Genomic DNA, 115,343 nt, shown 5'->3' on the forward strand with positions numbered 1-115,343 from the left:
CCGAAGCAGGAGGCGTATAATACGCTTCCGAGTTTTGATGTCAACGTTTATTTTAAATTACTTTTAAAAACATTTAAAACTTCAAGTTAACTTACGTTATTTCTCGCTAAAGCGAGTAGATAACGTATCAAAACAGTTCGTTGATGATTCATTTTGCGTGAACCCCTTGGAACTGGAGCGCATTGTAAAGAGTTCTTGAGGTAGCACAAGCACTAATTTCACTTATCGGTTCGTTTGCACAATAAAGCAGCAACTCTGTTATTATCCTCGCACATTATCGATGTGTCAGATTTCTTTACATAGTATTAACAAAGCATAAGCACATTTAATATCAACAAAAAAACCCTACAATACAACTAGATAGCAATAAAATCATATTTCATACATCCAAAAATCACTTGAATTATGGTTATATATAAGGATATCTAAACTATTTATGTAAATAAATTTTACAAAATTAACTTTTTTATTTGTAAAAACGTATCTATTACCCCACAAATATCGCCGCACAGCTTTAATGTTAACAATTTTGTAACAAAGGCATTATTATTGCTTGTAATAATGACTCGCTATTTTTCATTGACGCTTTATCAATGAAAATAAAGAAAGTGTAATAAATATACACAGCGACGGCATAATAATAAAACGGAGATAAACATGCATTTTAAGAAATCCTTAGTACGGAGCCTGATTACTTTAGCAATCACAGCTACTGCTAGCACGACTGTTCTTGCCAATGAAGTTTCAGGTGATATCAGTAAATTCAAATCTGTGGGAAATGAAGTTAATACCAAACAAAAAGCAACTGGCTATATTGTTCAACTTAAAGGCAAGACAGCAATTGCTCAAGCTCAAGAAATAGGCGAGCTTTTACCTACCAACCAATTAGTTGCTATTACCGGAAACCGTTATAACGCTCATACTCCTGCAATGGAAGCGTATACTAAAGCGCTTGAGAATAAGCAAAAGCAAGTTGCCAGCAGTATTGATTCAATTAATATTTTGCATTCTTTCAAGCATACTTATAATGGTTTCACTGCCAAGTTAAATGCAAAGCAAAAAGCGCAGTTAGAATCTCACCCTGATGTTATCGGTGTATATGAAGATAAATTAGAAACAGTTAACACTGCAAATACTCCTGAATTTCTTGGTTTAACTGGTGCTGGCGGTCAACACGCCATGAATATTAAAGGTGAAGGCGTCATTATCGGTGTTATCGATACAGGTGTTTGGCCTGAAAACCCTAGTTTTGCTGACGATGGTTCTTATTCAGACCCTGCAGACTTAGGTTGGTTGGGTTCATGTGATACAGGGACTGATGAAGAGTTTGCCTGTAATAACAAATTAATTGGCGCAAAATATTTTGATTCAAGCTTTAGTAGCCAATATGATATTCAATATGACCTAGGTGAATTTGATTCTCCTCGCGATGCTGATGGTCACGGTAGTCATACTGCAAGTACAGCAGGTGGTAATGAAAGTGTAGCTGCTATGCTTTCTGGTACACCGGTAGGTACAGTTTCAGGCATGGCGCCACGTGCACGAATTGCTGCTTATAAAGTTTGTTGGAACAGCGATTATAAAAACCCTGAAGGCGGTGATGAAGCGGGTTGTTTCGGTGGCGATACTATGGCGGCAATCGACGCTGCAGTTACTGATGGTGTTGATGTAATCAACTATTCTATTGGTGGTAGCAGAACAGATTTAACAGTACCTGCTACTGCAGCAATGTTAAATGCAACGGCTGCTGGTGTATTCGTTGCTGTTTCTGCTGGTAATGATGGTCCTGATAAAGAAACTGTCGGTACTCCAGCTCCTTGGGTGACAAGTGTAGCAGCATCTACTTATAATGGTACTTCAGCTATTGTTGGTAAAGCGCTTGATATTACTTCTGGCACTTTAGCTGGCTCTTCAATCTTATCAGTACCCTCTGGATTTTCTCCAGCAACTGTAGGCCTTTCAGGTGAACTTGCGTTAGCAGAACCAGTACAAGCATGTAATGATGCGCCATTGACTAACGGCGAAGATTTAGCCGGAAAAATTGCTCTTATTGCTCGTGGCTCTTGTGCTTTTACTGAGAAGTTTCTCAATGCACAAAATGCAGGTGCGGTAGGTGCTATTATTTATACTACAGAAGGTACATCTCCATTTTCTATGGGCGGAACTGATCCTGCAGTAATCATTACAGGTTCAATGATTTCTTTTGCTGATGGCCAATCGTTAACGGCAAGTATTGAAGATGGAAGTACATCGGTTGCATTTACTGATAATACAGCCGCGGGTGAAGCGGTAGAAGTTGGCAATACTATGGCTGATTTCTCTTCACGTGGTCCAAACTTAAATACTTACGATATTATCAAACCTGATATTACCGCTCCTGGTGTTAAAATATTGGCGGCAACAACTTCTGCACCAATGTTTGGTACTCAAGGTGAAACATTTAAGTATCTGCAAGGTACTTCAATGTCTAGCCCACATATTGCCGGTTTAGCTGCCCTGTTTAAAGAATCAAACAGTTCATGGTCTCCAGCGCAAATTAAATCAGCGATGATGACAACAGCTCGTCAAAACTTGACTAAAGAAGATGGTACTACCCAGGCAGACCCATATGATTTTGGTTCTGGTCATGTAGCTCCAGTTTCTGCTTTAGACCCAGGTTTATTGTTTGATACTAATCTTGCTGATTACTTAGCATTTCTTTGTGGTCAAGACAAAGAAGCTTTTGTTTCTGGTTACGACACAAGTTGTGCTGACTTAGCAACTGCAGGCTTTAGTACTGATGCTAGTCAATTAAACCTAGCTTCAATTGCTATTGCTGAGTTACTAGATCCTGAAACAATTTTCAGAACTGTATCTAATGCAACACCAATCGCTTCGTCTTACACTGCAACAGTTGAAGCCCCTGCTGGTTTTGATATTAGTGTTCAAACCTTTGATGCTAACGGCGATGAAACTGAAGCTTCAACATTAGATGTTGCTGCTGCAGGCGGGAAAGCTAGCTTTGCAATTACGGTTAGTCAAACTGAGGCTACTGAAATTGAAGCATGGAAGTTTGGTGCAATCACGTGGACAGACGGTGCTGGTCATTCAGTTCGTTTACCTCTAGCGATCAAAGCGATACCAAGCGTTCAAATTGAGGTACCTGAACTAATCGCAGGTGACCTTAACCGTGGACGTTTCCGCTTCCCTGTTAAAATGCTTTATTCTGGTAGAACAAGCATTAAACATGCTGGTTTAGTCGCTCCATTTGGAACAGCGGGTACTGTTGAAGCTGATCCTGCACAAGAATTTGAATTCTTAGGGGCTGGTACTAATTACCACTTGTTCCATATTCCAGAAGGAACACAAGTAGCACGCTTTAGCTTATCTGATGCTCTAGTCACAGAAGAAGGTAGCGATCTTGATTTATACGTTTACCGTTGTGATAAATGGAGTTGTGCACAGGTAGCTAACTCATTAAACGGTGGTTCAAACGAAGATGTTGTACTAACAAACCCTGAACCACGTGCAGATGTTGATGTTGGTGACGTTTATGTAACTATGATCCACGGTTACTCAACCGGTGATGCTACAGAGACTGATTATACTATGGTAGGTTGGATTGCAGATCAGGCTGAAAAGACTACTCGTGTAATTTCAAGCAGAAGAGCAATCAACGGTCGCTTTAACTACACCAGTATATTAACTCGTGGTTTGCCAACAGGTACTACCTATATGGGTGCTGTTACGTACTTCAATGCTGATGGTGAAGCTGAAGGTACAACTGTACTTGAATTAAAAAACTAGTTAGTCCTTTTATTAAAGAGTAAATTAACTCATTGATTGAGTAAGTTAGCTAAGTAATAGAAACAAAGCCCCCTTAAATATAATTTAAGGGGGCTTTTTATTATCCTCTCCAATCCTATGGTCATTGTCTTTTCACTCTATAAAGCTTATCTGCTCAACCCGATTGACACTCTCTTCTCACAATGCAGCAATGCAACGATCCCTATACAAACCTTTGTTAATAACTTCCCTTCTCTACTGGATAAGATTAGCTATAACATGACACAGCAGTACCCTATTCAGTTCATTCAATTACTAGTGAGACCTTCATTACTGCTACTGAGGCGTTAACGAGTATTTTAATACCTTAATTGATCGCTAAGTTACTTATTTCCACGTGCGGTCAATTGATGTTGAATTTAAGCTAAAAGAGAGCCTTTGTCAGACTTGTCAATATGGACCTGAAAAGTCAGATTAACTCGTAATACTTGGAATTGAGGTAGAAAAAAGCATTGTAGAAGGTTGAATGATTTATGGTTGACTGGTTCGCTGGTTCGCTGGTTCGGCAGAGTACTAAGGAAAGATTGAGTATTATTGAGATGGAAGAAACTAAGAAGTAGTTGATTGATAAATAGGTAACTAAGTTAATAGCGCTATCGAACTAAGCAAGTAAATAACCTTCATAAAAAAGGCCTTACCGAAGTAAAGCCTTTTTATCATTTTATACCTTATGCAATAAAGTTGCTTGGTATGAAAATAAGATTAAATGCAAATTAGCTATTTTTACGACGAGAAGCTAAACCAGCAACAGCTGTTAAGAAAAGCACTAGTGTTGCAGGAGCAGGAACAACAGATACATCACCAAAAGCTAGAGTACCAGCATCGTATAAAGCTTCATTAGCATTATTAAATAAAGAAAAGGTAATGCTATCCTCAGCAGGAGCGAAAGCATCAATAACACCAGCAAAGCTAAGATCTGCAAAGACAGTTACATCGAAGTATAAGTAATTCAAACCTGCAGTTAAATTATCCGCATCAACTACGGCTGTAAATGTATCCCATTCAGGGTTAAAAGCATCAACTTCATAACCAAAAAACGAAAATGATTGCCAAGTTCCTTCTACAGTTCCCCAGTCATCCATCGTATCTAAGTTAATAGTTATATTGCCAATAACTTCATATTCATCAACTTCATCAGAGATAGTATCAAAAAGAATATCTTGGCTGATTAATGTTGCATTAGCTGCACCAGCAAAACTTAACGCTAAAGAGATTGACAAAAAAGCGCGTAAAATTAATTTATTTAACATGTTACTTCCTATTTATAATATGGCTGTTTTATTTTTATTGTAATAATAGCGGCATCACTTAAAAAGTAATCAACGACTTTATAAGTCTTTGCCGACATTGCATTATACAAAGCAATAATCACGCCCAAATAAAATTAACACTAAAAAACAACAACCTAACACCAAATAAACAATAAAGTTACATTTATTTAACATAATAAAATGATAGTGTAAAAAAAGCTGACACTTTGATAAATAAGCCAGTGATATTAAGTATTTGTTATTATATTAATAATTTGCTAGCTTATGATCATAAAAATAGGGCTATACTTATTACAGCCAAATTTACAGCCAAATCGGCTCAGTATTTGAGCTAAGTATTCGTTTTACTATTACTTAGAAGTTATCATTAAGGTTTTTCTATGAAAATAAAAGCATTATCTTTCACTGCAGTATGCTTAGCTGGTGTACTACTTACCTCATCAGTTGTTAACTTTGTCAATGCAAAAGAAATAGCCATTTATCGCTGGGTTGATGAAAACAACATAGTGCACTTTAGCCAAAACCTCCCAAAAGGTGATGAATATAGAGAATTTAGTACTATTTCATCTTATAAGGCATTATCGAAAGCAGAAAGAAAATTAATTGCTGAAGAAGATTCAGCAGAACAGAAAGTTATGGATCAAGAACAAAAACAAGATGATGTTATAGCTCAAAATAAAGCTACGTATCAGAAAAACTGTAAAGCTGCTCGGCTTAATATCAAAATGTTGAATTCGTTGAATGAGATACATATTAATGAAGAGAAGAGTGATGGCACTATAGGTAGTCGTCCGTTAACCGCTCCCGAAAAATCAGAAAAGATGGCATTAAGTAAAAACCACGAAAATCTTTACTGTAATAAGTAGAAAAACTAAATTAACTTAGTCCTACTGACAACACAGTAGGACTAAGTAATAACGCTAAGTAATAGTTCTAATAATCTTGTTATTCAAGTTATCAATGAGGTGATTTAGCAGAAAAAGCTAATTGTCCTTCTACAACACTCACTTCAATAATACAGCCTTTAGTAAATTCATTACCGAGTATCTTTTGGGCTAATGGGTTTTCAACACCTTGCTGTATTGCTCGTTTCAGTGGTCTCGCACCGAATATTGGGTCGAATCCCGCCGCAGAAATGAGTGAAAGTGCTTCTTCATTTATAGTTAAATTTAGCTCTTGCTCGATTAATCGGTCTGCTAACGCTTCAATTTGTATTTTTGCAATTTTCTTGATTTGTTCAGCAACCAATGGATGGAATACTACTGACTCATCGACACGATTAATAAACTCAGGTTTAAAATGCTGACCTAATGTATTCATTACTTCTTCTTTCATCTGGTGATACTGACTTTCACCAGCTAACTCTTGAATAATGTCAGAGCCAATATTTGAGGTCATGATGATAACCGTGTTTTTAAAATCTACTGTTCTGCCTTGCCCATCAGTTAATCTGCCATCATCTAAGACTTGTAATAAAATATTAAAGACATCCGGGTGAGCTTTTTCTATCTCATCAAGTAAGATGACTGAGTAAGGTTTTCTGCGTACTGCTTCGGTTAGATAACCACCCTCTTCATAACCAACATAACCAGGAGGAGCTCCCACTAAACGTGCGACCGAGTGTTTTTCCATAAACTCTGACATATCAACACGAATTAAAGCATCTTGTGAGTCAAATAAAAACTCTGCAAGCGCTTTAGTTAACTCCGTTTTACCAACACCCGTTGGGCCTAAGAATAAAAATGAACCAATTGGCTGATTAGGATCGCTTAAACCAGCACGGGATCGTCTAATCGCATTAGACACTGAGGTTACTGCTTCATGTTGACCAATTACATTTTGGTGTAGGTTATCTTCCATATGTAATAATTTATCACGCTCTTGCTCCAACATTTTAGCAACAGGAATACCGGTTGCGCGACTAAGAACATCGGCGATTTCAACTTCAGTAACTTTATTGGCTAATAAAGTCATTTCTTGCATTTCAGCTTGGCTTGCTAAATCTAATTGCTTTTCTAGCTCTGGTAATTTTCCATACTGCAGCTCAGACATGCGATTTAAATCGCCAGTTCGTCTTGCCGCTTCAAGTTCTATTCGTGCTTGTTCAAGTTCTTCTTTTATCGTATGAGCGCCATAAAGCGCTGCTTTTTCAGTGGTCCAAACTTCATCTAACTCATCATACTTTTTCTGCTTTTCAGATATTTGTTGAGAAATGATTGCCAAACGCTTGATGGTAGCCTCATCTTCATCCTTTTCTAATGCTCTTTGCTCAAGCTTTAACTGTATTAACCGTCGTTCGAGTCTATCTAAATCTTCTGGTTTGGAGTCCATCTGTAAACGAATACTTGAGGCGGCCTCGTCAATAAGATCAATCGCTTTATCCGGTAATTGTCGATCACTAATATAGCGATGGGATAATGTTGCGGCAGCGACAATAGCTGGATCGGTAATATTTACCGAATGATGCAGTTCATAACGTTCTTTTAAACCACGTAAAATTGCAATGGTATCTTCCACACTTGGCTCTTCTACCAGTACTTTTTGAAAACGTCGTTCAAGTGCAGCATCTTTTTCAATATACTTTCGATATTCATCAAGCGTAGTGGCCCCCACACAATGTAAATCACCACGTGCTAATGCTGGTTTTAACATATTACCGGCATCCATAGCACCATCTGACTTTCCAGCACCGACCATAGTGTGCAATTCATCAATAAAGAGAATGACTTGCCCTTCTTCTTTTGACAATTCATTTAAAACAGCTTTTAAACGCTCTTCAAACTCACCTCGATATTTTGCTCCTGCAACAAGAGACCCCATATCTAGTGACAAAACTCGCTTATTTTTCAAGCCTTCAGGCACTTCATTATTCACAATGCGCTGAGCTAAACCTTCAACAATGGCAGTTTTACCAACACCGGGTTGCCCTATGAGTACTGGATTGTTTTTAGTACGTCGTTGTAATACTTGCAAAGTGCGGCGGATCTCATCATCTCGACCGATAACAGGATCAAGTTTTCCCTGCTCAGCAAGTTCTGTTAAATCAACCGTATATTTATTTAGGGCCTGGCGAACATCTTCTGCATTTTGATCGTCAACATTTTCACCACCTCGTACATGATCGATTGCCGACTTTATCCGTTGCTGGTTTGCGCCTAATTCGGCCAGGATTTGACCTAAAGGACCTTTATCATCGATAACCGCGAGTAAAAACATCTCTGAGGAAATGAATTTATCTGACATTTTTTGCGCATGCTTATCGCAAAGATTTAAAATTCGCCCTGAAGCTGCTGATAGTTGTACATCGCCAGCGCTGTCTTGCACTTGTGCTAATGAGCTTAAAGCTTCATCTAGTTTCTGACGTAAAGAGCGCACATCAATACCTGCACTCTTCAATAACGCAATGATAGAATTGCCGTTTTGATTCAATAACGCCATCATTAAATGAACGGGTTCAATGAACTGATGGTCTTTGCCAAGGGCAAGTGATTGCGCATCGGCAATGGATTCTTGAAATGATTGGGTAAAACGATCTAATCGCATGTTAACTCTCCTAACTTTCCCTATTACATAGTTAAGTTATAAGGCTAAAAGATTATTTTTCAATGAAATTTCAGATATATGATTGATATAAGTCAATAAGGTGTTCGTTATTACTTTAGTTCATGCACACAAGCATTAACGTCTACAAATAAGACTCGCCATACGACCCGTTATTTGCTTTCTTCTATATGAATAATATTTTTCTGTTTCTTGGTAGGTACACTCTGCAAGACTAGTAATTACAGTGACTCCTAAAGAGACCAACTGTAGTCGGGCAATTTGATGTAAATCGGCTAGGTATTTTCCATTGGCTTGCTTTACAAAAGCATTAGCAAAAGCAATGTCTAGTTGAGTAAATGCTAGTTTTACTTCGCTACCTACTTCAAAAGCATTCTGACCAATACATGGACCAAGCCAAGCAACAATATCAGAGGGCTGACTATTCATCTTTGCTATTGTTTTAGCAATAATATTTGCAACTAGCGGACGCCAACCGCCATGGATTGCGGCAACTTCACTGCCCGTTTTATGACTTAAAAGTATTGGTAAGCAGTCTGCTGTCATTATAGCCAAAACTATATTTTTTTGGCTAGTAATGCTGGCATCAGCAACCCTAGCTTGTTCATCTACGCTAGTGATTGTCACTACCTCATTACCATGAACTTGCTCTAGCCACTGAATTTTTACTTCATCAATTAGTTGTGTATTTGACTTTACCGTCTTATTGAAGAGCTGCTGGCTAATAAAACGGTTTAACACATTGCGATTGTAGGTAACTCGCTCTGCGTTATCACCAACATGCATACCTAAATTAAAGTCACCAAAAGCTGATGAAACTTGTTCGTTTAACGATGGGGTTAATGATGAATTTAGCGATAACTGAGGGGAAAGACGTGTTGTTTGTAACGCGAGGACTTTATCATCGAGAGAATATGATGAATTAAATGGCCATTTTACCAACTCAACAGTAGCGTTGGTAAAATGAGCCCGTTTACTATGACTAGTATTCGTCTTGAGCATTAAGCTTGTTATCTTCTTGAAGAAGCTCAATTAGCTCAACAAAGTCTTCAGGTAGTTCTGCATGCCAAGTCATTTCCTCTCCTGTTATAGGATGGAATAAAGATAACATAGCCGCGTGTAATGCTTGACGCTTGAAGCTACGTAACTTCATTAATAACGCTTCTGTTGAATTCTTTGGTGGACGAGGACGACCGCCATAAACAGGGTCACCGACTAACGGATGCGTAATATGAGACATATGAACACGAATTTGGTGTGTTCTACCTGTTTCTAAACGTAAACGTAAACGTGTATGTAAACGATATTTCTCCATAACTCGGTAATGTGTTACTGAAGGTCGGCCAATATAAGAGACTGCCATTTGGGTACGCTTAGTAGAATGGCGTCCAATAGGCTCATCAACTAAGCCGCCGGCTGTCATCACACCGTTTGCCACCGCTTCATATTCGCGCGTGATCTCACGTAATTGTAAGGCATCAACCAAGTTGGTTTGTGCTGCAATAGTCTTTGCTACAACCATTAAACCAGTAGTATCTTTATCAAGACGATGCACAATACCAGCTCTAGGAACTACATTAAGAGCCGGGTAATGATGCAACAAAGCATTAAGCAATGTGCCATCCGGATTACCTGCACCAGGGTGAACAACTAAACCTGCTGGTTTATTTATCACTAAAATATAGTCATCTTCATAAACAATATTTAGCGGGATATTTTGTGCTTCAAAACGTATCTCAGCTTCAACTTTTGCATTGATATCAATCTCTTCGCCGCCATACATTTTTTCACGAGGTATGAGGAGAACGTCTCCATTTACTTTCACTTGTCCGGCTAAAATCCAATCTTTTATCCGCGAACGTGAATAATCAGGAAACATTATCGCTAATGATTGGTCAAAGCGTTTACCTAAACACGATTCAGGTACGATATCTTGATGTTGGATGATTTCTGGCATTAAATTCTCTTTAAACTCGATTAAACCTAGCGTATTAATCAAATTACCATTTGCACTGTGCAAGGTAAGATTGCTAGGGTAGAATGCATATTCTTAAATATATAAGCATTTTACCCGTTTACGCGATGGTTTGATATTTATTTTAATTAAAACAAAGTAGCGATAATAAATTTCATGGATAAATTGACAGTAAAAATTATTTTGACCGTTCTAGCATTGGCCTTAACTGGTTGTTCCTCTTCTGAAAACGATATAGACAAGGTACCAGATAAATCTGCACAGTCTCTATTTGTTGATGCTCGGACAGCCCTAGATAATGGGTTATACCAAAAAGCTATTCAAATACTTGGCGCTATAGATTCTCGCTTTCCTTTTGGCCCTATTTCACATCAAGTACAACTTGATTTGATTTATGCTTATTATAAAAGCGGTGATGCTGCACAAGGCATTGCGTTAGCCGATAGGTTTTTACGTTTAAATCCCAATAACTCCAATATTGATTACGTTTATTACATGCGTGCACTTATCAATATATCTACTGAAGAGAACCTATTCCAAGATTTGGCGGGAATAGATCGTTCCGATCGTGATCCTGAGGCTTCACGCAGTGCTTTCAATGATTTTAAGAGCATAGTCACTGATTACCCAGACAGTAAGTATGCTGCAGATTCACGTAAACGCATGATTTCAATAAAATCTCGCCTTGCGCAATATGAAATTGCTGTTGCTAAATATTATGTGAAACGTGAAGCTTATGCTTCCGCTGCTAACCGTGCTCGTTACGTAGTTGAATACTTTTCGCCAAGCCCGGAAATAGAGCAAGCATTAGAGATTATGATTAATTGTTACGATAAGTTGGGTCTAGCAGATTTGAAGAAAAATGCGCTGCAAGTACTTGCCGCTAACTACCCAAATAACAAACTAATGAACTAGTTAGAGCAACCGAAACTAACTTTAGGTTAGTGTAAAATAAAAAGCTAAATTACTTAGGTAATTTAGCTTTTTTTATGGTCATAAAAAACTTTATGCTTCAGCACACTTAAAGCACCTGAGTATTATCGCTCAGTTGATATAATGGATAAACTGAATTGTTATTGTTTTACTTAGATACAGCTTTCACTGATAGGATGGGAGTATCTGTTTGGCGAGTAAAGTTGAGACAACAAAGAGATGTGCGACTATAACGATATTACAGTCGCAATACATAGTTAAGCTAAAATTAGATAGCTTCTCGGTTCTCTTCACCTGTTCTGATACGAATAACACGTTCAACATCAGTAATGAAAATTTTACCATCGCCAATTTTTCCAGTTTGAGCCGTTTCTAAAATAGCATTAACACAGCGCTCTACATCTTCTTTAGCAATGACGATTTCTAATTTTACTTTAGGTAAAAAATCGACCATATACTCAGCACCTCGATACAACTCAGTATGACCTTTTTGACGGCCAAAACCTTTAACCTCAGAAACAGTCATACCGGTAACACCAATTTCGCCAAGGGCTTCTCTTACATCATCCATCTTAAATGGCTTAATAATCGCTTCTATTTTTTTCATCTGCGTTGCTCGTCAGTTAAAGTTGTATTGATTAGAATAATAAAGTTATTACAGCGTGTTTATTGCAATTTAGCAATATCCAATTGGCTTTTAATTTTGTTAAACTAGTGAAATTAGATACTTTACCCTCAAGCCTTGCTAGGAAACTCTATGAATCAGCAAATTATCATTGCCGAAATGAAAGTTTTACCTGAAATTGATGTTCAATTTGAAATAAACCGCCGTGTTGCTTTTATCAAAAAGCAACTAGTGCAATCTGGACTAACTAATTTAGTGTTAGGAATTAGCGGTGGTGTTGACTCTTCAACCTGTGGTCGCTTAGCTCAACTTGCGGTTAATGAACTCAATGGACAACTAGATGAGGGTGAAGATAAAACACACTATCAATTTATTGCAGTACGTTTGCCTTACGGCATTCAAGCAGATGAAGATGATGCTCAACAAGCGGTAGACTTTATTCAACCGAGTCATTGTTTAACAACTAACGTACTTGCTGGTGCTGACGGTATTCACCATGAAGTATTACAAGCAATGAGCAAAGCGCAAATATTGACGTCCAGCGATGCCCAAATTGACTTTTCTAAAGGTAATGTGAAAGCTAGAGCACGTATGGTAAGTCAATATCATATTGCAGGTATCATTGGTGCTTTGGTTATAGGTACAGATCATAGCGCAGAAAATATCACGGGTTTTTTCACTAAATGGGGTGATGGCGCATGCGACTTAGCACCACTTTTTGGTTTATCAAAGAGACAAGTTAGAGCCATTGCTAAGGAACTTGGTGCGCCAAGTATCTTAGTAGACAAAGCCCCTACTGCTGATTTGGAAGAGCTCGAGCCAGGTAAAACAGATGAAGATGCCTTAGGCATTAGCTATGAGCAGTTAGATAACTTTTTAGAAGGTAAACAGGTCACTACTGCCGTTAGCGAACACATCATCAATATTTATAAAAAAACTCAACATAAAAGACAAGCGATACCAACAATTTACGGTTAAATGTAATTTGATAGGCTATCAATGCTTCGCATAATCCATTTTTATTATCTATAACTGAATGACACAGGGCAGTTAATAAAAATGGAATTTTTATGCTTTATACTCAATCTAATTGTGACAAAAACACACCGAAAAAAACTTCTAATACCTATCATCAATTAAAATTATCGTTGGGGATGACGTTAATTGAACTAATGGTAGGTATAGGAATTGCCTCCATACTTACCACAATCGCTTTACCTAGTTTCAATGATTTTATTGTACAACTGCGAGTCGATAATGAAATCTCACGTCTTAGCCGTTTATTACTCACGGCACGAAATCATGCAATAAATAGCGGAGATAACGTTATTCTCTGCCCCTTAGAAGACAACGGCACATGCTCAGTGAAATGGCATGAAGAGCTCAGTGTATTTATCGACACTAACAATAATCAGCAATTTGATATCGCCAACAATGAACTTTTAATTACCACAAAGAGCCCTATAACATCAGGTGACATATTGATATATGCGAAAAATAGAAACAGAATAACTTATCAGGCAACAGGGCATTTGTTTGGGTTAAGCAATGGTACGCTAAGGTATTGCCCGAAAGACTATGAGGAAAAATCAAGAGCTATAGTGGTAGCACGGTCAGGTCGACTTTACGCGACCACAGACAACAATAACGATGGTCAAGATAAAACGCGGAGCGATCAGAAAATCATCTGTGATTAATTCCATATCGTCATCAATGCTTTGCCTAAAATCGTCTCTAATTAAAGCTGAAACCTGCATCTACAAGTAACTGGGTATAGAGCTTAGTAAAAAAGTATAAATACAAGGTTTTACACATAAAAAAACCAGCGAAAAAGCTGGTTTTTGACTTTAAAAATAATCCTACTGGGCTATTTTCACTCGAATCTTATTCTTAGCAACTCTTGTTTCATGCAAACTAGATAATGCTACTTTTGCTTCAGCTTCATTAGGCATTTCTACAAAGGCAAAACCTTTCGATTTAGCTGTTGCTTGGTCTAACACTAAGCTACATTCTGCGACTGTGCCATGGGCGGAAAATAAAATACGAAGTTCTTGCTCGGTTGTTGAGCGAGAAAGGTTACGAACTAAAAGTTTCATAAAGAACCATTGGATTGTTATTGCGAACTAAATTGTCTCATATATTTGCAATAGACCAAGCTATATTATGCATTTAAAACAAAATAACTTATTGTAAGGGTTCTAACCAACAATAATTGCCCCACAACGAGGAATAGTAATGCCACACTTTATAATGGACTGTTCACAAAGCGTATTAGAGTCTCATAAAGAAGAATTTATCATCGAACAAGTTCACCTTATTGCCTACTCAACAGGGTTATTTGATGAGGGCGATATAAAAGTCAGAATAAATCCCTTTAAGAAATTTATTGTTGGTAATAAAACTGATGACTTTATTCACGTTTTTACTCATATAATGCAAGGCAGGACAACTGAGCAAAAAGCTGATTTATCAAAGCTGGTGGTAACTATGCTTACAACTATGTTTCCTGATATTACTAATATTGCGATGAACATTAGTGATTTTGAAAAAGCCACTTATTGCAATCGAACTATGTTGTAGTTGTTCCAATTGGAAAGAAAAACGCGATAGTGAAGTAAGTAGCACTAAGCTTAAAACTGATGCTACTTTTAACTGTATAGTCACTAAATTTAGGTATATTACTTCAATGATGTGTTGCCGTTAATTACGCACAGACTCTATTTCTTCCTTTATGTTTAGCTCTATAGAGCTGTTTGTCTGCTCGCTTATATAAATCTTCAATAGAAGTATTTTCTGTATTCAGTTCAGACACACCAATACTAATAGTTATATCTATCGAAGTCGTATTATAAATAAAGACTTTATTTTCTATCGTTAAACGCATTTTCTCAGCAATGACCTTTGCCCTCTCAAGTGAGGTATTATTGAGTAAAATTGTGAATTCTTCACCGCCGATACGAGCAAAAACATCACTTTTACGTATAACTTTTTCTAGCTCTTTTACTAAATCTATTAAAATATAATCTCCAGCTTGGTGCCCATAATTATCATTGACTCTTTTAAATAAATCGATATCAAGCATTATTAGTGAAACTGGTTTTTGTTCTCTGAATGCTGTAGCAATTAATTTCTTGGACATCTCAAAAAAATAACGTCGATTGTATATATTAGTTAAGTTATCCATTATCGATAATCGATGTAATTCATTGACACTTTTTTCAAGGCTGTCATTCGCTTCAATACTCGATAAACGGCTATTGTATATGGCTCTTGAAAGTAAAATAGTAGCGGGTATATAAATAAAAATTAAGACAACTAAACCAATATGCTGGTGTTCTCCAAAGGAAATCATAATAATAATTTGAGGAATTATCATTGAAAAGAAAAAGAGCAAATATGCCTTATACAGCGATGACATAGAGAGTGCGGCAGCCGTTATAATGCCGATGATCATAATCAAGCTAACCAACTCATAGGGTTGAGGTGCATATACAATGGATAGAACTGAAGATATTGTCCACATAGCTGCTTGAAACACATTAGAAAGCATGAAATATAGTTCATTTTTTTCTATTTTTTCATGAGTTTTCTGTGCTAAATATTTTTTAAACATTATTGCATTATAGAAACGATACATAGCCAAAAACATTTGAAAAACAAACCAGACAACTAAAATTTCAAATGGAATAAATTTAATGAATATCCAAAAGTAAGCAGAAGACACTATTAGCATAGCAATCATTGCTCTTGGTGTTTGTTCTACTAAACTTTCGATAAGTTTAGGATGCACAGCAGCCATGATATTTCCTAGTGTTTTATATTTATCACACTAATAAATAATTCATTAAACTATAGTCTAAAGTTATCCTTTATTTACTGATTTCAATCAACTAGTTCTTAAGTAAAAATATTATTTCCCCACAAACAGAAGGATTATTGAGCTGATATTTAGGTAGTCAACCTTCGATAAATTATGCAGATTTGTATTCTAATTGACTACCGTTAAATGATAACTCCCTTTACCACTATTTTTTACTTGGTATAGTGCTGCATCTGCATGTTTAATAATGTCTTCAGATGAGCATTCGCTAAATGATGATGTCGCAATACCAATGCTAATCCCTATCGTGAACTTGTTATTATCAATAACAAAAGGTTTAAGAAATTCAGCTAAGATATTATTTGCTAATACTATTAACGACTCGGTAGAATGAATATTCTCTAGTATTACAGAAAATTCATCACCACCAACCCTAGCAATGACATCACTTTCTCGAAAGTGATTCTTTAACTTGTTGGCTACTTCTATTAAGAGAGCATCTCCTACAGGGTGACCATAGTTATCATTAATCTGTTTAAACCCATCCAAATCTAACATCAAAAATGCCAAGGTAAAGTTTTCTCGATGCTGGCGTAACAGTGAGTGTTTTAAACTTTTCATTAACGAGTATCTATTATCTAACCCCGTTAAGCTATCGCTTAATGCCAGTTGTTCTAGTGATTCTTCAGCTTTTTTTCGCTCAGTAATATCAAGTATTGAACCTACGATGCCTTCGATACCTTCGGCGTGAAAATAAGCCTTGTGAAACATAACATCGTGAGTTGTACCATCAGCATACTCCACCTTAGCTTCATAAATTTGCGTACCTTTTCTCTCAAATAGCGCATTGTCTGCTTCAAAGTAAGTTCTAGCTAGCTCATCATCAAAGAGTTCTAAGACACTTTTACCGATTAATTGCTCACGGTTTAAACCTATATATTCTTCAAAGGCTTTATTGCATCCTAAATATCGACCTTGTGCATCTTTATAAAAAATAGGCGTTGGCGCCGCATTGATAACGGCTTGCATAAAATCTGTTTCATTATATTCAGGTAATATCATGAAAATATCTCATCCTTTTGAATTAAGCTCGTATTGAATTGAAAGATCTGCTTTAGAGAGAGCATCGATTATCCTTGAACAAAGAATCCTCCCCGCCCATTGACGATTCCCCCCCACTGGTAACCTTTAATTTCATGCCTAGGTCACCAGAATCTGAAGCCAATAACTGTAAAAAATCTTCTGCTGGTATAGGCCTTGAGAAATAATATCCTTGACCATAATCACAGCCAGCATCAATGAGTAACTCCATCTGTTCTTTTGTTTCGATACCTTCTGCTATAACTTTCAATCCTAACTTTTGAGCCATGGTGATAATAGCTTCAGACAAAATCATATCCTCAGAGCCTGGCGCTATATTTCTCGTAAACGATTGGTCAATCTTAAGATAATCAAGTGCAAACTTTTTCAAGTATGAGAGTGATGAATAACCTGTTCCAAAATCATCCATAGACAAGCCAATACCAGCAGACCTGAACTTAGAAAGTCGCTCCATTGTGCTTGTATTATTATTCATTAATAGACCTTCTGTTATTTCAATAACAATGTTTTCACCAGGTAATTGATTTTCAGCAAGGTAAGCTAGCCAATCTAATTGGTCTATCGATTCTCTAAATTGTACCGGTGATTTATTGACACTGATTTGTATATCTAAACCAAGCTGGTCTTTGCATGTATTAATATGTTGAACGGTTTGCTTGAATACCCAATCACCTATTTCAATGATTAATCCAGACTCTTCTGCCAGTGGAATAAATTCTGCAGGACTCACCATGCCTCGCACTGGATGTTTCCATCGCAACAGGGCTTCTGCTTTGCGAATAACACCTGTTTGTAGTTCAACAATGGGTTGATAAAAGACCTCAAGTTGATTCAAACTAATGGCTTTACGCAAGTCGTTAATTAATTCTAAGTGATCTAGTGCTTCCTCCTGCATTGAGGCGGTAAAATAGCAAAATCTATTTCGTCCAAGGTTCTTAGCAAGATACATTGCTTGATCAGCATTTTTTAATAGCTCCAAAGTGCTGCTTGCATCGTTTGGATAGATGGTGACCCCTAAACTAGCGGAGATATAGGTATACATTTTAGAAATAAAGAAAGGCTCACTTAAAGTCTGTAAGACTTTCTGACAAATTGATTCAACATTATGTATATCGGCTATGTCAGACAAAAGAATAGTAAACTCATCACCACCTAATCGCGCAACAGTGTCGACTTCTCGAATACAATGAGTAATGCGTTTTCCGGCCTCAATAAGTAGTGCATCACCATAGACATGACCCCGAGTGTCATTTATTTTTTTGAAGTTATCTAGATCAATAAAAATTAGAGCGAACTTTTGATTTTTACGATGAGATACCTTAATTTCTTGTTCCAACCTATCAATAAACATTATTCGATTGGGTAAGTTAGTCAAACTATCATACTTAGCTTGTCTTAATATCAATGCATCTTTCTTTTTCTTTTCTGTTATATCTGAAAATAATGCAATCCGTCTAAATACGTTGCCATAATCATCATAAATGGTGCTAATTGAAAGCCATTCAGGGTACTCCTTACCATTTTTCTTAGTATTCCAAATTTCACCTTGCCATGTACCGGTTAACTTTATTTCTTCCCACATTAATTGATAGAATTCTGGGTTTTGCTTTCCAGAACTAAATACATTAGGATTTTTTCCGATTAATTCGCTGGAGCTATAACCAGTAATCTCAGATAAAGCGGGATTAATCGCAATAATCTCATTCTTACTATCGGTGATCATCATCGCTTCAGAGCTATTTTGATAGACAATGTCTGCCAGTTTTAAATCTTCTTCCTGCTGACGTTTATTTGTTATATCTTTGCTGATACCAATTAAACCAACAACTTCACCTTGTGCATTTTTCAATTTCACTTTGGTAATTTCAAGAATGTATGGTTTGGCATTTGAACGGGGAATAGTTTCAAAAGAAACATGAGGAGAATCTTGTGCTAAAGCCGCTTTATCGGAATCTAAGCAATGATGTGCTATTTCATCGCCCAATAACTCAGCTAAATTAGATGAAGGAGTATTTAGCATATCTTCTTCTTTTATTCCGGCTAAGTTACAAAATGTCTTATTGACGAAATGATAACGACCATCTATTCCTGTAAACCAAATTCCTATTGGTGAATTATCAATAATAGCGCGTAGTCTTGAGCTTATTTCTTCTTTATCAATCATTAGATTTTGAAAGGATGTCGCCATTTCATTGAATCCAAGCGCTATATTATTGAGCTCATCATGAGTATCAAGCGTTACACGAGCATCAAGATCACCACCATAAAACTTACCGGTAACTTTAGTTAGAGAGTTAATACTTCTAATTGTTGATAAATGCAGCCCTATTATAAAGTACAGTACTATAAGAAATAGTGCTGACGAAAAGCCTATACTTACAATTAATTGAGTGTTTGCTTGTTTAACTCGACTGCGAAGTAAAGTGCTTAAGGTAAAAGAAAGGGAATTATCTAAAAACTGATAACCGACATCAATAACTGAAGTAGATTGATTATAAAGCTCAAGAGAACTCAAAGAAGTGGTATCAGCTAAAATCCCTTCTAAGGTAAATTTGATATGGCTCTCAATTGATTGAATTAGCTCCTGAGCGGAAAGACTTTCTCCATCCGAAATCAATTCTCTCTTAACTTTGTCCACATTCTCTTTAAAGACATCAAGAGGCACAATAGTCTTTGATAAGAGTGATAGCATTTCCCCTCTAAATTTTACTTCCTTATTACCCAGATATGAAACACCAACAGCACGTGCCTGGCCAAGTAATTCTAAAGTAATGGGTATGGTGAATAAAAAACTATTTGTTAAATAATAAGAATCAAGATCATCCATTACAAGTAAATAATAATAGTCAGCCACTTGCAGTTGTAGGGAGTTTACATTGTGAATTAATTCTGTATGTAAATTAAAACTTTCATTAAGTGCTAACGTCATTCCATTAGCATCTAAATATTGCCATTGCTCAACAATTGTAGACCATTTGGCTACTTGCTTTAACTCTGAAGGCAAGTTATTGCTAACTTTTAAGAAATTGTTAACAACTTGCTTATTCACTGACATCTGTTTTTCAGTACTGTCATTAACACCTGCAATAACAGCCGCAGACATTCCTCGGTGTTGTTGAAGTGATTGAATTAATCTTGATGTTTTTTGTGTCTGCTTTAAGCCGTCCAACTGCTGATTAGCGGTGCTAATTGACTCAGACAAATAGACTAATAAAGAAATTGAAACAATCAATAAGGAAAGAAGAGAAAGTCCACCAAGTACAATTAATTTACGAGGGTAACTCAGATTGTTCATTAAATTTATAGCGGGGTTGAATAACTGTTTCACAAATATACCTTACATAATTTATGAGTGTCAAAGCGACATGTTATACCTAATTACTTCCAAACAGGATGTTTTAGGTATTTGAAAAAAATCATTAATTATCCTGTCAACTGTATTAGTTGTACCAGGAAATATTGGGATTAAAAATAAAAGCTTTACCGTCGAAACCATTTCATCACAGCAAAAATGCTGACTATTTATAGTCTATTTATCCTGCACTTCCCATAGGCTATTTATCGACTTAAAATACAGAATAACGTATTGAATACAGATGTCTGAAACATCATTAATGGCTCAATCCATATTTTTCATATTGCTCATTTAGAGTTAAACGAGCAATGATTTGTATAATTATTGAGATCTAATTAAAGGAGCCCCCCTCTTACACAGCTTTATTATTACATATGTAAACCATGAGTAAGTTGCTTCAATCGAGTATTTCTTTTAAAAACCTTAGTAATTAAAAGGTCTAATTCAGATGTTTTCTCATTTTCATAAAATCTATTAAAATGGTTAGCGTCATCCCAAAGAAATCTTAGCAAAACATGACATAAAGAGAATGGCTATTGATGTATTTCACTGACAAAAACAATGAAATAACTATAATTTGATTAGCAATAAAGCAAATTACTAACACTAAAAAACAGTAAATAAAAGCAGTTCATATCCGATACTTTTCGCCAGCATGGCCATGGTAATTCAATTTAGTTTTAATCAATTAGCGAAATTTTATTAAGTTCGTGCTACGTTTATTACAATAAGTTAATAATTTCGTTTATGAGTTAGTTATTAACTTAAATTTTTCTATATACCAAATGGATGAGGAAATATATAGGTCCCTCAAAAATAAGGTATAAGCTTATATGCTAAAATTTAAAAAAATTAATCACAAGCTTGTTTTTACATTTCTATCTCTTTCTTTAACACCACTCATTATTTTTGCCTATATCAGTATCAATATGGCAAGCGACTCCATACAGGCACAAGCATTTAGCCAATTAGAATCTGTACGTTCGATTAAAAAAGCACAAATATCTAACTACCTCTCATCATTAAAAGCCAGTTTACAGGTATTAAATGATGATCCTTATGCATCCGAAGCGTTCAATGCCTTTGATCAAGCAATAACTTCTGCTGGTTTAGATAGTAATGCATGGCGAAAAGCAGAAAATAAATATGCTGATCGTTTTATAAAAATTAATAAAGTGAATGCTTGGTATGATCTCTTTTTTATCAATTTACAAGGTGACATTGTATTTACCGCCGCAAAAGAGTCTGATTTAGGTATTAATATTCCTCAATCTCACATTAACCAAACTAGTCTAGGCGATGTATTTCAAAAAACACAACAAAATGGCGTAACTGAAATATCAGTTACCGACTTCAAACCTTACCCACCATCCAACGATGAGCCCGCTGCGTTTATGATGACAAAGCTAATTAACTTAAGTGGAAAGCACATAGGTTATATTGCTCTACAATTCCCTTTAAATAAAGTTAATGAAATCATGCAGCAACGTGATGGCATGGGCGATACCGGAGAAACATACCTCGTAGGTGAAGACCAGAGAATGCGTTCAGACTCTTATTTAGATCCCAAAGGACATTCAGTTATTGCATCTTTTGCTGGTGATATTAGTAATAATGGAGTGAATACCGATGCGGTAAAATCGGCATTTAACGGTGAGACTGCAAGCCGTATTATTATTGATTACAACGGTAACAGCGTACTATCTTCGTTTACCACGGTAGATTTGGGAGACTTTAAATGGGCACTTATTGCAGAAATTGATGAAGCAGAAGCTTTTGAAACGTCCAATAATCTTATTAATATATCAACAGGCATTGTCGCCGCAGTATCGGTCGTTATTGGGTTTATAGCAATTTTAATTGCTAAAAACATCAGTGGCCCTATCGTGCAGGCGGTTGCTATAGCACAACGAGTCTCGTCAGGTGATTTGACGGCAAAGATAGTCGTTAATCAAAGTGATGAGTTAGGCTTATTGCAACAGGCGATGCACGACATGATAGCTAAGTTGAAGGATATGATTGAACATATTTCGAGTTCTGCCGATCAGCAAGCCACTGCTTCTCAAGAACTATCCAGCATTACCGAGTTAACCAATACAAATGTATCTCGACAACACCAAGCAACAGAGCAAGTTGCTACCGCAATAAATGAGATGAGTGTTTCAATTGACGAAGTAACACAAAATACTGCTGAAGCGTCAAATGCAGCAGATACTTCAACCAAACTAGTCAAGATTAGCTCTATTGCAGTCAATCAAACCATAGACCAAATCCTCCAATTATCAGATGACATCACTAAATCTAAAGTTTTAATTGATGACGTTCAAGCGGGAACCAAAGATATCGCGAATATTTTGGTCACCATTAAAGGCATTGCCGATCAAACAAATTTGCTCGCACTAAATGCAGCAATAGAAGCAGCGAGAGCAGGAGATCAAGGTCGGGGTTTTGCAGTAGTCGCTGATGAAGTGAGGAATTTAGCACAAAATACACAAAATTCGACGGTAGAAATCGAAAAAATGATTAAGTCATTAGAGTTAAATGTAAGTGCTGCAACAAACTCTATGGTTGCAGGTACAACACAAGCCCAGCTCATCGTTGATAAAACGAATGAAGTAACACAGTCATTAACCGAAGTTGAGTCATCTGTAGCAATGATCTCTGATATGAATATTCAAATATCTACTGCCACACAACAACAAAGCTCAGTTGCGCGAGATATAAACCAACAAGCAACAGAGATAAGCAACATTTCAATTGAAACGGGTGAAAGTACTAAAGAAATATCTTCTGCGAGTGACGAATTGGCGGCTTTAGCAGTAGAACTGACGAATCAAGTTCAAGCATTTAAAATATAATTTTTAACAACTGACTCTGATTAATTAATGATTATAAATTGATACTAATAAACATGCTGACAAAACATATTCATTAACAATGTTGAATGTAAAAAGCCCTAGCGACTCTCGTCTACTAAGGCTTTTTTTCATTTATCAGCTTGTTATTTGGTTGTTAGTTATTAATACACCAAGATAAGTTCACCTAAATAGAACATTGTCATTATCCTAGTTGCTCAGCCTTTTCAATTTCATTGGCAATAGCTTGCGGTGAGCCGGTATTACGACATAACCAATAATATGCACCCGGCACAATGAACAAGGTAAATATACTTGCTAATGATACGCCAGCAAAAATAACCACACCGATAACCATACGACTTTCAGCACCAGGCCCAACGGCTAACACTAAAGGTATTGCACTGGTTACTGTGGTAAAAGTAGTCATGACAATTGGACGCAGTCTTTGCTGCGCGGCACTGATTAACGCCTCTTCAAAAGCAATACCTCTATCACGTAACTGGTTAGCAAACTCAACAATTAAAATACCATTTTTTGCCGCTAAACCAATCAACATAACAATGCCAATTTGACTATAGATATTTAAGCTCATGCCCATAAGTTCTAACCCAGCAAGGGCTCCTACCAGCGCCAGTGGCACGGTAAGTAATATAACAAAAGGATGAATAAAACTTTCGAACTGCGCAGCTAACACCAAATAAGTAATTAATAGCGCAAGCAAGAAAACAAACAAGATAGAATTACCTGACTCTTTTAATAATAAAGACTCACCTTTATAATCAACTTGTACATGCTCTGGCAGTTTATTTTTAGTTACTTCAACTAGAAAATCTAATGCATCACCTAAGGCATAACCGTCGGCTAAGTTCGCAGTAACAGTGATACTACGTAAGCGATTATAACGGTTGAGCCTCGATGAAGTCGCATTCTCAGCAATAGTAAGTAAGTTAGCGAGTGGAATTAGTTTTTCCGTGGTTCGAGAACGTACATAAAGATTATCGATATCAGTCGGGCTTTGAAATTGTTTTTCATCCCCCTCAACAATTACATCATATTCTTCACCACGATCAACAAAGGAAGTAACGCGACGTTGACCTAACATAGTCTCTAACGTTTGTGCTATGTCTCCTACTGGCACACCTAAATCATAGGCACGTTCACGATCTATTTGTACTAATAACTGAGGATACGTTTCTTTATAATCACTATTAATATTCGACAAGTTAGGGTTCTTTTGCGCTTCCGTGATCAAAATATCACGCCACTGAGCCAGCTCTGCAAAGGTATTCCCTTGAAGAACAAAAGACACTGGCGCATTACTACCACCGCCGCCACCAATGCCACGGCGCATAATAGCAAAAGCACGTACATCCGTAACATTTTGCACATCACGATTTAGTTTGTTAATAAAACTAAAGGTATCAATACTTCGTTTATCCCACTCAGGTAGACCAACAATAGCAATACCACCACTGCCACCAAAACCAGGAACACGTACTAACACACGGTCTAATTCCCCCTCAGCTTGATAACCTAAAAGCTTCTCTTCAATCTTATGCATATTCTTTACGTTACTTTCATAACTAGCCCCTTCAGCGCCTTGCATAATTAAGAAGAAATTCCCCCTGTCTTCTTTAGGCGTATATTCAGAAGGTAATTTATTAAACAACAAAAATACTGCAGCTAATGATAAGCCCAGCACAAGTACAATTAATAATGGCTGATGAATACTACTGGCTAATGCACGGCCATAAGCGGCTTCAAAGCGAGCAAATGCGCGATCAAGCTTTTGTCCAAATGAAGAGCTTCGCTCTCTATGCTTTAACATTTTTGAGCACATCATGGGCGTAAGTGATAAAGCGGTAAGACTTGAAAAAACAACAGCTGCGGCGATAGCAATGGCAAATTCGGTAAACAAACGCCCCATATTGCCAGAGAGAAAGACCAGTGGGACAAATACAGCAACCAATACTAGCGTGGTAGCAATAACCGCAAAAGCGACTTCCCTCCCCCCTTCATACGCAGCCATTAATGGCGCTTGACCATTTTCAATGCGACGGTAAATATTTTCAAGTACGACAATGGCATCATCAACAACAAGACCAATAGCGAGCACTAAAGCCAATAATGTAAGTAAGTTAATGGAAAAACCAAACCAAGATAGCGCCATCATTGAACCAATTAAGGCAACAGGTACCGTAACCGCAGGAATTAACGTAGCGCGAACGTTACCTAAGAATAAAAAGATTACTAAGACCACCATAACCATGGCAATAATTAAGGTGTTATACACTTCATCGATAGAGCCTTGAATAAACACAGAGCTATCATAACTATTGGTGATGGTTGTTCCCACAGGAAGTGAATCACGAATAGCGATCATTTCTTTCCTAGCCGTTTTAACCACGTCCAAGGTATTGGCTTTAGACTGTTTTATTACCCCCAAGCCCACCATATTTTTACCATTGCCGCGGAACATATTTTCATCATCTTGTGCACCAATGAATACTTCAGCAACATCACCTAATCGCACAACTGACTTACTCTCAGAGTGATTAATCACCATATTGGCAAAGTCTTGCTCGGTTAAGTAGCTACGCTCAACGCGAATAGAGAAATCTCTGTCTATTGACTCTATACGCCCTGCGGGTAGCTCAACATTCTCGTCACGTAAGGTACTTTCAATATCTTGTACGGTAATATCACGCGCAGCCATAGAAGCACGATTCAAGCGAATCTTCATGGCATAGGTACGACCGCCGCCAACACGAACACGGGCAACGCCATCAACCACGGCAAAACGGTCAACGATGTAACGATTAGCGTAATCGGTAAGCGCTAAGGTGCTCATGGTTTCACTTTGTAAAACGAACCACACAATCACGCTTTCATCGTCATTGGCTTTTGATACTTCAGGAGGATCAGATTGCTCTGGTAGATTATTTAATGCACGAGAGATACGATCACGCACATCATTTGTCGCGGCATCAATATCGCGATCTAAATTAAACTCAATGGTAATACTTGAACGACCAACACGACTATTAGAGTTGATGGTTTTAACCCCCTCAATACCGCTAATTCTATCTTCAAGTAATTGAGTGATTTTGGTTTCAACAATGGCAGCAGAAGCCCCCGGGTATGTGGTACTAATATTAACAATAGGCGGATCAATATCCGGATATTCGCGTAACGGCAACATTAAAAAAGCAACAATGCCAAAAGTTATAATAAGTAAGTTTAATACCGTAGCAAAAACAGGTCTTTTAACCGATAAGTCAGAAAGGATCACTAGGTTTTGCTCCCGTTTTCAGCGGGAGTTTTGTTGGCCTTTTCCTTAGCTGACTTGGTTGGCTTATTTCCTGCCTCAGCCTCAGCCTCAACTTCAGCTACTTGACCAATGATATTGACAGCATAGCCATCTCGCAGTTTAAGTGCCCCTTCAACAACCACATGTTCGCCTTCAACCAAACCTGATAGAACTTCCACTACTCCAGGGTGACGTCGACCAATTTTGATTGCTTTTCGTATCGCTTTCCCTTCCTTTTCAACAAAGACATAATGGATATCTTCAATAGGAATGATACTGCTTTCAGGTAACTGTAATATATTCTCTACTTGTAATAACACACTAATATTGAGCAACATGCCAGGGTGAAGTTTTAATGCTTTATTACTGATAGTGGCGCGCACTTTAATACTTCGCGTACTTGAGTCAATTCGGCTATCAATGGCCGTTATTTTACCTATAAACTCTTTATCTTTATAAGCGCTGTTTACCGCACTCACTTGTTGTCCAACATGAATATGGGTTAGTAAACGCTCAGGTAAGTGAAAATCAACTTTGATAATACTCAAGTCATCTAAACTAGTAATGACATCACCGGCATCAATATAAGCACCTTTACTTGCCTCACGAAAACCCAATACGCCAGCAAATGGGGCACGAATAGTTAAGTCATTTAATTTAGCGCGTGCACTAACGAGTTGTGCTTCAATCGCCTTGGTTTTTGCTTCTTGTTGCTCGACTAAAGATTTTGAAGTAGCTCGACTGGCAAGTAACTCAGATAATCGCTTTAAATGCGCCTGTGATTCTGACAAATTAGCTTTTAATTCATTAACCTTTGCCAGCTCTTCTTGGTTATTCAATTTAACTAACTTAGCGCCTTTTTTAACTCGCTGACCATCATCAAAGTAAATCTCATCAACAAGGTCTGAATATTTACTGGTAATAACAACTTGCTCATTGGCTCTCGCTGTACCAACGGCTTCAACGCTTTCAATAAATTCGGCAAGTAATACCGGCACCATTTTTACCGCAACGACACGCTTGAATGTACTTTTTTCTTGCTTAGCTTCTGGCCATTGCAAATAAGTAATTAAGGCCACTAGGATGGCAACGATAATAAATAGGGGTAAACGGCTGATGAGAGTCGGAGTACTTGCAGGTGCTGTAGACACAGACTTATTTGGCATAAAATTCTCTAGTAGCATATTGATAGTGAAGTATAAAGCGTCTATACCCACACTACATGAAGATGCAGGTTTCAGCTGAAATTAGAAACACCTTTAGGCAAGGCATTGATTGAAAAGAATAGTTATTCTATTGTCGAAATCAATAACGTAGCATAAAGCGTTTCTAAATCAGCCCTGTGGGGACTCCTGAGCAAGTTATGCTCTTCGTTGCCTCGTTTTTTAAGGGAATAACCATTAATAAAAAGAGGCGCCTTGATCATAAGACGCTCAGGTACCCTGAAATACGCAGCTTCAAGTGGTTTGGGTATAGTTGTACACAAATACTATAACCTATAGCCTACTTAATAGCATTTACCTAGACGGTAACTTAGCTTAAAATATTAACCACTTAACGCAAATTAATGCAAATGAGATAACCCCTTGAACAAATTAGCCGTACTAGCCTTTGCCTTATTATTATTTTTTAGCACCATGTTATGGTATCTCGCCAATAGCTCTTTAAATGATTACCTCAAAAGCCAAGTGATATTGCAGAGTCACTACTATAGTTCTCAAGAAGCAAAACTACTCAGTGCTGATTACTCCGATAATACCGGCATCACTAACTTCACTGACTTTTCTCTGAGCAATATTGATGGCTTAATCCAGCCTTTACTTTTTAAAGCAGATACTATTAGTGCACAACTGGCAAAAGTACCCACCCGCCAGCTTGATTCGCCCAGCATACAGAAAAAAACAACCACTATTGTTCACATTGAAGAACTTCGCCTAGGCAGTTTACAGGCTTGGTCTGAGATTTCTAAAACAAGTGAAACAGGTAAAACTAATTTAGAAGTTTTGTTTGATCGCATTAATGCCCAGCTAGCCACTGATTACCCCGCTTTATATCCACAAATCAGTGCAGGACTTTATGCAAAAATGTACCCTGAACGAAGCGAAAAATTGGCCTTAGAGGAGTTAGACACCAAGCCACAAGTACAAACGGTTGAAACCAACCAAGCGATAATCGCCTCCAATGAAGCTAAGCAGAAAAAACGCCTATTAGGAAAAGCATTAACACGAGTAAAAATAAGTTCAGTGATTATTGATGACTTGACCCTAACCGTTATTAATGAAAATAAAACGCAAACTAAGCAGTTTAAAAATATACAGTTAGGCAGTTTTGGTAATGAAAATGGTCTAGAGAGTAATCAGTTGGGTGGAGAGCTACTTAAACAAATACTTTCTAAGTTAATCAAATTAGAAAACTCTAATGCCATGAAAAATTAGGCTAATTAATATAAGACCGCTTTACTAAATCATTGGTCTATACCCGTTACCATTCAAAGTGCAGGTTTTCAGTGGGAATTTAAGTGACTTTAGACAAGAAGAAGGATTTAAGCATAGTCACTCTATGCTTTGATTATTCGACGCAGTATAAAGTCATTTAAAACCCATCGAAGAAGCGCTTGAGCAACATCACTTCATCGTTGCTGTGATTTATAATGGCGCTACATGGATGGTGTTATTAGTGAATGCAGGAGCATATTCTCCTGAATAACCATTATTTCATCACAGCGCCTTGTATTGAAATTGCTCAAGCACTCTGAAACCTAAATCTTGATTGGTAGCGGGTATAACTTATATAGTTTACTAAAAATTTATTAAAGTTCATTCTCTGCTGCCGATATAGATCAAAACAATAACGTTTTATCACTGTTATTATTAACTTAACCACTTTAAGTTGTGCAATTTATGTCATCTACTATGAAACAATTAATTACCGTTACCGACTTGAAGGGTAATTATACCTATGTAAATCAAGCATACTGCCAAACAACTGGCTACCAAGAAAGTGAATTACTCAATACTGATACTCGTAGTTTAACTCATGAACAAATGCCTAAAGTTGTGCTTGATGAGCTATCAGCAACCTTAGCAAAAGGTTTTTCATGGCACGGTTTATTACAGCTAAAAAGCAAAACAGGTAATAAAATTTGGCTAGATGTTTTTATTACCCCGCAATACAGTCAAAATAAAATAACGGGTTTCCAATGTATTAGCTCCATCGCAGATACTTCCCTTGCGAGCAATGCAGAACAGATCTATCAAGCACTAAATAAAAATAACAACTGGATAACCTTTGAGTTTACTAAAAACCATAAGTTTGCTTTTCTAGTTTTACTGTCCATTATCGCGCAAGGCTTTATTTTTACTCAGCTAGGCTTGTTCGCCTCTATCGTCGCAGGACTTAGCGCCATTACCCCAGTTCTCGTTTTTTGGTCTGATATCATTCCGACCGCTATGCGTGCTCAGCGTATGCAAAGCGTATTTGACTCAGTATCTCGTAAGGTGTATTTCGGTAAAGGCACCGCCAGCGTTTTTGATTTTAATTTCTTACTGTTAAAAACCAAAATCAAAGCCATTATTGAGCGTACGCTTGACGCTGCTAAACCAATAAGAGCCGTTATGGCAAAGGTAAGTCAAGGTTTAACAGATACTAGAACAACATTAGCACAGCAGAAAAATGATTTAGAACAGCTCAGTACCGCGATGAATCAAATGCAAAATTCTACACAAGATATTGCACAAAACACGGTTAATGTTGCCAGCGAATTAGAAATCACTTTCGAACACTGTGAGCAATCTCAGCAAAGCATTTATGAAACTAGTGACAAAATAAGTCATTTAGCACAATCAGTAGAAAGTGCATCAAGCTCAGCTGATAGCTTAACGCAGTCGGCGAATAACGTCGGTGCCTTGATGGAAGAAATTCAATCAATTGCTGACCAAACAAATTTATTAGCATTAAATGCAGCTATTGAAGCTGCTCGTGCAGGTGAACACGGCCGAGGTTTTGCCGTCGTTGCCGATGAAGTACGAAATTTGTCATCACGCACTCAAGATTCAGCTGTAAAAATTCATCAACGCTTAACCATTATGCTTAATACTATAGAGGAATGGGTCGCCTTGATGAATAAAAATAAAGATGAAGCACAGTTCTGTGTTGATAGTGCCCAGGCATCTCATCAGCAAATTAATTCAGTAGTCGAAAAAATGCAAAATATTAACCAAGCGGCAACTCAAATAGCTACGGCAGCTGAAGAGCAGTCTTGCGTGTCTCACGAAATAAATAGCCACTTAACAGATATTGCACAAAATACCGAATCGACTTGGCAGCAAACTGATAATGTCGCCGAACAAATGGAACAATTGGCAAAAAGTGTTGATGATATTGCCGACCTGGCGAGCACCTTTGTCCCCAAAAAGTAGGTAAATAAGGAACTGTTCATGACTTGGAAAAACACTCAAAATCACTATGGTTCGCTTTCAATTAAAATGCACTGGTTAATGGTGGTGTTAATGATTTTTGTTTTTGCCAGTATTGAAGGCAGAGTGTTTTTTGAAAAAGGTACTGAACTGCGAGACCTCTTCAAGATGTGGCATTTCATGCTTGGTTTATCGGTATTTATTTTAGTCTGTGCGCGCCTCTATTTACGCAGTGTACAAGTTATTCCCCAAATAACCCCGCCACTTTCAGTTATTCAAGCTAGGGGCGCCCATATGGCGCACTTGGTGCTTTATGTTTTCATGATTGCCATGCCAATTTTTGGTTGGTTTGTGCTCAGTGCAAAAGGCAAAGTCATTCCCTTTTTCGGATTAGAGTTACCCGCTCTTATTCCCTATGACAAACCTTTTGGCAAAGTATTAGAAGGCTGGCACAAAGAAATTGGCTCATGGGGTTATTATCTGATTGCCTTTCATGCAGTAGCAGCGTTAGTGCATCATTACATTCAAAAAGATGACACGCTAACACGTATGTTACCGGTAAAGAAAAACCACTAAGGAAGCAGCTCTTCGCTAGTTTCTATGAAAACAGTTTTACTGCCATCACAATGCAAGTCTGCTATAAAATGTGGCGAGCCATCATCATGGATCTCTAAATAACCCAAGCCACTTTTAGCTTGCAGACGTTGGTGACCTAACTTCAATTTCTGCTCTTGCTCATCAACCATTAACTTACGTCCTTTAATACGCATAAAGCGACGTTTTGTAAATAAATTAAGGGGGGAATAAGGGCCATAAAACCAACGATTCATTCGGTCAAATAAACCAATGAGCGGTTGAGGGAATTGGTTCTTAATACCACTCGAAGTAATTTGCCAAATATGGGGTGAATGGTGACGAAAACGCAATTCAATATCGTAAACAAAAGAGTAATGCACATCGCCTGAAAGAATAATAAAGTGTTCTGGTGTTTTAGGGTGTTTGAAAATATTCAACAAGGTACTCGCGGCGCCTGGATGCGCCATCCAATTTTCAGCATCTACTGCTAAGGGGTGTCCTGCTAAAGTGGCAATGCGTTGAATAGTTTCAATAACCTTAACACCAAAAATAGGTGCTGGTGATACCAATAAGATAGCGTTATGGCCTATCAATTCTTGTTGTAATTCACATAAAGCTTCCCAATCCATTAATCCTGAAGGGTCATCCAACGCTTGTTCTGAGCGCCAGCGACGCGTTCGACTATCAAGCACGACTAACTTAGGCTGACTATCAAGGGTGTATTGCCAATGGGAGAACTTCAATAGATAGTCAATAAACCTATCTTGCGAGCATGAGGCTTGCGAACTTAATCCTTGTGAATCATCGTCTTGTTGCGCTGAATTTGGTTCTTTTTGATTAACATTTGCCACTTGGTACTCATTAGCAACTGCATAAAAATCCCCTTCAAATTGTTTAGGATCATTACCCCAACCTTGGCATAACCAATAAGCAAACAAACTATTGCCGATAATACGTTTTGCCAACGGGTCTTGATAAGCAGCCTGCTCCCATGCAGCCGTTAAATTCCAATCATCGGTAACATCATGATCATCAAAAATCATGTAGGTTGGTGTGTGCGCAAGTAAGCGCTGCACTTTATCTAAACCACTAATAAAACCTTTAATTGCGGCTAACTCTTGCTGATGAATCGCTTGGTATTTATCAGGGACAATAAAATCTTCCAATGTCACCTGCTGCCATAGGGTCGGTGACCACACTAAAAAGTACATTGCCATATTCTCAGCAAAGGTCATCACATGATTGTGAGCATAGGTGGAGGTAAAAATGGCTTGTTGGTTTCTTGATGTAAAAAAAGCGGCGGGTGAATTACTTTTAGGTAACAGTAACTCCCGTTGAAAGTATTGTTCACTAAACTGATAAAGCTCACTACCGCAAGTAATGCCTTGTTCAGCTAAATTGTCATCACTAAAACTTTCATCATTTAATCCTAATAAAGCGATCACTTGGTGAATTGCATGGAGTGTTACGCCGGCAACATGATCAGCATAAATTTGATCGCCAGACATCATCAACAACGCCGGCCTTTTTTCAACATCTGATAAGGTTTTTCCAACTAATTGATCGCCTGCTAATAAGCTATCAGGGCTCTCATGATGTGGATTACGACAAGAGCCATGAAGTAAATTATTTATATTCTCTTGGATAATAAAGGAGGGGCGACTTTTATTGCTATAGGCTAAATGCGGAATAATATCAGCTAGGCATTTACTACTCTCTTCAGCGCGAGTAGTAGCGCTAATATCGATACTGTCTTGAGCCTTATTGTCACTAAAACCAAAGCTATCACTTGAGTTTACAAGTCGTAAATCATATTCAATATAAGTCTCTGCCGGTAAGTTAATACTTACATCCAATAAATGAACAACAGCTTTTTCACCAACACGAAAAGTCGTTAAAGTACTTTCATCAAGTACTGCGGTAAAAATTAATTTGTCTGTATCTACAGTATTTTTATATGGGGTATGTGTATCTTGGGACTTGGTTAAGGCGTCATCATAGGTTGAATTATCGTTACTTAGGTTTTCATTACTTAAGCTATCCTTACCTAAGTAACAACAGAGCTCTCCACCACACTCAAACGGACTAAGCCACCACAACACTAATTGTTGTGATGTTAAACGTCGTAAAATTGGCCCCACTAAAATTTCTGCTAACACCTAAGTCTCTATTATCTAGTTAAATTAGTTATACATTAACATAATGTATAACTAAGTTTATCTCGTAAACTCGCCTTAATAGCAAGATGAAATTGTTACCTTATGTGATTCCCCTCCGAGCACTCTATATTGTCTATTGAGCAGCTTACCACTGTTACCTTGTCACAATGCTGTTACAAATCCTTCATTGTTCATTCATCTTTACTTTACCAAACTGTCATTTTTAATCACTAGGATACTGAGGAAGTTAATGCATGCGCATTAACTTCCTAACTTCTAACCTTAAATTAAAAACAAAGGAAGCACTATGAACTCAATGTGGGTTTCACTTTCAGCCTTGTCATCATTTTTACTCTCTAGCGTCGCCGTTGCTGGCGTTTTACCCGACGTACAAAAAAACAGTCAGTGGTTTGCAGATGGCGAACAATCTGTTATCGCTAAAACTAAACTAACGCCGCGTAATAAAGCAAAAAACGTCATTTTATTTGTCGGTGACGGCATGGGTTTATCTACCTTAACCGCGGCACGAATTTTAGCTGGACAAAATGAAGGTAAATCAGGAGAAGAAGGTTATTTAAGTTTTGAAACCTTTCCTTATTCAGCGCAAGTTAAAACCTACAACGTCGACGCTCAAACGCCAGATTCTGCTGGTACCATGACAGCCATGATGTCAGGCGTAAAAACAGATGTCGGCGTTATTGGTGTGGATGAAGATATTGCCCGAGGTGATTGCTCCACAGTTGCAGGTAATGAGTTAGTGACCTCACTTGAGGCTGCAGAAATTAAAGGTTTATCAACGGGCATTATTTCAACGGCGCGCATAACCCACGCAACGCCTGCTGCTACCTATGCAAAATCTGCCGATCGCAACTGGGAAGATATCTCTGACATGCCTGAGGCTGCAGTAACGGCTGGTTGTGTTGATATTGCAACACAACTTATTGATTTTGAGAAAAATTTAGAACAGCGTTTCCCTGGCATTGATGTTGATGGCATGGAAGTCGCTTTTGGTGGTGGTCGTCGCCATTTCCTTCCTAAAGATGAAAGCTTCAACAGCGCCGATGCCAGTAGTGCTATTGAAGGTGATCGAACTGATGGCATTGACCTAACAGCCAAGTGGCAAGAGCAGTATCAAAACGGTAAATATGTTATTGACCAAGCGGGTTTTGATGCTATTGATGCCACTAGCACTGAGCGCGTATTAGGACTTTTCAATGAATCTCATATGCAATATGAAGCAGACCGCAAAAATGATATTGCTGGTGAACCTTCATTAACTCAGCTAACTAGCAAAGCCATTGATATTTTAGATAACAATGACAAAGGTTTTTTTCTTGTGGTTGAATCTGGACGCATTGACCATGGCCATCATGCAGGCTCTGCCTACAATGCATTGACCGATACCATAGAGTTTTCAAATGCTGTACAAGCAGCTATCAACAATACTAACCCCGAAGAAACCTTAATATTAGTGACTGCGGATCATAGTCATGTATTTACCATTGCAGGTTACCCTAAACGTGGCAATCCGATATTAGGCAAGGTAGTTAATGTTGGTGATACTGAGCCGGCACTCGCTAACGACAATATGCCATACACCACCTTAGGTTATACCAACGGTAAAGGCTTTAGGAATTTAGTTAATGAAACCAATGCCGACCTTGCTTATAACGATGATGCCGTTGCTGGTCGTCAAGACTTAACCACTGTTGATACAAGTTCAACAGGTTTCCATCAAGAAGCAGCAATACCATTGGGTTCAGAAACCCATGCTGGTGAAGATATCAGCCTACATGCCTCAGGCCCTGGTGCTCATTTAGCACAAGGTGTTATCGAGCAAAGTGTTGTTTTTCACATCATCAATCAATCTCTTGGCTTAATTGCTCAGTAACTTGCTAATAGAAAGGAATTAACAATGAAAGCCTTAAATAAAAAATCAAATAAAACATTAAATTTAATCTCATTAGCCGTGTTAGCCGCATTAGCAGGTTGTGATGGCAGCGACGGAACAAGTGGTGATAACGGTACCCAAGGTACAAGCAGTTTAATCAGCCAAACCTTAGTTACTATTGGTCACGAACAATGTCTTAACGGTGGCGTACAAATTGATTCAGGCTTAGATAGCGATAGCTCAGGTATTTTAGACGCGGGTGAAATTACAACAACAGAATTTGTTTGTAAACCAACAGTGACTCAAATGCAGGGTTCATCACTGACCGCGACGACCAATAACCTTTGGTATGAACAAGGACAAAATATTTTAGGCCAAGCGCAGTTAAATGCTAAATCTTTGGTTAATGCTCGCGGTAAAGCAAAGAATGTCATTTTATTTGTCGGTGATGGCATGGGTTTATCAACCGTTACTGCCGCACGTATATTAGCAGGACAGCAATTAGGAAAATTAGGTGAAGAACACGAGTTAAGTTTTGATAAATTCCCTTACTCTGGTTTTGCAAAAACCTACAATGTTGATGCACAAACGCCTGATTCTGCTGGCACGATGACAGCGATGATGTCAGGTGTTAAAACCGATGCAGGCGTCATTGGTGTTGCCGAAGCCATTAAGCGTGGCGATTGTGCTACTGCATCAGGTAATGAACTGGTTACAGCATTAGAATTGGCTGAGATTGCAGGGAAATCAACGGGTATTATCTCTACGGCTCGTATTACTCATGCAACGCCCGCAGCAACCTATGCTAAATCTGCGGAGAGAAATTGGGAAGATATTTCAGACATGCCTGCCACAGCTATTGCCGCTGGTTGTGTTGACATAGCGTCGCAGCTTATCAGCTTTGAAAGTGATATTGAGAGCCGTTTCTCCGGTACTGATGTTGATGGTATCGACGTTGTCCTAGGTGGCGGAAGACGCCACTTCTTACCAAAGGACGCAGCATATAATACTGCTGATGCCACCAGTTCTATCGAAGGTGATAGAACCGATGGTCGAGACTTAACCGCTGAATGGCAAGCACAATATCCAACAGGCAGTTTCGTCATTGACCAAGCAGGTTTTGATGCCGTTGATGCCGATGCAACGCAACGTTTATTCGGACTATTTAATGAATCACATATGCAATACGAAGCCGACCGAAAAAATGATATTTCGGGTGAACCTTCTTTACGTGAAATGACCGACAAAGCTATTGATATACTGGATAATAATAAAGAAGGTTTTTTCTTAATGGTTGAAGCGGGTCGCATAGATCATGGCCATCATGCAGGGAGTGCGCACGGAGCATTAACCGATACCATCGCATTCGCTGATGCAGTACAAGCTGCTGTTGAAAACACTGACCCTGAAGAAACCTTGATTATTGTTACTGCCGATCATAGTCATGTATTTACCATGGCAGGTTATCCAAAACGTGGTAATCCAATTTTAGGTAAAGTCGTGAGTGTAGGAAAAACTGAACCAAGCTTAGCAAAGGATGGCATGCCTTACACCACATTAGGTTATACCAACGGTAAAGGTTTTAGAGATTTAGGCTCAGAAACTGATGCCGATGAAGGATATAACGGTGATGCGATAACAGGGCGTCAGGACCTCACTCTGGTTGATACAAATTCAGCAGGTTTCCACCAAGAATCTCTAGTACCAAGAGGCTCAGAGACACATGCAGGTGAAGATGTTGGTATTTATGCAATGGGGCCTGGCGCTCACTTAGTTACCGGTACAAATGAGCAAAGTGTTATTTTCCATGTAATGGATTATGCCGCTGACTTAGTCAAACAAGCTGAAAAGGCAATAAACTAAATAGCCTTTAAGCAGCCAGTTTAGTAGTAATAGGCTTAAAAGTAGTACCAAAGGAAGTTGTCGTATCCTATAAAAATAGGCAGCTTCCTTGTACTTCCCCTAACTCACTTTACTTTATATTTTTTAACCAACTCACCTATCTCTTATGAGAGCAATATTAGTATGAAAATTATCTCTGTATCACGATTAACCCTACTGCTATTCACAATATTAGCGGTAACCATGTCAGTCAGCAGTACTGCCAGCGAATGCAAAATATTACCTAAGGTGCTTAGTGCTTATTATGACTTTGACCAACAGAAAAGCAATAATAGTGAAGGAAACAAAATACAGACATTGGCAGCTAAACAAACACAATTATTTGAATTACACCGATACAATAATAGAGTCTTGCAGCGAGATATTAACCAAGGCGTTAATGATATTTGGTCGCACAAGGGCAATCGTTTATCGTTAAATAGAGCTTTTGAGCAATACCAACACACCATTGAGTATCAATCAAATGAATTAAGATATCAGCCGAAATGGCAAGATATTTTTCAATTAGTGGCGACACCTGATTTAGATAAAATGCAGCTTGTCGAGCAAAAAAATTCAGGTTGCCAATTAGAACAGCATTATTTTCATAAGACTAAAACATCAGAATATCAATTAGTTTGGTTACCTAACCTTCAGTTAGTCAAGTTCTTCGAGCTCAAGAGTCCAACTTTGACTCGCCAGTGGTCATTAACAAATTATCAAGGTAGCGTCGAACAAATCGCAGTACTCTTTGCTGAATATTCACGTTATCAAAGTACTGATTATGCTGATGTTGGCGATAACGAATCAACGCCATTTTTAGCAGCTATGATTAATCAAGGGTTTTCAGCCAGCCAGAATACACGGGCTCTACACACACATCATGAAGCACATTAAGTTCAGGGTTTTCCTATGACCAAGGAGTGATGTTGAAATAAGTCACGGAAATGACTTCTTTCAACTTACTTCTTAACCCTCTAGGGTATCACTTTTTAATAAACTTATTCGCTGGCCAAGCCATATAAAGTATTCATCACTATGTCCAATCCTTGGGTAACTTCTGCTTCATTCATTGCCGCAAAACCCAGCCGGATAAACCGATATTTTGTCCTAGGTAAGTCATCAGGCAACTCATTAAATCTACTAAATTCCACTTCGGTTTGTAAGTACACTTGCTGTGGAAGTAACTTCTCTTTTAGCCCAATAATCGACTTACCGGTATCAAGCCATATTGCCATACCGCCAGCAGGTACTTCGAAATGTATTGGTAAGCCTTTATCTTGAAAGGATCTTAGCTGTTGAACCATAAAATCACGACGCTTTTGATATAAACGTGTCATGCGTCGTAAATGTGCTTCAAAGCCACCTTGCTGCATCCACTTAGCCACCGCTTGTTGAACTAAAACATTACACTTATGGTTCATTACCATTTTATAAGCCGCCACTTGCTCAATTAGGGCATTATTTGCCACAACATAGCCAATACGTGCGCCACCAAACATCAGTTTTGAAAAGGTAGATATATAGATAACCAAACCTGCAGGATCATCAGCAGCCATAGGTGCAATCGGCTGGCTGTCATAATGAAATTCGTGATCATAATCATCTTCTACAATGGCGACACCGTATTGCACCGCTAATTGATAAATTTGCATACGCCTAGAGATATCTAAAGAGACAGTCGTTGGGTATTGATGTAATGGCGTAAGATAAAGCAACTTAACCTTACCTTTTGCAAATACTTGCACTAAATGTTCAGGACTTATGCCCCGTTCATCTTGTTTAACAGCAATTAATGTCGCACCTGTGCGCTCAAAGGCAGCCCAAGCTGGTGGATAACCTAACTGCTCAACCGCAACTTTATCACCGGGTTGTAGAAGTAACTGTGAAATCATATACAAGGCTTCTTGTGAGCCATTGCAAATCATCAACTCTTTATCAGTAATCGAGCGAACGCGTCGTAAATACGTGGCTATTTCCTCAATAAGCTCAGCTTCTCCGCGACTATCACCGTAACTTAAATCATCTATTTTAGGCCGCTGACACGTTTGTGAAAAATGACTTTTAAACTCATCAAAAGGAAATTTCCTGATATCAGGCTGGCCACCAGAGAAGTTATAAGGATATTCGCTCGCTTTAACTTTTGGCGTAACAGCAAAGGTTTGTTTGACTCGAAATTTCCAGTCAAAACTTTGCGGTGTTTTCGCCACTTTATTTATTGTACGACTGCCTTGAATTGGCAGGTTTTCTACTACTCGATAACCTGAACGCTCTCTTACTTCAACCCAGCCTTGCGCTACTAACTCAGCCAAGGCCGCCATAATAGTATGACGATTTACCGATAACTGCTGAGCAAGTTTTCGTGCAGAAGGTAATGCTTCTGTCGGCGCAATCTGTCTTTCTCTAATCGCCTTTCTCAAGGCATCAGCAATCGCCAAATACTTTGCTTGCTTCGATGACGATTTATTAGGATCCGAGTTTTCATAAAATACTTTCAACGTTAACGCTTTCAATCTGGTCTACCAAGTTATCAATATCTGGTTGTAGTAGTTATACCAAAACCAATCATAATAACAAGCATAATAACAACTATTACCTAACCTTTTATGGAGCAACTTATGTTACAACCAAGGCTAAAGCCAACCACGTTAGAAACCAGTTTACTAAAATTAGAACCAATGAACTTGCAGCACTTAACAGGTTTTTTATCGGCAGGAAATCACTCACAAGTATGGCAGCATATGCCAATAAATCGTTGTCAAAATCCAGAGACTGCAGCGGCGTGGATGAAAGAAGCAATTGATGAAATGACCCAAGGTTTACAGATCGCCTTTGTCACCATTGATAAGAGAACTAACAAAATAATTGGTTCAACACGTTTGTTTCGATGTAATGACAAAGATAAGAGCATTGAGATTGGTCATACGTTTATCACCCCTGAATTCCAGCGAAGTTACGTTAACTCTCATGCAAAATACTTAATGCTAAAACATGCCTTTGAACACTTGGGCATGGCGCGTGTTGAAATTTGTACTCATGAAGATAATCAACAATCTCGACAAGCGATTGCCCGTATTGGTGGTCACTTTGAAGGTGTTTTAAGAAAACATCGCCGAGCACCGAATGGTAACTATAGAAATACTGCATTATTTAGCATCATTGATGATGAATGGCCTCAAATAAAACGACACTTGTTAAGCACAGGAAAAAACCAAGAGGAATTCAGTTATGTACCCAGCTAAGCATTATCAAGCAAATGAAGAAAACATTACCCATTATCATGAGATTATTGAGAGTAACCCCTTAGCAACATTACTATTTAGTAATGAATCAGAGATTGACGTTAGTCATATTCCTTGTCACTTTTCTCTCAAGACTTCTAACACGAACACACAGCAACTAGAAAGAAGCACGCTTACGACTCATGTGAGTAATCATCACCCGTTAGCCAAAGTGCTACAGCGTTCATCAACAGTAGCCCTTCAATTAGTTTTTCATGGTGAAGATGCATACATATCACCACGGGATGTTTCTAAGCAACATAGCCATGCGCAAAGCGTACCCACTTGGAATTATGCCAAGGTACATGTATCTGGTATCGCCCATGAGGTAAAGGATAGTGATGATAAGTATCAATATATGGCAGCGAGTACCGCTTACTTCGAGCAACGTCGTTCGACAAACAACATCGATAAGCCATGGTCTATAGAAGAGGCTCCAGCAATTGCTATTAAAAAAATGCTTAATGCTATTACTATTTTTAGCATTAATATTACTCACCTTGAAGGCAGATTTAAGCTCAGTCAAAACAAATCGAAAGCAGTACAAAAAGAGATAGCAGAACAATTAACAACAAGGGGTGTTGAAGAGCTAGGACAACTTATGCTTGCACTTTAACAGAATGGAAAAGTGATTAGAAAATGAAAAGGGCTAATATTCAAGGAATTGAATATTAGCCCTTTAGTGGTAACTGAGAGTTAACTAAAGTTTCTAGTTAAAGTGAGACTTAAAAATAATAACCAAAATTAATATTAAATCTTGTTTGCCAGTCATCACTATCGCCTGCCATGGTGCCACCGACAAATGGCTGATTTTTTGCTCTAACCAAATCAACGTAGGTATAAAGTCCACCCGCTGAAATAGCGACGCCCAAGACGTTCATAATAGTGTCATTATTAAAGTCGCCCGACTTATCTGTCATCAAATTATAATTATTATAAAAATTTAATGAGGTAATAGGTCCAAATTCAACAGGTTGTAAGTAGGCAACATTAACAGTATAAAGCTTGGCTTCACTTGGAATGGAATCATAAAAACTGTAAGCTCCAACCGCAATGGAGGGCGAGTATTCATCAAAATCATACTCATAGTCGGTATATTGTAGCTTTACGTTCCAACGATCAAATTGTGCATCACTGTGTATCGCATAAGCAGTTCGTTCACCTATCGATGAGCTTGAGTCACGCAAATCACCGCTTAAGTAAGAGAAGCCCAGTTCAACATTCGATAACTGATAGGCATAACGTAAACTTATTGTATTATGCTCGGCAGCTGCATTGTCAGGTTCGTCATAAATACCTTCATCATTAGCACGAACACCAACAATATCGTAAGAGTATCGATCTGATCTATCATCTACGTAGCCATCGATGCCGCCCATTTCATCAGTAAAGAAAAAAGCGATCCTTAAATCATGTTCATCAGTTTTTCTAATAAACTTGATACCCGCATCATAATCATCTTCTAAACCAACATAATAATTACTACTAAAAAAGTAATTATGTGAGTTGTAGTTCAAGTTACCAAATGGCACACGTGTTATACCTATTTGACCTTGCCATTTTTCATCAAAATCATAACCGGCCCAAGCATGATGAATTACATTCATGTATTGAAACCAGCGATATTGAGCAGATAAAATTACCCCGCCAACTTCACCATTTAAATCAAGACGGAAAACATCAAAATCTAAATCGCCTCCTCGGCTAGTATTATCATCATTATAGTCTTCATAAGAATACTGAAAGCGGACTGCCCCACCTAACTTAATACCCGTATCTTCTTTTTTATCTACTGTTAACTCTACTTCACTATCAGCAGAGTTAACTGAATCTTTTAGCGCCTGTATTTCTTTTTCTAATTGATTAACTTTTTTTATTAGTGCTTCATCATCAGCTGAAAAAGATGATGATGAAAAACACATAAAAACTAAAGTAATGGCCAAGAATTTCATAATACCTACCTAGATATATTTCATTAAAATATTGCGAACTTTGCTAATTATTACATATATTTACACTTTATATGAATATAGTTACAGTTTTCCGCTAGATAGAAATATTCACTGTAAACTAAACAGTGAACATTGGTAGTCATGAAAATGTGTTTTCTCGGCCATTTTAATAAATAGAATTAAGCTGTGGGAAAATTTATTAAGACTTTGCCTTTATCTGATCCCACCTAAAAAAATACCTGAACCGATTTGAATATTCTGCGGGTTCTAGACCTTACAGCGGCTCCATAAGACAAAAGCTTATGCCCTTGTTAAAGCTTAATAGTTTTTCCTTATTTAAAGATCCAGCTCTAACGTATCTTGGGCAGCTCTAGAGACGCACAGACACATAAGCTTATTTACTTTGTCGGTGTTAGTTAGACATTCATCTTTGTGGATAACATTGCCGTTAACTACAGGAACAACACACGTTTTACATTCGCCCGTTTTACAACTGTAAGGCACATTAATACCTTGAGCTAATACTGCGTCTAAAATAGATTCTTGGGCCGACACCGTAAATTGTTTTGCAGAGCGCTTAAGTGTTACCGTAAAGGGCTTTGCCGCAGCATCTATCTTATGCTCAAAACGTTCAAAATGCAGACGTGCACTAGCTATTCCTTGCTGTTGAGCCAGTTCAAGCAACTGATCTATCATCTTTTGCGGGCCACAAAAGTAAAAATGGGCATTTATTGGAGAGCTAGTTAATAATTTTTCTAAATTTAGTTTATTACCTTCATCACTCGCGTATAGATGTAAATTATCGCCTAGTTGCCTAGTTAGTCGATCACTGAAGGCCATTTCATCGATTGAGCGACCGCAATAATGCAGTGAAAAATCCCGCTGCTGACTTGTTAGCGTTAAGGCCATTGCTTTAATGGGGGTAATACCAATACCACCAGCGATCAACACAACAGGATCTGTTGACTGTTCAAGGGGAAAGTAATTTTGCGGCTGTACACAGTTTAACCTGAGCCCAAGTGTGAAATATTGATGAATAACCGCAGAGCCACTTTCTTCAATATCGCTATTATCTACGTTATTGTCTTCTTTCAACTCATTATGATCATTTAGTACGGCAATTTCATAACAATCAGTTCTACTGGGATTTGAACAAAGTGAATAATGTCTGTGCGTAACTTTCCCATCATTTAATACTACAGGTATTGCCAAGTGTGCACCGGCCTCAAAAGCAGGTAATGCCTCACCCTTTACATGTCTGAGCTCAATAGCTCTAATACGAGGGGTCAATTGTCTAATACCACTAATAACTAACGGTAACTCTCCCTCTCCAGATATTTTCGGATAATCAGGTAAGCTTACTTTGGCTACTGCACTGTTTTTTGATAAACCTTCACCTGATAACGAGGCAAGCTGCTGCGTTTTCAACTGTGCTTTTAGGTCTGAAAGCTCATTCGTTAGCGGAATAATTAATGACTCAATTTCACTTTTACTATATCTAGGTGTTATATGCTGTGGGCAGTTCCAATCAAATGCTTCGACTTTAATAACAAAACCTCGCTCTACTTTAGCTCGATAATCATCATCTTCAAGACTGGCAAGTGTTTGCCAATCATCTTCAGCTACTTGACTGATTCGTCCCATCAATTTTAAGCGACGTTTATTTGGATAATCGACAAATATCAAAGCAACACGATCATTATTACGGAAATTTCCTGCACTTACATACTGGCGATTACCTTTATAATCAGCAAAACCTAATGTAGAAGCATCAAGCACCTTCAAAAAACCTTTAGGTCCGCCACGGTGTTGAACATAAGGCCAATCGGTTTCACTAACGCTGGCCATATATAAACTATCTCGTTGGGCAATAAACTCGGCTTCAACTGCGGATAAGAGAAAATTGTAATCCTCACCTTGGTCCATACTGGCATAACCTGCTCGGCTATTCTGCTCTTGCTGCATTGCTCTTACTGTCTCAGTAAAGGCTAATTGTGCGTATTTATGTGCCATGGTCGACTCCTACAGGATCATTAAACTGATTATCTAAGTAAATGGTTACACTATGTTGACAGCTGATAATTGTTGTTAGCTATAACGTTTTGATAACCACCTTTTACTGAATAAAACTTTCAAATTGAAATAATTCAAATGAACTCCCTGTTCATTTGAACTATTATTAAGATGCTTTTTGCAGGGAAATTTTAGGAAAATCAATCGCGACACGACTTGCTTTACCCAAAATATTTGTCATAATATTCATGCCCACATGAGTAATAATTTCAACAATCTCAGCATCTGAATAACCAGCATTACGTATTTCAAGTAACTCAGCAGTGGTCACTTCACCGTTGTGCTCAGCTAAAGAACGCGCAAACTTCACCGCGATAGCTGCTTGTGCATCTTGACTACCACCCGCTCTATTTTCAGCCATTTCATCTTCCGTTAAACCAACGCCTTTACCTATTGCAGTGTGCGCCGAAACACAATATTCACAGGCATTTTGTTCAGCTAAACCTAAGGCAATACGCTCTTTAGTTTTAGAGGTTAACTCTCCCTCGTTAGCTATAGAGTGTAAACCTAAAAATGCTTTTAAGGCTGCAGGTGAGTTTGCAAATACTTTTAAAAAATTTGGTACCATGCCGAGTTGGCTTGTTATCGCAGCATAAAGCTCTGCTTGTTCTGGATTTGCTTGCTCTGGGGTAACTAAATTAATACGACTCATTGTTCTTCCTTATTCTCATTAAAATATAAAATATGAACTGACATATAACGTTATGCTCATGTTCATGATGGTGTTACTAACTATCTTTCAACAACGCACTGTCGGTTATTACTCTTTACTACGTTGCAATATTACGCTTAGTTATTGTCATCTCATCTGATGATTTAATGCGGCTAACCAAGCGATGAAGCTATTGTGAAACAAAACGGTTTAATTAAGAATAATCATGATTTACAATTGATTATTTCAAATACTGAAATAATCAACGAAGAGACAGACAATGGATACATTCCACTTAATGAAGGTTTATATTGCCGTTGCTGAAGAGCAAGGCTTCTCAGTGGCGAGCAGACGCCTCAATATGTCTGCGCCCACAGTTACCAGAGCAGTCGCACACTTAGAAGAGACATTAAAAGTAAAGTTGCTCAATAGAACCACGCGTTATGTCAGAATGACTGAGGCTGGTGCTCGTTATTTGGAAGATGCAAAAAGAATTCTGCAAGATGTAAAGACTGCCAACGAAGCTGCGTTAGGTATCAACGCTACCCCACAAGGAAAAATTAGCGTTACCGCCCCAGTACTTTTTGGCCAGCAGTTCGTATTGCCAACGATCACCGACTATTTAGTGCGTTATCCACAGACACAAGTTAATGCTGTTTTCTTAGATAGAGTGGTTAATTTACTCGAAGAAGGTCATGACGTTGGCATTCGCATTGGTGAGCTACTTGATTCAAGTATGCGTGCAAAAAAGGTCGGTAACGTTAGGTTGATACTCGTTGCCTCTCCTGAGTATTTAGCGAAAAATGGTATTCCAAAAAACTGTCAGGAGTTGGCTCAGCACACACTTATTGCGGCTAATACCGGTAGCCTAAATCCGGATTGGCAGTTTCTGGTTAATAAAAAAAATCAAACGATAAAGATCAACCCTAGGTTGACCGTTACTACAAATCAGGCAGCAATTAATGCGGCAAAAAATGGTTTAGGAATAACCCGAATTATTTCATATCAAGTTGCTGAAGAGCTTAAAAATAATAAGCTTAAAATACTATTAGAAAATTTTGAGCATCCTGCCAAACCCATTAATATAGTACATAGAGAGGATAAATTTTCTTCCGCAAAAGTCAGAAGTTTTATCGACTTACTCGCTGAAAATCTGCAAACTAATTCCGCTTTAAACTAATATTTTTCTGAACAGTATTCTCTAATACCACTTTGCTGAAGTTAGTCTTTGAGAATCTATACCGAAAATATTTGTCTGTTTTATCTATAGCGGACATGGCATATCAAACACATTCCTCTGACATTTTCCCGATAGCGGAGGTTCCCCATAGATAAGAACATGAGTATTTTGATGAGAAACTATTGCCAATAACCGGTTAAACATGAATGTGAACTAAACCACCAATTTAAGACAGTCGAGGATGCAGTAATGTTAGTGGAATAAAGGGAAAACGCTAAGAAATTCAGACCAAACAGAACTATAGGTCAATAACGCAGAAGTTCACTTTGGAAAATAATTAGTTCGGATTTTGTTAACTTAAAAGTACCTAACTTTTACCAAAAAGGGGAGTATCACATACCAACATGTGTTTTCATTTTAAGAAAAATGACGTCTATTTTACCTATATTTTAATTGGCAGTGACTTTTGCCAATACATACAGACCGAGACTGGTTTTTATTTTTATCAAACTTTCAATGAGCGTTAAAACGAAAAATACAGCGCAATATGATTGTTTTCGTTTTAACTAATACCTATCCACTTTAATCATTCGAAATATCTAATTTACTATGCTGAACTCTCAATGGAGATGTTATTCCACTTTGTATGTACATGCTTTGTGCTTTCTTGATATCAGAAAGGTTTCCTGATGATATGCATTTCCACTCATCAATCATATGGCAGTATAGATACCAGACAGTTTTACTTTTCATATATGTTCCTTAGCGACAGTATTGCGATAACATATTTAAAGATTAATTCAAAAAGGTATATCTAGACAAACGAATTTTTTTAAGTAATGAGTGAAAAAATTTCACGTATATAAAGATCCTACTTCGATTAATGTAGAGTAGACAAACACTTGGATTATGAGCTTAGCTGCAGTCACATATTGTTCTCGTTCTGTAACTATACTTTGCTCTTTTGGGTATGGAATTCGTCTCAAAACGATTTTGGGAACGTCCGCTATACAAAACTTTTTAATTCCTCTGCCAACTTGCTTAGATCAACTAACTGATGTTCAGTTGAACTCGACAAACACTCAAAACGTCAAACTCTTATTTCTTCTCTGCGCGCTTAGGGAACATTAGCACTAATAAAGATTAGCACCAGACAAAAAGCAGCTGAGGGTGTAATCGTCACTTGTGCCACAGAGAGGTCATGAATATTGTAGATTAGTATCACTGTAAAATGTTTTTCTTCAAACTGCATATCGATAAATCGCCTTGTTGCAATGAAATTCAACAACTATAATTAGAACTGGCGCATTTTATTAAAAATGCAAACTAGGTACTTAACGTATTATTATATAGGTGAATTATTACCATGATTGAACTTACGTTACAAAAGGTTGGCACTGGCTTTGGCGTTGAATTACCTCAAGAAGTACTTGACCAACTACAAGCTAGCGGTGGGCAATGTATTTTCTTAGAAAACATGTTTGACGGCAGCTATCGATTGGCAAAGCATGATGAAAAATTCGTTGAAAATATGACGTTAATCGACGGCCAAATGCACGAGGAAGATGCATAAAAATGACCTGCATAATTTTTAGGTCGCCAGTTCTATATTTTCTACAATAAAATAGTCTAGCAGGATAATAATAATTGCTGAGGCTTAATCTAACATTCTTAAATAATAGCTTTGTCTAAAGCGAGCAATTAGGTAAGTCAAATTATGCCACAAACCTAACCTTCAATTGATATGAAAAAGCAGCCATGTAAAGACTGCTTTGTGCTCAAACAGCAGCCCTTAAAAAGATATCTACATGTCTAATCGAATCCACTTATTACAATCCTTGCCCGAACTCAAGCACCGTTTGAGATAGTATCTGTTTTGCCTTCTCTCGAGATAGACAGTTAGATAAAGGGTCATTATAAAATAATTCTTTGCTAATTTTTTTTTCAGGGGATACCCACATCATGTTGTCTAAAATAGCTTCAACTTTACAGCTAAAGCTCTCACCACTCATGATATAGAAAACTTTAAGACTATCAGTTCGATTAATTAGGTTCTTATAGGGATAATTTTCAGCCCTCTCTACAGTGAAATGTTCTGCGCTTGCTAAATCACAAAACAAAAAAACACTTGTTAAATACATGGTTTTAAATGCCTTTACTAATGAATCATTCATTTATTCTCTCGATTAATCTCTAAAGTGTAGATAACAGATTAAATATGATAAGGTTTAAAAACAAACGATATAAAATTAACTTCAATTAAGAAAACCTTAAGTATGAAATATTTACCACCATTGAAGTCCTTACAGTTTTTTCTGGCTGCGGGACAATCTAAAAACTTTAAACAAGCAGCCGAACAACTTAACGTAACGCAAGCAGCAGTCAGCCAACAAATTCGATCGTTAGAGGAAAACTTACAATCAAAACTATTTGAACGTACAAATAGACACACAATGCTTACCGAAAAAGGCCGAACACTACTACCTTTCATACAAAGAGCATTTGAAGAACTATCATCCGGTATACAAAGCATTACAGGTGATCAAAACCCACAAGTTTTACGTATTTCTACAGTACATTCATTTAGTTCTCTCTGGCTAATTCCTAGACTTCAAGAGTTCCAGAAATTACATCCTGAAATAATGGTGCAACTTGCTCCTTCCAGTGAACTTATTGATTTTAAACAATCACATATTGATTTAGCAATTCGTATGGGAAGAGGTGGTCACTCTGAGTTAGTACAAAAAAAAGTCTATGATGATAATCTGACATTTGTTGCAAGCCCAGAGTTACTAACTGGTATTAATAAAGACATCCCGGAGCAAGTATTTCGTTTGCCTTGGATAGAAGACACTAGTATTGGAATACAGGAAAGGTTTCAAGATTATTGTAAAAGCGTAAATATTAAATTTGAAACATTAGTACCCGTAATTAAAACGAATGATGCACTTCCTTTGATTGATAGTGCTGTTCAAGGCCGTGGTTTCTTATTAGTAAATACTAGCTTAGTCATCGAACATTTACGCACAGGTCGTTTGGTCAAACTACTCAACTACTCTTGCAAAAGTCCTTATTCACTTTATCTTGTTGCGCCGGAACAACAATTTTCATGGAATAAAGTTAAGCTATTTGAAGACTGGATAGTTCCTAAGTTACTAGAGTCATTCTCCAATCTAGAAGTACGCTAATCGCTCATGATAACGCTGAGTAAATAGTTATCAACAGCATAAATTTATGTCGGCTATATGATTGTATAATTGACTTTCATACTCTTAGGGATTTTCGTCTTCTCTACGCACCAAAGGAGCATTAGCGCTGATAAATATTAGTGCTAAAGATAAACCGATTGGGGATTTCATCCCCCCGATGCAATGCCTTGTTAGCGGTATTAGTAACCACCTTCAAGTTCTTTAGATACTATTTCAGAGGTTAATTCAGGTATGATTTGTTTTTGATTTCTTGCACAAATATATCTAGATCCATCACCTTTACGACAATTATAATAACTACCCCAAGATCGGTTATCAGCAACAGGAATTAGGTAAGCTATTTCTCCTTGCCCTATAGCATCATGACTTATTAAATCTCGTTCAGTTAAGCGCGCCTGCCGAATTGCCTGCATTAATTCAATTTTCGCTGTTGATTGTTCTGCCTTAGTAGCCGAGTGTTCAGCACTTTGAGCAAAGTATGCTGATAAAGCAGAAATTGCGGCAGGTATTATCGCTAGTATTACTGCTTGCTTAAATGTTAATTCCATCGCCATAAATACTCTCAGTGAAGTTTAGAAGTAGCTAACACCGACTTAAGCGGTAAATATAGTTGGCAAAAGAAGAACGAAGTGAAAGCCAACTGTATTTTTCCGTTTGAAGTTCTTGTTATGTTTATCAACTAATTTAAAATACGCTTTTCCATTGCTCAGTGTCTACGAACCACCGTTCCTCATAAATTTGATCACCTTCAAACTTGAACAAGACTGACAACTGAGAGGCTATCATCTTATCGGACTTCCACTCTACAATAGAGACAATTTCATTTTCTCCTTCGAGCTGACGAAGCCCCGTAATTTCGAAACCTGGAGGCAGGATTTCCCCAAGATTATCTAAAGCAGAACGGAATGCTTGTCGCCCCTTTAAAACATCAGCTTGTCCTGGCATGATGAATATCATTTGTTCTACATAGTCAGTTACTAGCGTATCAAAATCTCCAGCACCAAGAGCTTCCCAACCACGTTGTACTATATTGGCTAAATTCATTACTTTATTTCCTATAGGGTTTAAACAGTTTAACTATAGAAGTTATCCACTAATATTACTGAGATACTGAAACATATAGAAAACTATTCAAAGCAAACTGTCACTTTTACCACTAATATGGAGTTAGCATTTAAGAGCTTATACTGACAATTTTTTGTATATTTTGACCTACAGTGGACATGGCTGAACAACCACACTTATCAAATGGCCTGCTGATAATGGAGGTTATCATGAACTAAAATGTGACTTTTTATTATGACTTTTGTTAATGAATCGTTCGGCGGAATGTGAACTAAGCACTATTACGCTAACTCACTTAGTTGGACTTTGATAACTAGTCAGTAAGCATAAATAATGTCAGCTATGTATAAATATAACGATGGTTAGCTGACATATACGTCAATAGATTAGCTAATGTTTTGTTGACGAGTACAAGCTATTACTTGAACACTTTGACAACATTTTAAACTCTTTTTGTAGCGCTTTACCTTCTTCTGTTTTCTCCATTACATTCTCCCCTGCTGCCCAAGATTGCATGTTTGGATAGACATCAACAAACATAAACCCATTGTGATTTCCTACTCTAGGCTCCATATCATAGGAGTTAATCCCGCCTCCTTTAACATTAGCATTCATGAATTTTACCCATTTTTCATTCAATACTGCAGCATCTTTCATCGTTTTATTTTCTTTCAGCTTACATTGCCAAACATCTACAATATGTTTTTCAGCGTAACAATTTGCGCTAAATATAAGTATTAAGGGGATCGTAAACTTTATTAAATTATTCATTATGATTCCTTGATTAAATTGACCAAAGAAAACGTGGGAGGAACTATTACCCAAGACATCATTCTAAAATTACTTCAGCTCAATTATTGTTCACATATATTGTTAATGCAAATAACTGAAATTTTCAGACCAGCGAACTCAAGCAAAATGGACTATTGATTTAACATTTCTAAAGGTAATGAATGACTATGGAGTTGTCACAGGTGCCATCTATATATGAAATATCGACAACAGTAAAGAGTTTGAAGGGGGCGTATATTATCCCATTTTTATTAAGTGAAGTTACAGAATTCAGTGAGGGTAAATTTTCAATAATTAACTCTGCTTAATTATCTTAAGCAGAGTTAATTATTAAATTTTATATATATATATTGTGAATAAAATGGTTTCAGTTATAAATATTTTATTTCTAAATCAAAAGGAGATAAAGGCTTATCAAAATAAAAACCTTGGATTTTACCTATACCCAGTTTCACACATAAATTTAAGTCACTTTCTGTTTCAACGCCTTCAGCAACAATCTGTAAATCTAGCGACTTGATCATAAGAACTAAACCGCTTAATAGCTGCTTAACTTTTTCTGACGAAGAAGCATTCGGCATCAATGTTCTATCTATTTTAACAATATTAATTGGAAAGCTATGTAAGTGTGATAAAGATGAAAAGCCAGTGCCAAAGTCGTCAAGTGAGACTTTACAGCCTAAGTCACTTATTCCTTGAATAATTTTAACTGTCTTTTCTGGCTCAATAATTAAAGCTGTTTCAGTCAATTCCACTTCAATTAAATGAGCAGCAACATTATGCTGACTTAAACAGTCGCGAATAAAATCAAATAAATATTCATCCGCTAGCTGCACTGAAGAAAAATTAATTGCCATGGTTAGTGGCGAGCTTCGATTTTTGTTCCAAAGGCTAAGCTGTTTTATTGCTTGTTGTATTACCCATTTACCAATATCAATAATGAGTCGAGACTTTTCAGCAATCGGGATGAACTTGTCTGGGCTGATCATATCACCGTCGATATTCCATCGAATTAGTGCCTCCACCCCTGTTATTGTTTTACTTTTAGCATCTATGACTGGTTGATAGTGTAAATAAAAGTCGTCATTCATTATTGCTGATCTTAGTTGAGTTTCAATCTTAAATTGCTCTAGAAACTCATTTTGCATTTCTTCTTCAAAGAATGAAAATTGATTGCGGCCTTTATTCTTAGCTCGATACATTGCAATATCAGCGAATTTAAACAATTCCTTAGTATTTGAACTGTCCCACGGACATGTGGAAATGCCGATACTGGCACCCGATTGAATCCAATGATTATCGATTTGAAAAGGTTCACGTAACGCATTGATAATGCGCTGAGAAACAATACTAGCTCCATTAATGGATGGTAGACGCGTTAATGTAATGGCGAATTCATCTCCACCTAAACGCGCAAATAATTCATTACCACGTAAACAGTTACTTATGCGTTTAACCACCTCAATTAACAATTTATCACCAATATCATGACCAAAGTTATCATTTACATATTTAAAATTATCCAAGTCTATTAATAACAGTGCGAGGATTTTCTTTTCTCTTTGGTTACTCTTAATATCTTTTACTAAGGATTCATCAAAATAATAACGGTTGGCTAGGCCGGTTAAGCTATCATGCTCTGCAAGTTCTTTAGTACGCTGATAACTTTGATATAGTCTTTTTTCCAAGTCTGAGCGTGCTTGTGCATTGACTATCGCCCTTTGTAATCGAAAGACGTTTATCTCAGTTTTAACGAGAAAATCTTGGGCTCCTGCATTAATACAATTAAGTGCTAACTCATCTTCTTTTGATGTGCTCATCATTATTACAGCAGTATCATGCCTATTTGGATCGCCTTTTATTTCTAAAAGTAACTCAATCCCGTTTCGTTGCGGTAAGTTATAATCGAGCAATATCGCATCGAAAGAAGAGTCTTGTAGATTCTTCAGAGCATCATCCACGGATTCAACTTCAGTAATATTACAACTAATATCACTTCGTTTTAACGTTCTTTTTATGAGCTCTCTGTCAACGATATCATCATCAACAATTAATACTTTCATGTGTTGCAATGGCATTCCAAATAATAGTGATTAGGATTCAATATAGCTAATAAATATAGCTAAAGTACGCTACATTTTTATGCTTTTATTTTGGGAGTTGCACTACTTTCCAGTAGCTGTCTAACACGTTTACAATATCTAAAAATTTAGCTCCTGACTTCCCTTTTACAAAGTAACCTGCGATATGCTGGCGGTAGCTAGATAACATGTCTTCTTCAGATTTAGAGGTAGTGAGGACAAAAACGACTAACTCTGACAAGTTTTCGTCAGCACGTAACTCTTTTAAAAACTCGATGCCTCCCATACGTGGCATTTGCAAATCAAGCAAAATGATTAATGGACGAGAAACTTTATTACTTCGTAATAACTCTAACGCTTCAATACCATCATAAGCCCGAACGATGGGGTTCGCGATTCGTTGTTTTAGAAAACTTCTTTCAATTGTCATCGCATCAACGTCATCATCTTCTACTAATAATAACGTTACGTCGCTTGGATTTTCAACCATAATTCTCTCTCTTTATTTTTATGAATTACTGCTAATTAGGTCTTTATGATGTCGGCCAATGAATAATTACTTTTGTTCCACGTTGTCCATCAGAAACAATTGAAATGCTCCCCTGATAATGTTCGGTAACTCGTTTTATCATTGCCAATCCCATACCACTACCTTCGACTTTATCTCTAGATTTTAGTGTTTGAAACATCTCCATCGCTTTATCATGAAATTTTTCAGGAATGCCAGGACCATCATCCTCTACCGTTATTACGTGATAATCAGAACTGCTTTTGCATGAAATACGCACATAGCCACTTTTTTCATCGTGATGCTTTATTGAATTTGAAATTAAGTTTCTAAGGACTATCTCAAACGGAGCTCTGGGGATCATTATTTCAATATCTGGTGCGGAGATATTGAATCCAGGGGGCTTGTCTATCAAATGGAGAATATCGATGCTCATTTCATTTAAATTGACAAGTTCACTTTTAAATTCACTTCGATTAATACGTGAATAATCTAGCAAATCATTAAGTAGCTTCATCATTCGATCGCTTCGTTGAGCTAACAAGGCTAAATGCTTTTTTGATTCATCTGGAATAATGTCTTGGCAATCTTCGGCTATCCAACCAACCAATTGTTTAATCGCATTAAGAGGCGATTTAAGATCATGAGAAGCAACATAAGAGAATTGTTCTAAATCACTATTTGATTTTTCTAAATGAATTGTTTTTTCTTCCAGCGCATGGGTCATGTGATCAGCATAAGCTAAGGCCTGCCGATTAGCTCGCGATAAAAAGAGAAAAAGGCCAAGTAATAAGGCATCTATAACTAAACCTCCCATTAAAATAAATGACGATTGATTAGCTGCTGACTCATCTCTAAAATCTAGATTAGATTGAATAGTGAATGACCATGTACGACCATATAATGAAATGTCCTGTTCTTTGGTAAATAAAGGATTAGCGTCCGCGTCAAGTACACTTTCGTCGTCATGATCATCAAAGAGCAAATCGCCAGCATCACGTATTTGAATACTTACATGCCTATTTTTTTCAGCTAAAGTTCCCTGCATTAAGTTTTTCATTATAAAAGGCGCGTAAGTTACACCGTCAATAGCGTCTCTTCTCGCCTCAGTACTTTCAGGCTTAGTACCATTTTTATAAAAAGGGGTATAAAACAGAAAACCAGGCGTTTTTTTAGCATCTTGTACTAAGGTAATTGGTCCTGTTAATTGAGCGACTCCTGTATCTCGCGCTTTTTTAATTGATGAATATCTGTTGGTTTCAAAGGCCATATCAAGCCCTATAGCTTTCTTATTAGGGGCTGCTGGTTCAACATAAGTAATGGGCCAATACTCGGATTCATTATGGCTGGGGTGTATTGCATAGTTTGGCCTAAGCACCCGTTGTTTTTCTATATAATCATCAAGTTGATCCGCCTGAATATTATATATAATACCTATACCATTAATACCAGGGTACGTTAAATCTATTTTTAGACTCTTTGAATAAGCTAACCATTTGGTATGAGTGATATCAGTCTCATCAGCATCAATATATGCTACCGAACTCCACAGTGCATTTTCATAGAGTTGCATTCTCTCTTTTACTAAACTAACGACTTGTTCAGCATTACGTTGAAATTTATCTTCTAGTTTTTGATTAAATTGAGATTTTGAATAATACCAAGCACCAAACGTTAACACTACTGATAGCAACACAATTAGCCAATGAACAAGGTGCATTTGCCCAGCATAAATCAGTTTTTTTCTTTCTTCGCCATTATTTTTTGTATCAACCATTTTGTTCTCTGCAAAGAAATTATTGAGTTTCACTATAACTGATTTCTTAGATTAATCAGATATTTATTCTTATTGCTAGTTAAAAGTGATTTATTCTTCATTCAGAAGTTACGTGGGGGGAGTACAACTAACATTTACATTTTTTATCAACAGTAATTTGGCCGTAACTTACTAAGAACAAGCAGCTGAAAATAAGTGAATTTCGATCATTATGCGTAATTACACCAAAGTAAGTAAATTTGTTGTTATGAATTATTGGAATAAAGAAGGATAAATCACGCTAGTGAAAGCACTAGCGCGATAGGTTTGAAACACTAAAGATAAATTAATGTTTTTTCAGCTCATTAGCTTTTAATAACATCGATTTACTTTCTTCGAGAAAATCTCCGGCATAATCACCAAACCAACCCGAAACATTATTAAACATATCAACAAAGGCATCTTTATCATCAAGGCTGACATCTTCAAGTAGCTCTAAAAATCGGTAAGCAAAGCGTTTCATCATGCTGACATTATCTTTGTTAGCAAAAATAATATCCGCATAAAGGGTAGGATCTTGAGCAAATAATCGCCCTACCATAATCAACTCTAATCGATAGATAGGTGAACTCATCGCTACTAGGTTCTCAATATCAGCCCCTTCACTCATCAAGTGATAGCCGTAAGCGATAGTAGAGAAATGTCGCATAACTTGTACCATTGACATCGCTTGGTCATGTTCATGTGCTTGCACCGGATAAATTTTAGCGCCCCACACTTCAAACTGCTCAATGAGCCATTGATATTGTTCAGGGTTACGCCCTTCACAACTAATAATGGTTTGTTTAATTAAGCCTGTGACATCTGGACCAAACATAGGATGTAAGCCAACAACAGGACCAGCATGTACCTTTTTCATTTCAAACAAAGGCGACTCTTTAATACTGGTTAAATCGGCAAGAATACACTCTTTTGGTAAGTTATTAAGATGATTAATAACCATAGTCGTCAGGCGAATAGGCACAGCAACAATGACTAAGCTCGCATCAGCTAAAATAGCTTCACTGTTGGGCCAATCATTTTGCTCAATAATAGCAACTTGGTAATCAGAACGTTGAAAAAGGTCGACAAAAACAGAGCCTAATTGCCCTTTACCGCCCACTACCACAACCTTTTTACATTCTGGGTTAACGCAGCGATAACCACTAGCATCTTGACTGACATAAGAGTCACGCATTAAACGGCGTAAAACATCTTCAATTAAGTCAGGTGATAGACCAGCCTCACTTGCCTGCTGGCGACGTTTAGCAAATAAACTCGCCTCGCGTTTAGCATCATAAATGGGTCTGCCAACACCACTTTTTAGCTGACCAACTTTACTGGTAACAGCAAGGCGTCTTTGCAATAATTTGACTAAATCACTATCAATTTCATCAATTTCGTCACGTAAACTTGTTAACTTTTTATCAAAATCGGGATCTGAATTTTTCATTAATGTCTCTTATCTAAAACAGAGTATTTGAAGCATATTACATAATACCTTTAAAATAGAAAACGCGACATATACCCGCTCACTTTGATTGGTAGTGGGTATAAGTCACGTCTAATTAAAATATATTATGCCAATCGGACTAATTAATCCGTTTGGTATTACCTAACAATGTTAGGCAAATAACCTTTAGGCGGTACGTGCAGTTAAACAACCCGATAGGCGTGCATTAGCATCATCTAATAGTTGTTCGGTTTCAGCAAAATCAATACAAGCATCGGTAACAGATACACCGTAAGCTAAATCTTCTTTTGCTAAATCACTGCTTTGGTTACCCGCGTTAATATTACTCTCTAACATTATACCAATAATTGATTTATTACCCGCACAAATTTGTTCGACAACATCTTGTGTTACCAGTGGTTGTCGAGTGTAATCTTTACTTGAGTTACCGTGACTACAGTCAACAATAATACCTGGGGCAATACCTTGTTTAGCTAAGGCTTGCTCACACTCTGCAATACTTTTTGCATCGTAATTAGGCGTTGCACCACCTCGTAAAATAACATGGCCGTCAGGGTTACCGCTAGTTTGGATTAAAGCAACCTGCCCTTGACGGTTTATACCCATAAAGTGATGTGGCGAAGCTGCTGATTGTAATGCGTTTACTGCAACACTTAGGCTACCGTTAGTACCATTTTTAAAACCTATTGGCATGGATAAACCACTTGCCATTTCTCTGTGAGTTTGTGATTCAGTGGTACGTGCGCCAATAGCTGACCAGCTAAATGCTTCTGCAAGGTATTGCGGGCTAATCGGATCAAGCGCTTCCGTTGCCAAAGGCAAACCAAGTTCTGTTAAGTAAAGAATCAATTCACGTGCTTTTCTAAGGCCCGTTTCAACATCAAACGTACCATCCATATGAGGGTCGTTGATCAAACCTTTCCAACCCACTGTTGTTCTTGGCTTTTCAAAATAAACACGCATAACAATGAATAGTGAGCCTTGGTATTTATTGTGTAGCACCTTTAACTGACGAGCATAATCTTTAGCTGCTTCAACATCATGTACAGAGCACGGACCTGAAATAACGAGCAAACGAGGATCTCGCTTGTGGATGATGTCACTAATCGTTTTACGCGACTGCTGTACAAACTCACGACCTTCTTCTGAAAGTGGTAATTCAGCACGTAACGCTTCTGGGGTAATTAATACATGCTCAGCATTCACATGAATGTTATTTGAGCTGGTCGGCACGGCAGATAATTCGTTGGCTGTTGTCATGATTTTTCCTCAATGTAGTTCTTTTTCCACCAAGTGGATCTTTAAAGTGTGTTTACGCTAGCTAAATAAACAGATTAAACATGTGAAATTCAAGGTAGGAAAAAAGCGACTAAATAAGGGCTACAGCTCAACCAAAAACAAAAACAGGAAATCGTAAAGATTTAATTACGCGATTTGTATTGTTATTTTTACACTCTTTTTTACGTATGTATAGTGTTAATTCGAAATATTCAGAGAAAATGAAGTAAAAACTTTATCGATAAAGGAAAATAGTAGATAGCGATGGTTTTTTGGGCTCATTATGATGACTGTTATCTTCCCTTTAATGTAAGCGAAGGAAGTCAATGCTACTTTATATTGCTTTATTAAGACCTGTTACGCTGTTTCTATCGTGGCTCAGGCTATCGTGACTCAGACCAGAGTCGATGATTCACTAGGTTATGCCAATTAACTAAACAATCACTAAACAATTACTAAACAATTACTAAAAAAGAACTAAGTAATAATAAAGCCATAAAAAAAGCGCCTTTCGGCGCTTTTAATTAGTTTACGAGTGATAAGCCGTTAAGGTTTATGCACCGTGAATGATACGTTTATCAATCAGGTTTTCAACAACACTTGGATCTGCCAATGTTGAAGTATCTCCTAAACTATCTACATCATTCTCAGCAATCTTACGTAAAATACGACGCATGATTTTACCTGAACGTGTTTTCGGTAAGCCCGGTGACCATTGAATGTAATCAGGTTTTGCAAAGCGACCTAACTCTTTCGCCACAAATTCACGTAGCTCTACATTTAACTCGTCTGATTCAGTCGCGTTGCCCATTAAGGTCACGTAACAATAAACGCCTTGGCCTTTAATTTCATGTGGGTAACCAACAACAGCCGCTTCAGCAACAGCTGGATGAAGTACTAATGCACTTTCAATTTCAGCAGTACCTAATCTGTGTCCTGATACGTTAAGCACGTCATCAACACGACCTGTTATCCAGTAATAACCATCTTCATCACGTTTAGCGCCGTCACCAGTAAAGTAATTACCAGGGTATTGACCTAAATAAGTTTGATAGAAACGATTATGATCACCATAAACGGTACGTAATTGTCCTGGCCAACTTGCCGTCATTACTAACAGACCTGCATTTTCACCTTCTAAGGTATTGCCGTCTTTATCAAATAGTGCCGGTTGTACACCAAAGAATGGCTTACCCGCACAACCTGGTTTCATATCGACTGCACCAGGTAGTGAAGTAATTAAAATACCACCTGTTTCTGTCTGCCACCACGTATCAACAATTGGGCAATTACTCTTGCCAACAACTTCATAATACCAATGCCATGCTTCAGGGTTAATTGGCTCACCTACCGTACCTAACAAGCGTAAAGATGATAAATCAGCTTGATTAACTAAATCATCACCAATACTCATTAATGCACGAATGGCTGTAGGTGCTGTGTAGAATACGTTAACTTTATGTTTTTCACAGACTTGCCAAAAACGACCAGCATCTGGGTAAGTTGGTACACCCTCAAATACTAGAGTAGTTGCACCGTTTGCTAACGGGCCGTAGAAGATATAAGAGTGACCAGTAATCCAACCAGCATCGGCTGTACACCAGTAAACTTCGCCTTCTTTATAATCAAACACATACTTGTGTGTCATCGCAGCATAAAGAATGTAACCACCACAAGTGTGTACTACACCTTTGGGTGTGCCCGTTGAACCTGAAGTATAAAGAACAAATAAAGGATCTTCAGCATCCATTACTTCTGGTTCACAGACTGCTGATTGTTTCGCAACGGCTTCTTCGTAGTTGATATCTACTTTATCATTCCAAGCAACATCACCGCCCGTACGAGCAACAACAATTACTGAGTGAACGTTAGGACAATCAATAACCGCAGCATCAACATTTGATTTAAGTGGAATACGTTTACCACCACGTAATGATTGATCCGCAGTGATTACCACTTTACAGTCTGCATCAAGTACGCGCGCTTTAATTGATTCAGTAGAGAAACCACCAAATACAACAGAGTGAATGGCACCGATGCGTGCACAGGCTAACATCGCGTAACCTACTTCAGGGATCATTGGCATGTAGATACATACTCGGTCGCCCTTTTTAACGCCGCGTTCTTTTAATAAATTAGCAAAACGACAAACATGGTCGTGTAATTCTTGATACGTTACTTTTGAGTCATCATTTGGATCATCACCTTCAAAAATAATAGCTGTATCATTTGCTTTAGTCGCTAAGTGGCGATCAATACAGTTATAACTTACGTTAAGTTTACCGCCAGAGAACCAGTTAATTTCAGAGTTTTTAAGATCAACTTTACTTACGCTGTCCCAAGGTTTGTACCAGTCAATAAACTCTTTCGCTTGCTCGCCCCAAAATTCATCAGGTTGCTCAATTGATTTTTTGTACATAGCATCGTATGTAGCCGCATCAATGTGGGTATGCGCTTTAGCTTTCTCTGAAACTGGATAACAAGATTTTAATTCTTTCATTTTCTCTTCCTTCGGACTTAACTTGAGGTTATTAATACCATTGGGATTAATTAATTAACTTTACGTTGACCCATTAATTAACCCATTGGTATAACATGAAATATTTTTTATTTATATTGTTCATTCATCAACGTTAAATATCTTTTAATAATTTTTACATATTATTTGAACATAGTTTTAACGTATTGTTTTCTTTATTTCCAGCAATAAAACTACATAAGTTCTGCAGCTAACGACAATTGGATAACTAACATGCTAAAATTTTTAATCCGACTTTAATATACAACTTTAGTATTAATTTAAGTTTTTACTCTAAAAAATTGTAAGCAAAAATGGCTGGACAGTACCATACCATTGAAAATAAAACATGACAACGCTGTCATTTCTTACCTGAATGTTTACCATAAAAAAGCACCTGGCATGAGTTATTGGCTTTATGCTTATTTATTAATAGATAGCGCTACTTTGCCAAATTTAGTTACCTGTTAGATATTTCAGGTTTAAAACGTTACTTCCACACTGGCTATTACCGAACGGCCAAAGATAGCTCTCGCGTAAAAATTAGTACTATTACGGTGCGCTAATGCATTTCGAGGGTTACCTTCAGTTAATCCAACACTGTTGGTTATATTTTTACCGTGTAGCGCAAAGCTAAACTGCTTGGTAAGTTGGTAAGTAAAACCTAAATCGATAACAGAGTAAGCCGCTAACGAAAAATTATTAGCAATATCTGAATAGCGTTTCCCTATATAAGCGTAGGTTAAAAAAAACCTCGCCTTATCTATAGTGTAACTCGGGCTAATACGTAATTGGAATTCAGGCGTTCGAGTAATTTGATTACCATTATATGCACTTTCAATCGCATCACTGGGAATGCCACTAAGTACAGCTTTTTGCCAAACGCCTAGGCCTGCAACGGTTAGCTGCTTGGTTAAATTAACAGTAAAGTCAAATTCAATACCTCTAGTTTTAGTATCAATAAAAATACTTTGTTGGCGATCATAAATGCCACGAAATACGGTAAAGGGTAATGGATTAAAGCGAGTTTCAAATAATGCAGCCGTTATACGCCAATTATTGTCAGCTAAACGTACGCCACCTTCAGCAAAGGTTAATTCAACGGGGTCACCAAAACCAGCTTCTTCTGGGATAGTGTCTTGATAATCCCCCCAACCTATCTCATTGCCAAAATTAATTAGCTTCGGCATTTCAAAGCCACTCGATAAATGAAAAAATATTGCAGATAATGGTGATAACTGATAATTACCACCTAAATTCCATGCAAGCTTGTTAAAGTCATCATTTTTAGTAAAAGTGTAACCGCTCTTGTATACCGCATCAAAATTACTATCCGCTAATGCATAAACACTATCAGTACCCGCGGTTGATGTTAATGATAAGTGCTCCCAACGTAACCCAAAGTCTAAAAGTAATGGCGTTATAGGCTGCCATTCAAGGTAACCATAAATAGAATTAGATATAGCTTCCCCTTCTCCATCTAAATAACCCGGCCCCGCATACGAGGTGAAACCTTGTTCACTGAAACTAGCAACAACATTATCGCGATCATCAAGTGCGACAATATCTAAACGACGTGGCTGGTCTTTTACTTCGGTTAGGATTTCCCCTTGCCATTTATCGAGAGGTAAACTGCCAAAATCATTGTAGGCGAACATATGTCCTAAGCTGACTTGCACTTCATCTAAATCTACATTGACACTAAAATGATTTAGCCATTGTTTTTGCTGATAATGTGAATATAGAGGGTACGCGGTAGTGATTAATCCATTAGAGTTTAAGTCAGCAGGATTTGAAATTATTTGTTGACTGTGACTATAAACATAAGCAGGTTGGGTTGCCCCTTGTGATTGTTGTTGATTAATAAAATCAGTTATATCCTTTTGTTTAAGTCGCTCAGCTGCATCAAGTAAGGTGTCATTACCCAAATTAATTAAGGCATACATGGTGTTTTCCATATCAGCAACACTGAACTTATTTTTAAGTAAGATCTTTTCTGCTACATCCCAATCAATACTGGCATTAAAGCGGTGTAATTTACTTTGTTGACCATCTTCAATGTCACGTTGAAAAGAACCTTCGGGGCTTTTAAAGGTAAGGTTATTAAAGTCGGCACTGAGTAAAGTGCCATAGCTAGCATCTATGCCTGTAACACCTTGTGGGGAATTAGCATTGGTCATAGGTGTGGGTGAGAAAAAACTGGTTTTGTCATCCAAAAATCGATAGGAAAAATTCATTTCAGCAGCTTTAGTCTTTCGCGTAAGGTTAACCTTAAATTGACCGCCCTGATCTGCCGTATAACCGGGTTCACGTACACCGTCACTTTGCCGATAAAAGCCACCAAACGCATAAAACCATTGCTCATTAATGGCGCCACTTGTTAAGCCATCAAGCCGAGTAAAGTGATGATCAAGCCCCTGACTAAGCTTAAGTCGATTAACTTGTTTTTCAGACCCTTTAGCCGTAATAAAATTTACAATCGCAGCAGGTCCATTAAATGTAAAAATACCGCTACTTCCGCCACGTATTGTTTCTATTCCCTGAGTCATTAAATCTTGTCGCAGAAAAAAATCTGGCCAAACACCATCATAAACAATAGGGATGCCATCTTCCATCAGGCTGATAAATCGAAAGCCCTCACCTCCCCTTAACCCACGAGGTGCAACATTATTATTTGTTTCGCCGCCAGATCCTTCTACCCAAAATCCAGGTACATTTTGTAATAACTCTGCAGTATTTTCATTAGATAACTGCTGTAAGGTACCGCTACTTATATAGCTTACCGAAGTAGAAGAAGATAATAGGTTTCTATTTTCACTTCCATGCCCCGTCACCAAAATATGTTCCCATACACGATTAACCTCTAAAGCATCGCTATTTTCAGGGGCAACAACTGTCTTAGGAAGAATAAGGATGACGTGTGTATCCACTAAAATCTGATAATTAAATGGGCTATCTCTTAATACCTGAGAGAGTAAATCGTCCAAACTCGATTGCTGCTTTAGCGCTTTATAGCGTTTATTATCTTCTCCATACTCAACATTAGCGCGCATAACCAATTGCATATTGGCTTGCTTAGCAATACTCAGTAGCATGTTATTTAATGTGCCCGCAGTAAGTTCAAAGTCAAACTCTTGAGCAAAGGAAGTAGAGGATAAAAAGAAAGAAACGACTAAAACACTATTAAAAATAACGCTTTTAATAGTGTTTAAACCAATAAAAAAATTTGAGGTCGGTGTATAAATCATCCCGACTTATATAAGGGCGTTGTCATATATGCTCTCATTATTGCTATTATAATTTTAAAGCTATTCCTTACGTTTTACGATAACGACACTATTACCGTGACGTTGTACCTCAACAGGAAAAATATAAGGTAGGGCAATTAACCAGTCATCCACTTTATCGTATATCACGCTACCGGTATAGCCCATGTTAGCCACCTGTTTATTGGGTATATGAATAGATAAAGTAGAGTAGCGTTTCAAATCAAAAATCACGTTAGCTAAATCAGTATTAACATAATTTAATCGGCCATCTTGCCATGCCATACGCTCATTAACCTCAATCGCATAGGTTGTTGAAAATTGACCTAAGCTATCAAGTTCAAGTGCTTGCCCTGCCACAAGGGTAGCGACTTGATTTTTGTCACTACTGTTAGTTACTTTAGACTTAACCTCTGGCTCAACGTTCACCTCAACAATACCCTCTAATACTGAAACTTGCATCGCGCTTTTAGACTCTCTGACATTAAAAATAGTACCCAACGCTTGGACGCTACGGCCATGATTATGCACAATAAAAGGTCTTTCTTTATCTTTTTCAACAGTAAAAAGCGCCTCTCCATACAATAAATGAATATCTCGACGGTTAGCTGAGTAATCAATAAACACCTGTGACTTAGCCGCTAAAACAATAATAGATCCGTCTTGTGCGGTAATAGTTTTATGCTCGCCTAACTTTGTTTGATATTCGTTGGTACGCAAGGTACTTGAACTTGCTACTTGTAATGGTTTATCGGTCGTAACCATCTCGTGGTTATATTGTGTAAATGTAATAAAAGTCGCAAAAATGACACTGGCGAAACTGGCCGTATACATAGTTTTTCTCAAGGTGAAGAAGGAAATAAATTTCGCCAAAATACTTTCTTTTTTCAAAGTATATGGATTAACTCTGGAGGAAGTATTTACTGCAGAGCTCGGTGTCATTGATAACCCAAGTAAGTCTTCACTAAATAAATCGACGGGAAGCTCATCAGCTACTTCCCAAAGGGTTTGTAGTTGCTGATACACTTTTTTATGCTGGGCACTCAAAGATAACCAAGCGTTTAATGCCTGTTGATTGTTCTCAGAGTCATCTTCTTCAATAGTGAGCAACCATTGAGTTGCTTCATCACTTATTTGAACATGTGTTTTATCGCTTAATGGCTCATCTTGAGTTTTGCCAAACTGGGCGCTTTCAACCGGGTTCTTATTTTCTTTAATATCAATTGGTTTCATAGTTTGCTCTAGTCAAAGTGACTATCTATTTAATGCATTAAGTTACAAATCTGACTTGAGTTCATCAAAGCAGTGTCTGACTGCTCTTAGGACATATTTTCGTACCATACTCTCTGATACTTCCAAGGTGCTAGCAATATCCGCATAAGACATGCCTTTTATTTTATATAAAATAAAAGCTTGTCGACACTTAAGAGGTAGCGTTTTGATTGACTCTGACATTTTACGCAAAAGCTGTTGAGATTCATTCTTCCGCTCGGGCGAGGTACTTTCGTCACTATAATCTTCTTGTTCATGCATTGACTCCAACGGACTTCTTGCGTTAGACCTGAGCTTATCAATAGCCAGATTTAAGGCAATACGATAAAGGTAAGCTTGGATATAACTGCTTATTTCTTGGTTATCGAGTCCAAGTAATTTAACAAAAGCTTCTTGAACTACATCTTCGGCCTCACGTTTAGCTAAACCTTTTGCCATAACACGGTGAATCAAGCGTAGATGATGATCTTGATACAGCAATTTGACTTGGGCCACTCTCTTTTCATCAGAAGAAGCCTGTTCAATATTTTTTAAAAAATCAGTCATAACTAACCACAACATATCGAATTTCTACTAAATAAGAGGCCATTGCAACACGGTAAGATAACAGGATTAAATCCTTGTAGTGCCATGGGAGTGCCATCGTATTCCTTTAATAAAGATTGCTGGATACTTATAAAACGAATGAGGTGGCATTTTTGGGAATAAATAAATAATTTTATTTTTACTCCACCTAATTTACTTTTATCATACCTAAGGAAGTCACTATTACCATAATCTAAACGAAGTAGTCTAAACCTCTTCGTTAAATAACTTCCCTAGCGTTTTTTATATAAACTAATAGACTGCAATCTCATCGATATATAAAGGAAGTTTTGGTATTTGTGGATCAGTAGAGTTCTTAGCATTAATAGCAATAACACGAAGAAATTGCATTTTTACTTGCTCAAAGTCTAAGGTTAATAACGGCCCTTTAATTTGAGTTGGCGTTAAACGTAATAATGATTGCCAATTAATGCCGTCATTCGAAACTAACACTTCAACTGACACAGGCGGCTGCAACTGTCTGTGTTTACCGGTATCAATGCCCAGTTGCACTTGACTGAACTCAGTGGCCTGCTCAAAATCAATAATCGCATCTAGATCCTCATCGTAAAACACCGCAAAATCATCAACATTGTAATACTGCTGGTAAGCCATAATGCCATCTAATAAACGTTCTTCACCCGTTTTTGGAGGTGCAGCAAAACTGATTTTTTTACCTAAAGCTTTATGCGGCGCTAACGCCACATTCACTTCACTAAAAAGCGTTCTTCCCTGGGCTGATTCGACAGCCACCCGCATTAACACTGGCTGCGTTACTGTGATGGCATTCTTATATAAATAGGTTGCTTTACTGTAGGGGGCGGGTTCACTACCATCAATAGTATAGAATATATTCTTCCCCGCAATATCGGCTGTTAAGTTTACGGTTAATTCACCACTTTTTACAACGTCAATCTTAGTGCTTGCGGTAAAAGCACTGGTGCTTGGGTTAAGCCCCATTTTCTGATATCGCGTAATAATATGATCAACATTAGCACTATAACGAGACCAGTTTTTATTTGTCGGTTGTGTCCAAAATACTTCAGCTAAAGCACTTAACCGTGGTAATAACATGTACTCCGCATGGCGGGGACTCTCAATGTACTCTGTCCATAATGCCCCTTGTGCACCTAGAATATGTTGTTGATGCTGTGGTGATAAATCTGCCGGTACTGGGTCGTATCCATAAACCATTTTAAGGGGTAAGTAACCATGAATGGCTTTAGGTTCATCAACTGAACGCGATTGATAAGCATCTAAATAAGTATATTGGTAAGGGCTCATTATTACATCATGTCCAGCTTCACTTGAAGCAATACCTCCTTCAATACCGCGCCACGACATAATCACAGCGTCTTTGGCAATACCACCTTCAATGATTTCATCCCAGCCAATAAGGGTTTTATCTAAGCCGGTGATAATTTGACTAACACGTTTAATAAAGTAACTTTGTACCTCTTCTCCATTGGTTAAGCCCTGCTCTTTCATCAACTGTTGTACAAAGTCACTTTCAAGCCACTGTTTTTTAATCACCTCATCACCACCAATATGAATATATTTTGATGGGAACAGAGTCGCAACTTCTTGGTAAACTTTAGCAAGCATAGTAAAAGTATCCTCAGTAGGGCAAAGTACTTCTTCAAATATACCAAAGCGTTGCTCAACCTTAACCAGATTTTTATTGCAGGAAAATTCTGGGTAAGCCGCTAAAAATGCAGTGCTATGCCCCGGTACACCCACTTCTGGAATCACCTCAACATGAAGTTCTTTAGCATAAGCTAATACCTCTTTAATTTGTGCCTGAGTATAAAAACCACCATGGGATTTATTATCAAACACTGATTGATAATCGTAAGTGTGACCGACAACCGTTTGTGCGCGATGCCCGCCCACCGAAGTTAATTTAGGAAACTGCTTAATTTCAATACGCCAACCTTGATCATCGGTGAGGTGCCATTGAAAATAGTTAATTTTATGAAATGCTAGCCAGTCGATATAACGTTTTACAAAGGTAACATCAAAAAAATGACGGCTTACATCTAAGTGCATACCGCGATGTTTGAAACGTGGTGCATCAATAATATCAACACTAGGTAATAGCCATTGCGCTTTATTAATTGGCATACGGCTTTCTATATCACTTGAGAATAACTGCCTTAAGGTCTGCGCAGCGTAGAATAAACCAACTTCGCTACTGGCACTAGCCGTGACTTTGTTGGCATCAATGGTTAAATGATAACTACCTTCAACAGCTTCTTCACTTGATTTTTCCAGCAGTAAGAACGCTATTTGATTAGCCGAATTAGCCAATTTATACTGTAACCTAGCTTCTTCTGTAGTCAACAATGATGGCAAATATCCTGTGGCTGGTTGTATGAAGTCACTAAAATAATGAGCAACTTTTTTAGCGTCATTATTGGTATAAATTAATTGAGTTTCATTATTAAAGGTAAAGGTTTCTTTTCCCCAACTCACTTGTTGAGGATATGGGAATAGCGCGTTTTGCTGTGCACTTTTTTGTGCGCCAGAGGTAAAGGGTGACGCAGATAAAGTAAGCAATAATAAAAAAAGTGATATTTTCACAAATAATCCTCGGTATAAAAAACCCGATTTCATGCCATGTAAATGAAATCGGGGGCAAATAAATCAACGACGCTCAAGGGTAAAGCGTATTAATGCCATCAACGTGTGTTTGTTTTACGTATACTGATTTACGTGTATCTAGGGCTAGCCGTGGCGGTATAAATCATCACAGCTACCCCTCAATTTAACGCTTAAAAATCGTAGGTTAATGAAGCTGTGAACGTTCGACCTAAGATTGGACGAGCATAGTAATATTCAAAGCCAGCTTGTTGGTCATTAATTGCACGAGGATTACCTTCCGTCAAACCAATTTCATCTGATAGGTTAGTTGCTTTTAAGTGAATACTTAACCCTTGATTGAAGTGGTACATAACACCTGCATCTACGGTGGTATATGCAGGTAAAGCGAATTCATTTTGACCATCAGAGAAACGTTCCCCTAAATGATGAATTGTTAAGTACACATTACCTTCGTCGAAATGATAAGTCGGCGTTACGCGCATTTGTATCTTAGGCGTACGCTTAACTTGATTGCCTTCCCAATGACTGAAATCACCTTCAAAGCCTTCCATTTTAGGGTCTTGTACTACACCAGTCAGCTCTATTGAGATGCTCTCAACTGGCCGCCAAACGGCCTCGAATTCAATACCTGTAGTAATTGCATCAACCGTTTGGTTAGACACTTCACCGTTACTACCGGTAAAGTTACGCTCAGTTAAGTCTTGAAAATTAGTATTAAATAAGGTCACGGAAGTACCAATAGTATCTCCTGAATAACGAACACCTATTTCACCGAAAGTAAGGTTTACCGTTTCATTAAACTGTGCATCTTCGCCTGAGTGAATACCTTGACCATGGCTAAGTAAACGTGGCATTTCAAACGCATCAGCATAACGACCGAACATGGCAATATTTTCATTAAAGGTATAATTAAAACCTAATGTCCATGCCGTTTCAGTAACATCCATTTTTTTATTGAAGAAAACATTAGAAGGCATATCCGTATAGTTGTTTGCCATAATGTTATCAGTATCATTGCCATTAGCATCAAAAGCGCCATCAACTTCTTGTGCAAATGAAGTGCCTGAACCAGTACTATTTAAACTTAAACGCTCAACCCTAATACCACCATCGAGTCTTAAATCATCGGTAACTTGAAATTCTTCATTAACGAAAAGTGAGTGCGAGCTTGTGGTGCCATAAGCAGTTGCTTGACCCCAACCTGGCGCATATCCTGTAGAGCCTTTATCGGTAAGTTGACCAATAACACCACCTTGTGAGTCAAGCGCAACAATATCTAAACGACGTGCATTGTCTCTCACCTCGGTTAAAAATTGTGACTCCCACTTATCTACAGGCAAATCATCGGCATCAACACCAGCATATAACCAACCGAAGGTTAAACTGTGAGCATCATTTTCGTAAGTAAAACTTAGTTTAGTCACTAGTTGGTCAGCTTCATAACGCGAGTAAAGTGGGTAACTTGTTGTAACTAAGCCATTACCGTTAAGGCTACTGGCATCGTTAAATATTTCACCTGAGTTCACAAATTGATAAGCTGCACTTACTGCACCGTCATCAGCAAAATGAGTTAGCATATTTTGAACATCATCAGCTTGTAAGCGCGCATTGCCATCAACCAGAGTTGAGTTATCAAAGTTGAGTAAGATATACATATCATTTTCTAACTTAGAGTAACGAGCTTTTGCATTCATATACCAGTTATCAGATAGGTCATAATCAAACTCAAAACCTAAAGTAGTCACTTTAGTGTGCTGGCCATCTTCAAGATCTCGGTTTAAATAACTACCATCTTGTTTTAAATAACCAAGGTTTTGCTGATCTTTACCAATAAGCGTACCTGATTGAGGATCAACTCCTGGTATGCCTTGAGGGTCGGCTTGGTTTTGCAATGGAATAGGCACATAAAAAGTGGTGTGGTCATCAAGATGTTTTGCTGAAATAGTCAATTGACCATTATCAAACTCACGGACTAAATTGGCACGAATTTGACCACCTTGATCAGCAGTAAATTCCGTATCACGCACACCATCTGATTGGCGGTAAAAACCACCCACTGACATTTTCCAGTCTTCGCTGATTGGAGCCCCATAAAAACCTTCAAGACGAGTCATACCATAATCTGCATATGATAACTTAACTGTACCTTCAGCTTCATCGCTAGGTTTACGGGTAATAAAGTTAACTAATGCGGCGGGACCATTGGTGGTAAGTAATCCACTTGTTCCGCCACGTACTGCTTCCATTCGTTCAATGGTAATATCTTGACGCTGATAAAAATCAACCCATACGCCATCATATACAACCGGTAAGCCATCTTCTTCGACACCAATATAGCGAAACCCTTCACCACCACGTAAACCACGAGGTGCTACGTTATTATTCGTTTCGCCGCCTGAATCTTCTACCCAAAAACCAGGTACTGATTCTAATAAATCAGCAGTACCTAAAGGCATTTCTCTGGCAAGTTGCTCTGGACCTAAAGAAGTGACTGATATTGATGATTCTAGAATAGTTTGGCCACGGCCCGTATTACCCGTTACTACAATGCGTTCTAAATCTGCAACTGCTGGTTTGCCTGCTTCTTTTTTTACTTCTTCAGCCATTGCTGAAGAGCCTATTGCAAGTGCTGCCAATGTTGCACAATAAACCGCAGATTTTTTAAATGTAATGGTCATATTTTCCCTCAAGCTTTTCACTTTGTTTTAATTGAATTAGCGCTGTTTCGTTTTAGCTCTTTTTAATTTAATTAACGTTGTTTCGATTCAACGTCGCTTAGTTGTAAATTTTGTTGCTAAAGCGCAATAAAGTGATATGAAATAAGTCAGCTTTATTTTGCTTACATAGATAAATACGTAAACGAGGGGATATTTGGGAATAAATAATTAATTAAATTTAATAATTATTTTACTGAGGGCTTTAACTATCACGTTAATTATGGTGCTAATTGTTACTTTAATTGAAGTATTACAGGCATAAAAAAACCGAGCACATGGCTCGGTCATTTATTAACTTTAAACAGTAGCGATGTGCTAACTAGTCTTCAAAGTCACTTTCTTCTTCATCTCTTGGCGTAAAGGTTCTAATACCTTCTTTTGCTTCGATTTCAATGTAAAATGACGTTAAGCCTTCAACTTGGGTTTGATCAATACGTTTATTAATCTCTGACAATTGTACTGGCTCTGCTTCTTCTTTGGTGTTACCAAATTGGCAATCAAAATCCCAAAAGTCAGCACCTGCTGGTAATTTTTTGTTGCGCTCTCTTTTAAGATACTTTTTAACTTCATGCTTTACAGCATCAACGCGTCTTTCAAGTTTTACTTTCGGGTGGGTTAATTCAAACGTTTTTTTCATGGTGGGCCTTAAGTCAATGGCTACAATTACTCGTTTATAAGACGAGAAAAAGGTGTAAATAGTATAATGTCGGCTATTTTACGTTACTTTCACGCAAGTAGCGAGATAGGATAGCAACACAAGCATAAAAACCTGAGTGTGTTGCCGACAGACCTGTTTTATAGCCTTAACACTACAATGACAACATTGATTGAGTTGCCGCAATCAAGTGATGCTTAGTGTTTGGTTCAACAGAAGCATGACCTGATGCCTCACTAATAACAAGACGCGAATTAGGTAACTGTTGATGTAATAACCACGCATTATCAGCAGGACAAACAATATCATAACGACCATGAACGATAGTCGTTGGAATATCTTTTATTTTATCGCAGTTCGCTAAGATCTGATTGTCAGTTAAAAAACAATCATTCACCATAAAGTGTGCCTCATGGCGAGCTAATGTCCAAGCATGGTCGTCACCTGTAGCTGCATCAACAAAGGCTTGATCAGGTATTAAGGTACAGCAACGGATTTCCCAAATACTCCAAGCCGTTGCTATTTTTTGCGCTAGGGCTTTATCCTCACCAATCAACATTTCGTAAGCCGCTTTAGTTGTCGCTTGTTCTCTGCCTAGCGGAAGTACATCAATATAATCTTGCCAATAATCAGGGAAAATACGTGTTGCCCCGCCACCTGAAAATGTCCAATTAGTATCAACCTCACGTCCAAGGAAAATACCACGTAAGACTAAACTTTTAACACTGACCGGATGCGCCTCAGCATAGACTAAAGATAACGTAGAGCCCCACGAACCACCAAACACATGCCATTGTTCAATATTCAAGTGTTGGCGAATCTTTTCTATATCTGCAACTAAGAAATTGGTTTCGTTGTTATCTAGACAACCATGAGGTAATGAACGACCACAGCCACGTTGATCAAATAAAATGATATGGTATTGCTCAGGATCAAAAAAACGCCTGTCATTAGTTGAACAACCGCCTCCTGGACCACCATGAATGAAAAGCACGGGTTGCCCTTTAGGATTACCACACTGCTCTACATAAATTCGATGTTGGCCATCAACATCAAGTAGAAAGTCATTAAACGGGGATATTTCAGGGTAAAACTGATTCATCTTGTTCATTTTATAAATTCTCTTCAGGCATATCCTGATAATAAGCTAATACTTGAATTAATTTGATTACGTTAATTTAATTAACTGATTTTGATTAACTTAAATCTAATGCAAATTTTTTCAATATCTCAATAGGCACTATCTCTAAAGCTTTAATATGGGTCTTTCGTAAGTGAACTCTCGGTGCTCTATCGCCTTGATAAGCTTCTAACCATCGCTCTGCACATAAACACCAAGTATCTCCAGGTTTTATGCCTTCAAAGTTAAACTCAGGTCTTGGCGTTGATAAATCATTGCCTTTAAAACGAGAGAATTCTAAAAACTGCTCGCTTGCTTCAATGCAGATGGTATGTGAACCAACATCTTGCTCAGAGGTATTACATTTATTATCACGAAAAAATCCAGTTACCGGATCTCCACCACAGCCTATTAACTCTTCACCAAAAACGTTAATTGATTCATCCATTTCCATTTTTTTGTTCCCATTGCTACTACTAATTAGCTGACAGTATACCCATGTTAATTCAAAATGTAGAATTCAGTGGAATACCTGAAAAAAGAGTTCAGACTTACTGCCTAATACACCTTACATTCTCATCCTAGAAATAGTGAGACATAAAAGGATCACAAAAAATATGAGTAGTTTTTTTGCACGACTTTTAGACAGCACTCACAAGTAATCGTTAATATTACCGTGCTGATTAATGGTTCGTAGCACCTGTTGATTTTCCCCCATACCGCCAATCGTTATTAACTGATCATCTAAAAGTAATAAACCTCGGTGGTCCATTGTTGCGTTAGGTGTTGTTTTAACTTGCCAACCTTGGGTTTTAATATCATAAATCCATACGCCATTATCAGGAGTTGAGGCCTGTCCGTTATAACCTATACCATTGAAGTTATAAGGATTGTCACTACCGCCAATAAAAATAATTTTTTGATATTGATCGATTCCGACCGCTGCCATGCGGTATCTTGATTTTCCTGTCGGGTGAGGTAATAATTGCCATGCTATTTTACTTGGATCTTTTTGATCTATTTTTCCTACATAACAACTTGCTTCAGCCGCATAACTTCGACGTTTATTGATATGAACATCAACTCGTACGCCATCACAAATAACAAGCGTATTACCAACGATTCCGCCTGCTTGTCCAAATACCGGTTTCCCTGGAAATGGGCTTGCTTGCTGCCAAGTATCTGTTTTTATGTCGTATAGCTGAACCAAGTTAACATTTCCATCATTATGCCAACCGCTAACTAAATAGATATATCGGTTATCATAAGGCAGAGCAACGCTATCATCGACAGGCACAGGTATAGATGCCAGTTTTTTATAGCTCACATTAGTCACATCATAAGAATAAACATCAGGAACTGATACTTCACTATGATCTTTCGCAACAGTATAACCACCAAAGATATACGCTTTATTATTTATGCTCGTTGCAACACTAGCCAAGCGCCCTGTTAAACCATTAATCGGTTTTTCAATCGGCACAGGGGCAATAGACTGCCATTTTTTCAGATTAACATCATAGATAAATGCCTTATTATGAACATCTTGATAGGTCTTATTTTTACCTAAACCAGAAAAAGACAATAGATAGTCTTTATTCTCAATAGAAAGCTGAGTAACTGCGTTATTAGCGACAGGCTCGGGTAATAAAGCTAATTCAGTTTCGTGTAGTGAATTAGCTCGAACAGATAGGGTAAAACTAAACAGAACTGTTAAATAAAAGAACGCCGATATACTTTTAGTAAATAGATGAGCAGTGAAAAAAAATGATTTAGGCATAAATATAATCCGAATGTTTAACATGTTATATATACCCGCTCCACTTGATGATGCTCGTTTCAGGAAGTCTGATCGCTTCATAATCAAGGCTCATTTTTTTATTAATGGTCATTCCCTTAAAAAGAAATGTAACGAAGAGTATGATTTGCTCAGCCTTCCCCAAGAGGCTGGTTTAGAAACGCTTTATGCTGCGTTACTGATTTCGACAATAGAACAACTATTATCTTCAATCAATGCCTTGCCTAAAGGCGTTTCTAATTCCAGCTGAATCATGCATCTTCAAGTGGAACGGGTATAAGTAGTTAGTCAGAAGTGGCTATCAAGACAAAGTCTTTAGCAGCGAACTCTTTACCATTAAGTATGATTGATACTTGGTGTTTTCCTGGGTAAAACACTCGAGTGCTTATTGCTTTAAAACTCTGCTTTCGATCCACTTGATGTGACTCATTCGCCCCAAGGTTACGTTCACTGATCTTAAAAACCTTTTTCGATAACTGTCCGTTCTTTTTCATAAAATACAGCCCATATTCCAAGCGTATTTTTTTACTTCTTGTTGAGGTGTTTTTTACAGTAAAACTGAATTGAGCATACTCGCCAAAATTAACCTCATTAGTTAGTATCTCAAATTCAGTGAGTTCAATGCCTCTACTGTCATAACCAAAAAGTGCCAGGGTATCAGGGCAAGCCTGCTTTAATAACGTTCGACAAGCATGTTTAAGCGTTCGGTCGAACTGTTCACTTTTACCCAGGTATTGTTTGACAAAATCAATCACCACTTGCGGGTTATCTTTGGCAATATCATTTAAATTGTTGGCAACGCTACGACGAACAATTTCTGTCGGATCATCAATTAGGCGATGTAATATAGGTAAGAGTTCAACGGGATCTTTCTTATATTCTTGCAGCGCTATCGCCCAAGGTAAACGAGGTCTGCTACCTTCCGTCGCTAAACGCCTAACCAAGTAATGCTCATGTTGGCTCCATAAGATCATTTGCGCTAACATTTGATTGCCATATTTAATTAAGAAAGGTCGAACTGCAAATTCACCACTGGTAAATTGCGTTACTTGCTCCATAACCTCAACCGATTCTTGAAAGTGATTTATGCCATAGGTTTCTATATATTCTGGTAAGAACATATATTCAACACTGCCTTCAGTAATGCCAGCATCGGTTAAACTTGCAATTAACTTAACTAAAATGTCGGCAGCTTGAGGGAAATCAGTTGGCATAAACTGATGCATTACCGCTTTGGTATGACTCATGCGCTCTTTTAGCTCTAATACTTCAAAGTTATCGCATAACATAAGTGCCATGAACTCTTGCTCATCAAAGTCTGGCAAACAGGCTTTTAAATGTATCGATAAGGTTAAATAAAAGCGCTCGTTGTATAAATTTTTAAAAGGTTCCATAGTGATGATTTGAATCCAGAGTTTTTCAATAGCTAAGTTATTAAGGTATAACACTATACTGCACTAAAGCTGTATATACCCGCTCCACTTGAAGATGCTCGTTTCAGGAAGTCTGAGCGATTCATAATCAAGGCGCATTTTTTTATTAAGGGTCATTCCCTTAAAAAGAAAGGTAACGCAGAGTATGATTTGCTCAGCCTTCCCCAAGGCGCTGGTTTAGAAACGCTTTATGCTGCGTTATTGATTTCAACAATAGAATAACTATTCTCTTCAATCAATGCCTTGCCTAAAGGCGTTTCTAATTCCAGCTGAATCATGCATCTTCAAGTGGAACGGGTATATAAATACAGTCACGTTTCTTTAGTTATTTTTACTCAACAAACAGGGTAACCATATCACTGTTACCTTGCTGGTCTTGCACTATGATTTGCTGCTTACCTATGGTTGATAATAAATGCTCTTTGCCTTGGTTTGGCTTGATTTGATAACTGTGTTTGCCGTTGATATACCAATTGTGTGTACCTAAGCCGCCAATGCTTTTTAACCATACGCTCGGTATTTTGCCTTTATCCCCTGACTTTCGATAAATACTGCCCTCTTCAATACCGGTAATTTTTAAGGTCGCACTTGAGGCTATATCTGGGCTAGCACACTTAGGGTCAAGCATAGGTATCAAGGTAAATCGTCGTTGTTTTACCTTAATCCAAGGCTCTAATACCTTAGGCCAAACAGCAACATGGTTAACTTTTTTCGGCACTGTCGCGCAATCCATAGCAACTCTCAATTGGTTTGCTGGATTAGTCCAAAAGGTAAAAAGTCCACTTTGCCATGCATCTACATCGCTGGTATGCCAAGTAGGCGGCACAGTATCGTCAATAATCCACGCTTGGTGATCTTCCTGACAATCACTCGCTCGGGTGTCGCTTTTTCTGGTGCCTAAAGGCCAACATATTGTCTCTTTCGTTACCTTGTCAGGTTTTGTGATCTGTTGTGCACTCAAATTAAGACGGTCAGCAACATTAAATAATAACGGCCCAGCACTAATACTGCCATAGTGCCCTGGCATGGCGGTGCCATCGGGTCTACCTAGCCATACGCCTAAGGTATATTCTTTGGTTACTCCGATTGCCCAAGAATCACGAAAACCGTAACTTGTACCTGTTTTCCATGCCATCTTTCCTTGTTGTAAAGACGAGGCAAAAGTATCAATACTGCCAGGGCGTTCAATGCCAGCTAAGAGCTCTTGAACCACCCAAGCACTCTCTGAGGAAAGTAAATTACGTGTTTGCTTATCTTGTGTTAACTCTTTCTGTAAAAAGCGTAATTGACTTACTTTACCTTGGTTAGCAAAAGCCGAATAACTTTCAACGAGTTGTTCTAATGAGGTTCCTGCGCCACCTAAAATAATGGCTAAGTTGGGTTTTCCACCTGGGATTGATAGGGTTAAACCCGCATTTTCTAATTGCGCAACAAAACGATTAACGCCATAGCGCTCTAAAAGATCTACTGCTGGCATATTGAGAGAACGCTTCAAGGCTTCTGCCGCTGACACAGGTCCATTAAAGGCACCATTGAAATTACTGGGGCGATAATCCCCCCAACTGCGCGGAACATCAGCCAGTAAAGAATGTGAATGAATCAAGCCTTCATCTAATGCTAAGCCATAAATAAACGGTTTTAAGGTAGACCCCGGAGAACGGATGGCCTGCACCATATCGACATAACCATGTCGCTCTGCATTAGCAAAATCAGCGGTGCCAATATAGGCCTTCACTGCCGAGTTTTTATTGTCTACCACTAAAATAGCCGCTGAGCTTTGTTTAGGTAACCTTGTCATATAAGAGGTAAGTGAATCTTGTAACGCCAGCTGCAAGTCACTATCAATAGTGCTTTTTACCACCGATTGACCATTGGAATGATTCAATAATCGCCGAGCCAGTAATGGCGCTAATTGCTTAGGGCGAAAATTAAAGCTAAAAACTTGCTCTAACATTGCATCATCCACAATTTCTTGTGGCCATACATCAAAATCTGCAAGCCTTTGTAATACCTTATTTCTCGCTTTTTGAGCTGCTAAGGCATGTAAATCAGGACGATATCGAGTAGGTGCTTGTGGGAGAACCGCCAGTAAAGCAGCTTCCGCATGAGTAAGCTCTTTTGCCGATTTATTTAAGTAGGTAAAGCTTGCCGCCTGCACTCCTTCAATCGTTCCACCAAAAGGCGCAGTATTAAGATAAAGCTGTAGAATTTGCTTTTTATCTAACTGCCACTCTAGTTGTAATGTTCTTAATACTTGCTTGGTTTTTCCCCATAAACTTCGCTTGTGCGGATGTAAAATCCTCGCCACTTGCATTGAGAGTGTTGAGCCACCAGAAACAATTTTATTACTCGCGACATTTTGCATTGTCGCTCTGAGCAATGAAAACGGATTTATGCCCGGGTGATGCCAGAACCAGCGATCTTCATAATTAATTAATGCGTCGATATAGAGTGGGGAGACTTGATGCAATTTTATCGGGTAACGCCAAATACCATTTTTATCAGCAAAGCTTCGTAATGGTCGATCATTTTCATCCACCACAACACGGGCAAATAAGTTATTTTTCTCAGGTAAGTTTAATGGGTAAAGACTATCAAGCGTAAATAACACAGCGAGTGACATAAACAAGGCTAACGCCAAAAAGACCACTATTCGTTGATGTTTACACCAACGAATAGTGGTTGTTAACCCTTGTTTAATCATGACAGTACCAACACGTATTCCTTTTGGATTAATAGTTTTCAACCAATACTTATTGACTAATACTTATATCGCCAATAGTAGCACCAATGCCTCTAAGCTCTGGTCGATACATATCTTCAACTAAAGATGCTGGTACCTTGTAAACACCGGGAGTCACCGCGCGCACTAAGTAAAACAAATGCGCAGTGCGACGTTTGCTAATGTTAAGTGCTGCAACAAAACGATCATCGCGATATTCTTGATAAGTTATCGGCGTATTTTTTTGCCAATATTCAATCGTTTTCCCATCAACTTTAAGCTCATCTAGTTTTATCGAATTACCGAGATTTTGATTTTCCAATTCAAAACCCGCAGGTAACAAATCAACCACTAGGGCATCAGGTGTTCGCTGCTTAGCAGAGACTTGCAGGTGAACCAAGAATAGCTGACCGACTTTGACTTGATCAATACTGGTTTCTTTACCTTTTACGCTTAACCACTGTCTTTGAATCGACAAACCATTGGCACTTTCTTTCGGGGCTTTTTTACCGTAACCACTGACGCTAATATTTGCTAACAGCGGATGTTTATTGTCAGAAGTGATAGTTACTGCTTGTTGCAGTACCTCGCTCGACAAACCTTGCTGATAAACCGAGGTTTGGCTGAGTTTATTGTTAGCCGCGCCAAGAATAACGTTGGCAGACCAAGGTTTTCCTTGAAACGCCTGCAGTGATAAACCGGCTAAGAACAAGGCATTACGTTCTTGCGTACTCAAGTACTGACGTAAATTAACCTCTTCAGCCAAGGTAAAACTAAGGGCGATAGCTTCTTCTTTAGCTTTATCGTGTTTTAACATTAAATGGATCATTAGTGCTAAATCACGTATTTGGCTACCGTAATCAGCGAGATATTGTTGTCTCTTTTTCGGTAGATTATTTAACGCGACAGCCATTAATTGCTCACCACGTTTTTTATCACCCATGTTAAATAATGCCAATGCTAGATGTGTTTGCGACAACCCAGTTTTGGCGTTAGCACTATGGTTTTTAGCCAAGTTACGTAAGGTGCCAAGTGGCGCTTGATTCACCCGAGAGAGTACATAAGCGGCATAAGCTTTGTAAGCGAAGTAATAGTGTTTACCATCATCACTCCAACGTTCGTTATAAAACGGTCGGGTGCGCGCTAAGTAATTTTGCAAACGCGTTAAAGTTTTAGCTAACATTTCTTCAGGTACAGCTATGCCCATATCACGGGCATTTAATAAAAAGTCAGCAACATAAGCAGTTAACCAGTGCTCTTCTGCTGAGGTATTATTCCATAAACCATAACCACCATTACTCAGCTGTAACATCGCTAATCTTTCGATGCCTTTATTGATCATATCTAACCGTTTATCTTCACTAACCGCTTTAATCCCCATACTTTTCTGTTTGCCTGGCGTGGCAAAAAGCAATGGATAAGCACGGCTACTGGTTTGCTCTAAACAACCATAAGGATATTGTAATAAGTGAGTTAATTGCGCTTGAAGATCAATGTTTGCTTTAGGCGATATAGTTAAAGAGGCATGCACAGTCTCAGGAAATAACGCTTGAGCAATACTTGGGTCAAGACGCAGGCTATCACCTTGTTGAAGAATTTTCTGACTGCGAGTTAACGTTGCCGGATAAGCGGGCCGCAAACCTAGAGACCAATTTCGATTAACATCTTCAAGTAATTTTGTACCCGAGACATTGAGTGAAAATCTTGCTTTGCCTTCATGTGCTAAGGCCTTCACAGCATAGTTAAGAGTGGTTTTCTCGCCCTTTTTAAGGGTGATTTTTTTAGTATGTTCAAAGGCTGCAACGGGTCCTGAACTGCTTAGCTGTACAGTTAACTGCTGCTGTTCACCACTGAGGTTAGTTACATCTAAGGCCAGGGTAGTTTCATCTCCCATCGCTAAGAATCGCGGCATAGCCAGCTGGGTAACAACGGGGGCTGCTATAGTGACTTCTTTATCGTTATGACCAAATTTATCGGCAGAAAAAGATAAGGCCATTAAGCGAATCCGACCATTGAAATCAGGAATATCTAATGGAATGATGGCCTCGCCCTGTTCATCTAATGACACTAAACCACTAAATAAAGAAACAATTTGCACATCCGATTGTGGCTCCTTGCCGCCTCGCGTTAAATCACTATCGCCACCAAAACGTAAGCGGACATTTTCAGCCTGGTTAACTTCAATAACTTTACTATAAACATCCCGAGAATCGACTTCATATCGTCGCTGGCCAAAAAATGCCTCAAAGGGATCTGGCGTTTTAAACTCACTAATACTTAATACACCTACATCAACTGCAGCAAGTGTCACAAAAACTTTTTCAGCTATTGGCGCTGCTTCCGTGTTCTGACCGACTTGATGACCGACTTCATTTGTCACTTTTATTTTTACAGGTAATATTTTAATGGGAAGTGCTTTTTCAGCAACCTCAAACTCAATATTGAGTTGTTGTGATTCACGCTGAAGTGGTAGGTGAACCAAGCCAAAACTACGTTTAGGGGTTATGGTTTTGAGTTTATCGCCCGGCTGTAAGACCAGCGCACTGATATAAATATTATGCTGTTGCCAATCCGCCGATACAGGGATTTCAATAATGGCACCTTCAGCAGGAATAAACTGACGCGTTGACCATAGCGGGCTATTTCCTTCCACTAGAATGATGGCTTCACCGGCCTGGGGAGGAACAATATTCACTTTGACCAGATCTCCTGCGGCGTAACTTGCTTTATCCAGCGCCATGGTCACTTTGTCAGGTCTAGCAGCACCGCTGCCTGATTGACTTTTTTTCCAATCTGCATACCAATTGGTGCCGGCATAAAACTGCACACTTGATAATAAACCGCTGTTAACATCACGTACTTCGAGGCGATAACGGCCCCAAGTAACAGGAAAATCAACGCTTGCTGTTACACCGTCTTTTATCGTCAACGAGCTTGTTAGCTCAACAAACTCATTATCATTCCATTCATAATGCCAACCTCTATTTTGAGAATACACCCAAAAATAACGTCGGTCTTCACGTATCAATTTAATATCTAAAGCATTCGCGCTATGCTTAGTGCCATCAAGTGACGCTTTAACAATGTCAAAAATAACCGTTGAATTTGCGGCCGGATTATCTTCGCCAAAACTGCTTCTAATCCCTAACATTTTATCGCTGGGCCACACTAAAGCTGAATAGGCACGTGTTACCGGGCGACCACCCGATTCAAATAAACTACTGATAAAATTAACTTTTAATGGGCTATGCAAACCACTCCAATCACCTTGGTAGCTTATAATTGCTTGTCCTTTGGCATCTAATTCAATGTCTTTAAGTTCCGTACGATTATTGAAACGCGTTTGTCTAATATCGCCAAATTCAAATTTTGGTAAGGTCTCAACAGGGTTTCGCCACTGTGTAGTATTCACTTGGGTAGAAAGTCGATTACCTGACGCTGGCGCACCAAATAAATACTCGCCTAAAATCGGCAACTTAATGTGTTGTTTTTTAGTGGCTAGCAATCGTTCTTGTGGCGCTTTAGTATTGAAAGTGATTTTTAATCGTTCAGGTAAGAACTCTTCCACTTTAAAGTCATAAGTAAAACTTTCTCGATTAACATTCACTACTTCTAGTTGCCAATTACCTAATGCAGCGCTCTTGGGGATTTGCCACTGATAATGATAAAAACCTTGTTCATCTCCTTGCCACTTAAAGGTTTTTATTTTGCTGCCATCGGGGCTTTTTATCGCGGCAGATAAAATACTTTTTACGGTTAATTTGCCATCATCACTACGTAATAAAGCATTAAAATCGACAAACTCTGCTGGACGATATAAATTTCTCGGTGCATATATAAATAACTCTTGGGCTCTATAAGGGCGAAGACCAAGATCAAAGTCTGACAAATCTAGTGCCGGTTTATTAAGCTCAATAATGGAGAAGTGCTGTTCATTTTGCGCAATGATTAATGACGCTGAAGTTAAATCACTGGCAAATGAAGCTTCACCACTTGGCGAGGTAACACCTTGCTGTAAGATATTGCCCTTGTCATTCACTAAAGTCACAGCAACGTTTCCTATAGCTTTACCGGTTTTTAATGAAGAGGCGTAAACATCTAATTGTTTATTATATAAACGGGCATGAAGACCGATATCCGTCACAGAGAACCACATAACCTGATGATTATCATAGGCACCCGCTTGGGTCATCACAGCTAAGTAGATACCTGGCTCTGAGAGCTGTGCTATGCCTTCAATGTTAATACTGCGTTTAACGCGGGTATTTTTAGGTTGGTCGAGATCGTACCGACCACTATAAACAAGCTCGCTAAATTGAGTAATTCTCTTCATATCCCAGCGATAGTTTTTATAGGACATTTCTTGCAAAAAATGTTGACGATCTTTATCGTTTACTTGATAAAAATTAAGATCTACTGCATCAATGTTTACCGATACTACCGGTAAACCATTGCCTAAACCCTGAGTTAAAAAGGCTCCCGTAGTATCAAAGTTAATGCTCGCAGTGATGCTACTGGTTTTAACTTTTTTGTTTATCGTTTTACTTAAAACTTTGCCATTAGCAGCCACTAAACCTTGATAAATGGTGACATCAAAAGAAGTATCGGGGTCAACATACGGAAACCAAATAGTTTTGCCTGATTTTGAAATAACCCATGCACCGTCGATAGCGCCTTTATCTGCAGCACTGATATTAAAATATTGCTGGTGATTTTTAGAAGGGTCTAGGGGAACAGATAATGTAATGGCAACAGAATTTCTACCGTCTTTGCTACGTTCAGAAACGTCTAGTACGGTAAGAGGTGTTTCACCATAGTCTTTTTGTACTTGCTGTAAATTAAAACTGCTTTCATTAGGTTCACCGCTAGCGATTGTCTGTTTCGCACTGACTTCAGCATCAACTGACACCTTAACATCTGATCCCTCTTTCACTGGCTTGCTATTTTGCTCGCCACAGCCGAACAGCATCATATTGGCGAGTAATAGTAGTGTCCAAAGAAAGATTGGAGAGATAAAGTTAGTTTTCATTAAATACCCTTTAAAAGTTCACAGTTTCCATAAATAGGATTATATACCCGTTAAATAGTTCAAACTCAAAGTATTTGTATTAACAGGAATAAACTTCAAGAAATAGCGTTACTAACACTAGGGTCTGCTGATCTTTCGAGATTGTTTTTACAGCGTTTTTTTGGGTATTTATACAAGGCAGAGCCTTTGTCATGTGGTTGTTCCACATAAAAAGACGATAACGCCGTACAAATGACCAACAAACGCTGTCCGAAGGATTCGGCTAAAAGCGTCTTACTCATTGTTGAGTAGTATTTGCTTAGAGTGACTAGGCTACACACGACTCGCCGCGATTAAAACGCTTTTATCTCGAACAAAATTTAACCGCGAAAGTTCAACAGACCCTAATTAATTTGAATGAATGGCTAAAATTATAAAGATATAAATACTGAACTATCGGCAATAAAATGCCTACAACAAAAAAGCGCCCTTAGGCGCTTTTTTGTTGTCATTCGTTAACCGTCGTAAACTAATTAAGCATGGCTAACTGTACTTTATGATGTTGTTGTTCTCGCTCAACATACTTGCCCCATTGCAAAGCCGTTTTTTTAGTACTGGTAAATTGTGCCGCTTTGGCAAAGGACGTTAAAGATCGTTCAAATTTTTTCAGGTTGAAATTCGCCATGCCCAAAATTAAATGCATATTGGCAATATCATTTACTTGATTGCCTTTATTTTCCTTATGCTTAGCGTATCGAGCTAAGGCTAACGTTGAAGAGTTTATCGCCGCTTGCCATTGCTCAGTATTCAAATACGTTTGTGCTAACAAAGCATCGTGCTTTCCTGATTGGGCAATGTCGCTCACGCGAACCAATACTTTGGTCGCTTTATCATATTCTTTCGCGGTCAAATAGGCACGAGCCAACATGCTTAGGTTATCTTCATCGGCAAAAATACTGCCTTGAGCAATGGAGTCTTCCAAAACTGCAGCGCTTTTAAAGGGTGCACCATGAAACAAATAGAGTTGCGATAAGGTAAGGATATCGCTCGCTTTGGTGATATAGCCCGCTAGGTAAGCTGCTTCCATGACGGCCATTTGTTTATCTTCTTCACCAATTTCACCGTACATGCTTGACAGTTGTAACCAGTATTGTGGTTTATCATATAAGCGTATGAGCTTTTCCATTACTTTGGTTACTTGCTTAGGTTGCTTTAGCTCATAATAAGTAGCGCGTTGTAAAGTGAGCCAATTCTCTTTAGGGTGTTTGTTTTTCGCTTCAACTAAACTGATGGCCATTTCACTATGTTTTAAGCTATTAACAAAATCTTTGTCTTGGTAATAAACTTGTGCAAATAACATTTCTTGCGTGCCAGTTAGCTCTTTAGCGTTAATCTCGCGCCACTGGGTTAAGTAATCTAGTGCTTCTTTGTAGTGCTGTTGCTGCATGCTCAATTGCGCTAAAGAATACAGCGTAGAAATAATCAAACTATCAGGTATTGCGGTTTCAGCAATCACTTTATTAAAGCTATCAACTGCTAATGTTATATCTTCATTGGCATAATACATAAAACCGTAAAAATTGAATAACATGGCACGTTCATAACTATTTAAGCTATTAAGTCGATCTTCTACTTCGGCTAAGACTTCAAAGCCCTCTATTTTATCACCGTCATCAGCCAGCTGTTGGGCCCGTGATAATTGTGAATATACGCGGTTACGCATTGCCGGTACTTTTTTACTGACGCGATAGCTCTTTTTAGAGACGTTTTTTTTATCAGTGCTGTTTTCATCTGCTTTAACTGTTGCTGTTTCAGCAGCGAAAACGTTGCTGGTTGTTATCGTGACAAGTAAAGTAAATACGGTTGTCAGAAGTAAGGAATTTTTACTTTTCATAATTTGCTCCTTCATTAGCTATTAATTAACTATTAATTAGTAATAAGTGATTTGTAAGGTTATCCCAAAAGGGTTAACCATCAATTTCAAAACTAATTTTGTTCTGTACGCCAGCCACTTCCATGGCAACACCATCAACAACACGTGGTTTGTATTTGAACTTAGCAACCGCATCAAGGGCAGCTCTATCAAATATCCCTTCAGGTTTTGCTTGCACTACCTTGGCATGACTGACTGAGCCTGTTTTGGTCACAACAAACTCAACAATAACAAAGCCTTCAATACCACGAGATTGCGCACGTCGTGGATAAATAGCAGCCACCTTAACAATCGGCAAATAATCACCATCGCCACTGTCTAAGCTCAAACCACCCGATAAACCAATATCCCCTTGAATATCCGCTGCAAAACTACTTTTCGCCGCATTCGCATTAGGGTTGGACTGCTGCATTTGAGGTGCGTTCATTGGTGGTGGCGGCTCTTTTGGCTTAGCTGGTTTTTGCGGTTTACGCTCTTTTTTAACAATCGCTTCATCTTTTTTTAAGCGGATGAAATCAAGCACACTGCCTTTGGCAGGGTCTGTCATCACTTCATTGCCACCGGCAATTAACTTTTGCATTCCCCACAGTAAGAGAAAGGTCATACTTAATGCTAATGCGCCCGCAATAACGTATCGAGCGCCACTGCGTACTATGATTTGTTGTGACGTATCTGTTGACATATTTATTGGCATGTTTGTTGACATATTAGATCCTTAACCTATTCCTAGGCCTCTTGCGCGGCAATAGACACATCATAAACCCCGGCGGCACGGGCAGAATCCATCACCTTAATTAAGGTATCAGTGGTCGATTTTTTATCCGCTTGAATCACAACAGTACCTTGTGGGTTCTCTGCTTTTAAACGCTCAATATTCGCTTGTACACTGCGAATATCCACTTTGCGTTTATTGATCCAAATATCGCCCTTATCACTAATAGCAACTAAGATATTGGCACGCTCTTTCTTTACCGCTGTAGCGGCTTCAGGACGATTAACATCAATACCTGCTTCTTTAACAAATGAGGCAGTTACAATAAAAAATATGAGTAAAATAAACACCACATCAAGCATGGGTGTCATATCAATTTCTTCTTTTTCATCTTGATCTTGTAACATTTGATTTAAATGACGCATAACTAACTCCAACAATTTCTATTTTGAATAGCCATTTCACCTGAGGTTAAATAGCTACTCATTATTAACTTAATGTTTAATGACTAACCGTTAAACTATCGGCGAGCAATTCAGCTTCTTTTTTAGCGTTTCGGCGTAACCAAGTTGCAGTAAATACACCTGATAGTGAACCGACCATACCTGCCATAGTAGGGATAGTAGCTCGTGATACACCCGATGCCATCGACCTTGCATTACCGCTTCCTGATATTGCCATCACATCAAACACCTCAATCATGCCTGTTACCGTGCCCAGTAAACCTAACAGCGGACACAAGACAACCAGGGATTGAATAAGTGCTAAATTACGATTTAACTTAGTCGTACCACGAGAAATTAGCGCGTTGCGTATTTGTTCGCTGTACCAAGACGTTTGCTCTTTGCGACCTTGCCATACACTGACCATATGTTTCTTTACACTGCGATAGCTGTAAAAAACAAAAACAAAGCGTTCAAAAATCAACAACCACATAATGAAGATAACAGCGGCAATCACGATTAATACTTGACCACCGGTATCCATAAACTCATTAATGGCATCGTACATTTCCATTAAGGCAATCACTATTTATGCTCCTTGACCTGCAAGTGTTTGGCTTTGAGCTAGCTCTGCTGATTCAGCTCTTTCTGCAATGATGCCAGTACTTTCTTGTTGTAAAATATTAACAATGTTACGACTACGACCATTTAAGTAAGCAAAGATAAAGACCATTGGAATGGCAACCACTAAGCCTAAAACCGTAGTAACAAGCGCTTGAGAAATACCGCCAGCCATCAGTTTAGGGTCCCCGGTACCAAACAAGGTAATGGCTTGGAAGGTATTAATCATACCCGTTACCGTTCCGAGTAAGCCGATTAGCGGTGCAACCACTGAGATGATTTTAATCAACGTTAAGCGTTTAGATAACTTAGGGACTTCTCTTAAAATAGATTCAGATAATTTAAGTTCTAAGGTTTCAGTATCTAGGTTCGGATTGTTATCTTTAACTTGCATAACACGACCCAGAGGATTATCACTTGATGCAACTGCTGACTTAAGTTGTCGTTCAACTCTAGAGCCAATAAACACTAAACTAATAAGACGTTCTAGCGCGATAAGTAGTCCGACTAAACCAATCGCTAAGATGATGTAACCTACCGGGCCACCTTGGTCGACACGTTCTTTCAAATCAGGTGCTTGCACTAATAAGCTTAAAATTGAACCACCTGTTGGGTCTAAGGCAAAAGAGGTGGTGTTACCGCCACTGTTAACCAAGTCACTTGTTGATGCTAAATACCGATTAGAAGGCTGTCTAATTAGCTCAGCAACCGTACCTGTTTCATCAATATATTCTAAATATTTACCATTGGAGATTAAGTTAAAACCACCAACACGCGTCACTGCGGCATTGTTACGATCGCCATTCGCTAAGACAACTTCACGGTTGAAGGTGGTGACTTTGCCGCTTTGTGTCATTTCGCGTTGTAATTCAAACCATAAACGCTCAATTTCTGCAATGGATGCTAGCTTTGAGCTTGAGCCCATGCTTTGTGCAAATTCATCTAAAAACTGACCACGCCCTGGTATTTGCGCAGAAATAACTGACGTCTGAAATTTACTGCGGGTATCACCTGATACTTGCTGTAATACACCAAACAATTCTTTTAATTCACCTAAACGTTTATCTAACGCCTCAGCTTTGTTTGCCAGCTTAATTTCGTTATCCGCAAAGTTTTGTTCAAGCTGTACACTGAGTACTAACGCATTATCACGCTGATAACTCATATCATTCAGCATATCTTGCTGTTGATTTACTTTGGCTTTAAATTGACTTTCTCTTGCTTGGTTTTGCTTAGTTTGCGTTATTTGACCCTGCTCTAGTTGATTTAATAAATCATCAAGGGTGAGCGCATCTTGTGCATGACTAACAGCACTTAAACAACTTAATGAAGCAAATGTCATTGAAAGCACAGAAACAGTTAACGCTTTTTTACCTGCTTTATTTAGCTTAGATACCGAGTTTTTTAACGTTTTAGCTACTGTGTTTCGTATTTTATTAGGATAATTAGTCATCATTATTACTCTGCTTGTGTCGAGGTTTCATTAATAGACACCGGTACCATAATTAAATCTGGTGCTAACTGTTTACGGGCTATACGTAAGGCTTTATTAATACCTAAACGATAATCTTGTGAGAGTGCTTGCCATTGACCCTCTCCCCCTTTTGAAGATTGTTTCCATTCACCTAAACGGCTACCGTCACGCGTTTGATAAACCAAACTCACGCGCCCGATGCGTAAAAAATCAACATCCATTTTTTTACCATCAATAGGTAATATTCCGCTGTAAGCTTCAATGGTACGACCGTAATCAACTTCAATTTGGTACGCTTCTAATACCCGGCGAAACTTTTCAGAAACGGCAATATCAGCACGATTCATCATGGTTTTTAAATCTTCAACACGCTTGGTTCTTTCGCTTGGTAAAAAAGGAACATCAAGGGTAACAAAGGTATCTAAGGTGCTAATCATACGTGCCATTAATGGCGAGATTTGACGCTCAATAATACTAACTTCTTCCATCGACCTTGCTAACTGGGCTAGTTCGGTCATTTGGCTATCAAGTTGTGCTTGCATTTGTTGGTTATAAACACTGAGGCCATCAACTTCTTTTGTGACCACATGAAATTGCTGTAACTTAGTTTGTGCTTGGTTAGTTAAAGTGTTTACTTTTTGTTGTGATTTAGCGGCAGAATGATTGATTTGCTGACCAGCATTAACCACCTTATTTAACGAGGTACTGCTTGAAGGATCAGTAGCACTCGCTGCAGTAGCGAAGATTAAACTACTCGTGGTAAGGCTAATTAATAGGCTTGCTTTGGTGAGTTTAGACAACATCATCGGTTTACCCTTTCTCTTTTTAGCTCTTATTGATAAGAGCGTCATAAATTATAAATACCAACAGTAATCTGCATAGTTAGAACAGAGGTTAAATTATTGGTATTCAAGAATATGACAAAGTGTACCGAGGAAATATGACAGTTAAACTGAAAAATCATGACGCTTATGTTGCATTAAGGTTTCAGTTTAATGACAACCAAAAACAGCAGAAATAGTGAGTCGTTTGAATATTCAAATAAAGTAAGAGTCTCGCTCAATACTTTCTGGGCTGTAGCGGAATAGGATAAATTTAATGACTATTTTTCGTTAAAATCAGTAAGGAAATCACAACAAACATCACACATCGTAATAAAATAAAAAAAAGTCAACTAAATGATGCGCGAAGCGGAAGTTAATAACTCTTTAATACTAACGTCCGCTTCAAAGCTCTAAGCCGACATTCATTTTATATTTTACCGTTAATTACGATCCTTGAGCAGTTATTTGCTCTAATTCGTTTCTGTATATTTTCAACATGTGGTATTTTTGATAAGTTTTGGGAGGCAATCATCAAGAGAGAACTTTTGAAATTTTACCCCTAAGAAGCTCCCTAAATGCAATCACTGCGGGGCTGACCTGCTCTCTGTTTGGACAAATCAAATGCAGTTCAACAGAAGACGAATCATAACCCGATAAGAGCTGTACAAGCTGTCCGCTATTTAAATCTGAATAAACATCAATCAGGGAGCGGTAGACAATACCTTTACCACTAACAGCCCAACGTCTCACTATATCTGTGTCATTACTTATTCTATTGCTATTAACTTTGATTTTGTATGTACCTAAACTATCAGTGTACTCCCAATGATCAAATAAACGACCAGCTCTACGGTGTAATAAACAATTATGATTACGCAGATCTTCTGGGGTTTCTGGATTTCCATACTTCGATATATAAGCAGGAGATGCGCAAGTGATTCTACTCATAGTTGCAATCTGAAATGAAACCATGGATGAGTCCACTGGCTTCCCAAAACGAAGGGCCATGTCAACTTGATCTAAGTAAAAGTCTGAAACTGAATCACCTACAGTCAAGTCAATCGACAATAAAGGATGCTCTTCAAGCAACTCTTCTATCCAAGGTAAAAGGGTATTACGACCTAAGTCAGACGAAACGGATAACCTCAGCTTCCCACTCACCTTGCCTTGTGTCTGATGTGCCGATATACGCCCTTGCTCTAAACTAGCTAACGCATTGCGGCAATGAAACAGAAATTGCTCTCCTTGTGGCGTAATCCTCAATTGTCTTGTCGTTCTAATAAGTAACTGTACATCTAACTGTTTTTCTAATCTTTTGAGAGCTGAACTGACTGCCGCAGGCGTTAGATTAACTTGGTTTGCGGTTTCCGTTATGCTGCCTGTTTCGACAATTCGTATGAATAGATTTAGATCTGAAGTATTCATTATTAACTTATATTTAAAAGTGTTCGTACTATTAGTGTGTTTTAGTTTAGTAAAAGTTATGGATAATGTCACTATCATAAATAGTTCTTCACTTTATAGTTATTCGCACTTTGAGAGGTAAAAATGGCTCAACCATTACACAACGATGATTTACTTAATAGCCCATTGAAACTCCCATGTGGAGCAATCATAAAAAACCGTCTCATAAAGTCAGCAATGTCGGACTCACTTGCTGACGGGGAAGGCAACCCAACGGGAACTCAAATTCGACTTTACGAGCGATGGTCACAGGGTGGTATTGGATTATCAATAGTTGGCGAAGTGCAAGTGGACGCCAAATATCCTGAAAATCCTGGAAATCTAGTATTAGACAAGAATTCGAACAAAAAAGCTTTGCAGGCATTAACCTCTCGAGCCGCAATTAATGATGCTCATATATGGCCTCAATTAGGACATGCTGGAGCGCTTGCATACCAACCACTTAGCCAACTTAAAGGTCCATCACATCTTAAGATAGGTGAATTTGAATGTTCAGGTATGACAGAAAAAGAAATATCTCGTTTACCAGACATGTATGCCAAAGCTGCGATAATCGCACAAGATACCGGATTTACAGGTGTTCAAATTCATGCAGGTCATGGCTTTCTGCTCAGTCAGTTTCTTTCTCCCCTATTTAATCGTCGAAAAGATCGGTATGGAGGTTGTATAGAGGCTCGCAGCCAAATTATTGTAGAAATAATTGAAAAAATTCGATTAACGGTTGGACGTACTTTTCCTATTGGCATCAAGATGAACTCTTCTGATCAATTAGAAGGTGGTCTATCTCAGGAAGATGCTTTAGAGGTAGTGCGCATTCTTGATAAGACTTCAATCGACTTGATTGAGTTAAGTGGTGGCTCTTATTTTCCGGGAGCTAAATCAAGCTCTGATTCCGCTTCAGGTGGACCATACTTTGTTGATTTTGCGATAAAAGCTAGAAGTGTGACCAATATACCTTTGGTAGTTACAGGTGGCTTTAAAACACGCGAGCAGGCAACAAATGTTCTATCTTCAGATACCGTGGACTTTGTTGGCTTAGGACGTGCTTTGATACATAAACCTGATCTACCAAAAGAGTGGATAAGCGGTATAGGATTCATTCCTCATTTTCCAAAATTCGAGTCACCACCTCATGGAGGGATAACGGCATGGTACACAATGATTTTAACAGCGATAGGTAATGACACAGAAATAGACGTTAACTTGGCTCTATTACCAGCAATTAAGGCATATGAAAATCGCGATAAAGCTCGTATCACCAAATGGCTAGCTAAGTACCAGTAGAGTTAGCCGAGTAGCTATGCAATTATGATAAAATAGACACCAATAACCTATGCCGTGTTTGGTTTTTAAACGCATATTTAGCTGTGTTATCGCTTAATATGGCATTGAAACAATGATTGATTCGCCATTAAATTAGCGTATTCTAAATAGTTCTATATTTATTCATTTGGAAAGGTCATCTTGAAAAAAATTGCGCAAGGTTTTTTGTTGTTATACGTGCTTTTTAGCTTATCTGGTTGTATTGCCGCTACGGTTTTATCTGCCGCGGTAGATGTCACTACAACAGTTGTTGGTGGGACTATCGACGTTGTCGACACTGTGACTCCAGATATAATTGATGACGATGATGAACTAGCAGAAGACAATGATAACGACAACGGAAAAAATTAAACGGCTTGGTTTGATAAACAAATCAGTCGAATACGGTTAGCATTCCTTATCGCGTGACGCCTTTTTCATTATTTATCAAGATCCACAATCGCCTACAGCTAGCCATAGTAATTAGCTTTGATTTCTTACTGTTTAAATAAGCGTTTGCAGTGCTTGCTCTCTATTGGTGAATTGATATTTTTTATCTAATAAGGTTGCTAAAGATAACTTATCTAATGACTGATTAATTTTCTCATTACCCGTGATAACCAACACAGTTTTATCTTTTGATTTAGTCCGGTCGATAAGATCGGTGATCATAATTGCGGTGGTTGTTCCTATCAATTTGGCGTTCGATAAATCTATCACTAAAGTAGTGAACGCTAGGTTCTCAGTGAAGCGACGTGATAACTCCCTAGAAACAGCAAAACTAACTGGACCGTCTATTTCGAGTAAAAGCGTATTTGCTAGGGACTTACTCAGGTTGTTTTGAATATCATCCGTTAACGCACTATTCGTCTCGTTTGATGTCATTTCACTATTTACTTCAATCATTGTTTCACTGCTTATTTCACTAAGTAATTCATCCCCTCTTTTGAAGGTAATATTATCAAGTTGAATATGAGTTAAACGATCTAATGTCACTAAATTTGCGATGAACATACCGACTAATACGGCAGTGATTAAATCAACAAAAACGGTAAGCAGTAACACCAATAACATTAAAGCAGCCGAAAATAATCCAACTTTTTTTATCTGAAAAATGAAACGCCAATCAATAATATCAAGACCCACTTTAATCAGCATACCTGCCAAAACAGTATGGGGAATATACTGTGCGTAATCTCCTGCCCAAAGAATAACAATGAGTAAAGTGATAGAATGTATGATGCCCGACAGGGCTGTTTTACCTCCCGCACGAATATTAATGGCAGTGCGCATGGTCGCCCCTGCGCCCGGCAATGCACCAAAAAAACCAGCAATAGTATTAGCAATTCCTTGGCCGATCAGCTCTTTATCACTATCGTGGTGAGTTTCGGTCAGCGTATCAGCAACCATTGAAGTAAGTAATGAGTCGATAGCGCCTAATACCGCTAATAAAAAGGCAAAATAGCTAACCTGAGACAGTGACTCTAGCGATAGGCTAGGCATTGATAAACTCGGAAATCCTGTCGGAATTTCCCCGATAACAGAGATGCCTTGTTGGCTAAAAAAGGTCGCACTAATAACCGTTAAGGTGATTAAGGCAAACAATGGTGCAGGAATTATTTTGGTCCATTTTTCAGGCCAATAGATCATAAACAACAAGGTGATCACACCCAGTACCGTCGCTAAAGTATTTTGCTGACTGAGTGCGTTCGGAATATTCATTAAGGCTGCTAATGCATTACTGTCCCCTGCGCTACCTAACAGTGGCGATATTTGCAGCAGAATAATAATGATGCCAATGCCTGTCATAAAGCCAGAAATAACAGGATAGGGAACCATAACAAAATACTTACCTAGTTTGAGTAAACCAAATAATATTTGGAATAAGCCGGCTAAAATGACACAGGTAAAAGCGAGCACCAAGCCAGTGTCAGGATGACTGCCGATTAATTGAGTGAACACTAAAGCCATTACTACACTCATAGGTCCGGTTGGACCGGATATTTGTGTGGCAGTTCCACCAAATAGCGCCGCAAAAAAACCAACAAAAATCGCGCCGTAAACACCGGCTATAGCCCCTGCTCCTGATGATACGCCAAAGGCTAATGCTAAGGGTAATGCTATTACTGCAGCGGTTAAACCGCCGAAGATATCGCCTTTAAGATGCTGACTAGATATTTTGTTTAGTAAAATAATGACTATCTTTTGTGGATAAGAGAGGGCCCCAGTATACGCGCGACTCAAAAAAAACTGTTATTAGACCTTGGTAGGCAAACTAATATGAACCGTAACACCAGCTGGATTTTGATGATTATAAGCGCTGATATTTCCCTGATGGAACTGACAAATTAAGCGAGAAATATATAACCCTAAACCAAGGTGTGGCACAACTTGTTTATTTTGAATTTTTTGGTTTTTATCACGTAATGACACCATGGAATCAAATAAACTTTCGCTCAGTTGCTCTGGTAATAAAATGCCATTATTACTAATAAGCAGTTCAGCATTGTGCTTATTACTGCTCTTTTTCAACTCAATAGTGATGATATTATCTTGGCTAAATTCAACCCCATTACTGACTACTTTATCTAACAATTGCACTATATGTTCAGGAGAGCCATGCAAAATAAATGTACTTGCATTCGGAGCCTTAACGTCAATATTCAAGATGAACTGCATTGTTGGGTATATTTGCTGATAGCCAGAAATACAGCCTTTAACAACTTGCTGTAAATCAAAATCAATTTTTTCAGTGCTCGATAACATTTGTTCAAGGCGAGTTGCTTCACTCATATTGGTAAGAATTAAGTTCAACGTTTTGATGCCGGTTTGTGCTCTTTCGATATATGGATTATTGGTTTTACCTGTTTGAGCTTGCTGCGTTTCTAGTAAACTTAAATTGTCTAATGAGGTTTTAACCACGGCGATTGGCGTTCTTAATTCATGAGATAATCGAGAAGACATATTTTCTAAATAGTGGTTGTACTCACTTAAGCGGTTAACCGCTGTGGTAAAGCTGCGAGATAAATCACCTATTTCATCATTACTGTTAGATGCCTGCATTTGGCCAATAATTCGACCTTGTTTATCAATAGCTAGTTCGGCTTGACTAGATAACTGTCGTATTCGCGATGAAATACGTGAAGCAAATAAAATAAAGGTCAGCGCGCCTAAACTCATAATCGCTAAAATGACGGTAAATAGTTTTTCTAACGCGCGATTTCGTAAACTACGTATGCCGTTTGTTGTCTCTTCAACAATGACAGCACCTTTTACTTGGTTATTAATAAAAATAGGATACGCAGCAGAAAGCACTAGGGCTTTTTTATCGGTCGTTAAACGCCATTGAGAGGTTGCCTTACCACTTAACGCATTTACAATATGTGAACCTTGTAAGTGCTGTGCATCATAGAGTTGATCGATAAAGTCTGTCGACGGTTTAGTTAGAATTTTATAATACAGAGGCAATAAAAATTGTTGCTTAAACTGATACCAGAGACTATTTTTTTCACCTTCTTTGGGCTGCTTTTCTTGCGCATGCCAAACGCCACTGGCTGAATTTAGTGAGCCTGCGCTAGCGAGCACTCGGTGGTGTTGATCAACAACCCAAATGCTAGAATTGGTATAACGCATGCCTTTAACAATACGTTCAATCTCAGGCGAAGGGACAACAATAGTTCCCAAGCTTTCTTCTTTACTGGGATCTGCTGAACCAATGGCAGAGATGGCTTCACTATTGGTTTTATCTACGTCATAAAAAGCAAAAGCAATGTTATCGCCTAAGTTGTCTAAAGGTACTCTTAACTCGATATTATAACCTTGTGACGTTGGTAACCAGTGTCCTTGAATCTGTGGCGCCGGCGCAGGGATAGCAGTTTCATCATCAGTAAGTGCAAAGGCAGATATCCAACCTGCTTTTTTATTACTGATAATAAAGCGATTTAACTTATTGTTGGTATCACTAAAAGACAGGGCTAAATGATCGTTATTGGTGATACTTCGGGTATTTTCACCACGAAAGATCAAGCGGTTATCAACCACCTGAAAAAACAAATACAAGTAATTATTATACTTACCGACACTCGCTTTAAAATTTAGGCTTAATGGCTCGTTGGCAAATAACTGCTGTTGCTGGTTATAAAAATGAGTGCGTTGATTGAAGTCAGGCCAATCATTAGGTAAACCGTCTAAATTCACGGCTTCTGTTAATTTATAGCCATAAAGATCTTTACCTTGTTCAACATTAGGTAAAAAACTCGCTTGGTTATTAAATAGGTTTTCACGCTCATGCAAAGCAGTCGCTAACGCCCGCGCTGTGCCCACTAATGTTTGCTCTTGTCCAAAGCGCAAATATTTTTCCATTTCCCAGACATATTGATAACCAAACCAAGGAATGACAAACAGAAAACTTGAAAGCAATAACAGTTTTGATCTAAGTCCAAAGCGCAATTTCAAGCGTTTACCGTTAGCCATGTTAGCCTTCTTCATCAGCAATACTATTAGTACTTAACCAGCGATAACCCATGCCATAAACGGTTTCTATGCAGTCAAAATTGTTGTCGTGTAACATAAATTTTTTGCGAATTCGCTTGATATGAGAAGTGATGGTACTGTCATCCACATATATTTTTGAATCAGTCATCAACTGGGTACGGTTTTTAACATGACCAGGATTTTTGGCTAAGGCATGAACTAACCAAAATTCAGTAATAGTTAAATCAATAGAGCTATTTTGCCAAGTAATACTCATACGCTGGCTATCCACCGTAAGCGCCCCAGAACGAGTAATATGGTCATCGTTAATGGGTTTTTTTAGTGCTTCTTGGCGACGAAACAATGCTGATATTCGCGCCGTTAGGTGAGGTAAACTAATATCTTTGGTAAGGTAATCATCGGCACCGATTCGTAAACCAGATACCGTATCAAAATCATTATCACGTGCCGTTAAAAATATAATAGGTAAGGTAGCCGACTTAGCCCTAAGTTGCTGACACAAAACAAAACCACCATCATATTCATCATTCAGACCTATGTCTAAAATGACTAGGTTGGGTAAACGCAAATTAAAAGCTTGGGTAGCGCTAGATCTATCTGCATAGGTTTGCACTTGATAGCCTTGGCTACGTAATACATCAGCATAGTTTTCTCTAATAGCAGCTTCATCTTCTACAATGGCAATTCTTTTACTCATTTATGGTCACTTTTGATTGTTTAGATTAACTTGAAGCTAATAGCTGTTACCCGTTCATTTCTCGACTATATCTAACTTTACTCGTTAACGCGCTTAATTTTTGAAATTGCCATATTGTTGCCACAATTGCTCACTGCTTTGCCTTTATTCGGGCAGAGTAATGCCCATTTTTTGCGGTTTAATAACTCCTGTCAACAACACAGGCTTATCAACATAACTTAACAGCATAAATTAACAATACTGTTTAACAACACTGTTAACAAAAAATATGGCATAAAAGGATAACTCATGAAAAACACGATTAAATTACCACAAACTCAACTAAACAAAATTACTGGAAAAAAATTATTCATCACCACGGCACTTATTGCTGCTTTAGCAACGAGTTCAGTGAATGCGACAGAAAATACCTTACCGCCAGAAACAATTCATCAAGAAGCAACCAATGAAGAAAATATTGGTTTTGGTACCGGTGCTGTTATTGGTGCTATTGTGGCTGGTCCCTTAGGCGCTATCGTGGCAGGAATAGGTGGAGTATTTGTTGCTAAGTACATTAATGTTAATGATCAAAATGACGAATTAAGTACTGCGTTAGTCAATGAAAAACGCAAACAACGCTCTAATGAGCAAATACAAAGTCAATACCAAGCTAAGTTACAGCGTTTAGAAGCTTCGTATCAACAACAATTAGTCGCCTTAGAAACACAACAACATGATTCGGGTCAATTGCAAGCAGACAACCTGTTAATGAGCCTACAATTCTCTACTGGCTCAAGTGACATAGCGCCACACTATCAAGAGCAAGTCGCCGCTCTCGCACAAATATTAAATAGCTCACCCGAGATGAAAATTGACTTGTCTGGTTATACCGATTTAATCGGTGAACAATCACTTAATCAAACGTTATCACAAGCCAGAGTTGAATCAGTAAGAACCTTGTTGATGGCACAAGGCGTGGAAGAACAACAAATAGCGACCTTTGCTTTTGGTGAAGAGTCACCTGTGGTCGCCAATAATGAAAGTGAAGTTAGCTTTTATGACCGTCGTGTTGTGCTGAAATTACATACTCCACCATCAAAAGAAGAGTCTCAAACGATAAACAACCAAATGGCGAATAATCATTAATTCTCCGGTTCATTAACTCCCAGTCAGTCATTTTATTTGATAAAAAAAGGAGGTGTTTATGGCCATTTAATTAGTACAAGAAATCTATATCAGTAATAAAGTAATGAAAAAAGTCGCCCAGTAAGGCGACTTTTTTATTGATATCATGGACAAATTAAAACGCGATTGTTTTCGACCGAGCTATTTAACCTGAGCTCGGCTTAATAAATTATTCTCTAGCAACTACTTTTACTGACTTCTGCGTTAAATTCACTTGCAATAGACTCGCTATTGACGCGTCAATTTGCCTTGAAATAAGCAAAACTATCTAGCCAGAGATACATTGAAATATTTAATTTATATATTTCAGGTAGTTAAAAACTTATTAAACCGAGTTCAGGTTATTTAGTGAGAGTCAGCCGCCTGAAAATCTTCGGTTTCAAAATACAAAGGTTTTATCGTGCCACAGTTTATAAACTTATATTGAAGTTCAGTTTCTTTTGGTACTGCTGATGAGGTATTAAAACGGCTTAAACACCCTGCTTCTAAATCGACACCCAATATATGATCAAAGCTAGGTGCTTGCTGAATTCTGTGAATATAAAATTTATAATTTTTTCTTAATGAAACAATATCGTATTCTTGTTTTGTGCTTGAAGGTTTAATGTCGTCAAACGTACGAACATACAACTGCTTATCAAAAGACAATGAAATATTGTCATACACTAACATGCCATCACGCTCAAAATGCCCCGCATATAAGTCAGCCTCTATAACCATTTTCTCGCCACGCATTAAGCGTTGTAAATTAAACGGTTTGGGTTTAATAGTAATAAGTTGGCTATCTCTAACCGTTTGTAATACCGCCAAATCATTATTATCTAATTTATAGAGTAGTTGTACATCATGAGGCTTGTTATAAAGCGGCATATGAGACGCATAAATGCTAGAACCGTGAGTCACCAAAACCATACCGTGTACGCCCATATATCCTGGGTCTAATGGCGGTAACTTCTTGACCTCATCCTCAGCAAAACTCACTTGACTTAATAAAAACAAAAGACCAAATAACACTTTTTTCATAAATTAATTCTCACTACACATAGGTTGGCGCGATTTCTACAACCAAGATTTCAAATCCAATTGCACATTATAATTTGTTTTTAAAAGCAAAAGTATCCTATTGAGGCAAGATTTTACACTTAATGGTCTTTTATACCCCTTGGAGCTTACCTTTTTGAGTCATCAAGTACTTTTAGGCATCGCCAAAAAAAGCTAACGCTAACGTTATATTTCACTAGATCACGTTAAATTAATCACTGCGCTTATCAAAAGAGAATTGTGCCGCAAGCTCTGCTTTTCCTGAAAGGTTTCTAGGTGTGGTATAAAATTCAACATTAAGCGCATCGTCTTGGTTATTTAGCTCTATATGAGCAAAACCCCAAACAAAACTTTGCGACCAATGCAGCTTATATTGTGGATAACGTTTGGCTTGTTGCTCTGCAAATGGGCTATGTTTACCACGCATTTTTGCTGCGGCGCCACTGATAATGAGAGGTAATGGTGGGCGCGTATTATCTGCAATGTAATTAGAGCAATCATCGGTAATAAGCTCTAAATCATGCTCATGTCCGGCGATATATGCATCCGCATATTGGCACAAAGAAGGTAATAATAAATCCCTTAGTACATGGCCTTCGCTGTATTTACTACCACCAATTGACCACAAAATATGGTGCCCATAAACAACCTTCCATTTAGCGGTAGAGTTTTTTAATCCCTTTGCTAACCAGGCAAGTTGCTGTTCGTCTTCACCTTTTATCGGTAACTCATGCAGATCTGCTTGTTCTAATTCGGCGCTGCCATCCTTAAGTGCTTTCGTTAACTCCCCTTCACTGCCATCGCTATTAAGGGGTACTTCATGGAACGTTTGCCCCGAAAGTAACATATTGGTATCAAGGACAAAAAACTCAACATCATTGCCTTTACTCCCTAAGGTGTATTTATAATAACCTTGCTCATCTAAGGTGAAGTTTTTTTGTTCTGCCATCCATTGAGTTTGCAAAGCAACACCTTGGCGAGAACTTTTCCAGTCATGATTTCCTAACGCTGAATACACCATTAAATCAGGGTGTTCGGTGAATAAGGGCATTAACGGCGAAAGTATTAAATCATTCATGCGCTTTTGATCATCTTTGCCATCATCTGCACCAGCGCCATCAGGATAGATATTATCGCCTAATTGAATAGCAAACTGGCAAGGTTTATTAATACAGACCTCGGTCATTGCCAGTCCTACCGCTTCAGCCCCACCTTGCTCTGTGGCAGTATTGGTATTGGGATAAACATAAATGGGCGCATGATCAAATTCAGACTCAGGTCTATAATCGGCTACCCAGTCTTCTTTTTCATGAATGATAAAGTCTGCTTTGTTTCTGGGATTTTCTATATGCTTTTTCTTGGGGTAATCCACATGATAACCACCATCTCCGAAGGCAAGAAAATTGATGTTATCGGTAATATTCTTATCAACGCTATCAATTGATTGCGTATTACTGCAGCTAGCTATAATACCTAAACTCAGTAATGATAGAGATAACATCACTAGTGATAATTTCTTCGGCTTGATTGCTTTTAACAGCACGTCTTTTTGTTTAACTGTCGGGGTTACATCTTGGTTTTTCATAATAAACTCAATTATGGTGACAATTTATAGGTAATCAAAGTCAGCGTTTTTCAACTACTGACTTTGATTCATGCTAGGTGACTTAACAGGAGTGACAGTTAAAAAGATGTGATGGTAATGCCTAATTCATAGCTACGACCATACTCTTCAAACTGATAGTTATATTGCGTGTCACCGTGATAGAGGTAATACGGCTCATCATTAATATTTATTGCGTTAAAATAAATTTGCGTGGTGTTATTCAGATAATATTTCGCACTAAAATCAAGTTGCATATGTGCGTCTTGATAAACATCAGCATCATTATCGGTAAACTTGAAGTTCTCACTTTTATAGGTTGAGCTTAATCGTAAGCTGATATCATTATTTTCAAAGCCAAACATCAAATTACCCACGGTATCTGCTTGATTTGGCAATTTTTCATCCGCATCAACAAAGGTACCATTGGCACCTAACAATACCCCCGAGTCGAACGTTTTAGTCCACGCCAGTTCAAGACCTGTTAGTGCAGCATTACCACCATTTTTCGGCTGAATAACTTCTTCAAAACCATCCCACTGGCCATTATCCTGCACCTCTTCTTTAAGGATATAATTATCAATGTCTTTATAAAAAAGACCTGCTGATAAGACACCAATATGTCCAGGATAATACTCAAGACTTAAATCAAGGTTGTTAGCTTCATACGGTTCAAGATCAGGATTCCCCACAACAGCTTTTCGCTCGGTTATGATTTGACCATTATCTTCTGTCACTTCCGTTTCTATCAATTGGTTTGCCGCAGTATCACTGAAGGTTGGCCTGGCGATAGTTTGTGTATAAGCAAAACGACTGATTAACTTGTCGCTAATGTTATAACGCACATTAAGACTTGGGAAAAAATCATCATAGTCTTTAGCGCCCTGCCAAGGGCTGATATTGACGGTTTCACTGCCATCACTTTCATCAACAATTAAGTCGACTTTACTGCCTTTGGTACTAAAACTGGTATCTTCATAACGAACACCCGCAACAATGTACCAATCATTAATGTCAAAACTGACCATGGCATATAAGGCTAATACATCTTCATTACTGGTATAGGAGCTACCTTGACTTTCAATATCGGATTTAAGGCTGTTTAACTCAAAATCATCAATATTTGTTAAAACATAATTACTCAGCTGATGTTGAGAAAGACCAGGGCCAAAATCCCCTAAATTGTAATCAACAGGTCCTGTATTAAATGCTTGTGCGGTTGTATTCCCACCAGCAGCATCGGTAAAACCACCATCATAAATTGCTGCATCAACACGGTTAAACTTTTCACGGGTACGGTATTTTCCACCAAACTTAATTTGACCATTGTTGTTTTGCCAAACAAAGTCTTTGCTGAAATCTAATGCTAAGGTGACTTCTTCATCTTGTGTTAAGTTATTTTCATAAACCACTTCATCTAAGGCAAAGTTATTCAAATCTTGAGATGCAGCATCAAACGTTAGCTGTGGAATAGGACCAGAACTCAAATAGCCAAAAGTTAAATCTTTAGCCACAAAAGTACTATCGATACGATCCGGTTCAGCTTCACTGGCTTTAGAGTAACCCGCACTGTATTCAACAAGCCAATCGCCTATCTGGTTTTCCCCTCCAGTGATGATGGAGAATATTTTTTGTGCTTCATAACGATCCTTGGTATCACGCTCCATTTTGGCATCAGAAAACTGGGCACTATTCTGGGTGTTTGAGGTTAAATCAATTTGGCCTTTATCGTATTTAAATTGATTTCTTAAACGATATTCATCATCTGAAAACTTACTGTACAGGGTGCGTAAATAGTACTTATCTGTTGCTGAGGTATATAAGTCAAAATTTAAAGCCGCGCCCAAACGTTCACGTTCACGTTCAATACTATATGCACGTTGCTCTATTTCTTCTGCCCCAAACGCTTCAACATCTTCGCCTGTTGCAGCGTCTTCATAATCAAATACGCTCCAACCGCCATCTGTTTCGACATTATGAGAGCCAAACTCTCGCTTAAACCATGAAACAGCGCCGGCAACGCCAAGCTGACTTCCGCCCGCTAAGGTATAAATATCGGTATAACTTCCCGAAAGTTTAGGGCTAGTTTCTGAGACCAATTCATTATGTGATGCTTGTGCAGTAAAAGAGTAACTTCTGTCGTTACGATCAAAAGCTGATAAACTTTTTACTTCGATAGAACCGCCAATGGCACTGGCATCCATGTCTGGCGTAACTGTTTTACTCACTTCTAATGATGAAATAAGTTCACTCGGGATAACATCTAAAGCGACACTGCGAACGCCCGCCTCGGGTGAAGGAACATTTAGACCATTGATAGTGACATTATTCAGGTTTGGATCTATACCGCGAATACCAACAAAACGCCCCTCGCCTTGGTCACGTTCAATAAATATTCCCGGCATACGCTGTAAAGCCTCAGCAGCATTTTGGTCCGGCAATTGGCCTATACCATCACTACTGATAACTGACACTAATTTGTTAGCATTTTTTTGTCGGTTAATAGCACTCGCTTGTCCTGCTCTTTGCCCATAGACGATAATATTATCTAACTCTTTTTGGTCAGAGTTAGTCGCACCAATAACAAAGGTTTTCGATAAAACCTCACCATCAACAACCGAGATTTTTTGCTCTAAATCATCACTACCAATATATTTAATGATTAAGGTATATTCGCCTTCAGGTAATTTAGCAAAACGAAAGGATCCATCACGTTCACTAATTACCGTTAAATCCAACTCTTTTATCTGCACTTGGGCGCCTTGAAAGTAAACCTTGTTACTTGCGTCGGTTACTCTCCCTTCAATAACACTGTCTGCCCAACTTAAAGGTGCTGTTAATAACGCTAAACTACCCGCTAAGGCGATAGTTAGTTTATTAAGGCGAAAATTATTACCGTAAAAATCCGTTAAAGAAAGTTTCATGTGATTAAGTGCTCTCATATTGTTTTAATTTTATTGCCTCAACATAGCGAACTAGCAAGGCAAAGTACTCAGGTACAAATTGATATTGACGCTAAAGTAAGTAAAAAATATGACAACACGATGACAGTAAAACGGTGACTGAACCGTTGAGGTTAAAAATTGTTAATCTCCGCTTTATTTAGCGATAAAAAACAGGAAGACGAGCTAATTAGACCCCTTAATTTTATTAAAAACTAACGGTTCCCCTACCCGCCTATTAACCAATACGGTAAATAGCATACCTATCGATTGCTAATAAATGAGCAATCATCATGTTTAGGTAAAAAAACTGTCATCTGTGTGAGCTAATATCACTTTCATAAACACGCTTCACCTTAATAACAGGGCTGACCATGAACACCTCTTTTATAAAATATCATTCCCACCTTTTAACCATATTATTCTTTACCCTAGGTGCAGTTATAACCTGTACATTCAATTTGGGGGATTTAAAACCAAGCAGTGAATTTGACTACCTTGACGCCTTAGGTGAAGGTGGCATGACTTTAATGACCTTGGTATGGATAGGCTTTATTTTAATCAGTAGACCTGCGGGAAAAGTCACTAACTGGCTTTTTTCTGGATTGATACTGATGAACATCTCGATGTTATTAGACTTTATTGACGAGTTTGTTATTTATCCCCAAAACAGTGCTTGGTTGACTGCCATCGAATCATTACCTGCCCCAGTAGGCATGGTGATAATGAGCATAGCCTTGTATCACTGGTATCAAGAACAAATGACGATTAATGCACAATTAAGACGTACAGAACGTTTTTATCGGGACCACAGTCTTACTGACTTTATCACGGGTTTATACAGTGCTAAATATATGAAAAAGCAAATAAAACATCAGCTTCTTTATAGTAAAAAAACTAAACAACCTTTTACTATGATGATGATAGACATTCGCCAGTTCGACCAATTCAATCGACAGTATGGTCATCAACAAGGGGATATTTTATTACGAGAAATTGGGCAAGTGATCACCATGAATATTAGAGATCAAGATTTAGCCTGCAGATATGCCAGTGATCGTTTTGTTGTTTTATTGCCCAATACCACCACAACATTCGCGGAAACGTTTGCTTGGCATATTGAAAATAGTCTAGCCAACTTAGCGTTCAAAGTGGGGAGTGATCAACATGCAAATTACCAGAAAATCACGCTGTGCAGCAAAGAGTTTGATGGTAGTCAAAGTGATTACCAAGTGCTTGAGCTGATGAGTCAACAAATGGACAGCACCAAGAAACAAAACAACAAACATCATAATAAACAGGTTGCCTAATGAAAGGCTATGAACGCTACGACGAAGTACTCGATGCTCAGCAAGTTCTACTGAGCTTGATAGACTTAGCAACGCAAAGAGGCGCCCACCCTGATAAATTACTCAAAGGTACCAAGCTATTTCACAATGATTTAAGCAAAAAGAATTTAGCAAAAAATAGCTTAACCTGCTCGGCAAATACATTGCTAACAGTAATAGAAAACTGCTCAAAGTTAGTCCAGGGTAATGAAATTAGCTTTCTACTTGGCAGACGATATTTTCCCTCACATCTGGGGTTATTAGGCCAAGTACTAATGAACTGTCGGCACCTAGGCGATATGTTACGATTATGCCAATGTTTTCAGCTGGCTTGCTTTCCGTTAATGAACTTACAGCTAAAACACTTCAACAATAATAGTTACCTTATTTTTCAAAGTGCAGTTGGCAAATTATCAAAAAATCAACAGACCTTTATAACTGAGTTTATGTTGAGTGCTTTACTGGGTGCCATCAAATATCGCTGTGGAGAATTACCTAAGTTAGACATTCACCTTGATTATCCTGAGGTACAACATATCGAGCAATATCATGTACATCTCAACATGAAAGCAAATATAAACATACAGTTTGACCAGAAGATCTGCATGGTTACTATAGCGTCAAAACAACTGTATTTGCCCTTTAACGACAGCGCAAATAGCTTAAAAGCAGTAGCGCTACAGCAAATAAGTCAATTAAACCCAAAACCCTACCCCATTAGTTTTATACAGCAACTCAATAGCTACCTTAGTCAACGTTTATCAAATAAAGGTGACTTATCGCAAGAGTGCTGTGCACAACATTTTGGTTATAGCAGTGCTACGTTAAAACGTAAACTTGCGAATCATCAACTCAATTATCAAGGTCTCATTGATGCCATACGTAGCCAGCAGGCAATTTTTCAGTTGGTTATTTGTCAGCACAGTAATGAAAAGATTGCCGATGCCCTGTACTTCAATGACGTGAGTAACTTTCGTAAAGCCTTCAAACGCTGGACAGGAGTGACGCCAAACTCTATGCGCGAACAGTGTTGCTTTAACTAATTTAAAGAACTAATTTAGAGAACTAATTTTGATAGTTGAATCGATTAGCTTAAGCAATGTTTGTGATGTAATAGCATTGTTGAGGTTGGTACAGCAAAGAAAGGTTAGAAGTATGTACTGCCACAATAGATGCAGACTGTGTAAAGTTTAATAGATAAATAAAAAGCACCTAACTATAAGTTGGTGCTTTTTAAAGTGTGAATCCCTACACTCATTACCAATCAAGATGAAAACTTAAGAATGCACTTTGGATGATAACGGGTATAGATATAGTTACAATTAAAACTAATGTTAAACAGGTTTTTGCTTACGTCGTAAACCAAAGCCAACTAAACCTAAAGCAAATATAGCTAGAGTACCTGGTTCAGTTACTTGTGTTGAAACAGGAGAAGTTATCGATGAAGAGAAAGACGCCTTTGTTTCAGTACCGATTACTAAATGTTGAGTTGAAAAGAACCACTCAGTTTCAGTATCAGTATCAGCATAACCGACATGAGATACAGTACCAATAATAGCTAAACCCGTCGCTACACCCGAAGTATTATTATCGTGAACGCTAATCCCCGTGAAAGTAAAACCTGCAATTGTCCATAACTCAACACCGGTAATATTACTGATTATGAATGGATTTTGTACAGAAAAAATTGCATCTTTCACAGCGACTGTACGGTAATCCCCTGTGGCAGAACTTGCTTTTAAAGGAGTAGCCCAACTGTCAATTAAAGGATCGTTCAAAGAAAAATCAATTTGAGTAACTTCACCTGCATCATTCAAAGTAGTTAGACCGGTACCAGTAACATCAAAAGAGCCATGAATTAGATTAGCGTTAGCCGCTGTAGTAACAAGAAATAATAAAGCGGTAGTAAATAATTTTTTTAACATAACATTTCCATATGTAAGTAAGTTTAAATAAGTAAATCATATATTGAGCTTAAGTCATTGATTATACAAATATATATGATCTTTCAGCATGTACGCCCACGCAAAAGCAAGATATAGGCCAATACAATAAAGTCATTGTTTTTAAAGGGTTTAATTAATCAAGCATCTCTATACATGCGATAATGAAAATTTATTGTAAAGAAAATGGACGGTTAAATTCAGCATTAAGGCTCATACCAATCAGACTAACTAATTGATCTTTTTTGATATTATGAAGAAATAGATGGAGAAATAGATGGAGAATAAAATAGAGGGGCATAAAAAACGCAGTATAGAATCACCTATACTGCGTAAATAATGAATACAAAGAAAGTGCTAATTATTGCAGAACCTTCTTATTACTAGGCTTACTTAAAAGTCCCACTTCAAGGCAACTTCAAAGGCAACACCTTTGGTTTCACTGCGCATTAAGGTATCTTCAAACTCAATTTCTTTTTTCTGATTTAAGATGTTTTGCACCTTAAATTTCAATGTTGATGAGTAAGTAGGATAGTAGGTATAGACCATATCAAGTGAATGGAATGGTTGCTCATAAGCATCATCCTTACCGTCAATGCCCGGTATAATAATACGCTCGGCAAACACGTTATAAGCAAGGGTAGCACTGTGATTACCATTCGGCGCATCCCAACCTAAGTTCATATTTACTACCCAAGGTGAGTGACCTGTCATGGCACGTGTTGGATTAGTAATTGAGGTAGAAACGCCGGTTTGTTCAACCACGTTCTGGGTATCAATATTTATTTCTGACTCACTTACCGTAAAGTTACCCGATAAGAAGAAGTCTGTCCCGTTCATACCCGCAAAATCACCTAAGAAGCCAAAGTCTTTTAAAAACTCTACCTCAAGTCCGTACACATAACCGTCTTCTGCATTAGCAATTCTGATTAATGGTGGGCCATCTTGTGCAGGTGATTGTACCGCTTCTATTGGCTGATCCATATCCTTGTAGAATAAACCTACAGAAAGGTTATCTCCCGCAGGTAAGTACCACTCCCAACGTAAATCATAGTTATCAATAGCGGTACTGGTTACACTTGGCGTTCCACCAATAGGGAAACCAGTAAGGGGATCAATGTAGGTCGCCGGCGCGACTTCTCGGATATCTGGACGAATAGTCGTTTGTGCGTAAGAAGCACGAAACTGCATTTCATCGTCAAGCAAATAAGTGAATGCTAGTGCACCAAAAACATCATCATCTTTAAAGGCAAGTGCTGCTAAATCTTCATTCGTCGGCTTTGCAGGTAACTCAAACTTACCAGTTGTGGGATCTAACGGGGCAACGACTTGGCGAAAATCTTCATAACGCAATCCTAAGTTTACTCGCCACTTTTGCGCGATGAAAAAATCGGTATCAATAAAGTAAGCATCAACCAGTTGAGCAGAGTAGTAATCATCTCCGCTAGCGGTCGTATCACGAATAATTAATTCATTGCCCGATAATGGGTGATTTAGCATAACATCATCATTTAAAATGACGCCCATTTGATGGCCAGTTAGGTCTAGGTTATCAAAAGCAAGTGTGTTGACATCTATGCGTCTTGCCATAGCGTCACGTGTCTTTTCAATAAAGTTCCCGCCTGCTTTTATCTCTAGTTCTACATTGCTAAAGTTAACTGGCAATGAAAAACTAAAACCATAGTTTTCAACATTATCGTCTAAGTTTTGAAAGCTATAACGAGAAGAAGTGGTCGCTTTACGTAAAGAGCTCTCATTAATTGGATCAAAAATGCCATCTTCAGGTTGACCATTTGAACCATCGGCAATGATATAGCGTGTTGAGATATTGCCAGGAGCATAGCGATTGGAGCGCGCATCTGAGTAAAACCAATCAGCACCTAAGTTCCAAAGTCCTGAGAAGTTATGTGTACCTCTGATTTGATTCGCGATCATTTCTCGCTCTTCATAAATAACGTCGCTATCACGTACTCGCAAACCGTCACTAATAGTGACATTGTTGGTGTTGCCGAGTTTATCGCGTATTTCATCACGGGTATCGTGCAAAATTAACGAGCTGAAATCAATGCGGTGATCACGTTGAAATTCCAAGCCAACGTTGAACATGCCAGAAAAGCGTACCGTATGTTCAGTAGATTTAATATCATCGAAACCACGTACTAAAGCCCAACTGCTGTCTTCGCCATCAACACCTTCTTGATAGGTGAAATCCTGTCCTTCGTATTCTTCTGATACTTCCCATTTATTGTCATAGGAAACCGCGGTAAGGAAACCTAATCGAAAGTCATCAAAGTCGAATCGATTACCTAATGTGACATCAAAGCCAGTATTCGGGTTAATGCTAGTGGCTTTTGGATCATAATCGCGATTCATCTGCGCAGCAATCTCACGGTTATCTTGCTGTGATAAATCATTTATAGGGCTATGACTTTTCCACAATTTTTGCAATGACGCTGGTGCTGCACGAGTACCATCATCTTTACCATACCAATCGTCGTCTCCGCCATTATAGGATAAACCATCATCAAAGTTATTGGTGTTACCGCCAAGCTTACCTTGCATGGAAAAAACAAAGTCAGAAGGAATTGTTTTCAAACGCACATCGACATTACCGCCAGCAAAATGGGCGGGCATAGCAGCAGAATAGGATTTTTGTACCGACAATGATTCAATGATTGATGAAGGAAATAAATCGAGTGGAATAACCGTTCGCGTTGGATCTGGGCTAGGTACTGCCGCGCCATTTAGTTGCGTACTTGAAAAGCGCTCACCTAAACCACGCACATAAATGTATTTTCCATCCACCAAGGTGATACCGGTAACACGACGTAACGCCGCAGCCGCATCTGAATCACCCGTACGTGCTATTTGCTCAGCGCCGAGGATATCAGCAATAAAGGCCTGATTTTTACGCTCTTCCATGACCGCACTAGCAGTGCCTTTTAAGCGACTTGCTTTGACAATCACCTCTTCCATGGCTTGCCCATCAGCATTTTCTTCTAGTGCAGTTTCTGCATAGGCGGTTGATAAACCACAGCCTGTAGCAAGTGCTAGAGTTAAAATGGATAGTTTGAATTTTGTTTTCATTGGAAACCTCTTGAAACTTCTTTACTGGGAGAAGCAAAAAAACCGCTTCAAACTTGTCATTCCCGAGGTGTCTTAATCGGAAATCTAGTTTTTAATTACCCTTTATTACGGACTAATAAATAACCGGAATAAATGCTGTAGCGATTCTTTTCGCTACAGCATTGGGTATCAACGCTTATTAGTCGTCTAAGCCAACAGTCCAGTTAGCTGTCCAGTCATTATCCGCAGAGACCGCACCGATGTGCTTCGCATTTTCAAAAAATGCATTGCCGGTAAAGTCTTTTGCTTCAGTGGTATCAATCGTGAATATACCGTCAAGTACTGCCGACGTATCAAGTGCGGTCGTATTGTTCACATTCAACGTTGGGTTTTGATTAAGCACCCAGTCTTGTGTATCAAGCAATACTGTTTTGTCTTCCGCTTTGGCACTTTTGAAGTTTTCTTCACAAGCAAATACTGAGTTGGATATTACCGTTTCACCGGCAACTGCTTGGTCTACTGTCACTGAAGTTGTCGCGCCGCCTTCGATTTCAAAACACTCGCCCATGCCCGTAGGACCCGTTACCACAAAGTTATGTAATTGTGCTTTAGTGCCTTCTCGAAGGTAAACCCCTTCAGAGTCTTTACCTGGTGCTGTGAAAGCGTTACCTATGATAGTCATGTTGGCAATCGTTGGGTTTGATTGTGGCAGTTTGTTCGGGGTAGAGCCGTCGTTATCACCTTCAATACCACGGTTAGCTTCACCATTGTCGCTAGCGTGTTTAACCAATACATATTGTAAGTTGCCGCGATAACCGTTATCCCAATCAACGCTGTCATCTTTATTTGAGGTAAGCACTACATATTTAGCATTAACAGTTCCGCCAAAGAATTCAATACCATCATCAGCATTTTCATGTACTTGAATGTATTCTACTTTAGTACCTGAGCCTACTGCACCAAAGGTTATACCGTTAAGTTCGTTGTCTGGTTTAACTTCATAACCCGCATGTTTAACGACAACATAGCGTAAAGTACCTGAACTGTCGGTATCATCAGTGCCACCAAATACGGCACCTGTTTCAACACCTTCAACTTGTAAGGCACAATCACTACCATCTGTTGGACATTTATTTGATTGCGCATTACCTAACAGAACAATACCGCCCCATTGACCAGCACCTGTAACACCTGAGCTAATATCTTCACTAGATGTAAAGATGATAGGTGAACTAGCGCTGCCATTTGCTTCAATTTTTGAATCACGACTAACAACTAAGTAATCACCACCAGAGCGACCAAAAATAGTCGTTCCCGCTTCAATTGTTAAGGTTGCACTTTTAGCCGTTGTAGATTCTGTAGAAGTCGTTCTGTCTTGACCGACAAAAACAGGGCCACTTAAGGCATATAGGTTATTAGCCGTTAACGTTAAATCGCTGGTGATATCGCCACTTAGCTGACAGGTAGTTGTTACACCATCGGCAGGTGAAATCGCGCTAGTACCCGTTGGACAACCTTCAACTTCTGCTTGGGCAGTAACAACACCACCACCAAAGCCAAATGCCCAACCTTCTCGCCAATCATCTACATCCGCACCATCTAATGCACCGATGTAATCAACGCTATCAAACCAAGCATTCTGTGTAGTAGCAACATCTTGCCCTGCGTTTTCAGCAATTAGCGGTGAACCACTATCTGGTATGCCACTTGCGCCAATAAGCACAGAAGTACTTATGCTATTAGAATCCTCAGCTTCAAACCAAGTCGCTAAATCAAGTAATATTGATTTATCTTCAGCTTTTGCATCTTTAAAGTTTTCATCGTTATTACAAGCCATCACCACATTTTGCATAACAATTTTATCGCTATTGGCATTATCAACGGTTACCGATGAGGTTTTGCCACCTTCAAACTCTAAACATTCACCCATTTCACTTGGGCCAGTTATTACCGTGTTGAAAATTTTAGCGGCGGTGCCTTCACGTAAATAAATACCTTCAGAGTCTTTGTCACTGGTAGTAAAGTTATTACCAATAATCGTCATGTTAGCGATAGTAGGATTTGATTGCGGTTCTTTAGCCGGGCTTGAACCGTCGTTATCACCTTCTATACCACGATTTGCTTCGCCAGCATTTTTCGCATGTTCAATATAAACGTGCTGAAGCATTCCTTTAAAACCGTTATCCCAATCAACACTGTCATCTTTGTTAGCCGTTAAGACCAAATGTTTTGCATTAACTGCACCACCAAAGAACTCAACACCATCATCAGCATTGCTGTGTACCTGAATATAATCAACTGTGGTGCCTGATCCAACGCCACCAAAAGTAATACCATTTAATTCATTGTCCGGCTTAATTTCAAAACCAGCGTACTTAATGACAACATATTTTAAAATACCTGAGTTATCTTCCCAGTCTGTGCCGCCAAAAACAGCGCCTTCAGCAACACCTTCAACTTGTAAGGCACAATCACTGCCGTCAGTTGGACATTTATTTGAAGGAGCGTTACCTAAAATAACTAAACCACCCCACTGTCCTGCAGCTGTAGCCTCGCCTTTAACATCTTGCAGTGATGTCATGATAATTGGCTTAGCTTTACTGCCTTCTGCCATGATTTGTGCATCACGATGAACAACAATATAATCGTTACCTGATTGACCAAATAATACCGCGCCTGGTTCGATAGTAAGTACAACATCCGTATCAGGGTTGCGCATTTTAGCGCTTTGACCATTAGTGCTGCGTGATTGTGCCGCTGGTGCTACTGCGCCGCCTACCTCAAGTCCACCACTAATTGCATACATAACGGTTTTGCCATCAACACTCGCCACTAAGGTGGTACTTTCATTAATAATGCTGTCGAGCACTTGAACCTGTACGTCAAAACCAAGTGCTGCCGATACTTCAGTACTTAATGCTGTATTTGCTTTACCAGGTAATGATTTACCCGCATCAGGCGTTGGTGCTGGGTTTTCAATAATGGTATCGCCCACTGATTCATCAACACTAGAGTTTAAATTAATGTCACCACCACAAGCAGCTAAACCTAAGGTTAAAGCTGTTGCTATCATACTGTATTTAAATAGTTTTTTAGTTTGCATTTCATTTGCTCCGCAGCAATTAATGAAGAAAGATTACTTTACCTAGCAAATACACAGCTTTATCAAGTTGCACATTATCAGGTAACAATTTTTCACATAAAGTAAATTTGACTACATACTAAGGTTAATAAATGACAGAAATGTTTTAGAAGTGTGACTATTTGATGTCGTTAATATTTCAGAAAAATGACAGTGGCGTGAAACGACAGGCACAAAAAAAGCGCCGAAGCGCTTTTTTTAAGGAGTTTATGAATATGACCTACAAGTGGTAACCGACTTCTTCATGTTCAGCCTGATCTAAACCGTTAGACTCTTGCTCTTCACCAACACGTAAACCATCCGTCATCAAACCGACCAATTTAAGGATAATATAAGTAACGACTGCGGTATAAATCAGTGTAGAGAATATGCCGATAAGCTGAACACCAATTTGTTCCGCCATCGTAGCAATGCCTTCAGCAAAACCAAAACCACTAAATACACCAAGACTGGTCGCTGAGAAAACACCGACTAATAACGTACCTAAAATACCACCGACACCATGTACAGGAAATACATCTAACGAATCATCAATTTTTAATTTTTGTTTAATATA

At 38.3% G+C, this 115,343-nt stretch carries 80 protein-coding genes (1 of these 80 running past the window's edge); 24 read left to right on the forward strand and 56 right to left on the reverse strand.

The genetic code is table 11. The annotated features are described in order from the left end of the window. The first annotated feature begins 657 nt into the window (after positions 1 to 657). A complete protein-coding gene (locus CXF79_RS17445; RefSeq protein ID WP_101156835.1) occupies positions 658 to 3,786 on the forward strand; it encodes a S8 family serine peptidase in 3,129 nt (1,042 codons plus the stop codon). A 752-nt stretch (positions 3,787 to 4,538) separates the two neighbouring features. Here the strand turns inward: CXF79_RS17445 and CXF79_RS17450 are convergent. Continuing rightward, on the reverse strand, positions 4,539 to 5,075 hold the full coding sequence (locus tag CXF79_RS17450) for a PEP-CTERM sorting domain-containing protein (RefSeq protein WP_101156837.1): 537 nt from the start codon (positions 5,073 to 5,075) through the stop codon (positions 4,539 to 4,541). A gap of 401 nt (positions 5,076 to 5,476) precedes the next feature. Here CXF79_RS17450 and CXF79_RS17455 point away from each other — a divergent pair, with 401 nt between their 5' ends. Then, positions 5,477 to 5,962 (forward strand): DUF4124 domain-containing protein, encoded by a 486-nt coding sequence (locus CXF79_RS17455; protein WP_011044656.1) that lies wholly within the window; start codon positions 5,477 to 5,479, stop codon positions 5,960 to 5,962. A gap of 91 nt (positions 5,963 to 6,053) precedes the next feature. Here the strand turns inward: CXF79_RS17455 and clpB are convergent, their stop codons facing one another. The 3 genes from clpB to rluD form a co-directional block, all read right to left on the reverse strand. Then, positions 6,054 to 8,639, reverse strand: coding sequence for an ATP-dependent chaperone ClpB (gene clpB, locus CXF79_RS17460; protein ID WP_101156840.1), 2,586 nt, complete (start codon positions 8,637 to 8,639; stop codon positions 6,054 to 6,056). A 135-nt stretch (positions 8,640 to 8,774) separates the two neighbouring features. Continuing rightward, positions 8,775 to 9,659, reverse strand: coding sequence for a peptidoglycan editing factor PgeF (gene pgeF / locus CXF79_RS17465; RefSeq protein ID WP_101156842.1), 885 nt, complete (start codon positions 9,657 to 9,659; stop codon positions 8,775 to 8,777). Next, entirely contained in the window at positions 9,640 to 10,614 is a 975-nt protein-coding gene (rluD, locus tag CXF79_RS17470; RefSeq protein WP_011044659.1) for a 23S rRNA pseudouridine(1911/1915/1917) synthase RluD, read from the reverse strand. The genes pgeF and rluD overlap by 20 nt, the downstream gene beginning before the upstream one ends. A 174-nt stretch (positions 10,615 to 10,788) precedes the next feature. On the opposite strand from rluD, the gene CXF79_RS17475 reads away from it, so the two are divergent. After that, positions 10,789 to 11,547, forward strand: coding sequence for an outer membrane protein assembly factor BamD (locus CXF79_RS17475; RefSeq protein ID WP_011044660.1), 759 nt, complete (start codon positions 10,789 to 10,791; stop codon positions 11,545 to 11,547). Between the two features lie 286 nt (positions 11,548 to 11,833). On the opposite strand, the gene glnB is transcribed toward CXF79_RS17475, so the two are convergent. Then, positions 11,834 to 12,172, reverse strand: coding sequence for a nitrogen regulatory protein P-II (gene glnB / locus CXF79_RS17480; RefSeq protein ID WP_011044661.1), 339 nt, complete (start codon positions 12,170 to 12,172; stop codon positions 11,834 to 11,836). A gap of 150 nt (positions 12,173 to 12,322) precedes the next feature. On the opposite strand from glnB, the gene nadE reads away from it, so the two are divergent. Further along, on the forward strand, positions 12,323 to 13,168 hold the full coding sequence (gene nadE / locus CXF79_RS17485; protein WP_011044662.1) for an ammonia-dependent NAD(+) synthetase: 846 nt from the start codon (positions 12,323 to 12,325) through the stop codon (positions 13,166 to 13,168). Between the two features lie 92 nt (positions 13,169 to 13,260). Continuing rightward, the gene (locus CXF79_RS17490; RefSeq protein ID WP_101156844.1) at positions 13,261 to 13,887 is read left to right on the forward strand and encodes a GspH/FimT family pseudopilin; all 627 of its coding nucleotides are present in this window, start codon (positions 13,261 to 13,263) and stop codon (positions 13,885 to 13,887) included. Positions 13,888 to 14,049: 162 nt separating this feature from the next. On the opposite strand, the gene CXF79_RS17495 is transcribed toward CXF79_RS17490, so the two are convergent. After that, positions 14,050 to 14,286, reverse strand: coding sequence for an RNA recognition motif domain-containing protein (locus CXF79_RS17495; RefSeq protein WP_011044664.1), 237 nt, complete (start codon positions 14,284 to 14,286; stop codon positions 14,050 to 14,052). A 139-nt stretch (positions 14,287 to 14,425) separates the two neighbouring features. Between CXF79_RS17495 and CXF79_RS17500 the strand changes: the two genes are divergently transcribed. After that, the gene (locus CXF79_RS17500; protein WP_101156846.1) at positions 14,426 to 14,770 is read left to right on the forward strand and encodes a 5-carboxymethyl-2-hydroxymuconate Delta-isomerase; all 345 of its coding nucleotides are present in this window, start codon (positions 14,426 to 14,428) and stop codon (positions 14,768 to 14,770) included. Positions 14,771 to 14,894: 124 nt separating this feature from the next. Here CXF79_RS17500 and CXF79_RS17505 read toward each other — a convergent pair whose 3' ends face one another. The 3 genes from CXF79_RS17505 to CXF79_RS17515 all read right to left on the reverse strand — a co-directional run bounded on the left by CXF79_RS17505 (position 14,895) and on the right by CXF79_RS17515 (position 20,439). Further along, complete coding sequence (locus CXF79_RS17505) at positions 14,895 to 15,989, reverse strand: GGDEF domain-containing protein (protein WP_101156848.1); 1,095 nt, start codon at positions 15,987 to 15,989, stop codon at positions 14,895 to 14,897. 189 nt (positions 15,990 to 16,178) lie between these two features. Further along, entirely contained in the window at positions 16,179 to 17,072 is an 894-nt protein-coding gene (locus tag CXF79_RS23855) for a sensor domain-containing protein (RefSeq protein WP_101156850.1), read from the reverse strand. Between the two features lie 52 nt (positions 17,073 to 17,124). Beyond that, the gene (locus tag CXF79_RS17515; protein ID WP_101156853.1) at positions 17,125 to 20,439 is read right to left on the reverse strand and encodes an EAL domain-containing protein; all 3,315 of its coding nucleotides are present in this window, start codon (positions 20,437 to 20,439) and stop codon (positions 17,125 to 17,127) included. A gap of 860 nt (positions 20,440 to 21,299) precedes the next feature. Here CXF79_RS17515 and CXF79_RS17520 point away from each other — a divergent pair. Next, positions 21,300 to 23,324 carry a methyl-accepting chemotaxis protein gene (locus tag CXF79_RS17520; RefSeq protein WP_101156855.1) on the forward strand — a complete coding sequence of 675 codons (2,025 nt, stop codon included), beginning with the start codon at positions 21,300 to 21,302 and terminating at the stop codon, positions 23,322 to 23,324. A 202-nt stretch (positions 23,325 to 23,526) separates the two neighbouring features. Here CXF79_RS17520 and CXF79_RS17525 read toward each other — a convergent pair whose 3' ends face one another. Together CXF79_RS17525 and CXF79_RS17530 are read right to left on the reverse strand one after the other, a co-directional pair. Beyond that, positions 23,527 to 26,616, reverse strand: coding sequence for an efflux RND transporter permease subunit (locus CXF79_RS17525; RefSeq protein WP_101156857.1), 3,090 nt, complete (start codon positions 26,614 to 26,616; stop codon positions 23,527 to 23,529). Then, positions 26,616 to 27,800 carry an efflux RND transporter periplasmic adaptor subunit gene (locus CXF79_RS17530; protein ID WP_101156858.1) on the reverse strand — a complete coding sequence of 395 codons (1,185 nt, stop codon included), beginning with the start codon at positions 27,798 to 27,800 and terminating at the stop codon, positions 26,616 to 26,618. The genes CXF79_RS17525 and CXF79_RS17530 overlap by 1 nt, the downstream gene beginning before the upstream one ends. A 420-nt stretch (positions 27,801 to 28,220) precedes the next feature. On the opposite strand from CXF79_RS17530, the gene CXF79_RS17540 reads away from it, so the two are divergent. From CXF79_RS17540 to CXF79_RS17550, 3 genes are all read left to right on the forward strand, one after another. Next, positions 28,221 to 29,069, forward strand: a complete 849-nt coding sequence (locus CXF79_RS17540) for a hypothetical protein (protein ID WP_011044672.1) — start codon at positions 28,221 to 28,223, stop codon at positions 29,067 to 29,069. A gap of 465 nt (positions 29,070 to 29,534) precedes the next feature. Continuing rightward, a complete protein-coding gene (locus CXF79_RS17545; protein WP_101156862.1) occupies positions 29,535 to 31,052 on the forward strand; it encodes a methyl-accepting chemotaxis protein in 1,518 nt (505 codons plus the stop codon). An 18-nt stretch (positions 31,053 to 31,070) separates the two neighbouring features. Further along, positions 31,071 to 31,625 (forward strand): cytochrome b, encoded by a 555-nt coding sequence (locus CXF79_RS17550; protein WP_101156864.1) that lies wholly within the window; start codon positions 31,071 to 31,073, stop codon positions 31,623 to 31,625. Here the strand turns inward: CXF79_RS17550 and CXF79_RS17555 are convergent. Then, positions 31,622 to 33,784 (reverse strand): hypothetical protein, encoded by a 2,163-nt coding sequence (locus CXF79_RS17555; RefSeq protein ID WP_101156866.1) that lies wholly within the window; start codon positions 33,782 to 33,784, stop codon positions 31,622 to 31,624. The genes CXF79_RS17550 and CXF79_RS17555 overlap by 4 nt on opposite strands. Positions 33,785 to 34,091: 307 nt before the next feature. Here CXF79_RS17555 and CXF79_RS17560 point away from each other — a divergent pair, with 307 nt between their 5' ends. The 3 genes from CXF79_RS17560 (at position 34,092) to CXF79_RS17570 (ending at position 38,453) form a co-directional block, all read left to right on the forward strand. Continuing rightward, a complete protein-coding gene (locus CXF79_RS17560; protein ID WP_011044676.1) occupies positions 34,092 to 35,675 on the forward strand; it encodes an alkaline phosphatase in 1,584 nt (527 codons plus the stop codon). A 24-nt stretch (positions 35,676 to 35,699) separates the two neighbouring features. Further along, a complete protein-coding gene (locus CXF79_RS17565; RefSeq protein ID WP_101156868.1) occupies positions 35,700 to 37,538 on the forward strand; it encodes an alkaline phosphatase in 1,839 nt (612 codons plus the stop codon). A gap of 162 nt (positions 37,539 to 37,700) precedes the next feature. Continuing rightward, complete coding sequence (locus CXF79_RS17570) at positions 37,701 to 38,453, forward strand: hypothetical protein (RefSeq protein ID WP_101156870.1); 753 nt, start codon at positions 37,701 to 37,703, stop codon at positions 38,451 to 38,453. A 104-nt stretch (positions 38,454 to 38,557) separates the two neighbouring features. Here CXF79_RS17570 and pdxR read toward each other — a convergent pair whose 3' ends face one another. Further along, complete coding sequence (gene pdxR, locus CXF79_RS17575) at positions 38,558 to 40,054, reverse strand: MocR-like pyridoxine biosynthesis transcription factor PdxR (RefSeq protein WP_232769237.1); 1,497 nt, start codon at positions 40,052 to 40,054, stop codon at positions 38,558 to 38,560. A gap of 120 nt (positions 40,055 to 40,174) precedes the next feature. On the opposite strand from pdxR, the gene CXF79_RS17580 reads away from it, so the two are divergent. Beyond that, positions 40,175 to 40,798: a GNAT family N-acetyltransferase gene (locus tag CXF79_RS17580; RefSeq protein ID WP_101156873.1), complete on the forward strand. Its 624-nt coding sequence runs from the start codon at positions 40,175 to 40,177 to the stop codon at positions 40,796 to 40,798. After that, positions 40,785 to 41,453, forward strand: coding sequence for an FMN-binding negative transcriptional regulator (locus tag CXF79_RS17585; protein ID WP_101156875.1), 669 nt, complete (start codon positions 40,785 to 40,787; stop codon positions 41,451 to 41,453). The genes CXF79_RS17580 and CXF79_RS17585 overlap by 14 nt, the downstream gene beginning before the upstream one ends. A gap of 109 nt (positions 41,454 to 41,562) precedes the next feature. Here the strand turns inward: CXF79_RS17585 and CXF79_RS17590 are convergent, their stop codons facing one another. From CXF79_RS17590 to CXF79_RS17600, 3 genes are all read right to left on the reverse strand, one after another. Beyond that, positions 41,563 to 42,789: a porin gene (locus CXF79_RS17590; protein ID WP_041737118.1), complete on the reverse strand. Its 1,227-nt coding sequence runs from the start codon at positions 42,787 to 42,789 to the stop codon at positions 41,563 to 41,565. Between the two features lie 336 nt (positions 42,790 to 43,125). Further along, on the reverse strand, positions 43,126 to 44,802 hold the full coding sequence (locus tag CXF79_RS17595; protein WP_101156877.1) for a 2Fe-2S iron-sulfur cluster-binding protein: 1,677 nt from the start codon (positions 44,800 to 44,802) through the stop codon (positions 43,126 to 43,128). Between the two features lie 166 nt (positions 44,803 to 44,968). Next, positions 44,969 to 45,514, reverse strand: coding sequence for a carboxymuconolactone decarboxylase family protein (locus tag CXF79_RS17600; RefSeq protein WP_011044684.1), 546 nt, complete (start codon positions 45,512 to 45,514; stop codon positions 44,969 to 44,971). A gap of 280 nt (positions 45,515 to 45,794) precedes the next feature. Between CXF79_RS17600 and CXF79_RS17605 the strand changes: the two genes are divergently transcribed. Both CXF79_RS17605 and CXF79_RS17610 read left to right on the forward strand, forming a co-directional pair. After that, complete coding sequence (locus CXF79_RS17605; RefSeq protein ID WP_198560095.1) at positions 45,795 to 46,694, forward strand: LysR family transcriptional regulator; 900 nt, start codon at positions 45,795 to 45,797, stop codon at positions 46,692 to 46,694. A 1,366-nt stretch (positions 46,695 to 48,060) separates the two neighbouring features. Next, positions 48,061 to 48,267 carry a hypothetical protein gene (locus CXF79_RS17610; protein ID WP_011044687.1) on the forward strand — a complete coding sequence of 69 codons (207 nt, stop codon included), beginning with the start codon at positions 48,061 to 48,063 and terminating at the stop codon, positions 48,265 to 48,267. 256 nt (positions 48,268 to 48,523) lie between these two features. Here the strand turns inward: CXF79_RS17610 and CXF79_RS17615 are convergent, their stop codons facing one another. Continuing rightward, positions 48,524 to 48,868 carry a hypothetical protein gene (locus CXF79_RS17615; RefSeq protein ID WP_101156879.1) on the reverse strand — a complete coding sequence of 115 codons (345 nt, stop codon included), beginning with the start codon at positions 48,866 to 48,868 and terminating at the stop codon, positions 48,524 to 48,526. 102 nt (positions 48,869 to 48,970) lie between these two features. Between CXF79_RS17615 and CXF79_RS17620 the strand changes: the two genes are divergently transcribed. Beyond that, positions 48,971 to 49,882, forward strand: a complete 912-nt coding sequence (locus CXF79_RS17620) for a LysR substrate-binding domain-containing protein (RefSeq protein WP_101156881.1) — start codon at positions 48,971 to 48,973, stop codon at positions 49,880 to 49,882. A 200-nt stretch (positions 49,883 to 50,082) separates the two neighbouring features. On the opposite strand, the gene CXF79_RS17625 is transcribed toward CXF79_RS17620, so the two are convergent. The 18 genes from CXF79_RS17625 to CXF79_RS17710 all read right to left on the reverse strand — a co-directional run bounded on the left by CXF79_RS17625 (position 50,083) and on the right by CXF79_RS17710 (position 75,413). After that, positions 50,083 to 50,457 (reverse strand): hypothetical protein, encoded by a 375-nt coding sequence (locus tag CXF79_RS17625; RefSeq protein WP_011044690.1) that lies wholly within the window; start codon positions 50,455 to 50,457, stop codon positions 50,083 to 50,085. 130 nt (positions 50,458 to 50,587) lie between these two features. Then, the gene (locus CXF79_RS17630) at positions 50,588 to 50,947 is read right to left on the reverse strand and encodes a nuclear transport factor 2 family protein (protein ID WP_101156883.1); all 360 of its coding nucleotides are present in this window, start codon (positions 50,945 to 50,947) and stop codon (positions 50,588 to 50,590) included. Positions 50,948 to 51,358: 411 nt separating this feature from the next. Further along, positions 51,359 to 51,739 carry a hypothetical protein gene (locus tag CXF79_RS17635; protein ID WP_041737119.1) on the reverse strand — a complete coding sequence of 127 codons (381 nt, stop codon included), beginning with the start codon at positions 51,737 to 51,739 and terminating at the stop codon, positions 51,359 to 51,361. 392 nt (positions 51,740 to 52,131) lie between these two features. Next, positions 52,132 to 53,823 carry a two-component system response regulator gene (locus CXF79_RS17640; RefSeq protein WP_101156885.1) on the reverse strand — a complete coding sequence of 564 codons (1,692 nt, stop codon included), beginning with the start codon at positions 53,821 to 53,823 and terminating at the stop codon, positions 52,132 to 52,134. Between the two features lie 85 nt (positions 53,824 to 53,908). After that, the gene (locus CXF79_RS17645) at positions 53,909 to 54,331 is read right to left on the reverse strand and encodes a response regulator (protein ID WP_011044695.1); all 423 of its coding nucleotides are present in this window, start codon (positions 54,329 to 54,331) and stop codon (positions 53,909 to 53,911) included. Positions 54,332 to 54,374: 43 nt separating this feature from the next. Next, the gene (locus CXF79_RS17650) at positions 54,375 to 56,126 is read right to left on the reverse strand and encodes a CHASE domain-containing protein (protein WP_232769238.1); all 1,752 of its coding nucleotides are present in this window, start codon (positions 56,124 to 56,126) and stop codon (positions 54,375 to 54,377) included. A gap of 325 nt (positions 56,127 to 56,451) precedes the next feature. Then, a complete protein-coding gene (gene tyrA / locus CXF79_RS17655; RefSeq protein WP_011044697.1) occupies positions 56,452 to 57,597 on the reverse strand; it encodes a bifunctional chorismate mutase/prephenate dehydrogenase in 1,146 nt (381 codons plus the stop codon). A gap of 186 nt (positions 57,598 to 57,783) precedes the next feature. Then, on the reverse strand, positions 57,784 to 58,878 hold the full coding sequence (locus CXF79_RS17660; protein ID WP_049757921.1) for a 3-deoxy-7-phosphoheptulonate synthase: 1,095 nt from the start codon (positions 58,876 to 58,878) through the stop codon (positions 57,784 to 57,786). A gap of 571 nt (positions 58,879 to 59,449) precedes the next feature. Then, a complete protein-coding gene (acs, locus tag CXF79_RS17665) occupies positions 59,450 to 61,396 on the reverse strand; it encodes an acetate--CoA ligase (protein WP_101156889.1) in 1,947 nt (648 codons plus the stop codon). Between the two features lie 500 nt (positions 61,397 to 61,896). Then, positions 61,897 to 64,662 carry a TonB-dependent receptor domain-containing protein gene (locus CXF79_RS17670; protein WP_101156891.1) on the reverse strand — a complete coding sequence of 922 codons (2,766 nt, stop codon included), beginning with the start codon at positions 64,660 to 64,662 and terminating at the stop codon, positions 61,897 to 61,899. 60 nt (positions 64,663 to 64,722) lie between these two features. Further along, positions 64,723 to 65,913, reverse strand: coding sequence for a FecR family protein (locus tag CXF79_RS17675; RefSeq protein ID WP_101156893.1), 1,191 nt, complete (start codon positions 65,911 to 65,913; stop codon positions 64,723 to 64,725). Between the two features lie 42 nt (positions 65,914 to 65,955). Next, positions 65,956 to 66,513 (reverse strand): RNA polymerase sigma factor, encoded by a 558-nt coding sequence (locus tag CXF79_RS17680; RefSeq protein WP_011044703.1) that lies wholly within the window; start codon positions 66,511 to 66,513, stop codon positions 65,956 to 65,958. Between the two features lie 276 nt (positions 66,514 to 66,789). Then, a complete protein-coding gene (locus CXF79_RS17685; RefSeq protein ID WP_101156895.1) occupies positions 66,790 to 69,120 on the reverse strand; it encodes a beta-N-acetylhexosaminidase in 2,331 nt (776 codons plus the stop codon). A 191-nt stretch (positions 69,121 to 69,311) separates the two neighbouring features. Then, the gene (locus CXF79_RS17690; protein WP_011044705.1) at positions 69,312 to 71,819 is read right to left on the reverse strand and encodes a TonB-dependent siderophore receptor; all 2,508 of its coding nucleotides are present in this window, start codon (positions 71,817 to 71,819) and stop codon (positions 69,312 to 69,314) included. Between the two features lie 358 nt (positions 71,820 to 72,177). After that, entirely contained in the window at positions 72,178 to 72,495 is a 318-nt protein-coding gene (locus CXF79_RS17695) for a DUF6172 family protein (RefSeq protein WP_011044707.1), read from the reverse strand. A gap of 172 nt (positions 72,496 to 72,667) precedes the next feature. Further along, positions 72,668 to 73,624 (reverse strand): prolyl aminopeptidase, encoded by a 957-nt coding sequence (gene pip / locus CXF79_RS17700; protein ID WP_011044708.1) that lies wholly within the window; start codon positions 73,622 to 73,624, stop codon positions 72,668 to 72,670. An 85-nt stretch (positions 73,625 to 73,709) separates the two neighbouring features. Further along, positions 73,710 to 74,087, reverse strand: coding sequence for a DUF2237 family protein (locus CXF79_RS17705; protein ID WP_101156897.1), 378 nt, complete (start codon positions 74,085 to 74,087; stop codon positions 73,710 to 73,712). Positions 74,088 to 74,285: 198 nt separating this feature from the next. Continuing rightward, a complete protein-coding gene (locus CXF79_RS17710; RefSeq protein WP_232769239.1) occupies positions 74,286 to 75,413 on the reverse strand; it encodes a Kelch repeat-containing protein in 1,128 nt (375 codons plus the stop codon). Here CXF79_RS17710 and CXF79_RS17715 point away from each other — a divergent pair. Further along, the gene (locus CXF79_RS17715) at positions 75,391 to 75,681 is read left to right on the forward strand and encodes a hypothetical protein (RefSeq protein ID WP_232769240.1); all 291 of its coding nucleotides are present in this window, start codon (positions 75,391 to 75,393) and stop codon (positions 75,679 to 75,681) included. The genes CXF79_RS17710 and CXF79_RS17715 overlap by 23 nt on opposite strands. A gap of 34 nt (positions 75,682 to 75,715) precedes the next feature. Here the strand turns inward: CXF79_RS17715 and CXF79_RS17720 are convergent, their stop codons facing one another. From CXF79_RS17720 to CXF79_RS17775, 11 genes are all read right to left on the reverse strand, one after another. Beyond that, on the reverse strand, positions 75,716 to 76,825 hold the full coding sequence (locus CXF79_RS17720; RefSeq protein WP_101158215.1) for a DNA alkylation repair protein: 1,110 nt from the start codon (positions 76,823 to 76,825) through the stop codon (positions 75,716 to 75,718). A gap of 370 nt (positions 76,826 to 77,195) precedes the next feature. Beyond that, entirely contained in the window at positions 77,196 to 79,610 is a 2,415-nt protein-coding gene (pbpC, locus tag CXF79_RS17730; protein WP_198560097.1) for a penicillin-binding protein 1C, read from the reverse strand. Positions 79,611 to 79,617: 7 nt separating this feature from the next. Then, the gene (locus tag CXF79_RS17735) at positions 79,618 to 84,615 is read right to left on the reverse strand and encodes an alpha-2-macroglobulin family protein (RefSeq protein WP_101156903.1); all 4,998 of its coding nucleotides are present in this window, start codon (positions 84,613 to 84,615) and stop codon (positions 79,618 to 79,620) included. 95 nt (positions 84,616 to 84,710) lie between these two features. Beyond that, entirely contained in the window at positions 84,711 to 84,935 is a 225-nt protein-coding gene (locus tag CXF79_RS23750) for a hypothetical protein (protein WP_101156905.1), read from the reverse strand. Positions 84,936 to 85,123: 188 nt separating this feature from the next. Continuing rightward, positions 85,124 to 86,488, reverse strand: coding sequence for a tetratricopeptide repeat protein (locus CXF79_RS17745; protein ID WP_101156907.1), 1,365 nt, complete (start codon positions 86,486 to 86,488; stop codon positions 85,124 to 85,126). Between the two features lie 73 nt (positions 86,489 to 86,561). Further along, the gene (locus CXF79_RS17750; protein ID WP_101158220.1) at positions 86,562 to 87,209 is read right to left on the reverse strand and encodes an energy transducer TonB; all 648 of its coding nucleotides are present in this window, start codon (positions 87,207 to 87,209) and stop codon (positions 86,562 to 86,564) included. A 44-nt stretch (positions 87,210 to 87,253) separates the two neighbouring features. Next, a complete protein-coding gene (locus CXF79_RS17755) occupies positions 87,254 to 87,664 on the reverse strand; it encodes an ExbD/TolR family protein (RefSeq protein WP_011044717.1) in 411 nt (136 codons plus the stop codon). Between the two features lie 76 nt (positions 87,665 to 87,740). Continuing rightward, positions 87,741 to 88,268: a MotA/TolQ/ExbB proton channel family protein gene (locus CXF79_RS17760; protein WP_101156909.1), complete on the reverse strand. Its 528-nt coding sequence runs from the start codon at positions 88,266 to 88,268 to the stop codon at positions 87,741 to 87,743. Between the two features lie 3 nt (positions 88,269 to 88,271). Then, positions 88,272 to 89,645, reverse strand: a complete 1,374-nt coding sequence (locus tag CXF79_RS17765) for a MotA/TolQ/ExbB proton channel family protein (protein WP_101158222.1) — start codon at positions 89,643 to 89,645, stop codon at positions 88,272 to 88,274. A 116-nt stretch (positions 89,646 to 89,761) separates the two neighbouring features. Next, entirely contained in the window at positions 89,762 to 90,583 is an 822-nt protein-coding gene (locus CXF79_RS17770; RefSeq protein WP_011044720.1) for a DUF3450 domain-containing protein, read from the reverse strand. A gap of 549 nt (positions 90,584 to 91,132) precedes the next feature. Next, complete coding sequence (locus tag CXF79_RS17775) at positions 91,133 to 92,026, reverse strand: LysR family transcriptional regulator (protein WP_101156911.1); 894 nt, start codon at positions 92,024 to 92,026, stop codon at positions 91,133 to 91,135. Positions 92,027 to 92,149: 123 nt separating this feature from the next. On the opposite strand from CXF79_RS17775, the gene CXF79_RS17780 reads away from it, so the two are divergent. Both CXF79_RS17780 and CXF79_RS17785 read left to right on the forward strand, forming a co-directional pair. Beyond that, on the forward strand, positions 92,150 to 93,349 hold the full coding sequence (locus CXF79_RS17780; RefSeq protein WP_101156913.1) for an NADH:flavin oxidoreductase/NADH oxidase family protein: 1,200 nt from the start codon (positions 92,150 to 92,152) through the stop codon (positions 93,347 to 93,349). A gap of 180 nt (positions 93,350 to 93,529) precedes the next feature. Then, complete coding sequence (locus CXF79_RS17785; RefSeq protein WP_101156915.1) at positions 93,530 to 93,739, forward strand: NF038104 family lipoprotein; 210 nt, start codon at positions 93,530 to 93,532, stop codon at positions 93,737 to 93,739. A 132-nt stretch (positions 93,740 to 93,871) separates the two neighbouring features. Here CXF79_RS17785 and CXF79_RS17790 read toward each other — a convergent pair whose 3' ends face one another. Genes CXF79_RS17790 through pdsR form a run of 3 tightly spaced genes read right to left on the reverse strand, consistent with a single transcriptional unit; the run spans position 93,872 to position 98,558 of the window. Then, complete coding sequence (locus CXF79_RS17790; protein WP_101156917.1) at positions 93,872 to 95,611, reverse strand: SulP family inorganic anion transporter; 1,740 nt, start codon at positions 95,609 to 95,611, stop codon at positions 93,872 to 93,874. Positions 95,612 to 95,623: 12 nt separating this feature from the next. Next, positions 95,624 to 97,840 carry a proteobacterial dedicated sortase system histidine kinase gene (gene pdsS, locus CXF79_RS17795; protein WP_101156919.1) on the reverse strand — a complete coding sequence of 739 codons (2,217 nt, stop codon included), beginning with the start codon at positions 97,838 to 97,840 and terminating at the stop codon, positions 95,624 to 95,626. Between the two features lies 1 nt (position 97,841). Beyond that, the gene (gene pdsR / locus CXF79_RS17800; RefSeq protein ID WP_011044726.1) at positions 97,842 to 98,558 is read right to left on the reverse strand and encodes a proteobacterial dedicated sortase system response regulator; all 717 of its coding nucleotides are present in this window, start codon (positions 98,556 to 98,558) and stop codon (positions 97,842 to 97,844) included. 288 nt (positions 98,559 to 98,846) lie between these two features. Between pdsR and pdsO the strand changes: the two genes are divergently transcribed. Next, complete coding sequence (gene pdsO / locus CXF79_RS17805) at positions 98,847 to 99,683, forward strand: sortase-associated OmpA-like protein PdsO (RefSeq protein WP_101156921.1); 837 nt, start codon at positions 98,847 to 98,849, stop codon at positions 99,681 to 99,683. Positions 99,684 to 100,067: 384 nt separating this feature from the next. On the opposite strand, the gene CXF79_RS17810 is transcribed toward pdsO, so the two are convergent. From CXF79_RS17810 to CXF79_RS17820, 3 genes are all read right to left on the reverse strand, one after another. Beyond that, positions 100,068 to 100,745, reverse strand: a complete 678-nt coding sequence (locus CXF79_RS17810; RefSeq protein WP_101156923.1) for a hypothetical protein — start codon at positions 100,743 to 100,745, stop codon at positions 100,068 to 100,070. A gap of 229 nt (positions 100,746 to 100,974) precedes the next feature. Beyond that, positions 100,975 to 102,264, reverse strand: coding sequence for a metallophosphoesterase (locus CXF79_RS17815; protein WP_442871905.1), 1,290 nt, complete (start codon positions 102,262 to 102,264; stop codon positions 100,975 to 100,977). Between the two features lie 182 nt (positions 102,265 to 102,446). After that, positions 102,447 to 105,290, reverse strand: coding sequence for a TonB-dependent receptor (locus CXF79_RS17820; protein ID WP_101156925.1), 2,844 nt, complete (start codon positions 105,288 to 105,290; stop codon positions 102,447 to 102,449). 392 nt (positions 105,291 to 105,682) lie between these two features. Between CXF79_RS17820 and CXF79_RS17825 the strand changes: the two genes are divergently transcribed. Together CXF79_RS17825 and CXF79_RS17830 are read left to right on the forward strand one after the other, a co-directional pair. Continuing rightward, positions 105,683 to 106,618 (forward strand): GGDEF domain-containing protein, encoded by a 936-nt coding sequence (locus CXF79_RS17825; RefSeq protein ID WP_101156926.1) that lies wholly within the window; start codon positions 105,683 to 105,685, stop codon positions 106,616 to 106,618. Next, positions 106,618 to 107,679 carry an AraC family transcriptional regulator gene (locus tag CXF79_RS17830; protein WP_101156927.1) on the forward strand — a complete coding sequence of 354 codons (1,062 nt, stop codon included), beginning with the start codon at positions 106,618 to 106,620 and terminating at the stop codon, positions 107,677 to 107,679. Before CXF79_RS17825 ends, CXF79_RS17830 begins: the two co-directional genes overlap by 1 nt. A 291-nt stretch (positions 107,680 to 107,970) precedes the next feature. Here the strand turns inward: CXF79_RS17830 and CXF79_RS17835 are convergent, their stop codons facing one another. The 4 genes from CXF79_RS17835 to CXF79_RS17850 form a co-directional block, all read right to left on the reverse strand. Further along, positions 107,971 to 108,561: a PEP-CTERM sorting domain-containing protein gene (locus CXF79_RS17835; RefSeq protein WP_101156928.1), complete on the reverse strand. Its 591-nt coding sequence runs from the start codon at positions 108,559 to 108,561 to the stop codon at positions 107,971 to 107,973. 411 nt (positions 108,562 to 108,972) lie between these two features. Beyond that, on the reverse strand, positions 108,973 to 111,666 hold the full coding sequence (locus tag CXF79_RS17840; RefSeq protein ID WP_101156929.1) for a TonB-dependent receptor domain-containing protein: 2,694 nt from the start codon (positions 111,664 to 111,666) through the stop codon (positions 108,973 to 108,975). 178 nt (positions 111,667 to 111,844) lie between these two features. After that, complete coding sequence (locus CXF79_RS17845) at positions 111,845 to 114,748, reverse strand: hypothetical protein (RefSeq protein WP_101156930.1); 2,904 nt, start codon at positions 114,746 to 114,748, stop codon at positions 111,845 to 111,847. Between the two features lie 259 nt (positions 114,749 to 115,007). Then, on the reverse strand, positions 115,008 to 115,343 hold the 3' end of the coding sequence (locus tag CXF79_RS17850) for an ammonium transporter (RefSeq protein WP_232769242.1). It continues 966 nt past the right edge of the window; the window shows 336 of its 1,302 coding nt (coding positions 967-1,302); its start codon lies off the right edge, out of view — the gene reads right to left on this strand; it ends in the stop codon at positions 115,008 to 115,010.

It is taken from the genome of Colwellia sp. Bg11-28, assembly GCF_002836245.1.
Taxonomy (GTDB): Bacteria; Pseudomonadota; Gammaproteobacteria; order Enterobacterales; family Alteromonadaceae; genus Colwellia; species Colwellia psychrerythraea_A.

Coding starts and splice junctions, on each gene's coding strand:
- CXF79_RS17445 (WP_101156835.1), top strand. CDS start 658: ATGCATTTTAAGAAATCCTTAGTACGGAGCCTGATTACTTTAGCAATC.
- CXF79_RS17450 (WP_101156837.1), bottom strand. CDS start 5,075: ATGTTAAATAAATTAATTTTACGCGCTTTTTTGTCAATCTCTTTAGCG.
- CXF79_RS17455 (WP_011044656.1), top strand. CDS start 5,477: ATGAAAATAAAAGCATTATCTTTCACTGCAGTATGCTTAGCTGGTGTA.
- clpB (WP_101156840.1), bottom strand. CDS start 8,639: ATGCGATTAGATCGTTTTACCCAATCATTTCAAGAATCCATTGCCGAT.
- pgeF (WP_101156842.1), bottom strand. CDS start 9,659: ATGCTCAAGACGAATACTAGTCATAGTAAACGGGCTCATTTTACCAAC.
- rluD (WP_011044659.1), bottom strand. CDS start 10,614: ATGCCAGAAATCATCCAACATCAAGATATCGTACCTGAATCGTGTTTA.
- CXF79_RS17475 (WP_011044660.1), top strand. CDS start 10,789: ATGGATAAATTGACAGTAAAAATTATTTTGACCGTTCTAGCATTGGCC.
- glnB (WP_011044661.1), bottom strand. CDS start 12,172: ATGAAAAAAATAGAAGCGATTATTAAGCCATTTAAGATGGATGATGTA.
- nadE (WP_011044662.1), top strand. CDS start 12,323: ATGAATCAGCAAATTATCATTGCCGAAATGAAAGTTTTACCTGAAATT.
- CXF79_RS17490 (WP_101156844.1), top strand. CDS start 13,261: ATGCTTTATACTCAATCTAATTGTGACAAAAACACACCGAAAAAAACT.
- CXF79_RS17495 (WP_011044664.1), bottom strand. CDS start 14,286: ATGAAACTTTTAGTTCGTAACCTTTCTCGCTCAACAACCGAGCAAGAA.
- CXF79_RS17500 (WP_101156846.1), top strand. CDS start 14,426: ATGCCACACTTTATAATGGACTGTTCACAAAGCGTATTAGAGTCTCAT.
- CXF79_RS17505 (WP_101156848.1), bottom strand. CDS start 15,989: ATGGCTGCTGTGCATCCTAAACTTATCGAAAGTTTAGTAGAACAAACA.
- CXF79_RS23855 (WP_101156850.1), bottom strand. CDS start 17,072: ATGATATTACCTGAATATAATGAAACAGATTTTATGCAAGCCGTTATC.
- CXF79_RS17520 (WP_101156855.1), top strand. CDS start 21,300: ATGCTAAAATTTAAAAAAATTAATCACAAGCTTGTTTTTACATTTCTA.
- CXF79_RS17530 (WP_101156858.1), bottom strand. CDS start 27,800: ATGCCAAATAAGTCTGTGTCTACAGCACCTGCAAGTACTCCGACTCTC.
- CXF79_RS17545 (WP_101156862.1), top strand. CDS start 29,535: ATGTCATCTACTATGAAACAATTAATTACCGTTACCGACTTGAAGGGT.
- CXF79_RS17550 (WP_101156864.1), top strand. CDS start 31,071: ATGACTTGGAAAAACACTCAAAATCACTATGGTTCGCTTTCAATTAAA.
- CXF79_RS17560 (WP_011044676.1), top strand. CDS start 34,092: ATGAACTCAATGTGGGTTTCACTTTCAGCCTTGTCATCATTTTTACTC.
- CXF79_RS17565 (WP_101156868.1), top strand. CDS start 35,700: ATGAAAGCCTTAAATAAAAAATCAAATAAAACATTAAATTTAATCTCA.
- CXF79_RS17570 (WP_101156870.1), top strand. CDS start 37,701: ATGAAAATTATCTCTGTATCACGATTAACCCTACTGCTATTCACAATA.
- CXF79_RS17580 (WP_101156873.1), top strand. CDS start 40,175: ATGTTACAACCAAGGCTAAAGCCAACCACGTTAGAAACCAGTTTACTA.
- CXF79_RS17585 (WP_101156875.1), top strand. CDS start 40,785: ATGTACCCAGCTAAGCATTATCAAGCAAATGAAGAAAACATTACCCAT.
- CXF79_RS17590 (WP_041737118.1), bottom strand. CDS start 42,789: ATGAAATTCTTGGCCATTACTTTAGTTTTTATGTGTTTTTCATCATCA.
- CXF79_RS17595 (WP_101156877.1), bottom strand. CDS start 44,802: ATGGCACATAAATACGCACAATTAGCCTTTACTGAGACAGTAAGAGCA.
- CXF79_RS17600 (WP_011044684.1), bottom strand. CDS start 45,514: ATGAGTCGTATTAATTTAGTTACCCCAGAGCAAGCAAATCCAGAACAA.
- CXF79_RS17605 (WP_198560095.1), top strand. CDS start 45,795: ATGGATACATTCCACTTAATGAAGGTTTATATTGCCGTTGCTGAAGAG.
- CXF79_RS17610 (WP_011044687.1), top strand. CDS start 48,061: ATGATTGAACTTACGTTACAAAAGGTTGGCACTGGCTTTGGCGTTGAA.
- CXF79_RS17615 (WP_101156879.1), bottom strand. CDS start 48,868: ATGAATGATTCATTAGTAAAGGCATTTAAAACCATGTATTTAACAAGT.
- CXF79_RS17620 (WP_101156881.1), top strand. CDS start 48,971: ATGAAATATTTACCACCATTGAAGTCCTTACAGTTTTTTCTGGCTGCG.
- CXF79_RS17625 (WP_011044690.1), bottom strand. CDS start 50,457: ATGGCGATGGAATTAACATTTAAGCAAGCAGTAATACTAGCGATAATA.
- CXF79_RS17630 (WP_101156883.1), bottom strand. CDS start 50,947: ATGAATTTAGCCAATATAGTACAACGTGGTTGGGAAGCTCTTGGTGCT.
- CXF79_RS17635 (WP_041737119.1), bottom strand. CDS start 51,739: ATGAATAATTTAATAAAGTTTACGATCCCCTTAATACTTATATTTAGC.
- CXF79_RS17640 (WP_101156885.1), bottom strand. CDS start 53,823: ATGAAAGTATTAATTGTTGATGATGATATCGTTGACAGAGAGCTCATA.
- CXF79_RS17645 (WP_011044695.1), bottom strand. CDS start 54,331: ATGGTTGAAAATCCAAGCGACGTAACGTTATTATTAGTAGAAGATGAT.
- CXF79_RS17650 (WP_232769238.1), bottom strand. CDS start 56,126: ATGGTTGATACAAAAAATAATGGCGAAGAAAGAAAAAAACTGATTTAT.
- tyrA (WP_011044697.1), bottom strand. CDS start 57,597: ATGAAAAATTCAGATCCCGATTTTGATAAAAAGTTAACAAGTTTACGT.
- CXF79_RS17660 (WP_049757921.1), bottom strand. CDS start 58,878: ATGACAACAGCCAACGAATTATCTGCCGTGCCGACCAGCTCAAATAAC.
- acs (WP_101156889.1), bottom strand. CDS start 61,396: ATGAAAGAATTAAAATCTTGTTATCCAGTTTCAGAGAAAGCTAAAGCG.
- CXF79_RS17670 (WP_101156891.1), bottom strand. CDS start 64,662: ATGATTTATACACCGACCTCAAATTTTTTTATTGGTTTAAACACTATT.
- CXF79_RS17675 (WP_101156893.1), bottom strand. CDS start 65,913: ATGAAACCAATTGATATTAAAGAAAATAAGAACCCGGTTGAAAGCGCC.
- CXF79_RS17680 (WP_011044703.1), bottom strand. CDS start 66,513: ATGTTGTGGTTAGTTATGACTGATTTTTTAAAAAATATTGAACAGGCT.
- CXF79_RS17690 (WP_011044705.1), bottom strand. CDS start 71,819: ATGACCATTACATTTAAAAAATCTGCGGTTTATTGTGCAACATTGGCA.
- CXF79_RS17695 (WP_011044707.1), bottom strand. CDS start 72,495: ATGAAAAAAACGTTTGAATTAACCCACCCGAAAGTAAAACTTGAAAGA.
- pip (WP_011044708.1), bottom strand. CDS start 73,624: ATGAACAAGATGAATCAGTTTTACCCTGAAATATCCCCGTTTAATGAC.
- CXF79_RS17705 (WP_101156897.1), bottom strand. CDS start 74,087: ATGGAAATGGATGAATCAATTAACGTTTTTGGTGAAGAGTTAATAGGC.
- CXF79_RS17710 (WP_232769239.1), bottom strand. CDS start 75,413: ATGCCTAAATCATTTTTTTTCACTGCTCATCTATTTACTAAAAGTATA.
- CXF79_RS17720 (WP_101158215.1), bottom strand. CDS start 76,825: ATGGAACCTTTTAAAAATTTATACAACGAGCGCTTTTATTTAACCTTA.
- CXF79_RS17735 (WP_101156903.1), bottom strand. CDS start 84,615: ATGAAAACTAACTTTATCTCTCCAATCTTTCTTTGGACACTACTATTA.
- CXF79_RS17745 (WP_101156907.1), bottom strand. CDS start 86,488: ATGAAAAGTAAAAATTCCTTACTTCTGACAACCGTATTTACTTTACTT.
- CXF79_RS17750 (WP_101158220.1), bottom strand. CDS start 87,209: ATGTCAACAGATACGTCACAACAAATCATAGTACGCAGTGGCGCTCGA.
- CXF79_RS17755 (WP_011044717.1), bottom strand. CDS start 87,664: ATGCGTCATTTAAATCAAATGTTACAAGATCAAGATGAAAAAGAAGAA.
- CXF79_RS17765 (WP_101158222.1), bottom strand. CDS start 89,645: ATGACATTTGCTTCATTAAGTTGTTTAAGTGCTGTTAGTCATGCACAA.
- CXF79_RS17770 (WP_011044720.1), bottom strand. CDS start 90,583: ATGATGTTGTCTAAACTCACCAAAGCAAGCCTATTAATTAGCCTTACC.
- CXF79_RS17775 (WP_101156911.1), bottom strand. CDS start 92,026: ATGAATACTTCAGATCTAAATCTATTCATACGAATTGTCGAAACAGGC.
- CXF79_RS17780 (WP_101156913.1), top strand. CDS start 92,150: ATGGCTCAACCATTACACAACGATGATTTACTTAATAGCCCATTGAAA.
- pdsS (WP_101156919.1), bottom strand. CDS start 97,840: ATGGCTAACGGTAAACGCTTGAAATTGCGCTTTGGACTTAGATCAAAA.
- pdsR (WP_011044726.1), bottom strand. CDS start 98,558: ATGAGTAAAAGAATTGCCATTGTAGAAGATGAAGCTGCTATTAGAGAA.
- pdsO (WP_101156921.1), top strand. CDS start 98,847: ATGAAAAACACGATTAAATTACCACAAACTCAACTAAACAAAATTACT.
- CXF79_RS17810 (WP_101156923.1), bottom strand. CDS start 100,745: ATGAAAAAAGTGTTATTTGGTCTTTTGTTTTTATTAAGTCAAGTGAGT.
- CXF79_RS17815 (WP_442871905.1), bottom strand. CDS start 102,264: ATGTTATCTCTATCATTACTGAGTTTAGGTATTATAGCTAGCTGCAGT.
- CXF79_RS17820 (WP_101156925.1), bottom strand. CDS start 105,290: ATGAAACTTTCTTTAACGGATTTTTACGGTAATAATTTTCGCCTTAAT.
- CXF79_RS17825 (WP_101156926.1), top strand. CDS start 105,683: ATGAACACCTCTTTTATAAAATATCATTCCCACCTTTTAACCATATTA.
- CXF79_RS17830 (WP_101156927.1), top strand. CDS start 106,618: ATGAAAGGCTATGAACGCTACGACGAAGTACTCGATGCTCAGCAAGTT.
- CXF79_RS17835 (WP_101156928.1), bottom strand. CDS start 108,561: ATGTTAAAAAAATTATTTACTACCGCTTTATTATTTCTTGTTACTACA.
- CXF79_RS17840 (WP_101156929.1), bottom strand. CDS start 111,666: ATGAAAACAAAATTCAAACTATCCATTTTAACTCTAGCACTTGCTACA.
- CXF79_RS17845 (WP_101156930.1), bottom strand. CDS start 114,748: ATGCAAACTAAAAAACTATTTAAATACAGTATGATAGCAACAGCTTTA.